The organism is Kitasatospora gansuensis, assembly GCF_014203705.1.
GTDB classification, from domain to species: Bacteria; Actinomycetota; Actinomycetes; order Streptomycetales; family Streptomycetaceae; genus Kitasatospora; species Kitasatospora gansuensis.
Map to the genome: position 1 here is coordinate 3,197,205 of NZ_JACHJR010000001.1, position 115,343 is coordinate 3,312,547.

The 115,343-nt window shown below is 71.8% G+C and carries 91 protein-coding genes and 3 tRNA genes (1 of these 94 only partly in view); 32 read left to right on the forward strand and 62 right to left on the reverse strand.

All coding sequences use genetic code 11. From position 1 onward, the window contains the following. The first annotated feature begins 337 nt into the window (after positions 1 to 337). Complete coding sequence (gene ppc / locus F4556_RS14005) at positions 338 to 3,133, forward strand: phosphoenolpyruvate carboxylase (RefSeq protein ID WP_184915001.1); 2,796 nt, start codon at positions 338 to 340, stop codon at positions 3,131 to 3,133. A 68-nt stretch (positions 3,134 to 3,201) separates the two neighbouring features. On the opposite strand, the gene F4556_RS14010 is transcribed toward ppc, so the two are convergent. The 6 genes from F4556_RS14010 to F4556_RS14035 all read right to left on the reverse strand — a co-directional run bounded on the left by F4556_RS14010 (position 3,202) and on the right by F4556_RS14035 (position 8,004). After that, positions 3,202 to 3,447 (reverse strand): hypothetical protein, encoded by a 246-nt coding sequence (locus F4556_RS14010; protein ID WP_184915004.1) that lies wholly within the window; start codon positions 3,445 to 3,447, stop codon positions 3,202 to 3,204. A gap of 184 nt (positions 3,448 to 3,631) precedes the next feature. Further along, on the reverse strand, positions 3,632 to 4,207 hold the full coding sequence (pth, locus tag F4556_RS14015) for an aminoacyl-tRNA hydrolase (protein ID WP_184915007.1): 576 nt from the start codon (positions 4,205 to 4,207) through the stop codon (positions 3,632 to 3,634). Between the two features lie 101 nt (positions 4,208 to 4,308). Beyond that, positions 4,309 to 4,893 carry a 50S ribosomal protein L25/general stress protein Ctc gene (locus F4556_RS14020; RefSeq protein WP_184915010.1) on the reverse strand — a complete coding sequence of 195 codons (585 nt, stop codon included), beginning with the start codon at positions 4,891 to 4,893 and terminating at the stop codon, positions 4,309 to 4,311. A 256-nt stretch (positions 4,894 to 5,149) separates the two neighbouring features. Next, the gene (locus F4556_RS14025; protein ID WP_184915013.1) at positions 5,150 to 6,127 is read right to left on the reverse strand and encodes a ribose-phosphate diphosphokinase; all 978 of its coding nucleotides are present in this window, start codon (positions 6,125 to 6,127) and stop codon (positions 5,150 to 5,152) included. 203 nt (positions 6,128 to 6,330) lie between these two features. Beyond that, positions 6,331 to 7,773, reverse strand: coding sequence for a bifunctional UDP-N-acetylglucosamine diphosphorylase/glucosamine-1-phosphate N-acetyltransferase GlmU (gene glmU, locus F4556_RS14030; protein WP_184915016.1), 1,443 nt, complete (start codon positions 7,771 to 7,773; stop codon positions 6,331 to 6,333). Between the two features lie 160 nt (positions 7,774 to 7,933). Beyond that, a tRNA-Gln gene (locus F4556_RS14035) sits at positions 7,934 to 8,004 on the reverse strand. Between the two features lie 180 nt (positions 8,005 to 8,184). Here F4556_RS14035 and F4556_RS14040 point away from each other — a divergent pair. The 3 genes from F4556_RS14040 to F4556_RS14050 all read left to right on the forward strand — a co-directional run bounded on the left by F4556_RS14040 (position 8,185) and on the right by F4556_RS14050 (position 10,471). Continuing rightward, positions 8,185 to 9,147 carry an acyl-CoA desaturase gene (locus tag F4556_RS14040; protein WP_184915019.1) on the forward strand — a complete coding sequence of 321 codons (963 nt, stop codon included), beginning with the start codon at positions 8,185 to 8,187 and terminating at the stop codon, positions 9,145 to 9,147. Positions 9,148 to 9,173: 26 nt separating this feature from the next. Further along, a complete protein-coding gene (locus F4556_RS14045; RefSeq protein ID WP_313068298.1) occupies positions 9,174 to 9,884 on the forward strand; it encodes a TetR family transcriptional regulator in 711 nt (236 codons plus the stop codon). Between the two features lie 92 nt (positions 9,885 to 9,976). Further along, a complete protein-coding gene (locus F4556_RS14050; RefSeq protein ID WP_184924595.1) occupies positions 9,977 to 10,471 on the forward strand; it encodes a MarR family winged helix-turn-helix transcriptional regulator in 495 nt (164 codons plus the stop codon). A 245-nt stretch (positions 10,472 to 10,716) separates the two neighbouring features. Here the strand turns inward: F4556_RS14050 and F4556_RS14055 are convergent, their stop codons facing one another. The 8 genes from F4556_RS14055 to F4556_RS14090 form a co-directional block, all read right to left on the reverse strand. Then, positions 10,717 to 12,252 (reverse strand): polysaccharide biosynthesis protein, encoded by a 1,536-nt coding sequence (locus F4556_RS14055; protein WP_184915024.1) that lies wholly within the window; start codon positions 12,250 to 12,252, stop codon positions 10,717 to 10,719. A gap of 55 nt (positions 12,253 to 12,307) precedes the next feature. Further along, on the reverse strand, positions 12,308 to 13,171 hold the full coding sequence (locus tag F4556_RS14060) for a LuxR C-terminal-related transcriptional regulator (protein ID WP_184915027.1): 864 nt from the start codon (positions 13,169 to 13,171) through the stop codon (positions 12,308 to 12,310). A gap of 225 nt (positions 13,172 to 13,396) precedes the next feature. Beyond that, entirely contained in the window at positions 13,397 to 14,527 is a 1,131-nt protein-coding gene (gene galK / locus F4556_RS14065; protein WP_184915031.1) for a galactokinase, read from the reverse strand. Next, positions 14,524 to 15,501 (reverse strand): UDP-glucose 4-epimerase GalE, encoded by a 978-nt coding sequence (galE, locus tag F4556_RS14070; RefSeq protein ID WP_184915034.1) that lies wholly within the window; start codon positions 15,499 to 15,501, stop codon positions 14,524 to 14,526. Before galE ends, galK begins: the two co-directional genes overlap by 4 nt. Further along, positions 15,498 to 16,583 carry a galactose-1-phosphate uridylyltransferase gene (gene galT / locus F4556_RS14075; protein ID WP_184915037.1) on the reverse strand — a complete coding sequence of 362 codons (1,086 nt, stop codon included), beginning with the start codon at positions 16,581 to 16,583 and terminating at the stop codon, positions 15,498 to 15,500. Before galT ends, galE begins: the two co-directional genes overlap by 4 nt. A 92-nt stretch (positions 16,584 to 16,675) precedes the next feature. Then, complete coding sequence (locus F4556_RS14080; protein ID WP_184915039.1) at positions 16,676 to 17,344, reverse strand: response regulator transcription factor; 669 nt, start codon at positions 17,342 to 17,344, stop codon at positions 16,676 to 16,678. A gap of 174 nt (positions 17,345 to 17,518) precedes the next feature. Beyond that, positions 17,519 to 17,594 (reverse strand) — tRNA-Thr (locus tag F4556_RS14085). Between the two features lie 91 nt (positions 17,595 to 17,685). Next, positions 17,686 to 18,990: an MFS transporter gene (locus F4556_RS14090; protein WP_184915042.1), complete on the reverse strand. Its 1,305-nt coding sequence runs from the start codon at positions 18,988 to 18,990 to the stop codon at positions 17,686 to 17,688. 146 nt (positions 18,991 to 19,136) lie between these two features. On the opposite strand from F4556_RS14090, the gene F4556_RS14095 reads away from it, so the two are divergent. Further along, positions 19,137 to 19,325 carry a hypothetical protein gene (locus F4556_RS14095; RefSeq protein ID WP_184915045.1) on the forward strand — a complete coding sequence of 63 codons (189 nt, stop codon included), beginning with the start codon at positions 19,137 to 19,139 and terminating at the stop codon, positions 19,323 to 19,325. A 27-nt stretch (positions 19,326 to 19,352) separates the two neighbouring features. On the opposite strand, the gene F4556_RS14100 is transcribed toward F4556_RS14095, so the two are convergent. The 8 genes from F4556_RS14100 to rsmI all read right to left on the reverse strand — a co-directional run bounded on the left by F4556_RS14100 (position 19,353) and on the right by rsmI (position 28,122). Beyond that, positions 19,353 to 21,146: an ABC-F family ATP-binding cassette domain-containing protein gene (locus F4556_RS14100; RefSeq protein ID WP_184915048.1), complete on the reverse strand. Its 1,794-nt coding sequence runs from the start codon at positions 21,144 to 21,146 to the stop codon at positions 19,353 to 19,355. Between the two features lie 66 nt (positions 21,147 to 21,212). Beyond that, positions 21,213 to 22,199, reverse strand: a complete 987-nt coding sequence (locus F4556_RS14105; protein WP_184915051.1) for an aldo/keto reductase — start codon at positions 22,197 to 22,199, stop codon at positions 21,213 to 21,215. Positions 22,200 to 22,273: 74 nt separating this feature from the next. Continuing rightward, the gene (locus F4556_RS14110) at positions 22,274 to 23,191 is read right to left on the reverse strand and encodes a 4-(cytidine 5'-diphospho)-2-C-methyl-D-erythritol kinase (RefSeq protein WP_184915053.1); all 918 of its coding nucleotides are present in this window, start codon (positions 23,189 to 23,191) and stop codon (positions 22,274 to 22,276) included. Continuing rightward, positions 23,188 to 24,069 carry a 16S rRNA (adenine(1518)-N(6)/adenine(1519)-N(6))-dimethyltransferase RsmA gene (gene rsmA / locus F4556_RS14115; RefSeq protein ID WP_184915056.1) on the reverse strand — a complete coding sequence of 294 codons (882 nt, stop codon included), beginning with the start codon at positions 24,067 to 24,069 and terminating at the stop codon, positions 23,188 to 23,190. Before rsmA ends, F4556_RS14110 begins: the two co-directional genes overlap by 4 nt. Positions 24,070 to 24,089: 20 nt before the next feature. Continuing rightward, positions 24,090 to 24,959 carry a TatD family hydrolase gene (locus F4556_RS14120; RefSeq protein WP_184915059.1) on the reverse strand — a complete coding sequence of 290 codons (870 nt, stop codon included), beginning with the start codon at positions 24,957 to 24,959 and terminating at the stop codon, positions 24,090 to 24,092. After that, a complete protein-coding gene (gene metG / locus F4556_RS14125; RefSeq protein ID WP_184915062.1) occupies positions 24,959 to 26,578 on the reverse strand; it encodes a methionine--tRNA ligase in 1,620 nt (539 codons plus the stop codon). Before metG ends, F4556_RS14120 begins: the two co-directional genes overlap by 1 nt. A gap of 76 nt (positions 26,579 to 26,654) precedes the next feature. Beyond that, positions 26,655 to 27,068: a hypothetical protein gene (locus F4556_RS14130; RefSeq protein ID WP_184915064.1), complete on the reverse strand. Its 414-nt coding sequence runs from the start codon at positions 27,066 to 27,068 to the stop codon at positions 26,655 to 26,657. Between the two features lie 205 nt (positions 27,069 to 27,273). After that, positions 27,274 to 28,122 carry a 16S rRNA (cytidine(1402)-2'-O)-methyltransferase gene (rsmI, locus tag F4556_RS14135; protein WP_184915068.1) on the reverse strand — a complete coding sequence of 283 codons (849 nt, stop codon included), beginning with the start codon at positions 28,120 to 28,122 and terminating at the stop codon, positions 27,274 to 27,276. A gap of 295 nt (positions 28,123 to 28,417) precedes the next feature. On the opposite strand from rsmI, the gene F4556_RS14140 reads away from it, so the two are divergent. Together F4556_RS14140 and F4556_RS14145 are read left to right on the forward strand one after the other, a co-directional pair. After that, positions 28,418 to 30,196, forward strand: a complete 1,779-nt coding sequence (locus F4556_RS14140) for a dolichyl-phosphate-mannose--protein mannosyltransferase (protein WP_246511519.1) — start codon at positions 28,418 to 28,420, stop codon at positions 30,194 to 30,196. 119 nt (positions 30,197 to 30,315) lie between these two features. After that, positions 30,316 to 32,013 carry a penicillin-binding transpeptidase domain-containing protein gene (locus tag F4556_RS14145; RefSeq protein WP_184915072.1) on the forward strand — a complete coding sequence of 566 codons (1,698 nt, stop codon included), beginning with the start codon at positions 30,316 to 30,318 and terminating at the stop codon, positions 32,011 to 32,013. A gap of 7 nt (positions 32,014 to 32,020) precedes the next feature. Here the strand turns inward: F4556_RS14145 and F4556_RS14150 are convergent, their stop codons facing one another. The 8 genes from F4556_RS14150 to F4556_RS14185 form a co-directional block, all read right to left on the reverse strand. Then, positions 32,021 to 33,535: a N,N-dimethylformamidase beta subunit family domain-containing protein gene (locus F4556_RS14150; protein WP_221503607.1), complete on the reverse strand. Its 1,515-nt coding sequence runs from the start codon at positions 33,533 to 33,535 to the stop codon at positions 32,021 to 32,023. Positions 33,536 to 33,566: 31 nt separating this feature from the next. Further along, positions 33,567 to 34,880 carry a glycosyltransferase family 87 protein gene (locus F4556_RS14155; protein ID WP_184915075.1) on the reverse strand — a complete coding sequence of 438 codons (1,314 nt, stop codon included), beginning with the start codon at positions 34,878 to 34,880 and terminating at the stop codon, positions 33,567 to 33,569. Between the two features lie 119 nt (positions 34,881 to 34,999). Continuing rightward, complete coding sequence (locus F4556_RS14160) at positions 35,000 to 36,616, reverse strand: DUF2079 domain-containing protein (RefSeq protein ID WP_184915077.1); 1,617 nt, start codon at positions 36,614 to 36,616, stop codon at positions 35,000 to 35,002. A 12-nt stretch (positions 36,617 to 36,628) separates the two neighbouring features. Then, on the reverse strand, positions 36,629 to 37,888 hold the full coding sequence (locus tag F4556_RS14165; protein WP_184915080.1) for a glycosyltransferase 87 family protein: 1,260 nt from the start codon (positions 37,886 to 37,888) through the stop codon (positions 36,629 to 36,631). A 159-nt stretch (positions 37,889 to 38,047) separates the two neighbouring features. Then, positions 38,048 to 39,454, reverse strand: coding sequence for a penicillin-binding transpeptidase domain-containing protein (locus F4556_RS14170; RefSeq protein WP_184924598.1), 1,407 nt, complete (start codon positions 39,452 to 39,454; stop codon positions 38,048 to 38,050). 107 nt (positions 39,455 to 39,561) lie between these two features. Further along, complete coding sequence (locus F4556_RS14175; protein WP_184915083.1) at positions 39,562 to 40,932, reverse strand: FtsW/RodA/SpoVE family cell cycle protein; 1,371 nt, start codon at positions 40,930 to 40,932, stop codon at positions 39,562 to 39,564. An 85-nt stretch (positions 40,933 to 41,017) separates the two neighbouring features. Beyond that, entirely contained in the window at positions 41,018 to 41,527 is a 510-nt protein-coding gene (locus tag F4556_RS14180; RefSeq protein WP_184915085.1) for a DUF1269 domain-containing protein, read from the reverse strand. Between the two features lie 95 nt (positions 41,528 to 41,622). After that, positions 41,623 to 42,810: an FAD-dependent monooxygenase gene (locus F4556_RS14185; RefSeq protein ID WP_184915087.1), complete on the reverse strand. Its 1,188-nt coding sequence runs from the start codon at positions 42,808 to 42,810 to the stop codon at positions 41,623 to 41,625. 92 nt (positions 42,811 to 42,902) lie between these two features. Here F4556_RS14185 and F4556_RS14190 point away from each other — a divergent pair, with 92 nt between their 5' ends. From F4556_RS14190 to F4556_RS14200, 3 genes are read left to right on the forward strand one after another with little or no spacing between them, the layout of a single operon-like run. Beyond that, positions 42,903 to 43,613, forward strand: coding sequence for a TetR/AcrR family transcriptional regulator C-terminal domain-containing protein (locus F4556_RS14190; protein WP_184915092.1), 711 nt, complete (start codon positions 42,903 to 42,905; stop codon positions 43,611 to 43,613). A gap of 58 nt (positions 43,614 to 43,671) precedes the next feature. Beyond that, complete coding sequence (locus F4556_RS14195) at positions 43,672 to 44,976, forward strand: VWA domain-containing protein (RefSeq protein ID WP_376775695.1); 1,305 nt, start codon at positions 43,672 to 43,674, stop codon at positions 44,974 to 44,976. Between the two features lie 2 nt (positions 44,977 to 44,978). After that, entirely contained in the window at positions 44,979 to 45,836 is an 858-nt protein-coding gene (locus tag F4556_RS14200) for a peptidase (protein ID WP_184915097.1), read from the forward strand. A 137-nt stretch (positions 45,837 to 45,973) separates the two neighbouring features. Here the strand turns inward: F4556_RS14200 and F4556_RS39440 are convergent, their stop codons facing one another. The 3 genes from F4556_RS39440 to F4556_RS14215 form a co-directional block, all read right to left on the reverse strand. Next, a complete protein-coding gene (locus F4556_RS39440) occupies positions 45,974 to 46,936 on the reverse strand; it encodes a GNAT family N-acetyltransferase (protein WP_313068300.1) in 963 nt (320 codons plus the stop codon). 186 nt (positions 46,937 to 47,122) lie between these two features. Further along, positions 47,123 to 48,664: a M28 family metallopeptidase gene (locus F4556_RS14210; RefSeq protein WP_446684971.1), complete on the reverse strand. Its 1,542-nt coding sequence runs from the start codon at positions 48,662 to 48,664 to the stop codon at positions 47,123 to 47,125. 121 nt (positions 48,665 to 48,785) lie between these two features. After that, positions 48,786 to 49,424, reverse strand: a complete 639-nt coding sequence (locus F4556_RS14215) for a ScbR family autoregulator-binding transcription factor (RefSeq protein WP_184915100.1) — start codon at positions 49,422 to 49,424, stop codon at positions 48,786 to 48,788. Between the two features lie 131 nt (positions 49,425 to 49,555). Between F4556_RS14215 and F4556_RS14220 the strand changes: the two genes are divergently transcribed. Further along, a complete protein-coding gene (locus F4556_RS14220; protein WP_313068301.1) occupies positions 49,556 to 50,485 on the forward strand; it encodes a ScbA/BarX family gamma-butyrolactone biosynthesis protein in 930 nt (309 codons plus the stop codon). A 143-nt stretch (positions 50,486 to 50,628) separates the two neighbouring features. Beyond that, the gene (locus F4556_RS14225; RefSeq protein ID WP_184915103.1) at positions 50,629 to 51,465 is read left to right on the forward strand and encodes an SDR family NAD(P)-dependent oxidoreductase; all 837 of its coding nucleotides are present in this window, start codon (positions 50,629 to 50,631) and stop codon (positions 51,463 to 51,465) included. 73 nt (positions 51,466 to 51,538) lie between these two features. Here the strand turns inward: F4556_RS14225 and F4556_RS14230 are convergent, their stop codons facing one another. The 8 genes from F4556_RS14230 to F4556_RS14265 all read right to left on the reverse strand — a co-directional run bounded on the left by F4556_RS14230 (position 51,539) and on the right by F4556_RS14265 (position 61,971). After that, positions 51,539 to 54,034: a sugar phosphate nucleotidyltransferase gene (locus F4556_RS14230; RefSeq protein ID WP_184915106.1), complete on the reverse strand. Its 2,496-nt coding sequence runs from the start codon at positions 54,032 to 54,034 to the stop codon at positions 51,539 to 51,541. Next, positions 54,031 to 54,372 (reverse strand): STAS domain-containing protein, encoded by a 342-nt coding sequence (locus F4556_RS14235; protein WP_184915107.1) that lies wholly within the window; start codon positions 54,370 to 54,372, stop codon positions 54,031 to 54,033. The genes F4556_RS14230 and F4556_RS14235 overlap by 4 nt, the downstream gene beginning before the upstream one ends. 5 nt (positions 54,373 to 54,377) lie before the next feature. Beyond that, a complete protein-coding gene (locus tag F4556_RS14240) occupies positions 54,378 to 56,489 on the reverse strand; it encodes a glycogen debranching protein (protein WP_184915109.1) in 2,112 nt (703 codons plus the stop codon). A 6-nt stretch (positions 56,490 to 56,495) separates the two neighbouring features. Beyond that, entirely contained in the window at positions 56,496 to 58,316 is a 1,821-nt protein-coding gene (locus F4556_RS14245; protein ID WP_184915111.1) for an AGE family epimerase/isomerase, read from the reverse strand. Beyond that, entirely contained in the window at positions 58,313 to 58,924 is a 612-nt protein-coding gene (locus F4556_RS14250) for a DJ-1/PfpI family protein (protein ID WP_184915113.1), read from the reverse strand. The genes F4556_RS14245 and F4556_RS14250 overlap by 4 nt, the downstream gene beginning before the upstream one ends. Positions 58,925 to 59,027: 103 nt before the next feature. Then, positions 59,028 to 59,471, reverse strand: a complete 444-nt coding sequence (locus F4556_RS14255) for a nuclear transport factor 2 family protein (RefSeq protein ID WP_184915115.1) — start codon at positions 59,469 to 59,471, stop codon at positions 59,028 to 59,030. A 34-nt stretch (positions 59,472 to 59,505) separates the two neighbouring features. Next, entirely contained in the window at positions 59,506 to 61,107 is a 1,602-nt protein-coding gene (locus F4556_RS14260) for a thiamine pyrophosphate-binding protein (protein WP_184915117.1), read from the reverse strand. A 36-nt stretch (positions 61,108 to 61,143) separates the two neighbouring features. Then, positions 61,144 to 61,971, reverse strand: a complete 828-nt coding sequence (locus tag F4556_RS14265; protein WP_184915119.1) for a type 1 glutamine amidotransferase domain-containing protein — start codon at positions 61,969 to 61,971, stop codon at positions 61,144 to 61,146. A 313-nt stretch (positions 61,972 to 62,284) separates the two neighbouring features. On the opposite strand from F4556_RS14265, the gene F4556_RS14270 reads away from it, so the two are divergent. The 8 genes from F4556_RS14270 (at position 62,285) to F4556_RS14305 (ending at position 72,313) form a co-directional block, all read left to right on the forward strand. Further along, positions 62,285 to 63,580, forward strand: coding sequence for an MFS transporter (locus F4556_RS14270; RefSeq protein ID WP_184915123.1), 1,296 nt, complete (start codon positions 62,285 to 62,287; stop codon positions 63,578 to 63,580). Then, a complete protein-coding gene (locus F4556_RS14275; RefSeq protein WP_184915126.1) occupies positions 63,565 to 65,520 on the forward strand; it encodes a maltotransferase domain-containing protein in 1,956 nt (651 codons plus the stop codon). Before F4556_RS14270 ends, F4556_RS14275 begins: the two co-directional genes overlap by 16 nt. Beyond that, positions 65,517 to 67,205 carry a maltose alpha-D-glucosyltransferase gene (treS, locus tag F4556_RS14280; protein ID WP_446684972.1) on the forward strand — a complete coding sequence of 563 codons (1,689 nt, stop codon included), beginning with the start codon at positions 65,517 to 65,519 and terminating at the stop codon, positions 67,203 to 67,205. Before F4556_RS14275 ends, treS begins: the two co-directional genes overlap by 4 nt. Continuing rightward, on the forward strand, positions 67,202 to 68,575 hold the full coding sequence (locus tag F4556_RS14285) for a maltokinase N-terminal cap-like domain-containing protein (RefSeq protein ID WP_184915129.1): 1,374 nt from the start codon (positions 67,202 to 67,204) through the stop codon (positions 68,573 to 68,575). The genes treS and F4556_RS14285 overlap by 4 nt, the downstream gene beginning before the upstream one ends. A gap of 204 nt (positions 68,576 to 68,779) precedes the next feature. Beyond that, positions 68,780 to 69,238 carry a nuclear transport factor 2 family protein gene (locus tag F4556_RS14290; protein ID WP_184915132.1) on the forward strand — a complete coding sequence of 153 codons (459 nt, stop codon included), beginning with the start codon at positions 68,780 to 68,782 and terminating at the stop codon, positions 69,236 to 69,238. Positions 69,239 to 69,327: 89 nt separating this feature from the next. Next, the gene (locus F4556_RS14295) at positions 69,328 to 69,747 is read left to right on the forward strand and encodes a VOC family protein (RefSeq protein WP_313068302.1); all 420 of its coding nucleotides are present in this window, start codon (positions 69,328 to 69,330) and stop codon (positions 69,745 to 69,747) included. A gap of 64 nt (positions 69,748 to 69,811) precedes the next feature. Continuing rightward, positions 69,812 to 71,335 (forward strand): MFS transporter, encoded by a 1,524-nt coding sequence (locus F4556_RS14300; RefSeq protein ID WP_184915135.1) that lies wholly within the window; start codon positions 69,812 to 69,814, stop codon positions 71,333 to 71,335. A gap of 93 nt (positions 71,336 to 71,428) precedes the next feature. Next, positions 71,429 to 72,313 (forward strand): TIGR03619 family F420-dependent LLM class oxidoreductase, encoded by an 885-nt coding sequence (locus F4556_RS14305; RefSeq protein ID WP_184915138.1) that lies wholly within the window; start codon positions 71,429 to 71,431, stop codon positions 72,311 to 72,313. Positions 72,314 to 72,365: 52 nt separating this feature from the next. Here F4556_RS14305 and F4556_RS14310 read toward each other — a convergent pair whose 3' ends face one another. From F4556_RS14310 to F4556_RS14320, 3 genes are all read right to left on the reverse strand, one after another. Then, positions 72,366 to 73,487 (reverse strand): acyltransferase family protein, encoded by a 1,122-nt coding sequence (locus tag F4556_RS14310; RefSeq protein ID WP_246511016.1) that lies wholly within the window; start codon positions 73,485 to 73,487, stop codon positions 72,366 to 72,368. A gap of 209 nt (positions 73,488 to 73,696) precedes the next feature. After that, the gene (locus F4556_RS14315; protein WP_313068303.1) at positions 73,697 to 74,293 is read right to left on the reverse strand and encodes a DsbA family oxidoreductase; all 597 of its coding nucleotides are present in this window, start codon (positions 74,291 to 74,293) and stop codon (positions 73,697 to 73,699) included. A 153-nt stretch (positions 74,294 to 74,446) separates the two neighbouring features. After that, on the reverse strand, positions 74,447 to 75,055 hold the full coding sequence (locus tag F4556_RS14320) for a TetR family transcriptional regulator (RefSeq protein ID WP_184915146.1): 609 nt from the start codon (positions 75,053 to 75,055) through the stop codon (positions 74,447 to 74,449). 249 nt (positions 75,056 to 75,304) lie between these two features. On the opposite strand from F4556_RS14320, the gene F4556_RS14325 reads away from it, so the two are divergent. Further along, complete coding sequence (locus F4556_RS14325) at positions 75,305 to 76,528, forward strand: IS701 family transposase (protein WP_246511017.1); 1,224 nt, start codon at positions 75,305 to 75,307, stop codon at positions 76,526 to 76,528. A gap of 85 nt (positions 76,529 to 76,613) precedes the next feature. Here the strand turns inward: F4556_RS14325 and F4556_RS14330 are convergent, their stop codons facing one another. Then, positions 76,614 to 77,879: an acyltransferase family protein gene (locus F4556_RS14330; protein ID WP_184915148.1), complete on the reverse strand. Its 1,266-nt coding sequence runs from the start codon at positions 77,877 to 77,879 to the stop codon at positions 76,614 to 76,616. Positions 77,880 to 78,032: 153 nt separating this feature from the next. On the opposite strand from F4556_RS14330, the gene F4556_RS14335 reads away from it, so the two are divergent. Then, complete coding sequence (locus tag F4556_RS14335) at positions 78,033 to 78,926, forward strand: RNA polymerase sigma-70 factor (protein WP_184915151.1); 894 nt, start codon at positions 78,033 to 78,035, stop codon at positions 78,924 to 78,926. Positions 78,927 to 78,974: 48 nt separating this feature from the next. Beyond that, positions 78,975 to 79,778, forward strand: coding sequence for an SDR family oxidoreductase (locus tag F4556_RS14340; RefSeq protein ID WP_184915154.1), 804 nt, complete (start codon positions 78,975 to 78,977; stop codon positions 79,776 to 79,778). 161 nt (positions 79,779 to 79,939) lie between these two features. Here F4556_RS14340 and F4556_RS14345 read toward each other — a convergent pair whose 3' ends face one another. The 9 genes from F4556_RS14345 to F4556_RS14385 form a co-directional block, all read right to left on the reverse strand. Then, entirely contained in the window at positions 79,940 to 82,558 is a 2,619-nt protein-coding gene (locus F4556_RS14345; RefSeq protein ID WP_184915156.1) for a right-handed parallel beta-helix repeat-containing protein, read from the reverse strand. 72 nt (positions 82,559 to 82,630) lie between these two features. Next, positions 82,631 to 82,707: transfer RNA gene (locus tag F4556_RS14350), tRNA-Ala, on the reverse strand. 56 nt (positions 82,708 to 82,763) lie between these two features. Further along, a complete protein-coding gene (gene sepX / locus F4556_RS14355; RefSeq protein ID WP_184915159.1) occupies positions 82,764 to 83,774 on the reverse strand; it encodes a divisome protein SepX/GlpR in 1,011 nt (336 codons plus the stop codon). Between the two features lie 150 nt (positions 83,775 to 83,924). Next, positions 83,925 to 84,551, reverse strand: a complete 627-nt coding sequence (locus F4556_RS14360) for a GNAT family N-acetyltransferase (protein ID WP_184924610.1) — start codon at positions 84,549 to 84,551, stop codon at positions 83,925 to 83,927. Further along, positions 84,548 to 85,081 (reverse strand): MogA/MoaB family molybdenum cofactor biosynthesis protein, encoded by a 534-nt coding sequence (locus F4556_RS14365; RefSeq protein ID WP_184915161.1) that lies wholly within the window; start codon positions 85,079 to 85,081, stop codon positions 84,548 to 84,550. The genes F4556_RS14360 and F4556_RS14365 overlap by 4 nt, the downstream gene beginning before the upstream one ends. Next, entirely contained in the window at positions 85,078 to 85,527 is a 450-nt protein-coding gene (moaC, locus tag F4556_RS14370; RefSeq protein ID WP_246511527.1) for a cyclic pyranopterin monophosphate synthase MoaC, read from the reverse strand. Before moaC ends, F4556_RS14365 begins: the two co-directional genes overlap by 4 nt. 108 nt (positions 85,528 to 85,635) lie before the next feature. Beyond that, entirely contained in the window at positions 85,636 to 86,955 is a 1,320-nt protein-coding gene (glp, locus tag F4556_RS14375; RefSeq protein WP_184915167.1) for a molybdotransferase-like divisome protein Glp, read from the reverse strand. A gap of 18 nt (positions 86,956 to 86,973) precedes the next feature. After that, positions 86,974 to 87,894 (reverse strand): UTP--glucose-1-phosphate uridylyltransferase GalU, encoded by a 921-nt coding sequence (gene galU, locus F4556_RS14380; RefSeq protein WP_184915169.1) that lies wholly within the window; start codon positions 87,892 to 87,894, stop codon positions 86,974 to 86,976. A gap of 72 nt (positions 87,895 to 87,966) precedes the next feature. After that, on the reverse strand, positions 87,967 to 88,812 hold the full coding sequence (locus F4556_RS14385) for a GGDEF domain-containing protein (RefSeq protein WP_184915171.1): 846 nt from the start codon (positions 88,810 to 88,812) through the stop codon (positions 87,967 to 87,969). Between the two features lie 100 nt (positions 88,813 to 88,912). Here F4556_RS14385 and F4556_RS14390 point away from each other — a divergent pair, with 100 nt between their 5' ends. Next, the gene (locus F4556_RS14390; RefSeq protein ID WP_184915173.1) at positions 88,913 to 89,491 is read left to right on the forward strand and encodes a 5-formyltetrahydrofolate cyclo-ligase; all 579 of its coding nucleotides are present in this window, start codon (positions 88,913 to 88,915) and stop codon (positions 89,489 to 89,491) included. 4 nt (positions 89,492 to 89,495) lie between these two features. Here the strand turns inward: F4556_RS14390 and F4556_RS14395 are convergent, their stop codons facing one another. Beyond that, positions 89,496 to 92,237, reverse strand: coding sequence for a penicillin acylase family protein (locus F4556_RS14395; protein WP_184915174.1), 2,742 nt, complete (start codon positions 92,235 to 92,237; stop codon positions 89,496 to 89,498). Between the two features lie 274 nt (positions 92,238 to 92,511). Between F4556_RS14395 and F4556_RS14400 the strand changes: the two genes are divergently transcribed. The 5 genes from F4556_RS14400 to mscL all read left to right on the forward strand — a co-directional run bounded on the left by F4556_RS14400 (position 92,512) and on the right by mscL (position 96,968). After that, complete coding sequence (locus tag F4556_RS14400) at positions 92,512 to 93,996, forward strand: potassium/proton antiporter (protein ID WP_184915176.1); 1,485 nt, start codon at positions 92,512 to 92,514, stop codon at positions 93,994 to 93,996. A 297-nt stretch (positions 93,997 to 94,293) separates the two neighbouring features. Then, positions 94,294 to 95,592, forward strand: a complete 1,299-nt coding sequence (locus F4556_RS14405) for an MFS transporter (RefSeq protein ID WP_184915178.1) — start codon at positions 94,294 to 94,296, stop codon at positions 95,590 to 95,592. An 80-nt stretch (positions 95,593 to 95,672) separates the two neighbouring features. Continuing rightward, the gene (locus F4556_RS14410) at positions 95,673 to 95,981 is read left to right on the forward strand and encodes an FmdB family zinc ribbon protein (RefSeq protein ID WP_184915180.1); all 309 of its coding nucleotides are present in this window, start codon (positions 95,673 to 95,675) and stop codon (positions 95,979 to 95,981) included. A 208-nt stretch (positions 95,982 to 96,189) separates the two neighbouring features. Continuing rightward, a complete protein-coding gene (locus F4556_RS14415) occupies positions 96,190 to 96,480 on the forward strand; it encodes a hypothetical protein (protein WP_184915182.1) in 291 nt (96 codons plus the stop codon). 71 nt (positions 96,481 to 96,551) lie between these two features. Further along, positions 96,552 to 96,968, forward strand: a complete 417-nt coding sequence (mscL, locus tag F4556_RS14420; RefSeq protein WP_184915185.1) for a large conductance mechanosensitive channel protein MscL — start codon at positions 96,552 to 96,554, stop codon at positions 96,966 to 96,968. A 57-nt stretch (positions 96,969 to 97,025) separates the two neighbouring features. On the opposite strand, the gene F4556_RS14425 is transcribed toward mscL, so the two are convergent. Next, a complete protein-coding gene (locus tag F4556_RS14425; protein ID WP_221504754.1) occupies positions 97,026 to 97,217 on the reverse strand; it encodes a hypothetical protein in 192 nt (63 codons plus the stop codon). Positions 97,218 to 97,332: 115 nt separating this feature from the next. Then, the gene (locus tag F4556_RS14430; RefSeq protein WP_184915191.1) at positions 97,333 to 98,304 is read right to left on the reverse strand and encodes a sigma-70 family RNA polymerase sigma factor; all 972 of its coding nucleotides are present in this window, start codon (positions 98,302 to 98,304) and stop codon (positions 97,333 to 97,335) included. Between the two features lie 347 nt (positions 98,305 to 98,651). On the opposite strand from F4556_RS14430, the gene F4556_RS14435 reads away from it, so the two are divergent. From F4556_RS14435 to F4556_RS14445, 3 genes are all read left to right on the forward strand, one after another. After that, positions 98,652 to 99,512, forward strand: coding sequence for a phosphatase PAP2 family protein (locus F4556_RS14435; RefSeq protein WP_184915194.1), 861 nt, complete (start codon positions 98,652 to 98,654; stop codon positions 99,510 to 99,512). A gap of 304 nt (positions 99,513 to 99,816) precedes the next feature. Then, a complete protein-coding gene (gene murJ, locus F4556_RS14440) occupies positions 99,817 to 101,781 on the forward strand; it encodes a murein biosynthesis integral membrane protein MurJ (RefSeq protein ID WP_246511018.1) in 1,965 nt (654 codons plus the stop codon). A gap of 239 nt (positions 101,782 to 102,020) precedes the next feature. Further along, positions 102,021 to 105,077: an N-acetylmuramoyl-L-alanine amidase gene (locus F4556_RS14445; RefSeq protein WP_184915197.1), complete on the forward strand. Its 3,057-nt coding sequence runs from the start codon at positions 102,021 to 102,023 to the stop codon at positions 105,075 to 105,077. 76 nt (positions 105,078 to 105,153) lie between these two features. Here the strand turns inward: F4556_RS14445 and F4556_RS38160 are convergent, their stop codons facing one another. The 5 genes from F4556_RS38160 to F4556_RS38175 all read right to left on the reverse strand — a co-directional run. After that, entirely contained in the window at positions 105,154 to 107,424 is a 2,271-nt protein-coding gene (locus F4556_RS38160; protein WP_184915200.1) for a NosD domain-containing protein, read from the reverse strand. 255 nt (positions 107,425 to 107,679) lie between these two features. Next, on the reverse strand, positions 107,680 to 109,902 hold the full coding sequence (locus F4556_RS14455) for a right-handed parallel beta-helix repeat-containing protein (protein WP_184915203.1): 2,223 nt from the start codon (positions 109,900 to 109,902) through the stop codon (positions 107,680 to 107,682). Positions 109,903 to 110,030: 128 nt separating this feature from the next. Continuing rightward, on the reverse strand, positions 110,031 to 112,262 hold the full coding sequence (locus F4556_RS38165) for a right-handed parallel beta-helix repeat-containing protein (protein ID WP_184915206.1): 2,232 nt from the start codon (positions 112,260 to 112,262) through the stop codon (positions 110,031 to 110,033). A gap of 86 nt (positions 112,263 to 112,348) precedes the next feature. Continuing rightward, entirely contained in the window at positions 112,349 to 114,643 is a 2,295-nt protein-coding gene (locus F4556_RS38170) for a right-handed parallel beta-helix repeat-containing protein (protein ID WP_184915209.1), read from the reverse strand. 34 nt (positions 114,644 to 114,677) lie between these two features. Continuing rightward, positions 114,678 to 115,343, reverse strand: partial view of a right-handed parallel beta-helix repeat-containing protein gene (locus F4556_RS38175; RefSeq protein WP_184915212.1) — the 3' end only. The gene runs 1,512 nt beyond the window's last position; only the last 666 of its 2,178 coding nucleotides appear in the window; its start codon lies beyond the right edge, outside the window — the gene reads right to left on this strand; it ends in the stop codon at positions 114,678 to 114,680.

The following is a 115,343-nucleotide window of genomic DNA, read 5'->3' on the forward strand; positions in this document are numbered from 1 at the left end:
CGAGCGGGCAACCGGATAACCCGCTTCACACTCGGCACCCGGATTCGGAAGACAGGGGCTCGGGGAACTGCGACGCCGACCTCGGAAAACGTGATCCGTACGTAAGTGGTCAGGCACTTTCGCATTTTGACCCGCCAGCCACGAACCGTCGCCGTTCCCCGAGCCCCTGACCGTAGATGCTGAGCACCTGCCAAGTGTGTCCGCGATGCGGTTACCTCGCCGAGACGGCACCGGGTGCCACCTATGCTGGTCGCGTCGGACAGCGCGGTCCGCACACACCGCCTTCACCCAGGCGGCGAGAGCCGTTGCCGAACCCCACCACCACAGGGAGCCAGCCGTGACCGCTCCGGTCCCCACTCCGGCGGAGAGCCCCACGCCGATCGCCGACAACGCCGCGCTCCGCGCGGACATCCGCCGTCTCGGCGACCTGCTCGGCGAGACCCTGGTCCGCCAGGAGGGCGCCGAGCTGCTCGGCCTGGTCGAGCAGGTCCGCCTGCTCAGCCGTACCGACGGCGAGGCGACCGCCGAGCTGCTCGCCGGGATCGACCTGGAGACGGCGGCCAAGCTGGTCCGGGCCTTCTCCACCTACTTCCACCTGGCGAACGTCACCGAGCAGGTGCACCGCGGCCGCGAGTTCGCCACCCGCCGGGCCAAGGAGGGCTCGCTGCTGGCGCAGACCGCCGACCAGCTGGCCGACGCCGATCCGAAGCACCTGGCCGACACGCTGGCGCATCTGGCGGTCCGTCCGGTCTTCACCGCGCACCCGACCGAGGCCGCCCGCCGCTCCGTGCTGAACAAGCTGCGCCGGGTCGGCGAGCTGCTGGAGCGGATCCACCGCGAGCACGCCGCCTCGGGTCTCTCCACCACCGACCCGGTCCGGCACAGCTCGGCGAAGCGTCAGGCCGACCGCCGGCTCGCCGAGGTGATCGACCTGCTCTGGCAGACCGACGAGCTGCGGATCGCCCGGCCCGAGCCCACCGACGAGGCCCGGAACGCCGTCTACTACCTGGACGAGCTGTACCGCGAGGCCGTCCCGGAGGTGCTGGAGGAGCTGCACGAGGAGCTGGCCCGGGTCGGGCTGAGCCTGCCCGAGGGCGTCCGCCCGCTGACCTTCGGCACCTGGATCGGCGGCGACCGGGACGGCAACCCGAACGTCACCCCGCAGGTCACCTGGGACGTGCTCAACCTGCAGCACGAGTACGGCATCAAGGACGCCCTGGCCGCGGTCGACGACCTGCGCAACTCGCTCTCCACCTCGGTCCGGCTCGCCGGTGCCTCGGAGGAGCTGCTCGCCTCGCTGGACGCCGACCTCCGGCTGCTGCCCGAGCTGAGCCCCCGGTACAAGCGGATGAACGCCGAGGAGCCGTACCGGCTCAAGGCCACCTGCGTCCGGCTCAAGCTGGAGAACACCCGCGAGCGGCTCGCCGCCGGTACCCCGCACGTGCCGGGCCGGGACTACCTGGGCACCCGCGAGCTGATCGCCGATCTGAAGCTCATTCAGGACTCGCTGCGCGCCCACCGGGGCGAGCTGATCGCCGACGGCCGGCTGGCCCGGGCGATCCGCACCGTGGAGGCGTTCGGCCTCCAGCTCGCCACCATGGACGTCCGCGAGCACGCCGAGGCGCACCACCACGCGCTCGGCCAGCTCTTCGACCGGCTCGGCGAGGAGGCGTGGCGCTACGCCGACATGCCGCGCGAGTACCGGCAGAAGCTGCTCGCCAAGGAGCTCCGCTCGCGCCGCCCGCTGGCCCCGACCCCGGCCCCGCTGGACGCCGCGGGCACCAAGACGCTCGGGGTCTTCAACACCATCCGCGAGGGCTTCGAGCGGTTCGGCGACGAGATCGTCGAGAGCTACATCATCTCGATGTGCCAGGGCGCGGACGACGTCTTCGCGGCCACCGTGCTGGCCCGCGAGGCCGGGCTGATCGACCTGCACGCGGGCATCGCCACCATCGGCATCGTCCCGCTGCTGGAGACCACGGACGAGCTCCAGGAGGCCGACCGGATCCTGGACGAGATGCTCTCCGACCCGTCCTACCGCCTGCTGGTGTCGCTCCGCGGCGACATCCAGGAGGTCATGCTCGGCTACTCGGACTCGTCCAAGTTCGGCGGCATCACCACCTCCCAGTGGGAGATCCACCGGGCCCAGCGCCGGCTGCGCGACGTGGCCCACCGGTACGGCATCCGGCTGCGCCTGTTCCACGGCCGCGGCGGCACCGTCGGCCGCGGCGGCGGCCCCTCGCACGAGGCGATCCTGGCCCAGCCCTGGGGCACCCTGGAGGGCGAGATCAAGGTCACCGAGCAGGGCGAGGTGATCTCGGACAAGTACCTGCTCCCCTCGCTGGCCCGGGAGAACCTGGAGCTGACCCTGTCGGCCACCCTGGCCGCCTCCGCGCTGCACACCGCCCCGCGCCAGGCGCCCGAGGAGCTGGCCCGCTGGGACCAGGTGATGGACCAGGTCTCCGAGGCCGCGCACACCTCCTACCGCGCGCTGGTCGAGCAGGAGGACCTGCCGAAGTACTTCTTCGCGGCCACCCCGGTGGACCAGCTGGCCTCGCTGCACCTGGGCTCCCGCCCGTCCCGCCGCCCGGACTCGGGCGCGGGCCTGGACGGCCTGCGGGCCATCCCGTGGGTGTTCGGCTGGACCCAGTCCCGGCAGATCGTGCCCGGCTGGTACGGCGTCGGCTCCGGTCTGGCGGCGGCCCGGGCGGCCGGTCTGGGTGACGTGCTGGCCGAGATGCACGGCCAGTGGCACTTCTTCCAGAACTTCCTGTCCAACGTCGCGATGACGCTGGCCAAGACCGACCTGCGGATCGCCCGGCACTACGTCGAGCAGCTGGTCCCGGCCGAGCTGCACCACGTCTTCGACCAGATCGTGGCCGAGCACGAGCTGACCCTGAAGGAGGTGCTCCGCCTCACCGGCGAGAGCGAACTCCTGGAGCACAACGAGGTGTTGAAGCAGACCTTCACGGTCCGCGACGCCTACCTCGACCCGATCTCCTACCTCCAGGTCGCCCTGCTCCGCAGCCAGCGCGAGCTGGTCGCCCAGGGCCGCGACGAGGACCCGCTGCGGGCCCGCGCGCTGCTGCTGACCGTCAACGGCATCGCGGCCGGTCTGCGCAACACCGGCTGACCGGGCCGGCCGAACGACGGAGGGGCGGTCCTCGCGGACCGCCCCTCCTCACGTCTGCTGACGCCTGCTCAGTGCACCGTCACCCGGCCGGACTTCCGCCGGCGCAGCCACATCGCCGCCCCGCCCGCGACCACCACCAGGCCGCCGCCCACGGCGTACAGCCCGGACGAGGTGCCCAGCTCACCGGCCACCGGGGCGGGGAACTGCGCGGCCGCCGGCTCCGGCGTCCCGCCCGGCCGCACCGTCGGGTCGGCCGCCTGCGCGGCCGTCACCCCGAGCGCCGAGACCGCGAGCACCAGCGTCGTACCACCCACCACACGCCCGATACGGACGCGCTGTGACCGAATCACGGTCCCTACCCCCACATCCAACCCCTCAACCCTGCGTACCGGGCTGACGCTATCGGATCGGACCGGTCGTTCCCATACGGTTTCAGGAACGATCAAGCAAGCGTTGCACGACCGTTGTGCAAACCCAGCGCGGCGTCTTGACGGACCGTCAGGAGTTGTACGTGCCCTGTGCGCGCTCCAGGCCCTCCGTCAACAGGGCCTCCACCGCGTCGGCCGACCGGTCCACGAACCAGTCCAGTTCCTTGCGCTCAGTGGCGGAGAAGTCCTTGAGCACGAAGTCGGCGACGTCCATCCGGCCGGGCGGCCGGCCGATCCCGCAGCGCAGCCGGTGGTACTCCGGGCCGAGCGACTTGGTGATCGACTTGAGGCCGTTGTGGCCGTTGTCGCCGCCGCCGAGCTTGAGCCGCAGGGTGGCGTAGTCGATGTCCAGCTCGTCGTGGACGGCGACGATCGCCGAGGTGGGCGCCTTGTAGAAGTCGCGCAGCGCGGTGGTCGGGCCGCCGGAGAGGTTCATGAAGGTCATCGGCTTGGCCAGCACGACCCGCTTGCCGCCGATCCGGCCCTCCGCGATCTGCGACCGGCTCTTGTGGGTCTTGAACCTGGCGCCGATCCGCTGGGCCAGCAGGTCGACCACCAAGAAGCCGATGTTGTGCCGGTTCCGGGCGTACTCGTCACCCGGGTTGCCGAGCCCGACGACCAGCCAGGGACCGTCGTAGTCGTTCATGTACCGCTCCTTCTTCGGATACCGCCATCATCCCGGACACACCGCTGCCCCGGTCACTCCGAACGGAGCGACCGGGGCAGCGGTCAGGCAACGGGTGAGGCTCAGGCCTCGGACGCGGCGGCCTCGGCGTCGGCGTCGGCCTGCGAGGCCTGGGCGCCGATGACCTGCAGCACGACGGTGTCGGCCTCGACGGCCAGCTTGGTGCCCTTCGGCAGGGTGATGTCACCGGCGGTGACCGAGGCGCCGGCCTCCAGGCCCTGGATCGAGACGGTGACCGACTCGGGCAGGTGGGTGGCCTCGGCCTCGACCGGGAGGTTGTTCAGGACGTGCTCGAGCAGGTTGCCACCGGCGGCCAGCTCGCCCTCGGTGAGGACCGGGATCTCGACGGTGACGGTCTCGCCGCGCTTCACCAGCAGCAGGTCGACGTGCTCGATGGTGCGCTTGATGGCCTCGCGCTGGACGGCCTTCGGCAGGACGAACTCGTCCTTGCCCTCGATCGGGACGACCAGCAGGGCGTTCGGGGTCTTGAGAGCCATCATCAGGTCGTGGCTCGGCAGGTTCAGGTGAACCGGGGTGTGACCGTGACCGTAGACGACACCGGGGACGAAGCCGGCGCGACGGGCGCGACGGGCGGCACCCTTGCCGAACTCGGTGCGGGACTCGGCGGCAAGGCGGATCTCGGACACGTCTGCTCCTCTGAAGAAAACGGGTGCAGACAAGCGAAAACCGCCGAAGCCACACCCTCAAATACCTGGGGGTTCGCTCGACGGCAGACGACGGCTGAATGTTTCTCAGCAGCGCGTCGATCACGGAGACGGCACCGAATGGGCGCACAGCATCCCTCGCCGAGCAGTCTCACGAGTCTAACCGCCCGCCTCGTCAACACGAAATCGGCCCCGGTGCTCAGCTGAGCACCGGGGCCGATTCAGAGCTGACGCGGGGTCAGTGCACGCCCTCGAAGAGGCTGGTGACCGAGCCGTCCTCGAAGACCTCGCGGATCGCGGCGGCGATCGACGGGGCGATCGAGAGCGTGGTCACCTTGTCCAGCTGGAGCTCCTGCGGGGTCGGCAGGGTGTTCGTGAACACGAACTCGCTGACCCGGGAGTTCTTCAGCCGGTCGGCGGCCGGGCCGGACAGCACACCGTGGGTGGCGGCCACGATGACGTCGGCGGCGCCGTTCTCGAACAGCGCGTCGGCGGCGGCGCAGATGGTGCCGGCCGTGTCGATCATGTCGTCGACCAGGACGCAGACCCGGCCCTTGACGTCACCGACCACCTCGGCGGACAGGATGGTGTTGGCCTGGGTCATGTCCCGGCGCTTGTGGATGATCGCCAGCGGCGCACCGAGGCGGTCCGACCACTGGTCGGCGACCTTCACCCGGCCGGCGTCCGGCGAGACGATGGTCAGCTTCGACCGGTCGACCTTGCCGCCCACGTAGTCCGCCAGCAGCGGCAGCGCGAACAGGTGGTCCACCGGGCCGGAGAAGAAGCCCTGGATCTGCGCGGTGTGCAGGTCCACCGCCATGATCCGGTCGGCGCCGGCGGCGGCCAGCAGGTCGGCCACCAGACGGGCCGAGATGGGCTCGCGACCCAGGTGCTTCTTGTCCTGGCGGGCGTAGCCGTAGAACGGAAGGATCGCCGTGATGCTGCGGGCCGAGGCCCGCTTCAACGCGTCGATCATGATGAGCTGCTCCATGATCCACTGGTTGATCGGAGCCGTGTGGCTCTGCATCACGAAGCAGTCCGCACCACGGGCGGAGTCCAGGAAGCGGACGTAGATCTCACCGTTGGCGAAGTCCAGCGCCTTGGTGGGCACCAGTTCGGTCCCGAGCGCCGCGGCGACTTCGGCCGCCAGCTCGGGGTGGGCACGGCCGGAGAAGAGCTTGAGCTTCTTCTCACCCGACGTCGTGATCCCGCTCACTGCACCGTCTCCTCGTGTTGCTGACGTACATGAACCCGCCGCGCCGCACCCCGGCTCGGCCGGGGTCGGTGGTCAACGGGGGATGGGGAGTACGCCCAGACACGGGCCAGGGAGCCCAGTGGCGCACGTATGTACTCCAGGTTACGCGCTGGGCCGTGAAGCGTCCGCCCCGGGCCCACTCCCCAAGATCCCCACCCGGCCGCTCAGGCCCCGTTCGCCTCCGCCGCCGCACGCGCCGAGTCGGTGCCGGGGCGCTTGCGCTCCACCCAGCCCGGGACGTTGCGCTGCTGGGCCCGGGAGACCCCGAGCGCACCGGCCGGCACGTCGCTGATGATCACCGAACCGGCCGCCGTGTAGGCGCCGTCCCCGACCGTCACCGGTGCGATGAACATGTTGTCCGAACCCGTGCGGCAGTGGGCTCCGATGGTGGTCCGGTGCTTGTTCACGCCGTCGTAGTTGACCGTCACGGAGGCCGCGCCGATGTTGGTGTGGGCCCCGATGGTGGCGTCCCCGATGTACGACAGGTGCGGCACCTTGGCGCCCTCGCCGAGCTCGGAGTTCTTGATCTCCACGTACGTGCCGGCCTTCGCCTTGCGGCCCAGCTTGGCCCCCGGACGCAGGTAGGCGTACGGGCCGACACCGGCCTGCTCGCCGATCTCGGCGCCGATCGCCGTGGTGTTGCTCACAGTGGCGCCCGCGCCGACCAGGGTGTCGGTCAGGGTCGAGTTCGGACCGACCTGGCAGCCCTCGCCCAAGTGGGTGGTGCCGTGCAGCTGGGTGTTGGGCAGCAGCACCGCGTCGGGCTCGTAGGTGACCTGGACGTCGATCCAGGTGGTGGCGGGGTCGACCACGGTGACGCCCTCGCGCATGGCGCGCTCGGTCAGCCGGGAGTTCAGGATCCGGCGGGCCTCGGCCAGCTGGACCCGGTCGTTGATGCCCAGGATGTCCCGGTAGTCGGCGGCCACCACGGCCCCCACCCGGTGGCCCGCCGTCCGGAGGATGCCGAGGGTGTCGGTGAGGTACTCCTCACCCTGCGAGTTGTCGGTGGTGACCTGGGCCAGCGCCTCGGCCAGCAGCTTGGCGTCGAAGGCGAAGACGCCGGAGTTGATCTCGGTGATCGCGCACTGCGCCGCGGTGGCGTCCTTCTCCTCGACGATCGACGCGACCGCGTCCGCGTCGTCCCGCAGGATCCGGCCGTAGCCGGTGGAGTCCGGCACCACGGCGGTCAGCACGGTGACGCCGTTGCCCTGCGCGGCGTGCGCGGCGACCAGCGCGGCCAGCGTGCCGCCGGTCAGCAGCGGGGCGTCGCCGGTGGTGATCACCACGGTGCCGTCCGGCTCCCCACCCTCGGCGGCCAGCGCCGCCAGCGCGGTGCGCACCGCGTGGCCGGTGCCGTTCTGCTCCAGCTGCACGGCCGTCCGCACGCCGGGGTAGTACTCGGCCAGGTGCGCCTGCACCAGCTCGCGCTGGTGGCCGACCACCACCAGCAGCCGATCCGGCGTCAACTCCTGGGCAGCGGACACCGCGTGGCCGACCAGGGTGCGGCCGCAGATCGGGTGCAGCACCTTGGGCAGGCTCTTGGACTTCATCCGAGTCCCGCCGCCGGCGGCGAGCACGATCACGGCAGCAGGGGTGTTGGCACTCACGCGGGAGGCTCCTCGGTTCGGCGCAGGAAGAGGGGGGTGGGGCCCCGAAGGGCGGCACTCCGCACGGCCGCGCTCCCGGGCTGACCCGAGCTTAGAGCCTCCGGCCCGGACAGCAGGCAGCCCCCGGACCGCCACGGCGGTCCGGGGGCTGTCGCGGACGCTCCCGGAGGAGGATTCGAACCCCCATAAGCTGGACCAAAACCAGCTGTCCTGCCCTTAGACGATCCGGGAAGGAGCTGCGTCACGCCGGTCGCCCGGCATGCGGTCCACAGCCTACGGGGTAGCGGCCCGCACATCCACCACCTTCAGGGGCCCCTAGGGGGGTACGACACGTCTTCCCAACCGGGGCGGCAGAACTTACGATGCCGTAAGTTACGGCTACGTAGGTAGCCCCTTCCCTCAAGGACCCCCATGACGATCCAGGCCAGCGAAGCGCCTCCCGAGGCCGATGCCATCGCCGCCACTCAGCTCTCCGCCACCCGAGGTGGCGAGAAGCAGGGACTCGCCGAGCGGATCACGCTCGGCCTCTTCATCGGGGTGCCCTTCCTGGCGCTGCTGGCCGTCGTGCCGGTCGCCTGGGGTTGGGGCCTCGGCTGGACCGACCTGGCGATCGCCACGGTGATGTACTTCGTCGCCTGTCACGGCATCACCGTCGGTTTCCACCGCTACTTCACGCACGGCTCGTTCAAGGCCAAGCGGCCGCTGGTGATCGCGATGGCGATCGCGGGCAGCCTGGCGATCGAGGGCCCGCTGGTGCGCTGGGTGGCCGACCACCGCAAGCACCACCGGTTCAGCGACAAGGAGGGCGACCCGCACTCGCCGTGGCGCTACGGCGAGTCGGTGCCCGCGCTGCTGAAGGGCCTCTGGTGGGCCCACATGGGCTGGCTCTTCGACGAGGAGCAGACCTCGCAGCTCAAGTACGCGCCCGACCTGGTCAAGGACCCGGCCATAAGGACCATCTCCCGGCTGTTCTGGGTCTGGACCCTGGTCTCGATGCTGATCCCGCCGCTGGTCGGCGGTCTGGTCTCGATGTCCTGGCAGGGCGCGCTGACCGCCTTCTTCTGGGGCTCGCTGGTCCGGGTCGCGCTGCTGCACCACGTCACCTGGTCGATCAACTCGATCTGCCACGCGATCGGTTCACGGCCGTTCAAGTCCCGCGACAAGTCCGGCAACGTCTGGTGGCTGGCGGTGCTGTCCTGCGGCGAGTCCTGGCACAACCTGCACCACGCCGACCCCACCTCGGCCCGGCACGGCGTGCTGCGCGGCCAGATCGACTCCTCCGCCCGACTGATCCGCTGGTTCGAACAGGCGGGCTGGGCGAAGGATGTGCGGTGGCCTGACGCGGAGCGGATCGCCGCCCGCCGCACCGCATGACCCGACGCCTGCCGCATGATGTAAGGGTGAACGGGAGCAACGGAGACACCACGGACGGTCGGACCACACGAGCGGAGACCGCCCGTACCCGGTCGGCCGCTCCCGCCCGCACCACCAAGGCCGGCCGGGTCAGGATGACCGGCAAGCAGCGGCGCGAGCAGCTGCTGGACATCGGCCGGACGGTCTTCGCCGAGCGTGGCTACGACGGCACCTCGGTGGAGGAGATCGCCGAACGGGCGGGCGTCTCCAAGCCGGTGGTCTACGAGCACTTCGGGGGCAAGGAGGGGCTGTACGCGGTCGTGGTCGACCGGGAGATGCAGCTCCTCCTCGACATGGTCACCGGCGCGCTCACCGGCGGGCACTCCCGCGAGCTGCTGGAGCAGGCCGCCTTCGCGCTGATGGACTACATCGACACCTCGACCGACGGCTTCAAGATTCTGGTCCGGGACTCGCCGGTGGCCCAGTCCACCGGCAGCTTCGCCTCGCTGATCAGCGACATCGCCGTCCAGGTCGAGGACATCCTCGGCCTGGAGTTCAAGTCCCGCGGCTTCGACGCCCGGCTGGCGCCGATGTACTCGCAGATGCTGGTCGGCATGGTCGCGCTCACCGGCCAGTGGTGGCTGGAGGTCCGCCGGCCCGGCAAGGCCGAGGTGGCCGCCCACCTGGTGAACCTGGCCTGGCACGGCCTGGAGGGCATGGAGCGGCACCCCAAGCTGGTCGGCGACCGACAGCTCTGAGCTGTGCGGACAGCTGTGCCCACGGTGTTCACCGGGGAAGTCTTGACGTCAAGAGGCTTCATATCGACACACCCGTGGCTACACTGATCCACATGGAGGACGAGGTCGACCGGCTGGTCGCTGCATGGCGCCGTGAGCGCCCCGACCTCGACGTGCGACCGCTCGAGGTGCTCAGCCGGGTCAGCCGGCTCGCCCGGCACCTGGACCGCGCCCGCCGCACCGCCTTCGCGGAGCACGGTCTCGAGCCCTGGGAGTTCGACGTGCTCACCGCCCTGCGGCGGGCCGGCTCCCCCTACCAGCTCTCCCCCGGCCAGCTGCTCACCCAGACCCTGGTCACCTCCGGCACCATGACCAACCGGATCGACCGGCTCACCGGCAAGGGCCTGGTCAAGCGGCTGCCCGATCCGGACGACCGGCGCGGGGTGCTGGTGCGGCTGACCGAGGACGGGCGCGACCGCGCCGACGAAGCACTCGCCGGGCTGCTGGCCCACGAGCGGGCCCTGCTCGCCGAACTGACGGGCCACCAGCAGACCGAACTCGCGGGGCTGCTCCGGCAGTTGGTGGCACCTTTCGACAGCGCCGGTTAGCTTTTTGCAGGGCGCTCGGTCTTACGGTCCAGGGGCTCGGGGAACTGCGAGGAGATCTGGCGTGCGGGTCACTGCGAAAGTGCCTGACCACACACGCACGGATCGCCTTTTTCGAGGTCGGCGTCGCAGTTCCCCGAGCCCCTGACCGTAGAGCTGAAGCACCTGCCAAAAGGTCGGCGTCGCCCAGGCGGCGGAGCCGCACATCAGCAGAGCCCCGGGCCCCTGGTGGCTGATGCCCGGAGGGCCTAGAAGCCGTCCGGGTACGGGGCGCTGAGGGCCGGGACGGGTTGGGCTTCGGGGGTGCGGTAGCCGGGGAGGAGTTCGGCGAGGCGGCGGCGGACTTCGGCGTCGGAGTTGCCCGCTGCGGCCTGGTAGAGGCCGGTCAGGCCGCCGGCCAGGTCTTCGGGGCCGGCCGAGGAGTCGGCGACGGTGGCGTAGATCCGGGCGTGGGCGGTGGGGAGGCGTTCCTCGCCCTCGGAGAACAGGGCCTCGTTGAGCTTCTCCCCCGCTCGCAGGCCGGTGTACCGGATCTCCACTTCCTCGGCCTCCAGCTGCACCTGCCGGGCGAAGTTGTGCACCAAGTCGACGATCCGCACCGGCTCCCCCATGTCCAGCACGAACACCTCCCCGCCGTGCGCCATCCGGCCGGCTTCCAGCACCAGGCCGACCGCCTCCTCGATGGTCATGAAGAACCGGGTCACGTCGGGGTGGGTGACCGTCACGGGCCCGCCGCTGCGCAGCTGTTCGGCCAGGACGGACAGCAGCGAGCCGCGCGAGCCCAGCACGTTGCCGAACCGGACCGCCGAGAAGACCCCGGTGCCGAGGTTGCGCGCGTCCCGGGCGTTGGCCTGGACGATCAGCTCGGCCAGCCGCTTGCTGGCGCCGAGCACCGAGGTCGGGTCGGCCGCCTTGTCGGTGGAGATCAGCACGAACCGTTCGACGCCGGTGGCGAGGGCGGCCTCGACCAGGTTGTCGGTGCCCAGCACGTTGGACTTCACGGCCTCGGAGGGGTGCCGCTCCAGCAGCGGGAGGTGCTTGTGGGCGGCGGCGTGGAAGACCACCTCGGGCTTGAGGTCGCGGAAGATCTGCTGGATTCTCGGCCGGTCCCGGATGTCGGCGATCACCAGGGCGTCGTCGGTGAGCAACGCCTCGCCCCAGATGTCCAGTTGGAGCCGGTGCAGGTTGGACTCGTCGTGGTCGAGCATGTACAGCTCGGCCGGGCCGAAGGCGTGCAGCTGGCGGCAGAGTTCGCTGCCGATCGAGCCGCCGGCGCCGGTGACCAGGACCCGGCGGCCCTCGATCACGGCCCGGACGTCCGAGGAGGCCACGTGCACCTCATGCCGGCCGATCAGGCGGTTGACGTCCAGGCTGCGCAGGTCGGAGCCGACCACCTCGCGGCGCAGGGCGGCCAGGAAGGACGGCAGGTAGCGGACCGAGGCGCCGGCCGCCGCGGCGGCGGTGGCCAGTTGGCGGACCCGCTGGTGCGCCAGCCCGGGGATGGCCAGCACCACCACCTGGGCCCGGTGCTCGACGGCGAGTCCGGTCAGCTCGGCGAGCGTGCCGAGCACCGGTGCGCCGCTGACCAGCTGACCGGCCTTCAGCGGGTCGTCGTCCAGCAGTCCGACCGGGAGCAGCCCGAAGTCGGGCGTCCGGTCGAGGTCGCGGACCAGTGCGGTGCCGGCCGAACCGGCTCCGACCACGATCGTGCGCAGACCTGAACCACCCTCCTGGAGCGGGTGGTTGGACGGATTCAGGCGTGCGGCATTGTTGTACGGCGACATGTGTCCTCCGAATTCCCTGACCTGACGATGTCGGTACCTGGGCTTGGGGGGCTGGTCAGCCGGCGCCGGGGCCTGTGGCGACGGTTGGGGTGGTGCGCGGGGTGGGTGGTGCGGCCGGTTCGGAGGGGCTGACGCCCGCCCGTCGGGCCACCGCGACGGCGGCGAGGGTGGAGTGCACCCCCAACTTGCCGAGCACGTTCTGCATATGGGTGCGGACGGTGTGCGGGGAGAGGTAGAGCCGCTCGGCCACAGCCTGCCGGCCGAGCCCGGCGACCATGCAGCGGAGCACCTCCTCCTCCCGGGGGGTGAGGCTCTCCACCAGCCGTTCGCTCTCCGTCCGGTCGCGCCGGGCGGCGGTCAACTCCCGTACCACTCCGGTGAGCAGGGCGGGCGGGAGGTGGGTCTCGTCGCGCAGGACGCCGCGGATCACGGCCATCAGGCGCGGCAGCGAGCTGTCCTTGGCGACCCAGCCGCAGGCACCGGCCTGCAAGGCCCGGACGGCGCGGCGCGGGTCGTCCTCGTGGGCCAGCACCACCGCCCGCAGCTCGGGGTAGCTCCGACAGGCCCTGGCCAGCAGCGGCAGCCCGTCCGCCACCGGCCCGGTCGGCGGCCTGGGTGGGCCGGCCTGCAGCGGTACGGGTGGCCGCCTGGGTGCCGGTGCGCGGCCGAACTGCCCTTCCGGCTCTGCCGGTTGGCGGGGACGGCGGAGGGTGGCGGCGCCGACGGGGCCGAGGTCGGCGTCGATCAGGATCACGTCGAAGGGCCGCCCCTCGGCGGCGGCCCGCTCCAGGGCGCGCTCGGCACCGGCCGGGCTCCCGGCCACACCGACCTCGACGTCCGCCTCGGCGGCCAGGGTGGCCGCCAGCGCCTCGGCAAAGATGCGGTGGTCGTCGACCACCAGGACGCGAACCCGTCCCATCGTCGTTCCCCCCTGCTCAGGTGCCGGCCCCCACCAGCTGCCGGGCCCACTGCGGTGGGCCCGCCCACTTCTGCCCCCCGGTTCCCTGCGGGACTCAGCGTACGGAAGCGGGCAGGGAATCGGTGGGGATTTGGTGAAGTTTCGTCATTCACCCCGCAGTTGCCGGGACACGACACCGCCCCGGGCCGACGCTGGGTCGGACCGGGGCGGGAGAGTGAGCAGCACTCAGGCCAGGCGGCGGGCGCCGGCGGCCGGGGTGGCGGTGAAGGTGCGCGGGTCGGCGTACCCGGCGGCCTTGAAGGCGCCGGTCACGGCCGCCGCGATGCCGTCCAGCCGTTCGGCGTCGACCAGGGCGATCACCGAGCCGCCGAAGCCGCCGCCGGTCATCCGGGCGCCGAGGGCGCCGGCCTCGACCGCCGCCGCGACCGCGAGGTCGGTCTCCGGGCAGGAGACCCCGTAGTCGTCCCGGAGCGAGGCGTGCCCGGCGGTCAGCACCGGGCCGAGCCCGGTCAGATCGGCGGCGTCGAGCAGTGCGATCGCCTGCTCGACCCGGGCGTCCTCGGTCACCACGTGCCGTACCAGCGGCCGGAGTTCGGCGGGCAGCCGGTCCAGGGCGGCGGGCAGGCCCGGCAGGTCGAGGTCGCGCAGCGCGGGCAGCCCGAGCAGGGCGGCGGCCCGCTCGCAGCCGGCCCGCAGGGCGGCGTACGCGCCGTCGGCCAGGTCGTGCTTGACCCGGGTGTCGATCACCAGCAGGCGCAGGCCCCGGCCCGCCAGGTCGAGCGGGACCTGACGCTGCGCCAGATCCCGGGTGTCCAGGAAGAGCGCGCCGCCCTCGGCGCAGCACATCGAGGCCATCTGGTCCATCACGCCGCACGGGACGCCGACGAAGGCGTTCTCGGCCCGCTGCGCGATGAGCGCCAACCCGGCCGCGTCCAGGTCCAGTTCGTACAGGTCGCGGTAGGCAGTGGCGACCACGCACTCCAGCGAGGCGGAGGAGGACAGGCCCGCCCCGGTCGGCACGTCGCTGTCGAACCAGAAGTCCGCGCCACCCACCTGGTGCCCGGCCTCGCGGAGCGCCCAGACCACCGCGGCAGGGTACTTGGCCCAGCCGTCCACGGCGCCGGGGGTCAGCCCGGCGACGTCCAGTTCGGTCACCTTGCCGTCGCCCTGCTCGCTCCACAGCCTCAGCAGGCCGTCGGTGCGCAGCCGGACGGCCGCCCTGGTCGCGTGCGGCAGGGCGATCGGGAGCACGAACCCGTCGTTGTAGTCGGTGTGCTCGCCGATCAGGTTGACTCGGCCGGGCGCCGCCCAGACCCCGGTCGGGGCGGCGCCGTGGACGGACTGGAAATCGGTCATGCGTGCTTCTTCTCCAGGGTGAACTGCCAGGCGTCCTTGACGATCTCGTCCAGGTCGGCACGACGGGGGGTCCAGCCCAGCGCCTGGTGGGCGCGGGCGGCGGAGGCGACCAGGACGGCCGGGTCGCCGGGACGGCGGTCGGCGACCACCACCGGGATCTCCCGGCCGGTCACCCGCTTCACCGACTCGATCACCTCGCGGACCGAGAAGCCGCTGCCGTTGCCGAGGTTGCAGATCAGGTGCTCCCCCGCCTTGGCGGCGTCCAGCGCCAGCAGGTGCGCGTCGGCCAGGTCGGCGACGTGGATGTAGTCGCGGATGCAGGTGCCGTCCGGGGTCGGGTAGTCCTCGCCGTAGACCGCGATGTGCGGGCGGTCGCCCAGGGCGGCCTGGAAGACCAGCGGGATCAGGTGCGACTCGGGGTCGTGGCGCTCACCGAAAGCGACACCAAAAGAGCTGCCGTACGCCCCGGCCACGTTGAAGTAGCGCAGCGAGACCGCGGCCAGGCCGTGCGCGATCGCCTCACTGGTGATCAGGTGGTCGACCGCGAGCTTGGTGGCGCCGTAGGTGTTGGTCGGCGAGGTGCGGGCGGTCTCGGCGATCGGCACCTGCTCCGGCTCGCCGTAGACGGCGGCGGTGGAGGAGAAGACCAGCTTGGCGACGCCGGCCTTGCGCATCGCGCTGATCAGCTCCAGCGAGCCGGCCACGTTGTTGCGCCAGTACTTCTCCGGGTCGGCGACCGACTCGCCGACCTGCGAGCAGGCGGCGAAGTGCAGCACGCCGTCGAAGGAGGAGTCGAGCACCTCGGCCGCGTCCTGGATCCGGCCCCGGACGAACTCGGCCCCGGCCGGCACGCCCTCGCGGAAGCCGGTGGAGAGGTCGTCGAGCACGGTGACCTGGTGGCCCGCCTCCAGCAGGTGTGCGGCGACCACACTGCCGACGTAGCCGGCGCCACCGGTGACCAGGTACTTACTCATGTTGCGACCTCCCGCAGGCGATGCGCTGCCGACTCCGGCGACACATCGTTGATGAATGCGTCCATGCCGGATTCGACGCCGGCCAGGAACTTGAGCTTGCCTACCGTACGACGGATCGTGAACAGCTCCAGATGCAGTGCCGCCTCGGTGCGGTGCCGGGCGGGCGCCTGGTGCCAGGCCGCGATGTACGGGGTCGGCGCACTGCCGTCGAACAATCGGTCGAAGCGGCGCAGCAGTTCGAGGTAGATCCCCGGGAACTCGGCCCGCTCCGGCTCGGTCAGCTCGGTCAGGTCGGCCACCCGGCGGTTCGGGTACAGGTGCACCTCGTACGGCCAGCGGGCGGCGAACGGGACGAACGCCGTCCAGTGCTCGCCCCGGAGCACCACTCGTACGGGATCGGCGAGTTCGGCCGCGAGTACGTCCTCGAAGAGGTTCCGGCCGGTGGCGGCGCGGTGTTCGTCGGCCCGGGCGAGCATCCTGACGGTGCGTGGGGTGACGAACGGGAAGGCGTAGATCTGGCCGTGCGAGTGAGCCAGCGTCACGCCGATCTCGGCGCCCCGGTTCTCGAAGCAGTAGACCTGCTCGACGCCCGGCAGCGCGGAGAGTTCGGCCGTCCTGTCGGTCCAGGCGTCCAGCACCAGGCGGGCCCCGGACTCGCTCAGATCGGCGAACGAGGCGTCGTGGTCGGAGGTGAAGCAGACCACCTCGCAGCGGCCCACCCCGGGCGTCAGCTCGCGCAGCGGCGTGACGTCCGGCAGCACCTCGGCGGCGGCGCCGAGGGCCAGCGAGGGGAACCGGTTCTCGAAGACCGCCACCTCGTAGTCCGGCGCCGGGATCTCGCTCGAGCGGCCGTCCCGGGACGGGCAGAGCGGGCACTCGTCGGCCGGGGGGTGGTAGATCCGGCCCTGCCGGTGCGCGGCCACCGTGACGTGGTCGCCGGTGACCGGGTCGCGGCGGACCTCCGACAGGGCGGTGGTGGCCTCCAACGGACGCAGGTCGGTGTAGGCCCGGTCGGCGGACTCCTCGGTGTCGAAGTAGATGAGCTCGCGGCCGTCCGCGAGCTTGGTCGTGGTCTTCTGCACGGCTCCGCCTTCCGATGTGCGCTCCGCTCATAATCAAACAGAACTGCACATGAGTCAACACATCCGAGCCCCTGGCTGCCGCAGCGTGTGCCTCAGGGGCGGGTGATGCGTTCGAGGAGGCCGGTGCGGACCGCGAGGGCGGTGGCTTCGAGGCGGGTGCGGGCGTTGAGCTTCATCAGGACGCGCTGGACGTGGGTGCGGGCGGTGCTCGGGGCGATGCCCATGCCGGCGGCGATGGCGGTGGTGTCCTGGCCCTCGGTGATCCGGATCAGTACCTGGACCTCCCGCCGGGTCAGTGCCCGGAGCAGCCGTACCGCGTCGTCGTCCGGTTCGGCCACCGGGCGGAGCACCCGCTCGAACGCCCCCTGCAGCACCTCGACCGCGACCGCCGCCTCGCCCGCCCTGACCCGCGCGATCGCCCGCTCGACGACCTCGATCCGCTCGTCGCTGCGTACGTAGCCCGCCGCCCCGGCCGCGAACGCCGCCGCCACCCGGCCCGGCTCGCCGACCGGGCCGAGCACCACCACGGCGATCTCCGGCCGCTCCCGGCGCAGCCGTCTCAGCGGTTCGAAGGCGTCCGGTGCCCCCGGTCCGGCCACTCCCAGCAGGCAGACCTCGGGCCGTCGGCCGGCCACCGACTCGGCCACCGCCCGGGCCGGGGAGCCGATCGCGAGCACCCGGTGCCCACGCAGGGTCAGCGCGGCGGCCAGCGCCTCCGCGAGCAGTCTGTGGTCGTCGACCACCACGAGCCGAACGCCCATGGCGCCCTCCACTCCCCGTCCGGCCGCCCCCCGCACCCCGTCCGTACCCGGCGGGCCGCCGTGACGCACCATCAGAGCGCATTCGGCCCCGGCCCGCCAGAGCGCGCGTGGGCCGGGCCGTGCCCTCGGGAAACACCGAAGGCCCCCGCCGAAGTGGCGGGAGCCTTCTGTGACTGGAGCCCCCATGCGGAATCGAACCGCAGACCTTCTCCTTACCATGGAGACGCTCTACCGACTGAGCTATAGGGGCGAACCGGTCGAACGAGGAAGACATTACACGGTGATCGGCCGGTACGTGAAATCCGCCCCCGGCCGGGCTCCGCTCCCCGTCCGACGACCCGTCAGCCGGGCTCGGGCGCCAGCGCCGCCCGGCGCACGGCGGTCAGGTCGCGCCCCCTGGTCTCGGGCAGCGCCAGCAGGCTGAGCAGCGAGACCAGGCCCACCCCGGCCGTGTACCAGCCGATCGGGACGGGGGTGCCGTACGCGCTGTTCAGCCGGGTGGCGACCAGCGGCGCGGTGGCCCCGCCGACCACCCCGCCGAGGTTGTAGCCGAGCGCCACGCCGGTGTACCGCAGCCGGGTCGGGAACAGCTCGGGCAGGTAGCCGGCGACCGGCCCGAAGTGCAGCCCGAGCACCGCCATCGAGCCGATCAGCGCCACCCCGACCAGCACCGGCCTGGCCGTCTCGAGCAGCGGGAAGAGCAGCAGCGCCCAGCCGACGGCCAGCCCGGTCGTGACGAGCAGGGTCCGCCGCCGGCCCCAGCGGTCGCCCTGCCCCGCGCTGACCCAGACCATGGCCGCCATGACCACCGACCCGGCCAGCAGCAGACCGAGCACCAGCCCGCTGGCCAGGCCCAGTTCACTGGTCGCGTAGGCCAGCGCGTACGTGGTGGTCAGGTAGAACAGGGTGTACCCGACCGTGACCGAGAGGCCGCCGAGCAGCACCGTCCGCCCGTGCTCCCGGAGCAGCTCGACCACCGGCACCCTGGCCCGCTCCGGCTGCTCGCGGAACATCGGCGACTCGGCCACCCGCAGCCGGACGAACAGTCCGAACGCCACCAGCGCGGCCGAGGCCAGAAAGGGCACCCGCCAGCCCCACGCGAGGAACGCCGACCGGCTCAGCCCTTCGGAGAGTGCCAGGAAGACCGCGTTCGCCAGGAAGAAGCCGGCGCACGGCCCGAGCTGGAGGTACCCGCCGTAGCGCCCGCGCCGCCCTGGCGGGGCGTGCTCGGCCAGCAGCAGCGCCGCACCGCCCCACTCCCCGCCCAGGCCGATGCCCTGACAGAACCTCAGGGAGACCAGCAGCACCGGCGCCCAGATCCCCCAGGCCCCGTAGCCCGGCAGCAGCCCGACCAGCGCGGTGGAGCCCCCCATCAGCAGCAACGAGCCGACCAGGGTGGTCTTCCGGCCGAGCCGGTCGCCGTAGTGGCCGAACAGCACCGCCCCGACCGGCCGGGCCAGGAACGCCACCGCGTACACCGAGAAGGCGGCCAGCAGCCCGCCGGCCGCCCCCAGGGCGGGAAAGAACACCTGGCCGAAGACCAGCGCGGCCGCCGTCCCGTAGCTGAAGAAGTCGTAGTACTCGATCGTGGTGCCGACCAGGGCGGCCGTCGCCACCCGGCGGAGCGCCGGAGGGGAGGAAGTCATGACCCCCACCTTGGGGTCGGCCCGACCGGCCGGGACAGCGGTCAGCCGGGTGATCCGGGAGCGCGGGCCCGGGCGCCCGCCGGGGTGGTGCATGTCCCGGTACCTGGCGGTATGGTGTGCGCTCCTGGGCAGGAAAGGACGCGGACATGCAGGAGCTGTTCAGCAATCGAGGTGTCCTCGCGAAAGTCCTCCCCGTGCTCGGCCTGGCACTCGGATTCTTCCTGCTGGACCTGGGGTTGACGCTCCTTCACGAGGGCGGCTCGATCGCCTGGCCGATACCCGGCGCGGTGGTCGCGGCGGGGTCGCTCGGGCTGACGGTACGAAGCTTTCGCTGACCGTAGGCCCGGAGCGCCTGCCGCGAGTTACTCCTGTTCGGCGAGTTCCATCCAGGCGAGCTCGAGCTCCTCCTTGTCCTCGCGGACCTTGCGGAGCTGGCCGTCCAGCTCCGAGATCTTCGCGAAGTCGGCGGCGTGCTCGGCGAGTTGGGCGTGCAGCTTGGCTTCCTGGGCGTCCAGCTTGACGATCTGGCGCTCCAGCTTCTGCATCTCCTTCTTGATCGCCCGGCTGTCCCCGGCGGGCTTGGCGGCCGGGGTGGCGAGGGCCGCCGGGACGGCCTGCTCGGCCATCCGGGCCCGGCGCTCCAGGTACTCGTCGACGCCGTTCGGGAGCATCCGCAGCCGCTTGTCACCGAGCAGCGCGTGCACGGTGTCGGTGGTCCGCTCGATGAAGAACCGGTCGTGGCTGATCACGACCATCGAGCCCGGCCAGCCGTCCAGCAGGTCTTCCAGCTGGTTGAGGGTCTCGATGTCGAGGTCGTTGGTGGGCTCGTCGAGGAAGAGCACGTTGGGCTCGTCCATCAGCAGCCGGAGCAGCTGGAGCCGGCGGCGCTCACCGCCGGAGAGGTCGCCGACCGGGGTCCACTGCTTGTCCTTGCCGAAGCCGAACTGCTCGCAGAGCTGACCGGCACTCATCTCCCGGCCCTTGCCGAGGTCGACCCGGCCGCGGATCTGCTCGACGGCCTGGAGCACCCGGGTGGCCGGGTCCAGCTCGGCGATCTCCTGGGAGAGGTAGGCCAGCTTGACGGTCTTGCCGACCTTGATCACGCCGGACGCGGGCTGCACGTCGCCCTGGGTGGCGTGGGCAGCCTGCATGGCGCGCAGCAGCGAGGTCTTGCCCGCGCCGTTGACGCCGAGCAGGCCGATCCGCTCGCCGGGGCCGAGGTTCCAGGTCAGGTCCTCCAGCAGCAGCTTGGGACCGGCCTTGATGGTGACGTTCTCCAGCTCGAAGACCGTCCGGCCGAGGCGGGCGTTGGCGAACTTCATCAGCTCGCTCTTGTCCCGGGGCTCCGGCACGTCGGCGATCAGGGCGTTGGCGGCCTCGATCCGGTAGCGCGGCTTCGAGGTCCGGGCGGGGGCACCGCGGCGCAGCCAGGCCAGCTCCTTGCGGGCCAGGTTCTGCCGCTTCTGCTCCTCGGTGGCCTCGGCCCGGGTGCGCTCGGCGCGGGCGAAGACGTAGTCGGAGTAGCCGCCCTCGTACTCGCGGACCTCGCCGCGCTGGACGTCCCACATCCGGGTGCAGACCTGGTCCAGGAACCACCGGTCGTGGGTCACGCAGACCAGGCCGGAACGGCGGTTCTGCAGGTGCTTGGCCAGCCAGGCGATGCCCTCGACGTCGAGGTGGTTGGTGGGCTCGTCCAGCACCACCAGGTCGTGCTCGCCCAGCAGCAGCTGGGCCAGCGCGATCCGGCGGCGCTCACCACCGGAGAGCGGGCCGATCACGGTGTCCAGGCCCTCGGCGAAGCCGGGCAGGTCGAGACCGCCGAACAGGCCCTGGATGATGTCGCGGATCCGGGAGTCGCCGAGCCACTCGTGGTCGGCCCGGCCGGCGATGACCTCCTGCCGGATGGTCGCCTTCGGGTCCAGCGAGTCGTGCTGAGTGAGCACCGCCAGCTGCAGGCCGCCGGAGTGGGTGATCCGGCCGCTGTCCGGCTCCTCGAGCTTGGCGAGCATCCGGATCAGCGTGGTCTTGCCGTCGCCGTTGCGCCCGACCACACCGATCCGGTCCCCCTCGCTGACGCCGAGGGTGACCCCGTCGAGCAGGGCCCGGGTTCCGTAGACCTTGCTGACGGACTCGATGGTGGCGAGGTTGACGGCCACTGCAGCTGCGCTCCTGGAACTAGAGGGCCCGGGAGATGTCCCGAGGCCTCCAGAGTAGTGGGGCGCTCAGTAGGCGCTGTCCAGCCGGTCGCGCTGCTCGGCCGACAGCTCCAGGTCGAGGGCGGCCAGGCTCTCGTCCAGCTGGGCCACCGAGGAGGCGCCGACCAGCGGGATCACCGGGATCTCGCCGCCGAGCAGCCAGGCCAGCACCACCTGGTTGTGGGTGGCCCCGGTCTCCGCCGCCACCTCGTCGAGCACGGTCCGGCGGGCCCGGGTGCCCGCGTGGTCGAAGGCCGGGCCGAGCGGCTTGTCCGGGCGGGTGTAGCCGCCGCCGAGCAGCGGCGAGTACGCCACCAGGGTGAGCGCCGGGTCCTCCCGGACATAGCTGAGCAGGTCGCCGTTGACCACGCCCTGGTCGCCGTCGGCGGTGAGCGCGCCCGGCAGGTCGGCCCGGCGGCGGAAGTAGCTGTGGCTGTACTGGAGCACCTCGTACCCCGGCAGCCCAGCCCGCGCGGCCAGGTTGCGCGCCCGCTCGACCCGCCAGGACCAGTGGTTGCTGACGCCCAGCAGGCCAACCGTGCCCTCGTTCACCAGAGCGCCGAAGCCCTCGACGGTCTCGGCCAGCGGCACGGTCGGGTCCTCGACGTGCGCGTACAGCAGGTCCAGCTTCTCCACCCCGAGCCGCTGTCGGCTGCCCTCGGCCTCCGCCCGGATCGCCTGCGCGGACAGGCCCTCGCGGTTCTCCACGTAGCCGGTGCCGGCCGCCTTCGGGCGGGCGCCGAGCTTGGTGGCGATCACCACCTGGTCGGTGATGCCCCGGCTGCGGCGCCAGCGGCCGAGCAGTTCCTCGCTGGCGCCGCCCCGGCTGTCGTCGATCCAGTAGGCGTAGTTGTTGGAGGTGTCGATGAAGGTGCCGCCCGCCTCGACGTAGCGGTCCAGGACCGCGAAGGCGGTCGCCTCGTCGGTGCGCGTGCCGAACAGCATCGCGCCCAGGCTGAGCGCGCTGACCTCGCAGCGGGTCTTCGGGTCGGTGCCGATCGTGCGGTACTGCATGCCAGTCTCCCCGTCTCACGGCCCGTCAACTGCGGGCGCTGATCAGGAGTCTGGATTCTGGAGTGCACTCCAGGTCAACTGGTCTGGACCGCAGCCCCCGGCACCGGGCCGTACGTGACGTGCGCGGCCCGGCAGGTGCCGGAGGCCAGCAGCGCCGCGGCGACCGCCTCGGCGGTGACCGCGTCCGCCACCAGGAACGCCGTGGTCGGGCCCGAGCCCGAGACCAGCGCGGCCAGCGCACCCGCCTCGGTACCGGCCCGCAGGGTGTCGGCCAGCGAGGGGCGGAGCGAGACGGCGGCGGCCTGCAGGTCGTTGGTCAGCGCCTTGGCCAGCATGACCGGGTCACCGGCGGCCAGCGCGTCCAGCAGCGCCGGGTCGGCGTCCGGGGTGGCCACCTCGGCCTCGGTGCAGCCCGTACCGGCCTCGATCCGCAGGCGGTCGCACTCGCGGAACACGGCCGGGGTGGAGAGCCCGCCGTCGGCCACCGCGAAGACCCAGTGGAACGTCCCGGTGACCGGCAGCGGCGCCAGGATCTCGCCCCGGCCGCGGCCCAGCGCGACCCCGCCGAGCAGCGCGAACGGCACGTCCGAGCCCAGCTCGGCAGCCAACACGTTCAGCACCCCGGCCGGGGTGTCCAGGCCCCACAGCGCGTCGCAGGCGACCAGTGCGGCCGCCCCGTCGGCGCTGCCGCCCGCCATGCCGCCCGCGACCGGGATGGCCTTGTCGATGTGCAGCGCGACGTTCGGCTCGATGCCGTGATGGGCGGCCAGCAGCCGGGCCGCGCGGGCGGCCAGGTTGCTGTCGTCCAGCGGGACCGCGGCGGCGTCGGGTCCGGTGCAGGTCAGCGTGACGCCCTCGCCGTGACGGGCCGTCACCTCGTCGCCGAGGGCGACCGCGAAGAACACGTTGGCCAGGTCGTGGAAGCCGTCGGCCCGCAGGCCGCCGACGCCCAGCTGCACGTTGACCTTGGCGGGCACCCGTACCTTGATCACTGCTCGCCCTTCGGCTTGTGCTCGGCGATCGCGGCGAACTGCTCCACCGTCAGCATCTCGCCGCGCAGCTTGTGGTCGATCCCGGCGGCGGCGAGCGCCTGCTCGGCCCCGGCCGGGGAGCCCGCCCAGCCGGCCAGCGCGGCCCGCAGGGTCTTGCGGCGCTGCGCGAAGGCGGCGTCCACCACGGCGAACACCTCCTTGCGGGTGGCGGTGGTCTGCGGCGGCTGACGGCGGATCAGCGAGACCAGCCCGGAGTCGACGTTCGGCGCGGGCCAGAAGACGTTCCGGCCGATCGCCCCGGCCCGCTTCACCTCGGCGTACCAGTTGGCCTTGACCGAGGGCACCCCGTACACCTTGTTGCCCGGCTTGGCGGCCAGCCGGTCGGCGACCTCGCTCTGCACCATCACCAGCGTGCGTTCGATGGTCGGGAAGGTGGCCAGCATGTGCAGCAGCACCGGCACGGCGACGTTGTACGGCAGGTTGGCGACCAGCGCGGTGGGCGGCGGGCCCGGCAGCTCGGTGACCTCCATCGCGTCGCTGAGCACCAGGTCGAAGTCCTTGACCCGCTCCGGCAGCCGGGCCGCCACCGTGGTCGGCAGGTGCTTCGCCAGCAGCGGGTCGATCTCCACCGCCGTGACGTGCTTCGCCACCTCCAGCAGCGCCAGCGTCAGCGACCCGAGCCCGGGCCCGACCTCGACCACCACGTCCTCGGCCGTCACCCCGCCCGCCCGGACGATCCGGCGCACGGTGTTGCCGTCGATGACGAAGTTCTGCCCGCGCTGCTTGGTGGGCTTCACCCCGAGCGTGGCGGCCAGCTCACGGATGTCGGAGGCGCCGAGCAGGAAGCTGTCGGCCGTGGGGGTGGGGTCGCTGTTCACCCTGCAAGGATACGAGCCGATCAGTACCCGAAGGCGCGGGCCGTGTTGGCGGCGATCGCGGTGGCGAGGCCGTCGTCGGAGAGGCCGAGGGTGGCCGCCATCGAGCGCAGGGTCACCGGGATCAGGTACGGGGCGTTGGGGCGGCCGCGGTACGGGTGCGGGGTGAGGAACGGGGCGTCGGTCTCGATCAGCACCCGGTCGAGGGGGGTGGCCAGCAGGGCGTCCCGGAGGGGCTGGTTGGCCTTGAAGGTGACCGGGCCCGCGAAGGAGAGGTACCAGCCGTGCTCGGCGCAGACCTTTGCCATCTCGGCGTCGCCGGAGTAGCAGTGGAAGACGGTGCGCTCGGGGGCGCCCTCGGTCAGCAGCACGTCGATGACGTCGTCGTGCGCCTCCCGGTCGTGGATCACCAGGGCCTTGCCGTGCCGCTTGGCGATCTCGATGTGCCGGCGGAACGACTCCTTCTGGATGTCGACGCCCTCGGGCCCGGTCCGGAAGTAGTCCAGGCCGGTCTCGCCGACCGCGAGCACCTGCGGGAGGGCGGCGAGCCGGTCTATCTCGGCGAGCGCCGCCTCCAGCGCGGGCGAGCCACCGGGCTCCCGGCGCTGCCCGGACCACCCGTCCGGGTCGCCGAGCACCAGCCGGGGCGCCTCGTTGGGGTGCAGCGCCACGGCGGCGTGGACCTGCTCGAACTCCGCCGCCAGCTCGGCCGCCCAGCGGGAGCCGGCCACGTCGCAGCCGACCTGGACCACGGTGGTCACCCCCACCGAGGCGGCCTTGGCCAGGCTCTCGGCGGGGGTGCCGGACTGCATGTCCAGGTGGGTGTGCGAGTCGGCGACCGGCACCCCGAGGGGGACGGGCAGCGGCGGCGGGGTCGAGCGGTCGTCGGCCATCAGGCGGCGGGCTTCTCTTCCAGGCGGGGGAACAGGATCTCGCCCTTGGTCACCGTGGCGCCCACCGGCAGGCGGCCCCAGTCGGCGACGGTGGCGATGGTCTGCGCGGCCAGCGGGCCGAGCTCCGGCTCCGCGCCGAGCGACTCCCAGAGCTTCTCGGCGGTGGCCGGCATCAGCGGGTTGAGCAGCACGGCGGTCGCCCGCAGCGCCTCGGCGGCGGTGTACAGGATGGTCGCGAGACGGGCCTGACCCTCCTCCGAGGTGTCCTTGGCGACCTTCCACGGCTCCTGCTCGGTGAGGTAGCCGTTGACCTGCTTGATGAACTCGAAGACGGCCGCGATGCCGCCCGCGAAGTCCAGCTCCTCGCCGATCTTGCGGTCCGCGACCTGAGTGGCCGTCACCAGCCCGTCCGCGACCGCCTGCTCGGCGGCACCGGCCGCGGTGGCGGCGGGCAGCGAGCCCTCGTAGTACTTGCCGACCATGGCCGCCACCCGGGAGGCCAGGTTGCCGAAGTCGTTGGCCAGCTCGGAGGTGTACCGGGCGGAGAAGTCCTCCCAGGAGAACGAGCCGTCGGTGCCGAACGGGATCGCCCGCAGGAAGTAGTAGCGGTACGCGTCCACCCCGAAGTGCGAGGTGAGCTGCTGCGGGGAGATGCCGGTCAGGTTCGACTTGGACATCTTCTCGCCGCCGACCATCAGCCAGCCGTTGGCGACCACCCGCTTCGGCAGCGGCAGCCCCGCGGCCATCAGCATGGCCGGCCAGATCACCGCGTGGAACCGCAGGATGTCCTTGCCCACCAGGTGCACCGAGGCCGGCCACAGCTCGGCGAACCGCTCCGGGTCGGCGCCGTACCCGGCGGCGGTGATGTAGTTCTGCAGCGCGTCCACCCAGACGTACAGGACGTGCTTCTCGTCCCAGGGCAGCGGGACGCCCCAGTTGAAGGTGGAGCGGGAGATCGACAGGTCCTTGAGGTCCTGCTCGACGAACCGCAGCACCTCGTTGCGGGCCGAGGCCGGGGCGATGAAGTCGGGGTTCTGGGCGTAGAACTCCAGCAGCTTCGGGCCGTACGCGGAGAGGCGGAAGAAGTAGTTCTCCTCCTCCAGCCACTCGACCGGCTTCTTGTGCACCGGGCAGAGCTTCTCGTCCTCGGTGGCGCCCGGCAGCAGCTCGCCGGGGATCTTGTACTCCTCGCAGCCGACGCAGTACGGGCCCTCGTAGCCGCCCTTGTAGATCTCGCCCTTGTCGAACAGGTCCTGGACGAACTCCTGGACCCGGTCGGTGTGCCGCTGCTGGGTGGTGCGGATGAAGTCGTCGTTGGCGATGTTCAGGTGCTGCCAGAGCGGCTTCCACTCCTGCTCGACCAGCCGGTCGCACCACTCCTGCGGAGTGACGTTGTTGGCGTCCGCCGTGCGCATGATCTTCTGGCCGTGCTCGTCGGTACCGGTCAGGTACCACACCTTCTCCCCGCGCTGGCGGTGCCAGCGCGTGAGGACGTCCCCGGCGACGGTGGTGTACGCGTGGCCCAGGTGCGGGCGATCGTTCACGTAGTAGATCGGGGTGGTGACGTAGTAGGCCGAGTTCGATGCCTCGGTGGTGCTGTGGTCTGCAGTGGCCGCCATGGTCGGAAATCTTAGCGGCGCGAAGGAACCACCCTCGACTCGATTAGCTCGGGGGTGGTCCCTGTCGCTGGGCGGATCAGGCCGCGCGGCCGAACAGCGAGCGGAGCCAGGTGCCGAACGAGCGGTGCGGCAGCCGGGTGCGCGGCTGGTCCGGCTCGGCGCGGCCGGCGTAGCCCGGGGCGTGGTGCCAGGAGTGCTCGGCCGTGGCGACCCGGCCCTCCCGCATGATCCGGACGGTGTGCCCGCCGCAGCCCGGGCAGGTCGGCTTCAGCAGCGGCGAGGGCACCCGGACGCCGTTGGCGTGGTACTCGATCACCGTGTGCCCGTCCCGGGCCACGTGGTGCTCGATCCGGTAGCCCTGCTCCCACCCGTAGCCGCAGCTCAGGCAGGCGAACGAGTACGCCTCACGGACGGTCTCCACCGGCGCGTGCGGCCCGGTCGTGCTCAGCGTGTGGTCCGGGTTCGTCGGACTGCCGATCGTGTCGCTCATGGCCGTCTCCCAGCGCCCGCCGGGCGTTCGCCCGGCTCGGGTCTTTCCATCCCAGGGAATGCCCGGGGCCCGCACTCCGCCAACCGGGTTTCCGAAGCTTGGCTCCGAATTGGGAAGGCCTGTACGACAACCGGGTCAAAGCTTCAACAAGCCATGGCTTTACGGAGTGCTTCCTCCAAGGTACGCGCGTGTCCGGCAGCCCGCGTCAGCTGCCGTGTTTGGCCGCCACCACCGCGTCGAAGACCTCTCGCTTCTGCAGTCCGAGCTCGGCCGCGACCGCGGCGATCGCCTCCTTGCGACGTTCACCCGCCTCTTGCTCCCTCAGGGTGACCAGCCGGGCCAGCTCGGCCGGCGTGTGCTCCTGCGGCGCGGCCGGCGGGGCACCCGCCACCACCACGGTGATCTCGCCCCGGACGCCGTCGGCGGCCCAGGCGGCCAGCTCGGCCAGACCGCCGCGCTTGATCTCCTCGTACGTCTTGGTCAGCTCGCGGCAGACGGCGGCGGGGCGGTCGGCCCCGAAGGCGTCCGCCATCGCGGCCAGCGACTCGGCGATCCGGTGCGGGGCCTCGAAGAACACCATCGTGCGCGGTTCGGCCTTGAGCTCGGCCAGCGTCCGGGCCCGGTCACCGTTCTTCCGGGGCAGGAAGCCCTCGAAGGTGAACCGGTCGACGGGGAGGCCGGACAGTGCCAGGGCGGTGAGCACGGCGGACGGTCCCGGCACGGCGGTGACCTTGATCCCGACCGCCACGGCGGCGTCCACCAGCCGGTAGCCCGGGTCCGAGACGGACGGCATCCCCGCGTCGGTGACCAGCAGCACCCGGGCGCCGTTCTGCAGCGCCTCGACCAGCTCCGGGGTCCGGCCCACCTCGTTGCCCTCGAAGTACGACAGCACCCGGCCGGTCGGGGTCACCCCGAGCGCCTGGGTCAGCCGGCGGAGGCGGCGGGTGTCCTCCGCCGCGATCACGTCGGCGGTGGCCAGCTCGGTGAGCAGCCGGGGCGGCGCGTCCGAGACGTCGCCGATGGGGGTTCCTGCGAGCACGAGTACGCCTGTCACGCACCCATCCTCCCAGCTCTTGGCAGGACGCTCAGCCACGTGAGACCAGGGGTGATCCGTGCGTGGGTGGTCAGGCACTTTCGTAGTGATACCCGCCAGCCACGAACCGTCGCCGTTCCCCGAGCCCCTGCGGGGCTCGACTCACCTGGGCGCGGCAGAAATGGTGAGGAAAGGGGCAGGATCACGGCGAGCCATTGCCTGCTCAGGAGCCGCCCCTACGATGTGGCGGGTGAGCGGCGAAAAGGGCCTTGAGGGGTCGGCTGGCGTAGACCACGTGGAGCGGGGCGGGGCCGTCCTGCTGGACGATGCTGCGCCCGTACCGGCGCCCCGGGCCGCGGATCCCGGGCGGCCGTCGTGGCGGCACGGGCTGGAACGGTTCGGCTACCGGGCGACCGAGCGGGCCGGGACGGCCGAGCGGCTGGTGCCGCCGATGCCGGACGGGCCGGGTGTGACGCCGCGTCGGGTGGCGCCGTCGCCGGTGCTGCTCCGGCTCGGGGTGCGGCTGCCGGATGCGCTGTGGTCCTGGCTGTGCCGCTGGGCGGGCTGGCTCGGGCCGCTCGCGGTGGCGCTGTTCGCCGGGGTGCTGCGGTTCAGCGGTCTGGGCGGACCGCACTCGATGATCTTCGACGAGACGTACTACGCCAAGGACGCCTACTCGCTCTGGCAGGTCGGCTACGAGACCAACTGGCCGGACGACGCCAACGGCAAGATCCTCTCCCCCCAGCAGTCCATCCCGTTCCGGGCCGACCCGTCGTACATCGTCCACCCGCCGGTCGGGAAGTGGATGATCGGCCTGGGCGAGCAGTGGTTCGGGATGAACCCGTTCGGCTGGCGGTTCGTGGTGGCGGTGCTCGGCACCCTCTCGGTGCTGATGATCGCCCGGATCGGGCGCCGGCTGTTCCGCTCCACCCTGCTGGGCTCGGTGGCCGGGCTGCTGCTGGCGGTGGACGGGCTGCACTTCGTGATGAGCCGGTCGGCGCTGCTCGACATGGTGGTGATGTTCTGGTGCCTGGCCGCGTTCGGCTTCCTGCTGCTCGACCGGGACCGGACCAGGGGGCTGATCGCCCGTCGGCTGGAGCAGGGTGCGCCCGGGGACGCCGGCTGGTGGCTCTGCCTGGGCTGGCGGCCCTACCGGCTGGCCGCGACGGTGTGCATCGGGCTGACCGCCGCCACCAAGTGGAGCGGGATGTACATCCTGATCGCGTTCTTCCTGCTCGGCCTCTGCTGGGACTACGGGTCGCGCAGGCTGTCCGGGGTCCGGCTCGCGCCGCTGTACACGATCGGGGACTTCTTCCTGGTCGGGCCGCTGATGGTGGCGGCCTCGGCCTCGGTCTACCTGGTCTCCTGGACCGGCTGGTTCATGTCCGGTACCGAGCCGGGCAAGGGCGGGTACGCCCGGGACTGGGCCCTGCACCGGGAGGGGCTGTCGCCCGAGTCCGTGCTGGGCATCAAGATGCCGTTCCAGTTCGACATGAGCTGGGTGCCGGACGCGCTGCGCAGCCTGTGGCACTACCACGCGACGATGTACGACTTCCACGTCGGCCTGACCAGCCCGCACACCTACCAGTCCAACGCGTGGAGCTGGCTGGTGGTCGGCCGGCCGGTGTCGTTCTTCTACGAGTCGCCGAAGATGGGCCAGTCCGGCTGCCAGGTGGCCGAGTGCGCGAGCGAGGTGCTCGGGATCGGTACGCCGCTGCTCTGGTGGACGGGCCTGGTCGCGCTGCTGTTCTGCCTGTACCGGTGGGCGCTGCGGCGGGACTGGCGGGCGGGCGCGATCCTGCTCGGGCTCGGCGCCGGGTACCTGCCGTGGCTGTACTACCAGGAGCGCACCATCTTCCTGTTCTACGCCGTGGTCTTCGTGCCGTTCCTGGTGCTCGCGGTGACCATGATGATCGGGGCGCTGATCGGGCCCGCGACGGCCTCCCGGGACCGGCGGGTGATCGGCGGTACGGCGGCCGGGCTGCTGGTGCTGCTGGTGATGTGGAACTTCCTCTACTTCCTGCCGATCTACACCGGCCAGACCATCCCGATGGAGGACTGGCGGGCCCGGATGTGGTTCAACAGCTGGATCTGACGCACCGGTCGCCACTGTGTACCAGGTACGTCACAACTGCCCCGGGGATGGCAGGTGCACGGAGTTCCCCCACCTACTGTGGGATGGACCTGCCATGACCACCGGGGGAATTCCGCACCATGAACAAGGGCGCCAAGATAGGCATCGCCACCGTCTGCACGGCACTGGTCGGTGTCGCCGGATTCGGTGCGTACAACGTGTACGACGCGATGACCGGTAACGAAGCCAAGACGCCGAAGGTGCGGACCGTGGTTGCCGAGGCGCCGAGCGCCGACCTGGCCGCGGCCGGGGCCAAGGCGTTCCTGGAGGCCTGGGCCAAGGGTGACCTGGAGGCGGCCGGGGCGCTGACCGACAAGCCGGACACGGCGATCGCCGCCCTGAAGGCGTTCAAGGACAAGGTGAACCCGAGCGCCGTCACGCTGACGCCCGGGGGCACGCCGGCCGCGTCCCCCAGCCCGTCCGCCTCCGCCTCCGCCTCCGCGAAGGCCAGCCCCTCGGCCAGTGCGAGCGCGCCGGTCGGCACCGAGGTGCCGTTGAGCTTCCGGGCCAAGGTGGAGTTCGCCGGGACCGCCAACGCCTGGAACTACGAGGGCCGGCTCGGTCTGGTGAAGATGAGCGACGGCAAGGCCGCCGTGCACTGGACCCCGGGTGTGGTCCACCCGAAGCTGGACACCGGCGAGAGCATCGCGGTGAAGCCGGTCTTCGCCGAGCCCACGATGGTGCTGGACCGCAACGGGAAGCCGCTGAACTTCCCCTCGCTGACCCCGGCCCTGATGGCCAAGTTCAAGCAGAACGCCTCCGGGGCCCCGGAGGACGCCGGGACCGGCGTGGTGATCACCAAGGACGACGGCAGCGGCACACCGGACAAGCTGTTCACGATCACCGACCCGAAGCCGCTGCCCTCGCTGAAGCTGACCCTGGACGGCAAGCTCCAGGCGGAGGCCGAGAAGGCGGTGGCGGCCGCGTCCAAGGGCGGCACCCTGCCGGCCTCGCTGGTCGCGGTCGAGCCCAGCACCGGCAACGTGCTGGCCTTCGCCAACGCCCCGGCCGGCGGGCAGAACCGGGCCTTCCTGGCCGCGATCGCGCCGGGCTCCACCATGAAGGTGATCACGGCGGCCGCGCTGCTGGAGGCCGGGGTCAAGCCGGACGACGTGCTGCCCTGCCCCGCCACCTTGAGCGTGGCGGGACAGACCTTCAAGAACGACTTCACCGAGCCGCACGAGGACTGGAAGTTCTCCCAGGACCTCGCCCAGTCCTGCAACACCGCCCTGATCAAGAAGGGGCTCGAGGTACTCAAGAGCGGCGACATGGAAGCGCTCGCCAAGGACGCCTTCGGCATCGGCCCGACCTGGAAGACCGGCATGCTGCTGGCCCCCGCCAAGGCGCCCGCGCCGTCCGGGGACAACCAGCGCGCCGCCCAGCTGATCGGCCAGGGCAGCATCACCATGAACGCCCTCACCATGGCCTCGATCTCCGCGACCGTGCAGAGCGGCACCTTCCGGCAGCCGATCCTGGTGCCCGGTTCCGAGCAGCAGAAGGCCGACAAGACGCTCTCCCCGGCCACCCTGAAGGGGCTGCAAGCGATGATGAACCTGACCGCCACCAGCGGCACCGCCGCCGGCCCGATGAGCGGTATCACCGCCGGGGCGGGCGCCAAGACCGGTACCGCCCAGGTCAACGGCCAGGCCGACGACAACAGCTGGTTCACCGCCTACCGGGGCAACCTCGCGGTGGCCGCCGAGGTCGGCGGCGGCGGGCACGGCGCCGCGGCCGCCGGGCCGGCGGCCGCGCTGGTGCTCAAGGTCGGCAACGGCTGACGGTGGATCAGGCACCCACCGGGTGCTGACGGCCCGCCGGGCCGGTGGCGAAGGCCCGCAGCAGGTTCTCGGTGACCTGCCGGGTGAACGTCCCGGCCCGGTGGTCCATCCCGTGGTCGGCCCGGCTGCCGCCGGGGCCGTCGGCGTCCAGCGCCTCCACCCAGCGCATGGTCCCGGTGGCGAACACCCCGGCACCGCTCGCCACCGTGCCGTACGCCGACTCGGCCCGGCTGCGGCGGCCGTCGCAGACCACCGGTGAGCGGGAGACGATCTCGATCGGGCCCGCCGCCGGGCGGTCCGTGGGCACCAGGTCGTACTCGACCCCGACCAGGTGCGGGAAGCTGTCGCCCGCCTTGGCCCCCGTGCCGGCGAGCAGCCAGTGACCGGGGTTGCTGACCACGTACGGCGCGTCCACGGGGTAGCCGTCGTAGCTCACCCCGAGCAGGGTGCTCTCCGGGTCGGCGCCGGGCTCGGAGCGGAAGTCGGTGGTGGCGGGGCGCCCGGCCCGGAAGCCGGGGTCGTCGCGGTAGTCGGACTTCCAGCACACCACGGTGCGGTCCGGGCCGAGCGCCGAGGGTTCGTAACGGACCCTGCGGTAGCAGCAGTTGGCGCCCAGGACGGCCAGGTTGGTGCCCGCGTCGCGGGCGGCGGTGACGTGCTGCCGCTGCTCGTTCGACCAGTACTCGTCGTGGCCGAGCGAGATCACCGCCGTTGCCCCGCGCAGGAGTTCGGGTTCGCGGGCCAGGTCCACCCCGGTCGCGTAGCCGAGCGGCAGGCCGAGCCGCTCGGCCAGCGCGATCAGCGGGGCCTCGTAGACCAGGAACAGCCCGGCGCCGTTGTCGTAGCGGTACGGCCGGTCGAAGCTGACCTCCATCGCCCGGGTGCCGTAGCCGCCGGTCGGGCCGTTGTAGAGGCTGTAGCCGCCCCATTCGTTGTACGCCTGCCAGGTCGCCACGGCGTTCACCAGCACGGTCCGTCCCGCGGTCTCCTTCGAGCGGACGGTGACCGGCGTGTAGCGCTGGCCGGGGGCGCCGACCGCGTCCAGCCGGAGCAGGTAGCTGCCCTCGGGCCAGCCGGTGGTGTCGATCGTGGTGGTCCGCGGCCAGTCGGCCCGGACGGTCCTGGTGCCGGCGGCCACGGTGGGTCCGGGGTGGGCCGTGCCGGGCAGCCGGTCGGACTTCCAGACCAGCCGGGCCCGGGCGCCGCCGTACCAGCCCATCCGGTAGGCGGAGACGGTGAAGCCGGGGGCGGTGGTCGACACGTGCAGTCCGAGCGGTTCGCCGGGGAGCACGCCGACCCGGTCGGTGAAGCCCTCGATCGCGCCCGGCGGGCCCGGTGCGGTGACCGCCCAGTCGGCGTTGCCCGGACGGTCGTTCTCGGCCTGGGTCGGCGAGGGGCTCGGCAGTGGCTGTGAGGTGGCGGCCGACTGCTCCGCCGGGGCCCCGGCGCTCCCACAGGCCGTCAGGCCAGCCGCCGCCACGGCCAGACCGAGGAACTGCCGCCGCCCGGTATGTTGCACCATGTCCGCATCGTCCCATGGTGCTGACGGAAAGTCAGAGCTGGACACCCGTCAGTATCGTGGTGAGCCGGTCCCGGGGGCGGGGGTTGGCGGCCAGCCGGGGCCAGATCACCAGCACCGCCGGAAGCGCCAGGTAGCCGAAGCGTCCGGCCGGGGCGAGCGTGAAGGCGACGGTCAGGCCGACCGCCAGCACGTCGCAGGCCGCCACCGCGGAGGTCGGCGGGTAGGCCAGCAGCCAGACCGCCACCCCGAGCGCGCCGAGGCAGAGCAGGGTGAGCGAGATGGTGTGCCCGGTCGGGCCGAACCCGGCCAGCACCTTGCCCGGCAGCGGGCTGCCGGCCGGGGTGTGCACGGCGGTCAGCCCGAGTGGGAAGCGCACCACCTGCTCGCGCAGCACCTGACCCTGGGTCAGCAGGTACGGCAGCACCAGCGCGGTGCTGCCGGCCACCGCGGTCAGGGTGGCGCGGGCGGCCGGGCGGCGGCCGTACAGCCGCCAGAGCAGCAGGGCCGCCACCGGCAGCGCGGGCCAGGCCGTCCACTTGAGGGTGCAGGCGAGCACCAGCACCAGCCCGGCCGGGATCGCCCGGCCCTTGGCGGCCAGCGACAGCGCCAGGCAGCAGACCCCGATCAGCGGCAGGTCGACCCCGCCGACGACCAGCGCGAGGGCGATCAGCGGCGAGGCGGTCAGGGTGGCCAGCGGCAGCGTCGGGGAGGCGGTCAGCCGGGGCCGGAGCAGCCGCCAGCAGGCCAGCAGGCAGGCCAGGAAGGTGACGGCGAACCAGATCCTGGCGTCCCCGAGCACCGTGGCCACCGGCCCGCCGCTGCCGAGCAGCGCCCGGGGCAGCCCGAACACCGCCATGGTCGGCAGGTAGGGGTCGTAGTCGGTGACCACGGTCGGGTCCGGCAGATACGGGCTGCCGGTGTGCAGCAGCAGGCGGGCCGAGCGCTCGACCACCATCACCTCGGACTGGTGCCGGCCGCGCAGCACCAGCAGCACCAGCGGCAGCAGCACGGCGCCGAACACGGCGGCCCCGGCCGCCGCCCTGGCGGCGTACCGACGCGGCAGGGCGAGGCAGAGCAGGCCGGCCAGGGCGTAGGCGGGGGCCGCCACGGTGCCCCAGAAGATCTGGTTCGGCAGGTCGGAGACCAGCGGGAAGGCGGTCGCCCAGCCCGCCGCGACCGCGCAGCCCAGTACCTGGACGGTCCGCCGCTGGGTCGGCCGGAGCCGGCGGGCGGAGCCGGCGGCCGTGCGCTGATCCGGTATCCGGGCGTCCGTCCCCGCGCGGGGTGCCTCGTGCAGGGTGCAGACCGCCTGCTCGGGTGCTCCGGGGGGTCGGGTGGTCGCCATGCTGGAAGGGTAGGGGCTGAGTTGTGTTGTTCCGCCGAAGGAGCGGCAACTGTTATGTGGAGCTGTTGGGCGGACCCGGCACCGGGGCGCCGGTTCAGCTCGTTCGGGTGAACGCGGCGTCAGCCCCGGAACAGGTTCCGGCCGACGTCGGAGGGGACCACGTCCTGCACCGGCACGCTGCCGGGGCCGGGGACCGCCTCGCCCGGGACGGGCTGGTCGGAGGTGCGCTTCAGCAGCACCGCGCCGCCCTCGGACCAGATCCGGGTGTAGCCGTGCGCGAGCAGCAGGCTGATCCGTTCGGCCTGCTCGGTGTCGGTGGCGAACGGGAAGGACCGCTTGTCCGACCTGATCAGCACGTACTCGCGCCCGCGCGGCGTGCCGTCCACCAGCACCACGTCGGCGCGCGCGGTGAGCCGTACCGCCACCTGGTTGTCCGCCTCCACCGACGCGCCGTCAGGGATCAGCGCGGCGCCCCGGAGCAGGGCGGCCAGGCTGCTGTTCGGTGCCCAGTGGGACGGGATCGCCAGCCCGGCCAGGCCGAACGGCACGGCCGCGACCAGCGTCACGCCCGCCGCCGCCAGACCCGCCCGGCGGGCCAGTGCGGCCCGGGGGCGGCCGTCCGCGCAGAGCCGGCCGAGCACCTCCAGGGTGGCGGTCAGCAGCACCGGCCAGAGGAAGACGTCGTAGTGCCGGGCGATCGACCAGTGGTTGGGGTTGCTGGAGAGGATCCGCTCGGCCAGCAGCGGCAGCGCGCACAGCACGGTGGCGGAGCGCAGCGGCAGCGCGAGCGTGGTGCCGAACAGCCAGAGCAGCAGCAGCGGCTTCAGCGGGGCGTCGAACGCGGCCCGGACCAGCAGCAGCGGGTTGCCCAGCACGTTGCGCAGCGCGTCGCCACCGTCGGTGCCGAGCGCGGTGTAGTTCCAGTAGTAGCCGGGCTGGCCGCCCATCGCCGGGATCAGCCAGGCGATCGCCACGGCCGCCGCCAGCGGACCGCCGATCAGCAGGCCGAGGCCGTAGCCGAGCTGCCGCCGGTCCCAGACCGGTCGGCGAGCCCGCAGGATCAGCACCAGCCCGTACGCGCCGACCAGCAGGCCGAGGTCCTCCTTGGTGCCGCAGAGCAGCACCGCCGCCAGCACCACGCCGCCGTACCGGCGGGCCTGACCGCGTTCGAACATCAGCAGCGTCAGGGGCGCGGCGAACGCCACCTCGTGGAAGCCGCCGCGCGAGGCGACCAGCAGCGGCCAGCCGAGACCGTAGGCGACTCCGGCCAGGTCGACCGCCCAGCGGGCGGTGCGCCGGTCCGCCGTCGCGAAGCAGCGGGCGGCGATCCGGCGGGCCAGCGGGACCCCGGCGGCGAACAGCAGGGCCTGGCCGATGATCAGCGAGCGCGGGTCGTCCCAGACCCAGTACAGCGGGGCGAGCAGAGCCAGCACCGGGGAGAAGTGGTCCCCCAGCAGCGAGAAGCCCGGCGGGAACTCGTGGTGGAAGGACTTCAGCGAGGAGACCGGCAGCCCGAGGTGCGCGTACCCGCGCACGCCCTGGTCGAAGATCCCCACGTCGAAGCCGCCCAGCTGGAGGGCGGACCACTGCTGGAACCCGATCGCCCCGCAGACCACGAAGCAGAGCAACGTCGACAGCAGGGTGCGGTGGGTCGCCGACAGCCCGGCCCCCGGGCCGGGCACGGGCAGCAGCCGGGCAGCCAGGGGGCGCGGCCGGTCGACAGGCTGGAGCGTCACATCACGTCATATCTACTTGGCCAGGACGGATTCGGTGGACACCGCCCGGACCGGGATCACCCGGCGGGCGCTGCGCCGAAGCCGGACGGCGGTCAGTCCGAGCATCGCGAGGCCGACCAACGGGTAGAGCGAACTGACGGGTTGCCAGTACGGCTCGATCCCGAGGCCGGCGCGTTTGGGCACGGTCCAGAGTAGATGGGTGCCGAAGACCAGGAGGGTCACCGCCAGCAGGACACGCCAGCGACGGTCCCGCCAGGAGCGGCCGTACCGGCCCCGGACCCGGATCTCCTGGGCCGCCTCGGCACAGAGCAGGATCAGCAGCGGGACGCACCAGACCCAGTGGTGGCTCCAGCTGATCGGCGAGACCAGCGCGCCGGTCAGCGCCACGGTGACCACGGCCCAGGCCTCGGCCCGGCGCAGCCTGGACCTGGCGGCGAGCGCCGCGACCGCGAAGCCCAGCAGGCCGACCAGGCCGGAGAGCGCACTGGCGAACAGACCGGGGTCGTTGGTGGAGAGCAGCCGGGCCACCATGCCCCGGAGCGACTGGTTGTCGACCAGCTCGATCACGCCGACCCGGCGGGAGTCCCAGAGGTACTCGGTCCAGAAGCCGTAGCTGTCGCCCGGCACCACCGCGGTGCCGAGCAGCACCGTGGTGACGAACACCACCACCGACACCCCGGCGGCCCGGATCCGGCCGGTCAGCAGCAGGTAGACGGTGAACACCCCGGGGGTCAGCTTGATGCCGACGGCCAGGCCGATGCCCACGCCCTTGAAGCGGTTGGCGTCCGAGCGGGTCAGGTCCCAGAGCACCAGACAGGCGATCAGCAGGTTGATCTGGCCGTACTGGAAGGTGGTGTAGACGGGCTCCAGGAAGACCCCGAGGCCGACGGCGAGCAGGATCGCCGGGCCGGTGTGGCCGCGCCGGGGCCAGCCGACCAGCCGGAACGAGAGGTGGGCCAGCAGGGCCAGCAGCGCGACGTTCCCCAGCGTCACCAGCACCCGCAGCAGCGAGACGTCGAACCAGGTGCCCGGCACGAACAGCACCGCGGCGAACGGCGGGTAGGTGGCGGCCAGGTCCCAGCCGGGGAGCCGCATCGCGTACAGGTCCTGGCCGCCCGCGACGGCCGCGCCCTCGGCCCGGTAGACCAGCATGTCGACCATGTTGAAGCCGTGGAAGTGCCGGACCACCGCGAAGACCGAGAGCAGCGCCAGCGCGACCAGCGCCGTACTGGCCGTACTGGTCCGCATCAGCGCTCTGAGCCGGTCAGGCATGACGGCTCGCCACCGTCGAGCGGGCAGGCTGACTTCGACGGTGTGACGGCATGGTGAATCCCCCCAGTGGCAAGGCGCGAAGTCGTCCACGCTAGCCGAGCCCGGCAAATCGGACCGTGACTCCCGCCACATCCCGTGTCACAGTGCGGCTCCAGTCCGTCAATTCCCGTTCAGGACGGCCTGCATGACCGACTTGGCGATCGGCGCGGCCAGCCCGCCGCCGGTGACGTCGGTGGCGCTGCTGTCGGCGATCACCACGGCGACGGCCACCGGCGGGACCTGGTTCGAGCCGCTCGGCCTGGCCCAGGAGATGAACCAGGCGTACGGGATGCCGGAGTTGTCGATGCCCTGCTGGGCGGTGCCGGTCTTGCCGCCGACGGTGGCGCCGCCGATCCGGGCGCTCCGGCCGGTGCCGGTCTCCACCACGTCGGTCATCAGCTTCTGCACCTGGCCGGCCACGGTGGGGCTCATCGCCTGCCGGTAGCCGGTGGGCCGCATCACCTGGACCGAACTGCCGTCGCTCTTGGCCAGCTTGTCCACAAGCTGTGGATACATCACGGTGCCGTTGTTGGCGACGCCCGCCGCGACCATCGCCATCACCAGCGGGGTGGCGGCGGTGTCGTACTGGCCGATCGAGGAGAGCGCGACCTGCGAGGCGTTCATCGTCGTGTCGAAGTTGGACCGGGCGGCCCGGACCGGGGTGTCCAGCTTGGCGTCGTTGAAGCCGAAGTTCTGCGCCATCGCGACCATCTTCTCCAGGCCGACCTGGGTGCCGAGGTAACCCATCACGCTGTTGCAGGAGTTGACCATCGCGTCGTCCAGCGACTGGCCGGGGCTGTCGCAGGCGCTGGTGTCGTTGACCAGCTCGGTGGTGGTGCCCGGCATCACGAAGGGGTACGGCGCGGTGGTCGGGGCGTCGATGTCGGTGACCACGCCGTTGGCCAGCGCGGCGGCGGCGGTGACCACCTTGAAGGTGGACCCCGGCGGATAGATCTGACGGAGCGCCCGGTTCAGCATCGGCTGGTTCTTGTCGGCCTGCAGCTTGTTCCAGGCGTCCTGGTCGGCGGTCGAGGAGCCGGCGAAGCTGCCCGGGTCGTAGCTCGGGGTGGAGGCCAGCGCGAGGATCCGGCCGGTGGCGGGCTCGATCGCGGCGACCGCCCCGGTCTGGCTGCCGAGGCCCTTCACCGCGGCCTGCTGGGCGGCCTTGTTCAGCGTGGTGTAGACGTCGCCGCCGGGGTTCTGCTTGCGGGTGATCTCGTCCCAGAGCGCCCAGCTGGCCAGCCGGGAGTCGGTGCCGGAGAGCAGGTCGTCCTCGACGCCCTCGATCTGGGTGTTCCCGTACGTCTGCGAGGAGTAGCCGGTGACCGCCGCCCAGGTCGGCCCGTCGGTGTAGGTGCGCTTGTAGGCGTACCGCCCGCCGGTCGGGGCCGAGCCGGTGACCGGGTCGGCGCCGACCAGGATGTTGCCGCGCGGCTGGGCGTAGCGCTGGATGGTCTCCCGCTGGTTGGCCGGGTTGTCGTCCAGCGACTCGGCCCGGAACACCTGGACGTAGGTGGCCTGGCCCATCAGCGCGAGCACCAGGACCAGGCAGAAGGTACCGGCCCGGCGGCCGGTGGTGGAGATCCCGGGCAGCCCCTGCGGGCCGCCGGTGGAGGACGGCTGACGCCTCGGGCTCACGGTTGCTCCACCAGGTCGGCTGCGGGTTCGGGGGCGGGTCGGCGGGCCTGGTCGCTCATCCGGACCAGCAGCGCCACGATGATCCAGTTGGTCACCACCGAGGAGCCGCCCTGGGCCATGAAGGGCAGGGTCATCCCGGTCAGCGGGATCAGGTCGAGCACGCCGCCCGCGACCACGAACAGCTGGAGGCCGACGATCGCGGCCAGGCCGATCGCCAGCAGCCGGCCGAACGGGTCCTTGAGCGCGATCCCGGTCCTGAAACCCCGTGAGATCAGCAGGGCGTACAGCAGGAAGAGCGCGATCAGCCCGACCAGGCCGAGCTCCTCGCCGATGGTGGCCAGGATGAAGTCGGACTTGGCGGCGAACCCGATCAGGATCGAGTGGCCGAGCCCCAGGCCGGTGCCGAGCACCCCGCCCCAGGCGAACGAGAACAGCGACTGGGCGATCTGGTTGGCGCCCTGGCCGGCCGCGATCGAGCCCAGCGGGTCCAGCCAGTCGGTGACCCGGCTGTGCACGTGCGGGGAGAGCCAGCCGACCGCGACCGCGCCGACCGCCGCCAGGAACAGGCCGATGGCGATCCAGCCGCTGCGCGCGGTGGCCACGTACAGCATCACCACGAACAGCCCGAAGAACAGCAGCGAGGTGCCGAGGTCGGTCTCCAGCACCAGCACCCCGACGAAGGCGGCCCAGATCAGCAGCACCGGGCCGAGGTCACGGCCGCGCGGGAACTGGAACTTCCACACCCGCTTGCCGGTCAGCGCCAGCGCGTCCCGGTGCACGGCCAGGTAGGCGGCGAAGAAGATGGCCAGCAGGATCTTGGCGAACTCGCCCGGCTGGAACGACATCGGGCCGATCACGATCCAGATCCGGGAGCCGTAGACCGGCGGGAAGAAGATCGGCAGGATCAGCAGCACCAGCGCCGCCAGCGCACCGATGTACGCGTACCGCTGGAGCACCCGGTGATCGCGCAGCAGCACCACCACGCCGATGAACAGCGCCACCCCGAGGGTGGACCAGAGCAGTTGGGTGGGCGCGGCCTCGCTGCCCGGGGTGGCCCGGTCGAGCCGGTAGATGACGACCAGTCCGATCCCGTTCAGCAGGATCGCGATCGGCAGTAGCAGCGGGTCGGCGTACGGGGCCTTCCAGCGGATCACCCCGTGCGCGAGCAGGGCCAGCACGCCGAGCGCCGCGCCGTACCCGGCGGCGCCGGAAGGGACCTTGCCGTCGATGTTGACGCCGACCTCGATGTACCCGAAGACGGCGATCAGCACCGCGCCGAGCACCAGCACCAGTTCGGTGTTGCGACGGCTCTTGACCAGGCGTCGGCGTGGCGCACCGGCCCTGGCTACGGCGGAGGGAGAGGCCACGGGCGTCCTGTCGGGAAGGGTTTCCGGGTAGCGCGGTGGGGGTGGACGGGCCGTCAGGTCCCGTCCACCCCCTGGTGACGTGGTGTCAGACGGTCGCGGGGGCTTCGCCGCGGGCGGCCGCCACGGTGGCGCGCAGCTCGGCCTCGGCCTCGGCGCTCAGCGAGGTCTGGATGATCTGGCCGCCGTACTGGGCGACCGCCGGGATCACCTTGTCGGCGGTGGCCTTGCGGACCAGCAGGAAGACGGCGGCGCTGCCCGGAGTCAGGTGCTCGCCGACCTGGCGCATGAAGTTGTCGTCCACCCCCACGTCGGTGGAGGCCCCGACGGCGGCACCGGTCGCACCGCCGACGGCCGCGCCGAGGAACGGCATGAAGAACAGCAGCCCGATCACCCCGCCCCAGAGCGCACCGGAGGCGGCACCGGCACCGGTGGTGGAGACGGCCTGGTGCAGCTTGATCTTGCCGTCCTGGCGGCGCTCGACGACGACGGCGTCCTCGAGCTCGATCAGCTTCTGCTTCTGCAGTCCGACCACGGTGCTCCGGACCTGCTCGGCGGTGGCGAGGTCGGGGTAGGCGATCGCGAACAGGTTGCTCACGGGGTGGGTCCTTCCAACTCGACGGGCACGGCTTCACTGGCACCCTAGCGAGGATTAGCCATATTTATGACTGTTGATTCCGGTGTGTCCGATATTCACCCGGTCATCGCGCCGAGCTCTGCGGGGTAGTCAGGGAGCTCGACCGTGCTGAACTTCTTCGCCTCGTTGAGCATCCAGGTCATCAGCGCGGGCCGGTTCAGCATGGCGTCCCGCAGCCGGCCGCCGATCCGGCCCGGGGCGAGGAACTTCCCGGTCCGGTCGCCACCCTGCTGGCAGCCCTGGGCGTACTCCCGCAGCCGGCCCTCGTACGCGGCGAACGCGGCGCGGTGGTCCCCGGCGGCCCTGGCCAGCTCGCCCGCCAGCACGTACGCGGCGACCACGCCGGTGCCGGTGCCCATGCCGCCGATGGTCGCGCCACAGGCGGCGTCGCCGACCAGGGCGGTCCGGCCCCGGTGCCAGACCGGGACGTCGGCCCGGCTGATCGAGTCGAAGTACAGCTCGGAGGTGCTCTCCAGGGACTCCAGCATCGCGGGCACCTGCCAGCCGATCCCGGCGAAGCGCTCGGCGATCAGCGCCTTCTGGGCCGTCAGGTCGTGCCGGTCGTAGGTCAGTTCCGGGGCGGCGAAGACCACGAAGGCGTCCGCCACGGCGGGGTCGCGGTGGCCGCCGCCGAGCTGGGCCAGCCGGCCGGGGGTGTTGCAGCCGACCGTCTCCCGGCCGAGGCCGAGGTGGTTGGGCAGCTTCCAGGTCGCGGCGTAGTAGCCGAGGTGGGTGACGAAGTCCCGCTCCGGGCCGAAGGCGATCCGGCGGATGTTGGAGTGCAGGCCGTCGGCGCCGATCACCAGGTCGAACTCGCGGGGCGCGCCGTGCCGGAAGGTGACCTGCACGCCGGTGGCGGTCTCGGTCGTCCCGGTGACCGAGTCGCCGAAGACGTACTCGGTGTACGGCAGGCTCGCCTCGTACAGCACCCGGGACAGGTCGCCGCGCAGCACCTCGATGTCGCCGCCGGTGAACTCGGCGGGCAGGTGCAGCCGCTGACGGCCCTTCGGGTCGACGAAGGTGGTGGTCCGGCCGCCGGTCTCCAGCCGGCGCAGCTGGTCCAGCACGCCCATCCGCTCCAGCACGGTCAGGTGGGTCTCGCCGCGGAAGTCGACCGCCTGGCCGCCCTCGCGCAGGGCCGGGGCCAGCTCGACCACGGTCGGGTGGAAGCCGTACCGGCCGAGCCAGTAGGCCAGCGCCGGTCCGGCGATGCTCGCACCCGAGATCAGCACGTTCTTGCCCATGAGGAGACCCCCGTCTGAAACTGTGTCCGTCGGACACTTTCGATACTGTGTACAGTAGACGCAGTTTCGCCGCCGACGCAAGGGGAGCCGCAGTGAACGAGGAACTCGACCCGGCCGCCCGGCTGCTCTGGGGCCCGCCGCCGAAGGGCGGCCGGGGCCCGAAAGCCGGGCTGAGCCTGGACCGGATCGCCCGCGCGGGCATCGAGATCGCCGACGCGGAGGGGCTGGGCGCGGTCTCCATGCAGCGGGTCGCCGGGCTGCTCGACTTCACCAAGATGGCGCTCTACCGGTACGTGCCCGGCAAGGCCGAGCTGGTCGCCCTGATGGTCGACGCCGCGATCGGCGAGGCCCCGCCCGTCACCGGCACCGGCTGGCGCGACCCGCTCGCCGACTGGTCCCGGCGACTGGCCGGCGTCTTCCGGCTGCACCCCTGGCTGCTGGATGCCACCGTCGGCCCGCGCCTGATCGGCCCGGCCGAACTCAGCTGGATGGAACGGGCCGTGGCCGCCCTGGACGGCACCGCGCTGACCGGCGCGGAACGGCTCGACGCGGTCGCCGTGCTGGCCGGCCACGTCCGCGCGATCGCCCAGCAGTCCCGCGCGGCCGGGCCGGCGGGCAGCCCGGAGCAGCAACTGCTGGCCACCCTCGGCGCCCTGGTGTTCGGTCACCGGGACCGCTACCCCGCCACCGCCACCGCGATGGCCGCCGCCGTGACGGACGGTCAGGACCAGGCGCTGGAATTCGGGCTGCGCTGCTTCCTGGACGGGCTGGGGGTGCGGATCGCCGAGAGCCTTGACGGGTAGGCGAGTTCGGGCCAGGTGGCTTTGGTCATCCCAACTGATGATCCATAAGATGCGGGCCGTGACCACACGACGACGACTGCCGGCCCGCCCACTCGGGCTACTGGCCGCCCTGGCGATCTCCGCCGGGGCCATCCTGCACGGGATACCCGCGTACGCCGACGAGACCACCGCCGGGGCGGTGGCCACCGAGCCGCCCCGGGTCGACCTGGTCCTGGACGTGAGCGGCTCGATGCGGGCCACCGACATCCAGGGCAAGAGCCGGATGGCGGTGGCCCAGCAGTCGCTGAGCGAGGTGATCGACGCACTGCCGGCCGAGACCCACTTCGGCATCCGGACGCTCGGCGCCACCTACCCCGGCAACGACAAGACCGAGGGCTGCAAGGACACCAAGCAGCTCTACCCGGTCGGCAAGACCAACAAGACCGAGGCGAAGACCGCCGTCGCCACCCTGCGTCCGACCGGCTGGACCCCGATCGGCCTGGCGCTGCGCGGCGCCGCCCAGGACCTCGGCACCGGCTCGACCACCCGCCGGATCGTGCTGATCACCGACGGGGAGGACTCCTGCGCCCCGCCGGACCCGTGCGAGGTGGCCCGTGAACTGGCCGCGCTCGGCACCCACCTGGTGGTCGACACGCTCGGGCTGGCGCACGACGACAAGACCCGGCAGCAGCTGCTGTGCATCGCCAACGCCACCGGTGGCACCTTCACCGACGTCCAGAGCCAGCAGCAACTGACCGACAAGGTCAAGCAGTTGGTCAACCGGGCGGGTACCACCAACCGGGTCGCGCCCGCCAAGGCGACCGGTACCGAGCAGTGCGACACCGCACCGGTGCTGACCCCCGGGGTCTACAGCGACCGGGAGAAGTTCGCCGAGCACCGGGTCTACCGGGTGAACGTCCGGCCCGGCCAGGAGCTGCGGGCCTCGGTCAGCATCTCGCTCGACCGGGCCCTCGCCCGGGACTACGGCGTCCTGCTGAAGGCCACCGACCCGGGCGGCCAGGAGCTGGTCCGCGGCACCGACGCGGGCAGCGGCCGGACCGACGTGGCCTCGACCGGGGTGCGCTGGTCCTCGGGGCGGGCGGCCTCGGCTTCTCCTTCTTTGTCCACTGCCAAGGCGGAGGACATGGTCTGTCTGGTGGTCAGCAACTCCTTCGCACCGGCCGCCGGCGTCGCCGCCGAACCCGGCCTGCCGCTGGAACTGACCCTGGACGTGGCCGCCGCCTCCCCCGCCCCCGACGGCTGGTCCGCCGGACTCGGCCGGGGCTGGGTCCTGCTGCTCGTGCTCACCCTGGCCGGACTGCTGACCGGGCTGATCTTCGGCTGGCTGGCACGCTGGCGAATCGCTGTCTGGCGGGAGAACTGACGATGCGTACCACTGCACTGCGGGCCGTACTGCTCGCCGCCGCCGGGCTGCCGTTGCTGATCGCGGCCTCGCCCTCGCCCTCCCCCTCGCCCAGCGCTTCGGCTTCGGGCAGCACCAAGGCGGTGACCGACGCGGGGACCAGCTTCCTCACCGCGACCGCGCTGGGCACCGGTCAGGGCGCCGACGTGGCCGCCTCCACCGGCGACTACCTGTACTGGGCCTTCGGCGCCGCCGAGGGCCAGACCACCACGGTGGACGTGACCGTCACGCTGCCGCCCAGCGCCGACCGGCACGGGCCGCAGAGCTGGTCGGTCGAGCTCTTCGACGGCCTGCGGCGCCGGCAGTCCTGCACCTCCGGGCCGCAGGACGCCACCGCCGAGACGGCGGCCGGCACGCTGGCGCTGCGCTGCTCGCTGCGGCAGATCCGCTCCTGGGCCGAGCCGTGGTCCGGCGACCCGCTGCCGGGTACCTACTACGTCCGGCTGACGGCGGGTCAGGTGCCGCAGAACGACCTCGGTCTGGCGGCCCAGGTCAAGCTGCGGCTGAGCACCAAGGGCGGGGCCGGCAACGCCCAGCCCGAGGGCGGTGAGCTGCGGGCACCGCTGGTCCCGCCGGTCAACGCCGGCTCGCCGGCGGCGACGGCCGCGCCTGCGGTGGCCTCGACCGACCGTGCGGTGGCCCCGGAGGAGGAGGAGACCCACTGGTACTCCGCCCCCTTCCAGGGCCGCAACACCCGCTGGTTCTGGACCCTCGGCGGCGGCATCCTGGCCGCGCTGGCCGGTGTCCTCGGCTACCGGCTGACCCGGCACCCGCGGGGCGGCGGGCCTCGGCGGGGGCCTAGCTCGGGAGCTGCGCTCTAGTTGCACTATCCAGGGGCTCGGGGAACGGCGACGAGATCTGGCGTGCGGGTCAAAAGACAAAGTGCCTGACCACGCACGGACGGATCACCTTTTACGAGGTCGGCGTCGCAGTTCCCCGAGCCCCTAGCTGCCGCAGCTCACTGCGTAAGGACGAGCCGTACGCCGAAGTTGCGGTAGCCCGCTCGGTCGAAGCAGGCGGCCATCGGGCTGTTGGTCAGGTCGGTGTCGGCGCCGATGCGTTCTGCGCCGCGGGCGGCGTGGAAGCGGGTGATCTCGCCGAGGAGCTCGTCCGCGTAGCCGCGGCCGCGCATGGCCGGGACCACGCCGAGGTAGCCGACCACCGGGCCTGCCTGGTTGGCGGAGGGCAGGGTGAAGCCGACCAGCTCGCCTTCGGGGGTGTGGGCCAGGAGCCACCAGGAGCGTTCGCCCGGCATCTGGAGGTAGCAGTCCAGGGTCTCCCTGGCCTGGCCGTCCGCGCCGAGCCGGGTGAGGTTCCGCCGGGTGTCGTCGTCCAGGCTGCCTTCGGCGGCCTGGCGGAACGCGTCGACGAAGACCTCGTCGTCGGGTTCGGTGCGGAAGACCAGCCGGCCGGTCGCTGCGGGCACCGGCAGCTCGGGGGTCCACTCGTACCGCAGGCGCTCCAACTGGCCGGTCAGGCCGCTGCGTTCGGCGGCCGCGAGCCGCCACTCCAGGGCGGCGGTGATCGCCGGGTCGGTCCGCCAGCCGGCGGCCAGGAAGAGGTGCCACTCGGGCAGTTCGTCCCAGCCGGCCGAGCGGAAGGCGGCGTGGGCGGCGCCGAGCAGTTCGGCCGCGAGTCCGATCCGGTCGGGGATCTCGGGGGCCACCCAGACGCAGTCCAGCGCCAGCGGCCGGTCGCTCTCGGGGAAGGCCCACCAAACGGCGCAGGCCAGCAGGCGGCCGTCGGGGTGCTGGGCGATCCAGGTGTGGGCGGGGCGGTAGCCGCCGTTGTCGAGCATCCGGCGGTAGCGCTCGGGGTCGGCCCAGCTGACGGGCTCGTCGACGGTGCAGGAGAGCACCGTTTCGAGGTCGGCCTCGACGGTGGGGCGGAAGGTGATGCGGGTGGTGGGGCGGGAAGACACGCTGCCTCCGAAGACAGTCGGCAGGCGCTTCCGTGCAGTCGGTCTCTACCGAGCCGTGCGGGAAGGAAGCGCCGAGGGGATGTGGGTGTACATCGCAGGGCCTCCTTCCTCCGCCCGAGGCGGACCTGGCGCCGGATGCGCCATCGGCCGGGACACTACCCGACACCAGGTCTGACGGTCCATCGGTTATTCGGTGACGTCGTGGTCCTCGTGCAGGCCGCCGCCCGCCGAGCCGCCGGTGGTGTGCTCCGGGGTGACCGGCTGGGAGAGCGAGGAGAGGTCCCAGGCGTAGGTGCCGACCGCGTTGGCGATCACGTCGATGTTCAGGTCGAAGGCCCGGTGGTCGAAGTTGGCCAGGGTGTCGCAGGCCTGGTGGTAGCACTTGTCGAAGGCCACGCCCGCCGTGCCGCCGTACTTCGCCGCCTGGGCCTCGGACTTGACGCCCTCGGCGCCGGTGGCGGTGCCGCCGGCCGGGATGCCCGCGGTGATGAACGGGCCGTAGTCCGAGCGGCCGGTGAAGTCGGCGCCCTCGTGCGGCTTCCGCCGCCCGTCCAGGTAGCCGTTCAGCAGCCGCTCGATCTGTGCCGAACCCTCCGGGCCCGGGCCGGATCCGACCCGGTCGGAGTCGTCGCCGTCGTAGACGAACTGCGCCGAGTTGGGCGAGGCAATCATGTCGAAGTTCAGGTACAGCCTGATCTTCTTCTGCTCGGCCGCCGACAGCCCTGCGACGTACGTCTTCGAGCCGACCAGGCCGAACTCCTCGGCCGACCACCAGGCGAACCTGACCTTGTTCGCCACCGGACGGGCCGACAGGCCGCGGGCCACCTCGAGGAGGCCCGCCGCACCCGAGCCGTTGTCGTTGATGCCGGGGCCTGCCGCCACCGAGTCCAGGTGGGCGCCGACCATCACGGTGTTGTTCTCGTCCCCGCCCCGGGTCTCGGCGAACACGTTGTACGTCTTCCTGCTCTCCACCCGGGTCTTGATGTCCAGGTTGAGCGTGACCGGCCCGGCCGCGGCCCTGGCCGCCAGTGCCTCGCCGGCCGCCCGGGTCAGGCCGCCGGCCGGCACCCTGGCCGAGGCCGGGTCGCCGAGCGTCCCGGAGAGTGGCCCGTCGGCGTTGTTGTAGATCAGCACTCCCGCTGCCCCGGCCGCCGCCGCGGTGCTCTGCTTGACCCCGAAGGCGCAGCCGCCGCGCATGATCAGCGCGATCTTCCCGGTCACCGCGCCGGCCGCGAAGTCGGCCGGCTCGCAGCCGGGGGTGGCGTCCACGGGTATCACCGCGAGCGGGGCCACCAGGCCGCCGTCGGGGCTGCTGGCCGAGTAGGTCATCGCGGTCACCGCGAGCGGCTCGGCCTGCGGCGACACCACGGCGAGCCGCTCGGCCAGGGTCTCGTTGAAGACGTAGTCGAACTCCTGCCGGGAGACCTTCAGTCCGGCCTCTCGCGCCTTGGCCGCCACGTACTCGGCCGACTCGGCGTGACCGCCCGAACCCGCCACCCTGGTACCGCCGTTGCGATCCGCGAACTTCTGCAGCCGCTCCAGCGTTGGCCAGGCATCGCTACCGCTGCTCAGCTCGACCAGCTTGGCCGCCAGCTGGGCGGCCTTCCTGGCCGGGTCGGGTCCGTGGCCGTGCGCGGCCGCACCGGTGGCACCGGCGAACAGCATCGGTGCGGTCAGCGCCGCCACCGCGAGCGCGGCACCGACGGAACGACGGGTACGAGACTTCAAGGCGATTCCTCCGACAGACCGTCAGCGAGCAATGAGGAGTGTGGAGAGACCGTAGCGGGACTTTCGCCCCGTGCACATCAGAAACCCGGAACCGACGACCGCCGGAGCGACGACCGGACGGCTACCGCGAGGCCTTGCCGACCAGCTCGGCCCGCGCGGCGTCGGTTCGCAGCCCGGCCCTGGCCTCGGCGGTGGCGACCCCGGGCAGCAGGTAGCGCCAGAGCGAGGTGATCCGCTCCGGCAGGTCCGCCCGCCCCGAGGAGATCTGGGAGAACAGTTGAGTCCCGCTGTACGCACCGACCAGCACCCGGCCGAGCTCGTCCTCGTCCACCTCGGGCAGCAGATCCCCGGTGGCCCGGGCGGCCCGGAACTGGGCGGCGAAGACGTCCGCCCACTGCTGGTACGCGGAGTCGTCCTGCAGGCCGAACTCGCCCTGCTCGACGGCGAGTCGGACCCCGGCCCGGAACAGCGTGTTGTGCTGCAGCTGGTACGCCAGGTCGAAGGTGATGTCGATGACCCGCTGCAGGCCGTCCGGCCCGGGCGGCAGTGCCAGGTCGTCGGCCTGCGAGGTCATCACCGCGAGGGCCAGCGCCTCCTTCGACTTGAAGTGGAAGTACATGCCCCCCTGGGTCATCCCCGCCCGCTTCATGATCTTGCTGATGCTGGCGCCGCTGAAGCCGAACTCGTCGAACACCTCCGCCGCTGCCCGGAGGATGATCGCGCGGGTCTTCACAGCACGTTCCTGCTTGGGCTCTGCCATCAGACCGACCACCGAACTGTCTCGACAAACAAAACGAACAACCTCTATCTTATAGCTGCGGCTCTGCCGCGCACGGCACGGAACGAGCACACAATGTCAGATTCACACGACGTTCCATACGGGGGAAACGCGTGCCCATCTCTGTCGCTCACGCCAGCCTGCTCTTGCCGAAGCGGAAGCTCTCCACCGCAGTACCCAGAGAGTACGTACACAAATCCGCCCTGGCCGAAGTGCTTTTGACCGGCTGGCACCAACATACCGACGACACCTTCACCGTCACCGCCCAGTGGCCCCGGGCACACGGCTACTACCAGTCGGACCACGGCCTGTTCGACCCGCTGCTGTTCGCCGAGACGGTCCGTCAGCTGTTCCCGCTGCTGTCCCACGTCGGCTACGACGTCCCGTTCGGTCACCAACTGATCTGGGACAAGCTGGACTTCGAGCTCGACCCGGCCGCACTGCGGGTCGAGGGCACGCCGGCCGAGCTCCGACTGGACATCACCTGCGAAGTGGTCCGCCGCCGGGGTGAGTTGTCCGCGATGACCTTGCGGGTGCTGGCCTTCCGGGACGACCACCGGCTGGGCACCGCCTCGGCCCGGTTCAGCTGCCACTCGCCCGCCGTCTACCGACGGCTGCGGGCGGGCCGGACCGATCCGCAGCCGATCCCGCTGCCGCCGCCGGCCCCGCCACAGCGGACCGCCCGCGACCGGTACCGGGACGTGGTGCTCTCCCCGACCTCCGACTCCGCCGTCTGGCAACTCCGGACGGACGTCACCCACCCGGTACTGTTCGACCACCCCGTCGACCACGTGCCCGGGATGCTGCTCATCGAGGCGGCCCGACAGGCCGTGCACGCCGCGGTCTACCCGTGGCGCGGCCTGCTGGTCGGGATCGAGACCACCTTCTCCAGGTTCGCCGAACTGGACGCCCCCTGCTGGCTGGAGACCCGCGGCGCACCCCAGCAGCGGACCGACCAGACCAGGGTCGACCTGGTCGCCCGGCAGCACGGCCGGGACGTCTTCACGGGCATCGCCACCTACGCGCACTGCCCGGCTCGCTGAGCTGAACCGCACACCCTGCTGGAGGCCGTCGGCCCCGGCGTGCCCTCGGTACGCCGGGGCCTTCGGCGCGCCGGGGACATTTCCGCTGCGACCTGTGCAAGTCGGGCTCCCGTTCGCCGAGTTGGCGGCGGCACCATGGACGGATGAGTTCTGTAGCTGTAGTCACAGGAGCGAATCAGGGCCTGGGCCTCGCGCTGGTGCGCGGCCTGGGCCACCGACTGGGCGAGGGCGGCGTGGTCTACCTGACCGCCCGTGACCGGACCCGCGGCGAGGAAGCCGTCCGGCTGCTGGAGTCCGAAGGGCTGCGGCCCCGGCTGGCCCTGCTGGACGTCCGGGACGACGCGAGCGTGCGGGAGCTGGCCGACCGGCTCCGGGCCGAGCACGGCGGGGTGGACGTGGTGATCTCCAATGCCGCCGCCCGGATCACCCCGGACCGCCCGCAGGCCGAGCAGGTGGGCGAGTTCGTCGACACCAACAACCACGGCACCTACCGCATGATCAAGGCCTTCGTGCCGCTGCTGAACGACGGCGCCCGGTTCGTCGTGGTGGCGAGCTCCTTCGGATCGGTCCGCAATCTGCCCTCCAAGCTGCACGACCGCTTCGACGAGCGGAAGGTGACGCTGGAGGAGATCGAGCAGAGCATGGACGAGTACGCCGGGCTGGTGCAGGACGGCCAGGCGAAGATCAAGGGCTGGCCGGACTGGATCAACGTGCCGTCCAAGGTCGGCCAGGTGGCCTCGGTCCGGGTGCTGGCCCGCAGCCTGGAGGACGCCGCGGACCGGGACATCCTGGTCGCCGCCGCCTGCCCCGGGCTGGTGGACACCGCCGCCTCCCGGCCCTGGTTCGGCGACATGTCCGCCGCGCTCAGCCCCGACCAGGCGGCCGAGGACGTGCTCTGGCTGGCGCTGGCCGCCCCCGGCAGCCGGGAGGGGCACGGCGAACTGGTGCAGCACCGCCGGGTGTTGCCGTACCGCTTCTGACCTCCGTCCTTCTCCGGCCCCGCCCCGGTGGCCCGCCGCAACGGCGGACCACCGGGGCTTCGCAGTGCCTTCGTCAGGCCGCGGACCGGCGGATCGTCCTGGTCCACTCGTCCAGCAGGGCGTCGGCCGTCTCGCCGTCCGGGCCCTCGGCCCAGAGCCGGGTGACCGCCTCGGTCGGGTCCGGCAGGACCAGCGCCCACCGGCCGTCCTCCTCGATCACCCGGACCCCGTCGGTGGTGTCGATCCGCCGGGTGCCGGCCGCCTCCACCACCGAACGCATCACCAGGCCCTTGGTCTCCCAGGCGGTGGGCAGTTCACGCTGCCGGACGTGCGCCCTGGGCAGCGCCGCGACCAGCTCGCTCACCGGCTGCCCGGCCTCGGCCAGCAGCGCGGCCAGCTGGGCGAAGGCCGCCACCCCGTCGGCGTGCGGGGAGAACCGGGGCACCGTGAAGCCGCCCCGGCCGTCCCCCGCCAGCACCACGTCGGCCGCCACCGCCGCCCGGCCCAACTCGCCCGGGGCGGTGGTCACCCAGTGCACCTGGGCGCCGTGCCGGGCCGCGTCCCGCTCGGCCAGCCGGCTGACCGTGGCCGGCAGCACCACCCGCCCGCCGCCGTACCCGGCCGCGGTGAGCCGGACCATCAGCAGCAACTGCTGGTCCTCCGGGACGGGTCGGCCCTGCTCGTCCACCAGCCAGAACCGTTCGCCGAGCGCGTCCAGCCGGACCCCGAACTCGGCGCCCGCCGCCCGGACCACGGTGCCCAGCTCGTGCAGCGCGGCCAGCCGCTCGGCGGCCGTCTCGGTCGGACGGCCTTCGTCCAGACCGCAGTTGACCAGCAGGGCGTCCACCTCCAGCCGGCCGAGCACCTGCGGCAGCGAGAGCGTTCCGGTGCCGTGCGCGGCGTCGACCACCACCTTCGGCCGGACGCCGTCGGTGCCCCGGCCGCCCAGCCGCTTCACCAGGGTGGCCGCGTAGCCCTCCAACGGGGCCGGGGTGCGGTCGACTTCACCGAACTCACCGGCCGCGGTCCGGCGGTACTCCCGCCGCCCGAGGATCCGGTCCAGGCCGCGCTGCCCGGACTGCGACAGGTCGAAGCCGTCCGCGTCCAGGAAGACCAGCGAGACCGAGTCCGGGTCGCCCGGCTCGGCGGTCACCAGGATGCCGCCGTCCGCCCCGCCGGAGGTGGTCAGGCGCGCCAACGGCGCTGGTACGCAGCCTAGTTGACGGACGTTCAGGCCACCGGCCAGCAGCGCCGAGAGCACCGCCGGGCTGAGCACCCGGGCCGCCCGGGAGTGGTCCCTGGCCAGCACCACGGTGGCCCGGCGGGGCAGCAGCGCGGCGAACGCGCCGGCCAGCTGGACCGCCCGCTCGGGGGTGAGGTCCACCCCCGGCGGACCGGCCACGCCCCGGGCGCCGAACGCGGACCGGGTGGCCCGCTCCAGCCAGATCAGCGAGCGGTTCAGCTCGGTTCCCGCCTCGACCGTCCGGCCCGGGTAGACCAGCACCCGGTCGGCCAGCGCCGAGCGCTCCCGCAGTACGGCGCCGTCGCCGACCACCACGCCCTCGCCGATCCGGACGTCCTCGTGCACCGTCACGTTCCGGCCGACCACGCAGCCGCGCAGCCTGGCCCGGCGGCCCACGTAGGCGTTCGGGTGCAGCACCGCCCGGTGCAGCTCCGCGCCGGGCTCGACCACCGATCCCGCACCGACCACGGAGTACTCCAGGACTCGGGCCCCCGCGCCGATCCGGGCCCGTGGACCGATGTAGAGCGGACCCCGGAGCAGCGCGCCCGGGTCCACCTCGGCGTCGGCGGCGACCCAGACCCCGGGTGCCACCTGGTAGCCGTCCCGCTCGGACTCGACCCGGCCGGCCAGCACGTCGGCCTGCGCGGCCAGGTAGCTCTCGTGGGTGCCGACGTCCTCCCAGTAGCCCTCGGCCACGTAGCCGTACACGCCCCGGCCCTCGGCCAGCAGCTTCGGGAAGACGTCGGCGGACCAGTCCACCACCTTGCCCTCGGCGACCAGGTCGAGCACCTCGGGCTCCATCACGTAGATGCCCGTGTTGACGGTGTCCGAGAAGACCTGGGCCCAGGTGGGCTTCTCCAGGAAGCGTTCGATCCGGCCCTGGTCGTCGACGACGGCCACCCCGAACTCCACCGGGTCGGGCACCCGGGCCAGCGCGACCGTCACCAGGGCGCCCTGCTCCCGGTGGTACCGGATCAGGGCGGTCAGGTCGATGTCGGTGAGCGCGTCGCCGGAGATCACCAGGAAGGGTTCGCCGCCCAGCTGCGCCTGGGCGTTCTTCACGCTGCCCGCGGTGCCCAGCGGTTCGGGCTCGCGGGCGTAGCGCAGCTCCATGCCGAGCCCGGCGCCGTCGCCGAAGGCGGACTCGACCTGGTCGGCCAGGTAGTGCGTGGTGATCACGGTCTCGGTCAGTCCGTGGCGGCGGAGCAGCCGGAGCACGTGCTCCATGATCGGCCGGTCCGCCACCGGTATCAGCGGTTTGGGCGCGGTCGAGGTCATCGGTCGCAGCCGGCTGCCCTCGCCCCCCGCCATCAGGACGGCCTTCATGCCGCCGCCTCGCCCGCGAAGGTGAGCGTCTCCTGAACGACCGTCACCGCCTGGTCGAAGCCGCTGGCCCGGAGCACCCGCTGGATCGCCTCGCTCGGTCCGTCCAGCACGATGTCCACCCCCTGCGGCAGGTGCTGCTGGGTGAAGGCCAGGCAGCGCACGCCGGCGGTGGAGATCGACGCCAACTCGTACATCCGGATCACCAGGCGGTTCAGCGGGCGCTGCACCGCCTGGTCCAGCAGGGTGCGCAGGGTGGGGACCCTGGCGTCGGTCAGCTCACCGGACAGGAAGACGGTCGCGGTGGGACCGGTGAAACCCAGGTATGCCTCGAAACTCATCGTTCTCAACTCCCATTCTGGATGCGTGCTTTCGCGGACCGTTCCGGCTCCGGCGGGGCCGCCTCGGGGCGGGCCACCAGGACGGCGACGGTGTGGTGGTCGAGCAGCAGCGGGGTGTCGGTACCGAGGGGTGGTTCGGCGCCGGCCGGGTGGGACCGGTCGGCGGTGTCGGCGAACAGGTGCCAGGCCGTCCCCCTGGGTGGGGGCGGGGGCTCGACCGTGACCCGCTCGCTCCGGGCGTTGACGGCCAGCAGGACGGTGTCGGCCGCCGCGGCCTCGTGCAGCAGCAGGACGAGCAGCCCGGACTCGTCCGACCAGTCGGGCTGCCACGGCCGTTCGCCGTGCCAGCTGATCTCCGGGTAGCCGCCGTGCGCGGGCGGGGTGTCGCTCGGGTGCCGGCGGCGGCGGAGCACCGGGTGGGCCCGCCGGAAGGCCAGGCAGTCCCGGACGAACTGCCGTAGCTCGGCGCCCTGTTGGGTGGGGGTCCAGTCCAGCCAGCTCAGTTCGTTGTCCTGGCTGTACGCGTTGTTGTTGCCCTGCTGGGAGCGGCCCAGTTCGTCGCCCGCCAGCAGCATCGGGACGCCGCCCGCGGTGAGCAGCAGCAGGAGCGCGTTGCGCTGCTGCCTGGCCCGTAGCCGGAGCACCTCGGGGTCGGCGGTCGGGCCCTCCCGGCCGCTGTTCCAGCTGGAGTTGTCCTGGGCGCCGTCGGTGCCGTCCTCGCCGTTGGCGGCGTTGTGCGGACGGTCGTAGGCGGTCCAGTCGGCCAGCGTGAAGCCGTCGTGGCTGGCCACCAGGTTGACCGAGGCGGCCGGGCCGCGCCCGGCGTACAGGTCGGGCGAGCCGATCAGCCGGGCGGCCAGCTCGCCGACCGTGCCGGGGCGGCCGATCAGGAACCGGCGGACCGCGTGCAGGAAGCGGACGTTCCACTCGGACCAGCGGCCGTGCGCGGGGAACCGGCCGACCAGGTCGAGCCCGGCGGCGTCGAAGGGTTCGGCGATCAGCTTGCAGCGGGCCAGTACCGGATCGTGCGCGATCGCCTCCAGCAGGGGCGGGTTGTCCAGTGGCCGGCCGTCCGGGCCCCGGGTCAGGATCGGGGCCATGTCGAAGCGGAAACCGTCGATCCGGAACTCGGTGGCCCAGTAGCGCAGGCAGTCCAGCACCAGCTCCCGGGTCAGCGGGTGGTTGGCGTTCACGGTGTTACCGGTCCGGGTCAGGTTGAGGTACGCGCCGTCCGGACCGTGCAGATAGAAGGCGTGGTCGTCCAGACCACGGAGCGAGAGGGTGGGGCCGCGGTGGTCGCCCTCAGCGGTGTGGTTGAACACCACGTCGAGCACCACCTCGATCCCGGCCCGGTGCAGCTCTCGCACCAGCCGCTTCAACTCCCGTACCGGGCCGTCCGCTTGACGTCCCTCCCGGTCGGGTTGGGCGGCGTACCCGGCCTTCGGGGCGAAGAAGCCGACCGGGTTGTAGCCCCAGTAGTTCGGCAGCGCCCGGCCGGTGCGGGGGTCGTGGAAGGGGTTGTCGGTCTCGTCGAACTCGAAGACCGGCATCAGCTCCACGCAGTTGACCCCCAGGTCCAGCAGGTAGGGGATCTTCTCCGCCACCCCCGCGTAGCTGCCGGGGTGCCGGACCCCGGAGGAGGCGTGCCGGGTGAAGCCGCGTACGTGCAGCTCGTAGACCACCAGGTCCTCGGCGGCCAGCCCGGGGCTGCGGACGCCCTGCCAGTCGAACTCCGCCTCCGGCACCGCCGAGCGGTACCGGGGCCGGACGCCCCAGCGCTCGCCGCCGGCGATCAGCTTGGCGTACGGGTCGAGCAGCACCGACCCCGCGCCGGGGATGCCGGCGCCCTCCACCCGGTAGCCGTAGTGCGCCTGACCGGGCGTCAGGCCGAGCACCGTCATGGTGAAGACGTCGCCGACCCGCTGACCCTCGGGGAACGGCAGCTCGGCCAGCCGCTCGCCGCTGTCCGGGTCGAGCAGCACCAGCCAGGCCGCCCGGGCCGCCCGGGAGCCGACCGAGAAGTTGATCCCGCCCGCCACCGGGGTGGCTCCGGGCAGCAGCGGGTCACCCGGGGCCACCGTCAGCCGGGCGAGCGGGGAGAGTGCGGCGGTGCTCATCGGCGGTCAGCCCTCCACCGGCCGCAGCCGGACCTGGATGGTCAACCGCTCCTTGCTGTCGGGGAGTTTGACCGTCATCGCCTCCGGGTCGAAGGCGTGGTGCGGGGCGCCGTCGATCAGCACCCGGTCCAGCACCACCCGCCCCGGCGGCAGCAGGTCGGGGGCCACCCGGAGCAGCCCGTCCGGGAACGAGGCGTCCGGCCGGGGGCTGTACCAGAGGTTCAACGGCTCGCGGTTGACCAGCAGTTGGGTGTACACCTCGGCGAGGTAGCAGAGCTCGGCCTTGTGGTACATCGCCATCGCGTGGCTGCCCTTGAGCCGCTCGTTGCCGACCAGGTACGGGATGCCCTGGGCCAGCACGGTGAAGTGCACGCCGCCCTCGTCGTGATCGAGGAAGAACGCGTTGTAGAAGGCCGAGGCCTCCCGCGCGTGCTCCAGGTAGGCCGGGTCGCCGGAGCTGCCGGCCATCACCAGGTAGGCCAGGATGGCCTGTTCCTGCTGCCACCAGGTCTTCCGGTCGTGCCAGACGAAGGCGTGCCTGCCGTCCTCGGCGTCCCGCTGGAGCAGGTCGTACCAGCCGCCGCGCTGCGGGTCGCGGCCGAACTCCGGCATGGTGCGGGCCAGGTCCCGGGCCAGCGCCTGGTACTCCCGCTTGGGCAGGGTGGCGTTCATCCGGGTCAGGTTCCAGGCGATCTTCAGGTTGTGCCCGATCACCGCCCGGTTCTGCTGCCAGCCCCACGAGTGGTCCGGCGTCCAGTCCGCGTAGAAGCGCTCGTTGACGAACGGGCTGCCGCCCGGGGTACGGTCCGGCAGGTACGTCACGATCATGTCGAAGGTGTGCTCCAGCATCCGGCGGTACTTCTCCTCGCCGGTGGCCAGGTACAGGTTGATCAGGTACGCCGGGGCGTGGTCGCCGACCGAGTTCCAGTTCTTCCGCGAGTGGTTGGGCCCGAGCCCGTCGTGGTGCGGGCTGAGCGTGACCGGATCGATGTGCGAGTAGTAGCCGCCCAGCCGGGGGTCGTGGAAGTACTTCTCGAACAGCCGGACGGTGCCCTCGATGTCCTCCCGGATCACCGGATTGCCGGTCACCCGGTAGGTCTGGGTCAGCCCGACCAGCGCGTAGATCTGCTCGTACGCCGGGATGGCCCGGTAGTCGTCGCCGAACTCCGAGGCGAACAGCTTGCGTTCGCGTGTCCCGCCCACGTCCACGCCGTGGTACCAGTAGACGATGTCCTCGGCCTCGTCGCGGAACCGCATGTGGTCGTGCAGGTACTGCGAGCCGCGCTCGGCCACGTCCAGGTAGTCCTGCTTGCCGGTCAGCAGGTAGGCGCTGGCCATCCCGTAGACCATCCGGGAGATGGTGTCGGTCTCCTGCACGTGCTCGGCGGTCTTGTGGCCGCTGCCCCGGATCTGGGTGCGGTACCCGGCGAAGTCCACCGGTCCGTCGCCAAACTCCGACCGCCGGTAGAACGCGGCCAGTTGGTCCAGCTGCCGGACCCACCAGCCGGGCTCCTCGTACGGGTGCTCCCGGCCCTCCTCGCCGACGAAGACCAGCCGGTCGGCCTGGAAGTGCCGCCCGCCGCCCGCCTCGACGTAGACCGGTCCGTAGCTGAACACCAGGGTGCCGGGCCGCAGTTCGGCCCCGATCGTGCCGGTGCAGTCCCGGTACTCCTCGCCGAGGTTGCGCAGCCGCTGGGCGCTGGTGGTCTCGGTGAGCTGGACGGTCACGTCGCCGGCGTCCGGGGTGCGCAGGGTGAACCGGCTGCCCCGGTGCTCCAGCACCCGGCCGGCCACCAGGTCCGAGTACGAGAAGGCGGCCCCGCTCATGCCGCTTCCCGCTGGGTGACGGCGAGCCGTTCGATCACGGTGCGGGCCAGCAGGTGGCACTGGTCGACCGAGCGCGAGGTGACCAGGTCCCGGTCCACCACCACGTCCTGGTTGAGGTAGATCGCGCCCATGTTCCGGACGTCGGCGACCAGGTTGTTGTGGCAGGTCACCGGCCGGTCGGCGACCAGGTCCTTGGCGCCGGCCACCAGCATCAGGCCGTGGCAGGAGAAGGCCTTGACCAGACTCGGGATCCGGAAGGCCCGGCGGAGCAGTTCGAGGGCCGGGGAGTCGTGCTCGACGTCCTCGGTGTAGCGCAGCCGGTCCGCCACCATGCCCGAGGGCACGATCAGCGCGGAGAACTGCAGCAGCTCGTGGTAGTCGAGCTGCTCCAGGTCGCCGTCCACCTCGATGGTGCCCCGGTGCTCGTGCCCGGAGAAGGTCAGCGAGGGCTGGCCCCAGAGCCGGCTGAGCAGCCGGACCTCGGCGCCGTCCTCCGCGAACCTGCGCTGGTAGTAGGCGATCTCGTCCTCGACGAAGTCGCTCTCCAGCAGGATTCCGATGCGCTTGCCGGCCAGCCGGCCGGTCTTGAGTGGCTTGACGATTCCCATGGGAGATCCCCGTTCTCACGTCGTGACGAAGGGTCAGGGGCTGGGCGGCCGCAGCGGTGGGGAAGGGGGGTCGCACCGCTGCGGCCGCGGTTCAGGGGTGGGTCTACAGGTCGGGCGAGCCGGGCATCGCCTTCAGCGCGTCCACGGTGTAGGTGAGGATCCGCGGGCTGCCGCCGTCCGCCACCACGGTCCAGGTCTGGTAGGCGTCGAAGCCCTTCCAGACGCTCCGGGCGGCCGGCGGATTCCACACCTTGGTCTGCCAGTTGACGACGACCTTGACCTCGGCCCGGTCGCCCTCGACGCTCTCCACCTCGACCGAGGTGACGGTGTGCTCCTCGTCGAAGAACGTGGTGGTCACCACGTCGTACCAGCTCGCGAAGGCGTCCAGGCCCTCCGAGGTGCCCTCGGGGAAGTGCATGACCAGCCCCTGTTCGGCCAGGTACGGCAGCACCTGGTCCAGCGGCTCGTGCCGGTCGAGCGCGTCGTACCACTGCTTGGCGAACTCGGTGAGCGCCGCGGGGGTCAGCTCCGGGTATGCGGTGGACATCGGGAAACTCCTTGGGAGAGAGGCGGATTGGGAGTTACTCGGTGATCAGGTCGATCAGGAACGGGCCGTCGTGGCTGAGCAGGGTCTCGATCGCCCCGGCCACCTGCTCGGGCTTCTCCACCCGCAGTCCGGGCACCCCGAGCGAGGCCGCCAGATCGGCGAACCTGATGTCGGGCCGGGACAGGTCGAAGGCGTCCGGGAAGCCGTGGCTGGGGATGCCCAGCTCCCGCCAGTACTGCTCGATGTTCAGGTCGAGCAGCCGGTAGCGGCGGTTGTTGCAGATCACGAACTTGGCGTCGATGTGGTGCCGGGCCGCCGTCCAGAGCGCCTGGATGGTGTACATGCTGCCGCCGTCCCCGGTGAAGCCCACCACCTTCAGGTCGGGACGGGCCAGCTTGACGCCCAGCGCACCGGGGATGCCCACGCCGAGCGAACCGCCCCGGGTCTGGAAGTACGTACCGGGCAGCCGGGGCGGCAGGTGCCGGGTGAGCGGCCCGGAGGCGGTCAGCGCCTCGTCGAAGACCGCCAGCTCGGCCGGGGCCTGCCGGGCCAGCTCGCGGGCGAACTGCTCCATCATCGTCTCCGGCACCTCGGCCGCGGCCGGCCTGGTGACCGGCACCGGCTTCACCGCCTCGCCCCGGCGGGCGAGTTCACCCGCCAGCGCCTCCAGGGTGAGCTTCGGGTCGGCCACCAGCCCGAGGTCCACCGGGAAGTTCTTGGCGATCTCGTAGGCGTCCAGGTCGATGTGCACGATCCTGGCGTCCGGCCGGAACGGGCTGGCCAGCTCGGGGAAGACCTCGGGGAAGACGTACGTCCCGACGATCAGGACGCTGTCGGCCTCGCCGACGATCCGGGCACTGTCCCGGCCGAACATGTGCCCGAGGTTCCCGGCGAACCGGGGGTGGGTGGTGTCGAGGTTGACCTCCGAGGAGTTCACCCCCCACACCGGCGCGCCCAACCGGTCGGCCACTGCCGCCAGTTCGGCCTGCGCACCGCTGACCGCCACCCCGTCGCCCATCAGCACGATCGGGTGCGAGCCGGCCAGCAGCAGCTCGGCCGCCCGGGCGATGTCGTCCCCGGCCGGGACCACCCGGGTCGAGGGCAGCACGGTGGGCACCGCGGGCTCGTCGGTCAGCTGGTCCAGCACGTCGGCGGGCAGCACCACCATCACCGGACCGCGCGGCGGCGTCATGGCGATCTTCACCGCCCGCCGCAGCACCCGCAGCAGCGAGCCCGGATCGACCACCCTGGTGGCGTACTTGGTGACCGGCTCGGCCATCGCGACCAGGTCGGCGGCCATCTGGGCGTCCATCGCGTCGTACCGGATGCCCGACTCGCCGACCAGCACCACCAGCGGGGACCCGCCCCGCTTGGCCTGGTACAGCAGGCCGATGCCGTTGCCGAGCCCGACGCCGCTGTGCAGCTGGACGAGCGCGGGCCGCTGGGCGGCCCGCGCGTATCCGTCCGCCATTCCCACCGCGACGCCCTCGTGGAGAGCGAGCACGTAGTCGGTACCACTGTGGTCGGCGAGGTCGAGGAACCCCTGCTCGACGGTGCCCGGGTTGCCGAACATGTAGTCCATGCCGTCAACGGCGAGCTGTTCGAACAGGGCGACCTTGCCTGGCCTGGCGGACATCACTGTCTCCTTCTGATGGTTGGGTGAGCGGAACGGCTACCAGCCGTGCCGGCGCAGGCCGTTCTCCAGCACCTCGACCAGCAGCTCCCCGGAGGGCAGCGAGTCGGGCGTCGACCTGGCCGTGACGAACGGGAAGTCGACGATCACCGAGGTCTCCTTGCCCACGTTGCCGTGGAACCGGCCCTCGGGTCCGGTGGCGTCCCGGAGGATGTACTCCAGCGGGTACGGCGGCGGGCCCATGTTGAAGTCGACGCCGAGGAAGCCGGTGCCGTCCTTGTAGTCGTACTCCTTCGGGTGCCCGGTGACGTGCTTGCCCCAGAGCAGGCTCTGCCGGCTCTCCAGGTCACGGGCGAAGGCCAGCACGGCCACCCCGTAGCACTCGGCCAGGATCGGCTTGTCGGCCGCCACGAAGGCCAGCACCAGCTCGTGCAGGCGCTCGTTGTTGGCCAGGTCGACGATCGGACCCGAGCCGCCCACGATCACCAACGCATCGAAGTCCGACAGGAGTTCACTCGTCGCGGAGTTGATCCTGCGGTTGTACTCCTCCAGGTCGCGGAGGTGGTTGAGCGCGCTGTAGTACGGGCGCTCCGGGATCAGCTCGGCCAGGCTGAGCGGGTTGTCCAGGCGGCTGGAGTCGTCCAGCGCCCGGGCCCGGCGGGCCATGTCCCGGCTGGTGACCGAGCGGCCGAGCGGGGGGTCGATGTACTCGGAGTCCAGGCTCGGCGGCAGGGCGTGCGCCCGCTTGCCGTTCGGGGTGATGAAGGTGGTCCGGTAGCCACGGGCGTCGAACGCCTCCACCGGGCCGACCAGCTCCTCGCCCCAGTACCCGTACTCGGAGAGCACCACCAGGATGCGTTTTGACACGGATATCTCCCAACTGGAAAAGGGGGACAGTCCGCCGCTCGAAATACCCCGCCGGGATCGGCCGAGTGCTGCGGACTGCTTCGAGTGAAGCCCCGCCGGGCGTGCCCTGGCAATGCGCCCCGGCACCGGGCGTGCGATTTCCGAGACTTTCCCGAATAGTCCGGCGCTGCGTGCCCGGGGGATCCGGCCGTGCTCTGCTGGCCTCTTCCGGAGCGGACCGCGCGGCCCCAGGGCCTGATCCGACGCGAATTGTCAGACAGGCCCTAACCGCGCGCTGGTCCCCGGACTTCCAGGACTGCGGAGAAGAGCGTCCATGCCACTCGCGAAGACCCGTGACGACGGGGGCCGCGGCCTGCGCCGGGCCGCCGTGCTCGCCAACGCCGACTGGTGCGTCACCACTCCCCTGCTGCCCGCCCTGGCCGCCGGTCTCGGCACCGGCCCTGGCACGGTGACCCTCTCGGTCGGGCTGCACTCGCTCGGCCACGCCTGCGCCCTGCCGCTCTGGGGACGGCTGGTGGACCGGTACGGTCCGCAGGCCGCCGTCCGGGCCGGGCTGCTGCTGGCCGCGGTCGCCTCGGCCGGCTCCGCGCTGGCCACCGGGGCGGGCCCCTGGCTGGTGCTGCGGGTGCTGGCGGGCGCCGGGTTCGCCGCGCTCACCCCGGCGATCGCCGCCCGGCACGCGGCGGTGGCCGACCCGGGCGCCCGGCAACGGCGGTTCGCCGGGCTCACCACCGCCACCTCGGTCAGCGCCGTGCTCACCCCGCTGCTGGCCGGACTTGCCGTCGCGCACGGCAGTTGGCGGCTGCTGTTCGGCGCGCTCGCCGTCGGCGCCGGGCTGACCGTGGCCGGGCTGCGGCGGGGCGCACCCCCGGGCCCGCGGCCGACCGGCCGGCGCCCGGTGCCGTCCGGGCGGCGGCTGGTGCTGGGCCTCGGGCTGCTGGAGGGCACCGCGCTGGTGGCGCCGCCGATGCTGCTGGTCCCGGCCCTCGGTGAGGGGGCCGGGCGGGCCGGTCCGGTGGTGGTGACGGCCTACGCGCTCGGGGTGCTGGCCGGCTCCCTGACGGTCCGTCGGCACGGCCGGCGGTGGCCCGCCGGGCGGCTGCTCGCCGTCGGCGGCCTGGCCTGCGTGAGCGCCGCCGCAGTCGCCTGGTCCGGGCGGTCGGCGGTCCCCGCAGTGCTCGCGGCGGTGCTGTACGGCTGCGCCTGGAGCTACCTGCACACCACCCTGCAGACCTGGCTGCCGGGCGCCGGTCCTGCCGGATCCGAGGGCGGTACCGCCTCGCTGTTCGCCACCTCGGGGATGCTGGCCGGGGCGCTGACCGTGACCGCCGCCGCCCCGCTGCTCGACCACGGCTGGGCCGGCTGGCTGTTCGGCGCCGAGGCGGTGCTCGGCGCGGCCCTGGTGCCGGCCGCCCGTTCGCTCACCCGGCCACCCGTCGCCACCAGGGAATTTCCGGTGGAGTTCCCGGAAAAGAACCCGGACCGTAAATTCGCGGCAGTTGCCAGAGTTGGAATTCTCTTCTCGCAATCACCGGGAAACGTCGTCGATCCTGGTCCTCCGGAGCACTTAACGTCTATTCCTGGGAGAAATCCATGGGTGGCCGTCTGAGTATCGACGAAGTCAAACCGGTCATCGGGCACGGAGAATATCCGGCCAAATCGGTGGTCGGTGAGCACCTGCCGGTCGACGCCACGATCTGGCGCGAGGGGCACGACGCGGTCGGCGCCGCCGTCCGCTGGTGCGGTCCCGGCGGCACCTCCGCCGAGATCGCGATGACCGCGGTCGACCCCGGCACCGACCGCTGGCAGGCGGTGGTGGTGCCGGACCGCGAGGGTCCCTGGACCTTCCAGGTGATCGCCTGGAGCGACCCGTGGGCCAGCTGGCGGCACGCCGTCCTGGCCAAGGTCGAAGCAGGCCAGGGCGCCGAGGAGTTGGCCGCCGAGCTGGAGCTCGGCGCCCGGCTGCTGGAGCGGGTCGCCCGGTCCGGCCGGTCCGCCGACCGGCCCGAGCTGACCCGGGCCGCCGAGGCGCTGCGCGACCCGCGGACCCCGGTCCGACTGCGGGTCAGGGCCGCGCTGACCGACCGGGTGGAGCGGCTGGTGGCGGCCGCCGCACCGCGCGACCTGGTCACCGAGGGGCCCTCGTACCAGGTCGAAGTCGACCGCGAGCGTGCCCTGTTCAGCAGCTGGTACGAGTTCTTCCCGCGTTCCACCGGCGGCACCGACGCCGCCGGGCGGCCGGTGCACGGCACCTTCAGGACCGCCGCCCGGGAGCTGACCAGGGTCGCCGCGATGGGCTTCGACGTGGTCTACCTGCCGCCGGTCCACCCGATCGGGGCGGTCAACCGGAAGGGGCCGAACAACTCGCTGACCGCGGGCCCGGAGGACGTCGGTTCGCCCTGGGCGGTCGGCTCGGCGGCCGGCGGGCACGACGCCGTGCACCCGGAGCTCGGCACCCTGGCGGACTTCGACGCGTTCCTGTTCGAGGCCGGGCGGCTCGGCCTGGAGGTGGCGCTCGACCTCGCCCTGCAGTGCGCCCCCGACCACCCGTGGGTCGCCGAGCACCCCGAGTGGTTCACCCAACTCCCGGACGGCAGCATCGCGTTCGCCGAGAACCCGCCGAAGAAGTACCAGGACATCTACCCGCTCAACTTCGACCGGGCCCCGGGCGGCCTGTACCGGGAGATCCTCCGGGTGGTGGAGTTCTGGGCCGAGCGCGGGGTGCGGATCTTCCGGGTCGACAACCCGCACACCAAGCCGCCGGACTTCTGGCACTGGCTGATCCGCACCGTGAAGTCCACCCGCCCGGACGTGCTCTTCCTGGCCGAGGCGTTCACCCGCCCCGCCGTGCTGCACGGGCTGGCCAGGCTCGGCTTCACGCAGTCCTACACCTACTTCACCTGGCGCGACACCAAGGAGGAACTCACCGACTACCTGACCGAGTTGGTCGGCGACGCCGACTTCCTGCGGCCGAACTTCTTCGTCAACACCCCCGACATCCTGCCGCGCGGCCTGCAGCGGGACGACCCCGGCGCCTTCGCCGTCCGGGCCGCGCTGGCCGCGCTGCTCTCGCCGAGCTGGGGGGTCTACGCGGGCTTCGAACTGATGGAGCACCAGGTACTGGCGAGCGGGGGCGAGGAGTACCTGGACTCCGAGAAGTTCCAGCTGCGGCCGCGCGACTTCGCCGCCGCCCGGGCCGAGGGACGTTCGCTGGAGCCCTGGCTGACCGTGCTGAACGGCATCCGGCGGCGGCACCCCGCGCTGCAGCAGCTGCGCACCCTGCGCTTCCACCCGGTGGACAGCGCGGACCTGATCGCGTTCTCCAAGACCGACCCGGCCACCGGGGACACCGTGCTCTGCGTCGTCACCCTCGACCCGAGCCGGCCCACCGAGGGCACGGTCACCCTGGACCCGGCCGGACCGCTCCCCGGACGCCTCCTGGTCACCGACGAAGTGACCGGCGAGCTGCGGGAGTTGGGCACCTCCTTCGACGTCAAGGTGGACCCGGACCGGACCGTCGCGCACATCTACTCCTGGAGGAACAGTTGAGCACTCACGCGCTGCCGGTCTCCGCCGACTGGTTCAAGAAGGCGGTGTTCTACGAGGTCATGGTGCGGTCCTTCCACGACAGCAACCAGGACGGCGCGGGCGACCTGCGCGGGCTGATCGAGAAGCTGGACTACCTGCAGTGGCTCGGGGTGGACTGCCTCTGGCTGCCGCCGTTCTTCGCCTCGCCGCTGCGGGACGGCGGGTACGACGTGGCGGACTACCGCTCCGTACTGCCGGAGTTCGGCACCCTGCAGGACTTCACCGACCTGCTGGACGCCGCGCACCAGCGCGGTATGCGGGTGGTGATCGACATGGTGATGAACCACACCAGCGACCAGCACCCGTGGTTCCAGGAGTCCCGCCGCGACCCCGAAGGCCCGTACGGCGACTTCTACATGTGGGCCGACGACGACAAGCGGTACCCGGACGCCCGGATCATCTTCGTCGACACCGAGAACTCCAACTGGGCCCACGACCCGGTCCGCGGTCAGTACTACTGGCACCGCTTCTTCTCGCACCAGCCCGACCTCAACTACGAGAGCCCGGCCGTCCAGGACGCCATGCTGGACGTGCTGCGGTTCTGGCTCGACCTCCAGGTGGACGGCTTCCGGCTGGACGCGGTGCCCTACCTGTTCGCCCAGGACGGCACCAACTGCGAGAACCTGCCGCAGACCCACGCCTTCCTCAAGCGGGTCCGCGCGATGGTGGACCAGGAGTACCCGGGCCGGGTCCTGCTGGCCGAGGCCAACCAGTGGCCGGAGGACGTCGCGCACTACTTCGGCGACTACACCTCCGGCGGCGACGAGTGCCACATGGCGTTCCACTTCCCGCTGATGCCACGGATCTTCATGGCGGTCCGGATGGAGTCCAAGCAGCCGGTCTCCGACGTGCTGGCCAAGACCCCGGACATCCCCGAGAACTGCCAGTGGGGGATCTTCCTGCGCAACCACGACGAGCTGACCCTGGAGATGGTCACCGACGAGGAGCGCGACTTCATGTACGCGGAGTACGCCAAGGACCCGCGGATGCGGGCCAACGTCGGCATCCGCCGCCGGCTGGCGCCGCTGCTGCGCGGGGACCGCAACCAGATCGAGCTGTTCACCGCCCTGCTGCTCTCGCTCCCCGGCTCGCCGGTCCTCTACTACGGGGACGAGATCGGCATGGGCGACAACATCTGGCTCGGCGACCGGGACGGCGTCCGCACCCCCATGCAGTGGACACCCGACCGCAACGCGGGCTTCTCCGGCGCCGACCCGGGCCGGCTCAGCCTGCCGCCGATCATGGACCCGGTGTACGGCTACCAGGCCGTCAACGTGGAGAGCCAGTCCGGCAACGACTCCTCGCTGCTGCAGTGGACCCGGCGGATGCTGACGGCCCGTCGGCAGCACCCCGCCTTCGGGCTCGGCGACTTCGCCGAGATCGCCACCTCGAACCCGGCCGTGCTCGCCTACAGCCGCAGCCACGTGCTGCCGGACGGCCGGGAGTCCACCGTGGTCTGCGTCAACAACTTCTCCCGGCACCCGCAGCCGGTCGAACTGGAACTGGGCGGCTACCAGGGGCGCACCCCGGTCGAGGTGACCGGCGAGGTGCCGTTCCCGACCATCACCGACCGGCCGTACCAACTCACCCTGAAGGGCCACGGGTTCTACTGGTTCTGCGTCTGCCGGGACAGTGACCGGTCATGACGGCCGCCGCCGTCGCCCTCGACCACCGGCTGGCCAGGGCGCTGGACGCCTGGCTGCCCTGGCAGCGCTGGTACGCCGGGAAGGGGCGCCCGCACACCGCGGTGACCGTGGTGCAGAGCACCCCGTTCAGCGAGCTGCCGGACGGCTCGGTCGGCTCGATCCTGGTGCTCCGGGTGGACTTCGCCGACCGGGGCGCGGCCGAGCACTACCAGGTCCCGGTCGGCATCCGGGCCTCGCTGCCCGATCCGGTGGCGCCGTACCTGATCGCCGCCCTGGACGACCTGGTGGTCTACGAGGCCACCGGGGACCACGAGTTGGTCACCGAACTGCTCGGCCTGGTGGCCGGGGAGCACGCCCGGGACCCGCTCGGCTTCACCAGCTTCGGCGGCTTCGCCGACGGACCGCCGCTCAGCAGCCGGCCGCTGGGGGTCGAGCAGACCAACACCTCGGTGGTGGTGGACGACCGCTACGTGGTCAAGTTCTTCCGGCGGCTGCACCCGGGGGTCAACCCGGAGCTGGAACTGCCCCGGGCCCTGGCCGCCTCGGCGGGCCGGCACACCGCCGCCCTGCACGGAGCGGTGGAAGGACATCTGGACGGCGCCCCGGTCACCTACGCCGTGGTGCAGTCCTTCCTGGCCGGCGCGGTGGACGGCTGGGCCCTGGCACAGGACAGCCTGCACCGGCTCCGGACCGAACCGTGGTCTGCGGTACGGGAGTTCGCCGCCGAGGCGTTCGAGATGGGCCGGGCGGTGGCCACCGTGCACGCCGAACTGGCGGCCGGCCTCGGCACCGGTCTGCTGGGCCCCGCCGAACTCGCCGGACTGGCCGCCACGATGGCCCGTCAGCTCGACGAGAGCTGCCGGGTGGTGCCCGAACTGGCCTTGCACCGCGTCGATTTGGCGGCCGCGTTCGCCGAGGTGGCCCGGCTGCCCGGCGGCGCCGAGACCCAGCGGGTGCACGGCGATCTGCACCTCGGGCAACTGCTGCGCGGCCCGGCCGGCTGGGCCCTGATCGACTTCGAGGGCGAACCATCGCTCCCGATGGCCGAACGGGCCGTCCCGCACTCGCCGTTGCGGGACGTGGCGGGAATGCTCAGATCCTTCGAGTACGCCGCGGACCACGCGGACCTGCTGGCCGGTCCGTCGAATCCGGCGGCCACCGCCCGGCTGCGGATCTGGGCCGAGCAGGGCGCGGACGCGTTCTGCCTCGGCTACGCCGGGGTGGCCGGCTGGGACCCGCGCGGACAGGACGCGCTGCTCCGGGCCCACACCCTGCACAAGGCGGTCTACGAGGCGCACTACGAGGCCCGCCACCGGCCCGACTTCCTGCCGATCCCGCTGGCCGCGGTCCGCCGACTGCTGGCCCAATGAAATTCCCGTTCGAAATTCGCGATCAATCGCGTCAATGAACTCCGGGTGACTTGGCCAAGTTGCCCGAGTGCCTTCGGCGCAGCCGCCCTATCTTGCCCGGCGCACGGCCCGACGGATTTACTTGATATATCCCGGGCCGTGATTCCGATCAACATCGGTGAATCATACCCGAGTCACCGTGATGCCCATTTTCTGGAGGAAGAAATGAGCAACCTCACCGCGGATCACGTCACCGCCGCCTACGACGCCCTGATGTCCGGGGACCGTGCGAAGGCCGCCGAGTACTGGGACCCGCAGGTCCGCTTCCTGACTCCCGGCAACCACACCTTCGCCGGCTGGCACGAGGGCCTGGAGAACTTCATGGACTTCATCGACACGGTCGGAAAGGCCTCCGGCGGCACTTTCCAGATCGAGCCGGTGACCATTCTGATCAACGAGGCCGACGGCTACACGGTGGACGTCAACAAGACCTCCGGATCGCGGGCGCACGCCACCGAGAGCGCCTCGCCCTACGACCGTCTGGAGATCGAGGGTCTGCACCTCCTGAAGTGGGAGAACGGAAAGGTCGTCGAGGGCCGGGGCGCGATCTTCGGCGATGGCCTGACCAACTTCAACCTCTGGTGGTCGCCGGTCGGCCCGAAGGGTGAGCGCACCACGCTCTGATCCCGGCCGCAGTACCGCTCGGCGGCCGCCCTCCGCGCGGCCGCCGAGCCTTTTCCCCGTCACACCACCGCATTCGGAAGGGAATTCACGTGAACTGGTCGCACGTCGCCCTCAACTGCGCGAGAGTCTCGGCCACCGAGGACTTCTACACCCGTTGGTTCGGCTTCGAACGGGCCAACTCCTTCGTCCTCGGTGATCTGCAGATCGTCTTCATCCGGCTCGGCGAGTCCTACCTCGAACTCTTCGGCCCGGCCGACGAGAGCACCGCCGTCGACAGCCCGGCGGCCACCCCGACCGCCGACGGACCGCAGCAGCGGGGGACGGCGCGGCACATCGCCTTCCAGACCGACGACGTGGACGGCCTCCTGGAGCGCCTCGGCGACCAGGCCCGGATCACCCTCGGCCCGCTGGACTTCTCCGAGTACATCGAAGGCTGGCGCAGCGTCTGGCTCACCGACCCGGACGGCATCGTCGTCGAGGTCAGCCAGGGCTACAAGGACGCCTCCTAGACCCATCCGTCGTGCCGCGACACCGACTTCGGCCTCGCGGCGAGCAGCGACCAAGGAATCAGGTATGTCACAGACAGCAGATCTGCCCACCACCCACTCCTCCCCCGCCCCGGAACGGGACCAGACAGCCACCGGCCCGGGCACCGAGCTCAAGCGCCCCGGTCTGGTGCTGCTGCTCCTCTGCGTCGCGGAGTTCATGATCGTCCTGGACTTCTCGATCACCAACGTGGCCCTCCCGGACATCCAGTCCAGCCTCGGCTTCAGCTCCAGCGCCCTGCAGTGGGTGGTGAGTTCGTACGCCCTGGCGTTCGGCGGCTTCCTGATGCTGGGCGGACGGCTGGGCGACCTGTTCGGCCGGCGCAAGCTGTTCATCGCCGGGCTGATCGGCTTCGCCGTGGTCTCGCTGGTCGCCGGTCTGGCCCAGAACGCCGAGCAGCTGATCGCGCTCCGTGCCGCCCAGGGCCTGGGCGCCGCACTGGTCGCCCCGGCCGCGCTCTCCCTGCTGACCACCTCGTTCGCCGAGGGCGCCGCCCGTAACAAGGCGCTCGGCGTGTACGGCGCGGTGCTCTCGTTCGGCTTCGTGGCCGGGGTGATCGCCGGTGGCGTGCTCACCGACGTGCTCAGCTGGCGCTGGGTGTTCTTCGTCAACGTGCCGATCGGCCTGGTGGCCGGTCTGATCGCGCCCGCCGTGCTGACCGAGAGCCGCGGCGGCTCCGAGCACCGCAAGCTGGACAGCCTGGGCGCCTTCACCATCACCGGTTCGGTGCTCGCCCTGGTCTACGCGGTCTCCCGCGGCGAGACCGCGGGCTGGGCCTCGGGCGAGGTGCTGGGCGCATTCGGCGCGTTCGCCGTGCTGCTGATCGCCTTCCTGATCGTGGAGAGCAACGTCCGGCACCCGCTGATCCCGCTCTCCATCTTCCGGCGGCGCACCCTGGTCGCGGCGAACATCGTCTACCTGCTGATGGTCGGCTCCTTCGTCGCGGTGACCTACGTGCTCACGCTCTACCTGCAGTACGTCAAGGGCTACTCGCCGCTGGCCACCGGCCTGACCTTCTCGGTGCTCGGCTTCGCCGCCGTCGCGGCGGGCATGCTGGCGGCCCGGCTGGCCGGCCGGTTCGGCCTCGGGGTCACCGCGTTCTCCGGTCTGCTGCTGCAGGCGATCGGCATGCTGATCTGCTCCTTCCTGCCCGCCACGGGCGACCTGGCGCTGATCCTGATCGGCACCGCGCTGGTCGGCTTCGGCAATGTCACCGGCGTCGTGATGGTCACCATCTCCGGCACCGCCGGGGTGCCGGACCACGAGCAGGGCCTGGCCAGCGCGCTGCTGTCCACCGCCCAGCAGATCGGTGCCGCGATCGGGGTGGCCGCGTTCGCCGCGATCGCCTCGGCCCGCACCTCCAGCCTGCTGGCCGACGGTGTCGCCCTCGAGGCGGCCGGTGCCCCGGCGCTGGTCAGCGGCTTCCGGCTGGCCCTCGCGGTCTCGTTCGGGGTCGGCGTGATCGGCTCGCTGGTCGGCCTGGCCGCCCTGCGGCCGGCCAAGGACGCCGACTCCTCGGCCGCCCCCGAGACGCACGTCCCGGTCGGCTGAGACCCGTCCCGTACGCGGTACCCGCACCGCCTGACCGGGTGCGGGTACCGCGCTGTCCGCTACCCCATCCGTTCGTACCCGAGGAGTCCTGCTGTGACCTCGCTCTTCCATCCGGCGGGCACCCCGCCGAAGCTCGGCCTGTTCGCCGTCAACATGGAACCCACCGTCGGCCCGGCCGAGTTGGCGCCGTTGGCGGCCCTCACCGAGGAGCTGGGCTACGAGTCGCTCTGGGCCGGGGAGCACCCGGTCTTCCCCGACCCGCCCACCACGGACAGCCCGTGGAACCCGCGGATGCCGCTGGTCGACCCGGTGGTCACGCTGGCCTACCTGGCCGGGATCACCACCCGGCTCCGGCTGGCCACCGGCATCCTGCTGCTGCCGCTCCGTCAGCCCGTGCTGCTGGCCAAGCAGTTGGCCTCGCTGGACGTGCTCTCCGGCGGCCGGGTGATCATGGGCTTCGGGATGGGGTACATCCGCAAGGAGGCCGAGGTGTTCGGCATCGGCTTCGCCGACCGAGCCGCCCGGGGCGAGGAGCACCTGGCCGCCATGCGTTCGCTCTGGCACGACGAACACCCCTTCTTCCAGGGCCGGTTCGTCGACTTCAAGGGGGTCGACGCGCACCCCAGGCCGGTCCAGTCCGACCTGCACGTGGTGGCCGGCGGCCACACCGGGGCGGCCCTCCGACGGGCCGTCACCACCGCCCACGGCTGGTACGGCTGGAACCTCAGCCCGGCCGAAGTGACGGAACACAAGGAGGAGTTGACCCGGGTCGCGGCCCAGTTCGGCCGGCCGGAGCGGCTCGGCCCGCTGGAGCTCACCGTCACCCCGCCGCAGGGACCGCTCGCCGCGGACGAGTTCGAGCGATACGCGGCGGCCGGGGTGGACCGGCTGGTGGTCTACCCCCGGTTCGGCGAATCCGCCGAGCAGGTCCAGGAGTTCGTCCACCTGCACGCCCCGCTGGCCCGGGCCGGCGACTGAGCGGCAGCGGCCCCCGGATCGGTGATCCGGGGGCCGCTCCGTACCGCTCGGCTCAGCGGCGACCACCCTGGCCGGCCCCGACCGGGACCGGCTGCTCCGGGCCCGCCTCCGGGACGGCCGGCGGACGGCGCCTGGACTTGCTCCAGCGGCGCATCACCGGCTCCTCCACCAGCGCGAACAGCCCCCAGGCCAGCAGCAGGGTGACGGCGAACGAGAGCGCCAGGTAGCCGAAGGCCCCCGGGTCACTCCAGTTCGAGGTCAGCCCGAGCGCCCGGTGCACCTGGGTGAGCACCAGGCTGTGCCAGAGGTAGAAGGCGAACGAGACGTTGCCCAGCCAGACCATCGCCCGGCTGCGCAGCGGCGACCAGCGCCCGGTGAGGTCGGCGTTCGCGGCCGCCGCGATCATCAGGCCGAGCGGCACCACCATCACCGCGACCAGTCCGTACGTCCAACTCACCTGCGAGGACAGGGCGTAGGCGGCGACCACCAGGGCCATCGAGGGCAGCAGCGGGAGGTTGATCCAGCGGCCCTGCTGGACGATCTTCGCCAGCAGGATGCCCAGGGTGAAGTCCAGCACCCGGACCGGCGGGAGCACGTAGACCAGCCAGAACTCCCACTCCGAGACCGGGGCGAAGAACAGACCCGGCTGCTCGGGCAGCGCCCAGGCGAGCACCGGCACTGTGAAGATCACCGCGACCACCGCACCGGCCCAGTACCAGAGCCGGTCCGGGCGGATCCGGTTGACCAGCCGGAGCAGGAAGGGGAACGAGAGGTAGAACAGCGCCTCGACCGAGAGCGACCAGGAGACCGGGTTGACGCTGGTCTCGACATCGATCTGCGGGAACCAGGCCTGCAGCAGCACCAGGTTGGCGACCGCCTTCCAGCCGCCCAGCGCGGTACCGGCGAGCAGGAAGACCACCACGGCGGCCAAGTAGGTGACCAGGTGGTTGGGGAAGATCTTGAAGAACCTCCGGCGGAGGAACTTCGGTGTGGTGTCGCCGGCCCGGGCCGACCAGGCCAGCACGAATCCGCTGAGCACGAAGAAGAATCCGACCCCGGTCCAACCGCCCTGGCCGAATATCGAGTTGTACACGCCGGCCGTGCCCTGGTCCGCGAACGGGAACTGGTAGAGCGCGTGGAAGAAGAAGACCAGCAGCGCGGCGATGATTCTCATCCCGGTGAGCGACGGCAACCGGCTCAGATCCTGCCCGGATCCCGGTTTTGCCCCCGTTTTCAATGACATCGGAACTCTCCCATCAGAGTTGGTGGCACCTGGCGGCCAGTGAACCGGGCACGCCCGGCCGCCCACAATGAATCCACCGGGAAGAGTCGCCATTTCGGGAAGTTGTGCGAGTGATCCCACCGGATCATGCTCAGGTCAATTCACCGGCCGGAATCCGGCATTCCCCGCAGCGCCGCCATGATCTCCTCCGCCCCCAGCACGCCCGAGGCCCGCCAACTCCCCACCGCCACGGTCGGACAGCTCAGCACCTCCTCCTTCTCCCGCGCCTCGGCCACCGCGCTCAGATGGCGGGCCGCGTACCGCTCCGACATCAGCGCGGCCCGGAACGCGGCCCCGTCCAGGCCGATCCCGGTGGCGATCCGGACCAGCACCACCGGGTCCGAAATATCCTGCCAGTCCTCGAAGTAGGCGTCGAAGACCCGATTGTTGTAGACGTCCCCGCACCCCTGCTCCAGCGCGAACTGATAACCCCCGAAAGCCAGTCGGGTCCGCCGCAGCGGATATCCCGGCGGCCCCCCGGAGAGTTCCACACCGACGCTCGCGGCCAGCGGACGAATGGTGTCCTGCCACAGCCCGCGCGGGTACTCACCCCCCTCGGCAACCCCGTGCGGATGCAACTCGAAGGGATGCCACACCACTTCGGCCCCGGTCGCGGCCCGCACCCTCGTCAGCACTGCCCGGGTGACCAGACTGAACGGGCAGACGTAGTCGAACCAGAAATCAATCCTCGGCGCCACAGGGACCTCCCACCGGCGAGCCAGGGACGCCGTACCCGCACGGCGCACGACCCTCCCCGCCACCATCCCGCCGGGGAGCGGTCGCGGACAACAGCGACTTCGCCAGATCTCCTGCCACTCGGCGGAGTTGGCGGGCCGTCAGCCTTCCGAGGGTCAGGCCGGCGGGTCGGTGGCCACGCCGCGCAGCACCAGCCGCCAGATCCGCTCCAGCTGCTCCACCGCCGGGCCGTCGGCCGCACCCTCTTCGGGGCCGAACGCCCGGGCCCTGATGCGCAGTTCGAGCCCGGTCAGCAGGTAGCCCACGGTGGTCGCCAGCACGTCGCTCTGCACGCCGGGGCGGAGCAGCCCGGCCGCACCGGCCTCGGCCAGCCACTGACGGACCGTCGGCAGCCAGACGCAGTACCAGCCGGGGAGCGTCCTGGACTGCTCCCGGGCCAGCCGGGCGGCGGCCCGGACCACCACGTCCGACTCCAGCAGCCGGGCCAGCTCCAGGGTGAGCCGCACCGTGGCACCGAGCGGATCGGCCCCGTCGCCGGCCACCTTCTCCAGCACCTCGCGCGCGGCCGCCCGGCCCTGGCCCAGGATGGCCCCGGCCAGCGCGCCCTTGTGGGCGAAGTGGAAGGTCACCGCCCCGGAGGAGATCCCGGCCGCCTTGCTGATCCGCGCCAGCGAGGTGCCCTCGTACCCGTCCCGGTCGAACTCCAGCGCCGCCGCGTCCACCAGGATTTTCCGGGTCCGCGCCGCCCGCTCCTGCTTCACCATGTGCCCTGCTTCCACTTGCCGCCAACCGCCGCCGCCGAAGGCGTCGTCGCAGCTCAGCCTGGATCGGTCCGGACCCGAACGGAATGCCGACTTCCCGAAGACGCGCCGGGAATCGGACGGGTCGTCACCAGATCGAGGACATGTCGAAATCGTCTCGGCGGGCCGAACCGAGGAGAAAACATAGCGATCGTTCGTTATGCTTCGAGGGCAGCACCCACCGGCTTCCGGCCGACCTCACGGGGGATGGACATGACTGCACATCACACGAGCGGCACGCTCACCCCGAGCGTCCACTCCGGCAGCTTCTCGACGTACGCCTTCACCGAGGAGCTCTTCGACCAGTTACCGAGAGCAGACCAGCGCCGCTGGGCGCACACCTACCTCGAAGGTCTGCTGACCACCGCCGGCAAGAAGTCCGTCCGCCGGATGGCGGCGGCCGTCTCCGGCTCGCGCACCGCCTCCCAGTCGCTCCAGCAGTTCGTCAACGCCAGCCCCTGGGAGTGGTCCCCGATCCGCCGCGAACTGATCCGCTGGGTGGAGCAGTACACCACCCCCCGGGCCTGGACCATCGCCTGCGCGGTGCTCCCCAAGCGCGGCGACCACTCGGTCGGGGTGCACCGGCGGTTCGTGCCCGCCGCCGGGCGGGCGGTGAACTGCCAGATCGGCGTCGGCCTCTTCCTCTCCACCGGCCACGGCGAACTCCCGGTCGACTGGCGGCTGTTGCTGCCCGGCGCCTGGTCCGAGCAGCCCGAGCTCCGGCAGCGCGCCCGAGTGCCCGAGGAGGCCCCGCACGGGCCGATCTGGGCGCACGCCCGCGACCTGGTCGAGGAGCTCGCCCGGCACACCGGGGCGGCCTCGGTCCCGGTCATCGCCGACATGGGCGAGTGCACCGAAGTCGCGGCCCTGATCCGGGGGTTGGGCGACCGTGACTTCGTCATCGCGGTACCGGGCAGCCTCCAGGTGGTCCCCGGCGGACACCTGGCCACCCAGCGCCCCACCGGCCACGGGATGACCACCGTGACCAACGCCCAGCACTTCCTCGGCCTGAACGGCGCCCACCCGCAGACCGCCGCCATCAGCACCCACGACGGCCGGGCCCGTCACCTGCGCATCCTGTCCGGCCTGGCCCGGCTCCCCGGCACCATCCCGGGCAGCCCCGGCGGCCAGCAGCACACCTACAAGGTGTTCAGCGAGTGGCGGCAGGCCGGCCGCCGCCCGGCCCCGATCTGGATCACCAACATGGTGCACCGCCGGATGGACGAACTGCTCGCCCTCACCGGCCTCCAGCACCGCGCCGACAACACGGTACGGACCCTGGAGAACGACTTCGGCCTGCTCGACTTCGAAGGCCGTTCCTACCCCGGCTGGCACCACCACATGACCCTGGTGTCCGCGGCCTACGCCTACCACCGCATCGTCCGCCCGGAGGCGCAGTCCGCCGCCTCCCCTTTCGCCCGCCAACGCTCCGCCTGACCACCACCCCACGGCGTGGAGACCCCAGCGCCCGGTCCCCCACCCGGGCCGGGGTCTCCACGCCCCCTTCAGCCCGGACGGCTCGTCAGACCCGGACGACCGGCCGCGACCCGGCAGCCTCGGCCTGAGCCGGCACGGACTCCACCGGCCCGGCCGGCTGCGCGGCTCCGTTCGCCCTGAGCTCGTCCAGGCCGGTGACGATGCCGCGCTTCAGCAGCCGGGAGAGCGGGCGTTCGACGATCCGGTGCACCAGGTAGGCGGCCACCAGCATGCCCAGCGTGACCAGCCCGACCAGGGTCCACTTCGGCACCCGGTCGTGGAGCAGCCTGATCGCCGTCCAGCCGATCCCCTCGTGCAGCAGGTACAGCGGGTAGGTCAGCGAACCGGCGACCGTCAGCCAGCGCCAGCCGATCCGGGACAGCCAGCCCAGCGACACGGCGGCCATCACCAGGTAGCACAGCACGATCATCACGGCGGCGGGCCAGGCCGGCAGATGCCGGCCGCCGAGCGCCGGGTCGATCAACTGCTGGTGCGAACCGGCGTAGTTGAGCGACAGCACCAGGCTGACCCCGACGATCCCCCACAGCAGCAGGGTCGGCCGGAACCGGTACATCAGGTAGTAGGCCAGCCCGGCGACGAAGAACGAGGAGACCCAGGGCATCGCCACCACCGTCAGCGGCGCCCAGTCCACCCCGACGCTCACCATGCCCATCACCGTCCACACCATGCAGAAGGCGACCACCCGGCGGTAGTTGAGGCCCTGTCGGACCACCAGGCCGAACAGCAGGTAGAAGCAGAGCTCGTACCAGAGCGTCCAGTACGAGGCGTCCACGTTGGTGACGTGCAGCGCGCTCTGGAACATCGTCAGGTTCACCAGCACCTGGTACGAGTCCAGCGGCTGCGCCACCAACGGCCAGGCCGCCAGCACGGCGGTGGTCGCCAGCACCCCGAACCAGTAGGCCGGGTACAGGCGGACGATCCGGGACGTGAAGAAGTCGCCCAGCCCCCGTCCCCAGGTGCTCATGCCGATCACGAAGCCGCTGATCAGGAAGAACAGGCTGACGCCCGTCCACATGTAGGCCCCGAGCTTGGAGGCCAGCGGGAACACCTGCGCGATCGGCCGTGACCAGGCGTTGCCCGCCCCGTCGGCGGAGCCGCCGTAGCCGACGTAGTGGTGGAACACCACCATCAGCGCGGCCAGGATCCGCAGCCCGTCCAGCACCACCAGCCGCCCGCCGGCGCGTCCGGCGCGCGCGCTCCGACCGGCCCGGCGGCTTCCCCGGCGGCCGCCGCGAGCGGCGGGGTCGGGCTCGGCGGATATGCCCTGCACCGACTGAGTCGTTGGCTCCACGTGACTGTCCCCCAGGGTTCCGATCCGCCCCGAAGTTCCAGCGGCCGGCTGCTGTGGTGTACGCGGCGAACGGGGGGTGCTCCGGGAACACTAGTACACGCCTTCGACCGGCCCGGAGGGACCCGGGCGGCCCGTCTCCTCTAGCGTGTGGCCATGGACCAGGCACAGGAGTTCGAGGCGCACCGGCCCCGGCTGTTCTCGTTGGCGTACCGGATGCTCGGGTCGGCGACGGAGGCCGAGGACGCCGTGCAGGACGCCTACCTGCGGTGGCACGGGACCGAGCCGGGGCAGGTCGTGGCGCCGGGGCCGTGGCTGGCCAAGGTGCTCACCAATCTGTGCCTGAACCGGCTGACCTCGGCGCGGGCCCAGCGCGAGGAGTACGTCGGGCCGTGGCTGCCGGAGCCGGTGCGGACCGACGGCGGGGCGCTCGGGCCGATGGAGACCGCGGAGCAGCGGGACTCGGTGTCGCTGGCGGTGCTGGTGATGATGGAGCGTCTGACGCCGCCGGAGCGGGCGGCCGTGGTGCTTCGCGACGCCTTCGACTACAGCCACCGGGACATCGCGGGCGTGCTCGACTGCTCGGAGGCGAACGCGCGGCAGCTGTACCGCCGGGCCAAGCAGCATCTGACGGACGACAAGCGGAAGTTCGCCTCCTCGCAGGAGCTGGGCGGCGAACTGCTGACCCGGTTCCTGGCGGCCGCCGCGGAGGGGGCGATGCAGCAGCTGGAGGCGCTGCTCGCCGACCAGGTGGTCGCCTGGTCGGACGGCGGCGGCAAGGTGAGCGCGGCGCGCCGGCCGGTGGTCGGCCGGGAGATGGTGGCCCGGTTCCTGGCTGGTCTGTTCACCCGGTGGGTGAACGAGGTGCGGATCGAGATCGTCGAGGCGAACGGCGCCCCGGTGGTGCTCGGCTGGGAGGACGGCGAGCTGACCTCGTTCGGTGCGCTGGAGATCGGCGAGGCCGGGATCACCGGCATCCGGCTGGTCCGGAACCCGGACAAACTGACCTTTCTGGCGAATCAGCTGCCGGGGCTGTCACAAACCTCGTGAGTCGTCGGTTCTTCATCGGTGACGGCAACACGAGAAGGGCTGTGGCTGATGAAGAACGACGCGATCATGGTGACCGGCGCGACCGGTGTGCTCGGCCGCCAGGTGCTGGACCGGGCACGCCACACCGGGCTGCCGGTCCGGGCCCTCACCCGCCGGGCCACCCTGCCGGACGACCCGGGAGTGGCCTGGTTCACCGGCGACCTGGCCGCCGGCACCGGCCTGGACGAGGCGTTCGCCGGGGTCCGCACGGTCATCCACTGCGCGAGCGACATCCGGCACTTCAAGAACGACATCCCGGCCTTCCACCACCTGCTGGAGGCCGCCCGGCGCGCCGGGGTCGAACACATCGTCAACATCTCGATCGTCGGCATCGACCGCATCCCGTACCCCTACTACCGGATCAAGCTGGCGGGCGAGCGGCTGCTGGAAACCTCGGGGATCGGCTGGACCAATCTGCGCGCCACCCAGTTCCCCGAGCTGCTGAACATGGCGTTCGGGGTCCTGTCGAAGCTGCCGGTCGTCATCGTGCCGACCGGCACCGACTGCCAGCCCGTGGACCAGGGCGAGGTGGCGGACCGGCTGGTCGAGCTGGCCCTCGGCGAGCCGGGCGCGGGCGAGCCCCCGGCCGGCGGCTGGGGCCGGGTGCCGGACCTCGCCGGACCCACGGTGTACCCGGCCGACCGGCTGGCCAGGGACTGGCTGCGAGCGGCGGGCAAGCGCCGTCGCGTCCTGCCGGTCTTCATCCCGGGGAAGCTCGGAGCGGGCTTCCGTTCCGGCGCCCTGACCGCCCCCGACCGGGCGGTGGGCAAGCGGACCTGGGAGGAGTACCTCGCCGAGCACGTCGCCCGCTGACCGCGACGCGACTGTTCGTCAGCCGCCGGCCGCCTCGCGGCTGACGAACCGTCCGGTCCCCAGCTTCCGCAGATCGTTTCCCGACCGCTCTTCCTCCTGCGCGACTGGCTCGACCTGTGGCACTCGCTGCCCCACGACGAGTGGAACCACTTCCAGCGGCGTCAGCCCCGGTCGTAGTAGCCGAACAGGTCGACCACCAGAGCCGCCGAGCCGGAGCTGGAGTTCCAGAAGTCGACGAGCTTGGTCGGGCCGGTGCTCGCCTGCACGAGGTTCGGCACGACCTCACCGGGCTGCCAGTTCAGCGTGGAGACCAGGGGCCGTACCGGTGGGACGGCGACGTGGTCCGCGTACTGGAGCGCTGTGTTCGGGTCCGGTGCGACGGTCAGGAAGCCCTGCCCGGCGGTGTTGGCGACCGTGGTGTTCAGGACCGCCCCGCTCACGTCGGCCCCCAGCCCGCCGAACTGCTGCCACACGTACTGGCCCCGGCCGAATCCCTCGTACGACCAGTCCCGGGTGTCCACCAGCCGCTTCGGGGTCACCGGCATGTAGGCGGCGCCGGTCGTGCCGTAGTACCCGACCACGTCCACGATCACGTCGGTGGGCGACCCGCTGCCGTTGAAGATCCGGATCTTCCCGTCCGGACCGACCGGTACGACCACCGAGTTGGCGATGGTCTGGCCCGGGCCGAAGTTCAGGTTCGACGCCAGCGGAGTGGGCGCACCGCTCGGGTGGGCCGTCAGGTAGCCGCCGGCCGTCGCCCCGGTGGTGGTGACGTTGAGCGCGACGGCGGTGATGCCCGAGCCCGGCAGGGGTGCGGCCTTGCTGCCCGCGATCGGCAGCTCGACCGATCCCCGTCCCGGAATCCGACCCTGTGTCACGCCGGTGCCGTCCCGGGTGTCCATCAGACGCGCGGGGTCGACCGAGGTGTAGCCGCCCGCGGCGGACTTGGTGAAGTAGCCGGCGATGTCGGCGATCAGGTCCACCGTCCCCTGGCTGCCGTTGAACAGCTCGACCCAGCCGTCCGCGCCGACCGGCACCACGGTCAGGTTCGGCACGGTCTGCCCGGCGGTGAAGTTCACGTTGGAGGCCAGCGGCCGGGCCGTCCCGGAGGCGAAGGCCGTGATGTACCCACCGTGGCTGCCGTCGGTGACCGTCACGTTGAGGACCGCGGCCGTGACCCCGGCCGGGATGCTCCCGTTCCCCGCGATCCGGATCCGCACCGAGGAGTTCGGCTGCACCTTGGCGACCGGCGCGCCCGTCCCGGTCCTGGTGTCCAGCAGCCGGGTGGGGCCGTACGCCGTGTAGTTGGAGCCCGTGGTGGCCACCTGCACCGTACTGGTGATCACGTCGCCGTGGCTGGTGGTGGCCGTCACGGTGACCCGGTAGGCCCCGAGCTTGGCGTACGTGTGCCAGGCCTGCCGGCTGCCCGCCGGGCCGTAGTAGGAGTCGGCCGTCGTGGTGCCGTCGCCCCAGTCGATCACCAGCTTCGTGTCGACCGGCTGGGTCAGGACGTCCGTGATGTTCATGGTGAGCGCGACGGCATGGGCGCTGGTGCTGCGCGCGTCGAGGCCCAGTGCGAACTCCGGTCGCGGGTCGTACTGCACCGCTCCCCGGCTCCGGTAGCCACCGGTGCCGAAGAAGTCCGTGTCCAGCCGGCCCGGGGCGTCCGGGTTCGCGGAGTCGACGGAGGCGGCTCCCGGACGCAGCTTGGCGTCGGCGTAGGCCTCGTCCAGCCGGAACCGGACCGGCTTCGGCTCCGACGCGTCCACCACGTCGTTCCGGCCCTGGTCCGGCACCGCGGCGCGGAAGGCGTCAAGGGTCGGGTACTCGACGCCGCCCCAGGCGTACGGTGCGGTGGCGTTGTCGGCGTGGCTGTGGAAGGCGTTGTAGTCGGCCGTACTGCCCGTCCGGGCCTGCGCCGAGACGGCGATGTCCGGGGCCCAGCCCGCGCCTCGGCTCTTGCAGCTCTCCTTGGTGCTCACCAGCTTCGCCGCCTCGGTGACGTCCTCCAGCAGGTTGTTCTGGATGCTGACGCCGGTGGAGGCGCCGTCCACGGCGACCGCCGGGGCGCAGCTGCGCTGGATCGTGTTGCCCACGACGTTCAGCCCGGCCACCCCGGTGGCGGATATCCCGGTCGCCACCACGACGTTGCTCGCCAAGGTCACCTGGCTCGCCCCGGCGGCGACGGAGATGCCCGAGGCACCGGGCTTCCAGCCGCGGGTGTCGAGGTACGAGCGGCTCACCGTGACACCGCTCGACGCACCGTCGATCCGGACCGCGTCCAGCGGCCCGGGGTCGGGCCGGCCGACGGGAGTGCCGTACGCGTAGACGTGCAGGGAGTCGAGGGTGATCCGACTCGACCCCCGCACCTCCACCGGCACGCCGCCGGTCGAAGCCAGCATCAGGTTCCGGACCGTCACATCGGTGACCCCGTCGAGGATCAGAGCCGACTTGCCGAGCCCGTCCTGCACCTGTGCGTGGTCCCCCACCCCGACGATCGAGATGCCGGAGGTCCTGACCCGGACCACGTCACCGGAGGACGACCCGATCGCGCCCGCCACCTTGATCGTGTCGCCGGGGACGGCCGCGTCCACCGCGACCTGGAGGTTGCAGTAGGGACTGGCGGCGGTACCGCTGCCGGGGCTGCCCGGGTAGCAGACCGAGGCGGTCGTGGCATAGATCGTCCGGCCGCTGCCGGAGTCGGACGCGTCGGCCACGGCCGGCGTGAGCACGAAAAGGGCCGCCAGCAAGGCGGCCGTCGTGGTGGAGCGGCGGTGCACGGACGTTCTCCTTGCTCAGAACGGACTCAACGCAAAGGTCCCGCCCGATCTTTCGATCGGGCGGGACCCTGTTGGTGGAGCTGAGGGGATTCGAACCCCTGACCCCCTCGATGCGAACGAGGTGCGCTACCGGACTGCGCCACAGCCCCAACGAGAAGAAACTCTAGCACCTCTTCGCGGGGGCTCGTGACCACCCCTCACCTGGCTACTCGTTCGCGGCGCGGGGCCGGGAGGGGTAGTCGGCCTCGGCGCCGGGGGCGGGTTCGGCGTACTGGTCGAAGAGCGGGGTGTTGCGGGCCTCGGTGCTGCGACCGGCCTCCCAGCCGGAGCGGGGGTCGAGGCCGCGGGTGGAGCGGGGGGCCACCGGGGCGGTGACGTAGGTGGGGAGGGGGACCGGGACGGGCTCCCAGGAGTCGGGGCCGGCGGCGGCGCGTTCGCGCATGCCGTCGACCCACTCCTCGTGGTCGGTCGCCTCGACCAAGGCCGAGTCGGTGGTGGCCAGCCGCAGGTGCGGCCGTCCCTCGGCGGCGGGCACCGGGGCCGGGGCGGCGGCGGCCCGGGCGGACTGCTGACGCTCCGTCGGCTGCGGACGCCCGGCCGGGGGCGAGGCGGGCTGCGCGGCCGGACGGGCCGCGGCGGCCCGGGTGCGTTCGCGGTCGCGCAGCCGCTCGGCGTCCCGGGCGGCCCGGGTGCGGTCGAGCTTGACCTCGTACCGCTGCCGTTCCAGCCGGCGCAGGTGGCCGATGTAGAGGGTGAGCAGCAGGCCGGGCAGCGCGGGCACCCAGAGGAAGGCGACGCCGAACACCGCCGCGACCACCGCACCGGCGGCGAAGGCGAGGAAGAGCGTGGTGACCATCCGGCGCCGCCGGGCCAGCAGCCTGGCCCGCCGCTCGACCGAACCGCGCGCAGCCGCGGCAACAGCCGAGGCCGAAGGAACGGGAACCGGCGGAATGGCCGGTTCGGCCGGGGCCACGACTGGGAGATCGGTGTCCACCGCCGGGGCGGGGTCCGATTCGGGGCTGGTCTCGTCGTCGCCAAGTACCCGGGTCGCCCGCCGCTCCATGGCCGACCGTCCGGCCAGCAGGCGGATCGCGGTACTGAAGCGTTCCGTCGGACGCGCCTCGTTGAGCTCGTCCTGCCTGCGGAGCCACATCGGCACCAGATAGGCAGCCCAGGCCCCTACGATGACCGCGTAGATAAGGCCGCTACTGCGCATGTTTCACACGGTACGGGCGCGGGGGAAGGCCCGGCAGCAATTTGGCGCGGCGTGTCGTGTGATCAAGCTGATTCTCCGACTATTTTGCCGGTATTTGTGACCACTCGGCCGGCCTGCGATGCCATATCGATATCTATTTCGAACACTTATTCAATTATCGCGCCGGTCCCGGCTCCTGACCGACCGCCAGCGGTTCAGCATGCCCTCCGGCACCTCCTCGGCGGTCAGCGCGTACACCAGGTGGTCCCGCCAGTCGCCGTCGATGTGCAGATAGCGCGGCCGCATTCCCTCCTCGCGGAAGCCGAGCTTTTCGGCCACCCGTCGGCTCGGCCAGTTCTCCGGCCGAATGCAGACCTCGATCCGGTGCAGGCCGAGGGTGCCGAAGCAGTGGTCGACGGCGAGCGCGACGGCGGTCGGCATGATGCCCCGGCCGGCCACCGACTCGTCCACCCAGTAGCCGATGTTGGCCGAGCACATCGAGCCCCAGGTCATCCCACCGACCGTCAGCTGCCCGACCAGGCGGCCCCGGTGCAGCACCACGAACGGCACCATCCGGCCCGCCGCCGCCTCGTGCCGCAGGTAGCGGGCCATCTGCCGGAAGGTCGGCCGGGCCACCCCGGCCCGACCGGGCCCGGCGGGCGGGACGGTGGCCTCCCAGCGGCGCAGCCAGTCCCGGTTGCGCTGGCTGACCTCCTGCCAGGAACGCTGGTCGCGGACCCGGATCGGCCGCAGCGCGACGTCCCCCTCCAGGAGTTCGACCTGCCAGGAGGCGTTCAGGGCGCACTCCCCTCAGCGGAGCCACCAGAGGCGGAGCCACCGGGAGCGGATGCCGCCGGCCGCGGGTGGTCGCCACCGCCGAGCTGGTCCACGGCGTGCGGGAGCAGCGGCGTCAGCACGGCCAGGCCGTCCTTGACCCCTCCGGTGGAGCCCGGCAGGTTGACGATCAGGGTACGTCCGGCCAGTCCGGCCAGGCCCCGGGACAGCGCCGAGGTGGGCACCTTCTCCCGGCCGTACGCCCGGATGGCCTCGGCGATGCCGGGGATCTGACGGTCGATCACCCGGGCGGTCATCTCCGGGGTGAGGTCCATCGGCGAGATGCCGGTGCCGCCGGTGGTGACCACCGCGTCGTACCCGGCGGCCACGGCGGCCCGCAGCGCGGCCTCCACCGGCTCGCCGTCCGGGACGACCTGCGGCCCGTCCACGGTGAAGCCCATCGCCCGCAGGCCCGCGGCGACCAGCGGGCCGCCCTTGTCCTCGTACACCCCGGCCGAGGCGCGGTTGGAGACCGTGACGGCCAGCGCTCTCACTCCGACACCGCCGCGCCCGACGAGGCCGCCCAGTCGCCGCTCTTGCCGCCGGTCTTGCTGAGCACCCGGACGTGCTCGATGGTGGCGCCCTTGTCGACGGCCTTGACCATGTCGATCACGGTCAGCCCGGCCACCGCGACGGCGGTCAGCGCCTCCATCTCGACGCCGGTCCGGTCGGCGGTCCGCACGGTGGCGGTGATCTCGACGGCGTCGTCGGCCACCGTGAGCTCGACGGTGACGCCGGAGATCGCGATCGGGTGGCAGAGCGGGATCAGGTCGGGGGTCTTCTTGGCGCCCATGATCCCGGCGATCCGGGCCACCGCGAGGGCGTCGCCCTTGGGGACGCCCTCGCCGCGCAGCAGCTCGATCACCCGGGCGGCCACCCTGACCCGTCCGGCGGCGACGGCCGTCCGGACGGTGGTGGCCTTCTCGGAGACGTCGACCATCCGGGCGGCGCCGGTCTCGTCGACGTGGGTGAGGCGCGGTGTTTCGGACAAAGGGGACTCCACGGTGGCACGGGTCAAGTACCGCGCTACCGTACAACCCCGCCCCGGTCAGCCCGTGAGAAGGACCACATCGACGGTGCGTCCGGCCGCCACCGAGGTCTCGTCCTCGGGCACCGCGATCAGGCAGTTGGCCCGGGCCAGCGCGCCGACCAGGTGCGATCCCTCGCCGCCGACCGGCACCACCTCACCGTCCGCGGACGAGTACCAGCCGCGCAGGAACTGCCGCCGCCCGGCCGGGGAGCGCAGCTCGGCGGTGCAGACCGCGCGGACCACCGGCCGGTGGATGTCGGGGGCGCCCATCATGGTGCGGATCACCGGGCGGACGAACAGCTCGAAGGAGATGTACGAGCTGACCGGGTTGCCGGGCAGGGCGAGCAGCGGGGTGCCCTGGATCCGGCCGAAGCCCTGCGGCTTGCCGGGCTGCATCCGCAGCCGCCGGAAGTCGACCTCGCCGTACTCGGCGAAGACCTCCTTGACCACGTCGTACGCGCCCACGCTGACCCCGCCGCTGGTGACGATCAGGTCGGCCCGGCCGAGCTGGTCCTCCAGCACCGCGCGCAGCACGGCCGCGTCGTCCGGGACGCCGCCGACCCGGTAGGCGATCGCCCCGGCGTCCTGGGCGGCGGCGGTCAGCGTGTAGCTGTTGGAGTCGGAGATCTGCCCGGGGCCGACCGGCTCGCCGGGCTCGACGAGTTCGCTGCCGGTGGAGAGCACCACCACCCGCGGGCGGGGGCGGACCCGGACGGTGCCGCGGCCGATCGCGGCGAGCAGGCCGAGCTGGGTGGGGCCGAGCAGGGCGCCCGCCTCCAGCACCCGCTCCCCCGCCGACAGGTCGCTGCCCCGGCGGCGGATGTGCGCGCCTTCGGTGACCGGGCGGAGCACCCGGACCTCCTCGGAAGCACCCGAGGAAGCGCTGGTAGACGCGGCGGTCATCGCGTCGGCGGCCTTCCCGGTGCCGCTGCCGCCGTCGGTCCACTCGACCGGGGCGACCGCCTCGGCGCCGGGCGGTACGGGCGCGCCGGTCATGATCCGGGCGGTCTGGCCCGGGCCCACCTTGGGGAGTTCACCCGCGCCGGCCGCGATCTCGCCGATCACGGTGAGCACCGAGGGGTACTGCTCGGTGGCCCCGGCGGTGTCCGCGGTGCGGACCGCGTAGCCGTCCATCGAGCTGTTGTCGAAGGGCGGCAGGTCCACCTCCGAGCTGACGTCCTCGGCCAGCCGGCAGCCCTGGGCGTCGAGCAGCTGGAGCTCGATCGCCGGGAGCGGGACGACATCTGACAGTACGTCCGCCAGATGCTCGTCCACGCTCCACATGCGCGGCGGCGCCGGGGTCTCTTCGCAGCAGGAATCCGAAGTCGTCCCGGTCATCGCACACTCGCCTTCTGGTCAGTCCTGCATCTCCGTGGCGACGAACTCCTTGAGCCAGGACCGGAACTCCGGGCCGAGGTCATCGCGTTCGCACGCCAGACGGACGATAGCGCGAAGGTAGTCCGCGCGGTCGCCGGTGTCGTACCGGCGGCCCTTGAAGAGCACGCCGTGCACCGGGCCGCCGCCGGTCTCGTCCCGGGTCGCCAACTCGCGCAGCGCGTCGGTCAGCTGGATCTCGCCGCCCCGGCCGGGCTTGGTCTCGCGCAGCACGTCGAAGACGGCCGGGTCGAGGATGTAGCGGCCGATCACCGCGTAGTTCGACGGGGCGTCGGCCGTGTCGGGCTTCTCCACCAGGTCGGTGATCCGGAAGACGTCGTCGCCGAAGCCGTTGGGCTTGACCGCGGCGCAGCCGTACAGGTGGATCTGCTCCGGCTCGACCTCCATCAGCGCCACCACCGAGCCGCCGAGCTCCTGCTGGACCTCGATCATCCGGGACAGCAGCGGGTCGCGCGGGTCGATCAGGTCGTCACCGAGCAGGACCGCGAACGGCTGGCCCGCGACGTGCTGTTCGGCGACCGAGACCGCGTGGCCGAGGCCCTTCGGGTCGCCCTGCCGGACGTAGTGCATGTTGGCCAGCTGCACCGACTCCTGGACCCGGCGGAGCTTGTCCTTGTCACCCTTACGAGCGAGCAGCTCCTCGAGCTCGTAGGCCCGGTCGAAGTGGTCCTCCAGGGCGCGCTTGTTGCGGCCGGTGACCATCAGTATGTCGGAGAGGCCGGCCGCGGAGGCCTCCTCGACGACGTACTGGATCGCGGGCTTGTCGACGACCGGAAGCATCTCCTTCGGGGTGGCCTTGGTCGCGGGGAGGAATCGGGTCCCCAAACCGGCGGCAGGCACCACGGCCTTGGTGACAGGGAGGCGGGCGTTCGTCGTCGTCATGCGTCAGACCTTACTAAGGCGGGTTTCCACCGGGCTGAGTGCAGGGTTAACCAGTGATGAAACAACGGCTGGTCAGGGGCCCGTGTCGTGTCCAGCAGCCACAGCGGCCGTCGAGTGGGCGGTGCCGGCGGAGGTGAGGGGGGCCTCCTCGGTACCGGGCGACAGATTACCGGTGATTTCCACCGGCTCCGCCTCCCCGGTCAGCTCGGCCGCCCCGCGCCAGCAGTCGCCGCCCCCGGCGCGGGCCGCACCGAGCGCGCGGTCGGCGGCGCGCAGCAGCAGGGCGGCGTGCGCCCCGTCCTCCGGCAGCACCGCGATCCCGACCGCCGCGGTCAGGCCGTTGCGCCCGGACACCCGGCCGGGCTCCGCGCCGGCCGGGGACCAGTCGAGCAGCTGGTGCCTGCGGACCGTCCAGCAGAGCCGCTCGGCGACCTGCACCGCGCCGTCCAGGCCGGTGTCGGGCAGCACCACCAGGAACTCCTCGCCGCCGTACCGGCCCAGGGTGTCCGAGCGGCGGATCTCCACGCTCAGCCGCTGCGCGAGGTCGCGCAGTATCGCGTTGCCGCGGGCCCGGCCGTGCTCGGCGACCACCGACTCGAAGCCCGCGATCTCCAGCATCAGCAGGGCCAACGGCCGTGGCAGGGCGCCCGGATCGACCCGCCGGGCCCGCTCCACCTCGCGGTCCAGGGTGAGCTGGAGGTGCCGGTAGTTCCACACGCCGGTGAGCGGGTCGCAGGAGGCGGTGCGCTGGAGCACGTCCCGCTCGGCGGTCAGCTCGTCGACCCGGAGCCGGAGCGCGGCCTCCCGGCTCTCGGCGTCGGCGGCCCGTCGGCGCAGCCGAAGGCCCGTCAGGGCGACGGCGCCCAGCGCCGGGGCGCTGAGCACGGCCAGCGCCTGGACCAGGAACGGGGTGGACATCCGGTGCCTTCCGCGTGTCAGGCTCTGTGCACCGGGCGGCCGCCGCTCGCCGAAGGGTGCGGGCGGGCCACCGGGCCGGAGCGGGACCAAGGAGTATCCAGTGCACAACGACAAAGCCGGTCTGAGGTCACGCCTGCTCGCGGAACGGCGTGAACTCTCCCCCGAACGGCGGGAGCACGCGGCCGCACGGCTGGCGGCGCACGCCGGGTCGCTCGCGCGGGCGGGCCAGACCGTCGCGGCGTACGTCTCGGTCGGCGGCGAACCCGGCACCCGGCCGCTGCTGGACGCGCTGCGGGCGGGCGGGGTCCGGGTGCTGCTGCCCGTCCTGCTGCCCGACAACGACCTGGACTGGGCCGAGTACCAGGGCCCGGAGTCCCTCGCCCCGGCCGGTCGCGGCCTGCTGGAGCCGACCGGCCCCCGGCTCGGCCCGGACGCGGTCTGCACGGCCGCGCTGGTGCTGCTGCCCGGCCTGGCGGTGGACCGCCGCGGCATCCGGCTGGGCCGCGGCGGCGGCTCCTACGACCGGGTGCTGGCCCGGCTGACCCGCCGTCAGGCCGCCCCGGTGCTGGCCACCCTGCTGTACGACGCCGAACTCCTCGACACCGTCCCGGCCGAGCCGCACGACCTGCCGGTGCACGCCACGGTCACCCCGTCCGGCGTGCACTGGCTCGACCGCTGAGAGGTCACCCGCTGGTCAGCACCAGCTTGTGCTTGGTGGCCTGCTCGACCGCCTCGGGCGACCAGGCCCAGGGCAGCAGTTCGCCCTTGACCCAGAGCGCGGTCTGGTCGTTGTAGTTGTCGTGGAAGGCGTGCCCCGAGGCGCCGCCGACGTTGATCCAGCGCGAGCCGTCGAAGTTGCTCAGGTCGACCACCATCCGCATCGAGGGCACCCAGTCCACCTGGTAGCCCACCGCCGCGTTCCAGCCCGCCGCGTTGACCGCCGCGGTGCCGCCGGAGAGCTGGTACGGGCCCCGGTTCAGCAGCTTGTGCACCAGCCCGGAGGCGACCGAGGAGTCGTCCTTGCCGAGGGTCTGCTCGGTGAGCGTCAGGGTGTGCAGCCGGCCCCAGCTCCAGGTCGAGATGTCCTTGGTGAGCTTGGCGGTCAGCTCCTGCCGGGCGTTCTTGAGCGACTCGGCGAGCAGCTTGCCCAGGCCCTGCTGGGACTGGTGGTTGGCGTCCTTGTACTCCCACCACGGGCTGTCCGGCTGGTCGAGCAGGGTGCGCACCACCTCGGTCCAGCGGTCCCCGCCGTCCGGCTGGGCCTGGCCCGGGTCGCGGGTACCGCAGACGGTGACCGGCGGCGCCGGGTTGAGGTCGTCGTCCGGCAGGGTGGAGTCGCGCTTCTGACGGACCAGCAGGCAGTCGCCCTCGGCCCGCAGCCCGGCCGGGAACTTCTGGCCGAAGGAGAGCGTAAGCAGCTGGCGCCAGACCGCGTTGTAGTAGGCGGCGGCCGCCGAGTCGGCGTCCTGGTGGAAGTTCCAGTCCCGCAGCAGGTCCTGGGCCTCGCGCACGTACGGGTCGTCGATCCGGACCTTGAGCAGCAGCGGCACCAGCGTCTTGGCCATCACGCTGGTGTTGTCCAGCTGCATCACCCGCATGTCGTCCGGGGAGATCTTGCCGTCGTTCTTCAGCCGGTCGGTGATCTGGGTGGTGATCTCCTTGGCCCGGGTGCCGTACTCCCAGTCCCTGGTCAGCAGGTACTTGTAGCTCGAGTCCACCACGGCCTGGTTGGCGGTCACGATGTAGCCGGCTGGCGGGTTGAAGCTGTACGGCAGCGACTTGAACGGGATCGGGTCGAGCTTCCCGGCGGCGTCGGTCTTCCAGCCGTACGAGGAGTCCCAGCCCGGCGCCGGGTAGCGGCCGTCGCCCTTGGTGCGCTGCGGGATCATGCCGGGGGCCTGGTAGCCGATGTTGTTCTTGGTGTCGGCGTAGATCAGGTTCTGCGCGGGGACCGCGAAGTCGGCGGCGGCGAGTCGGAAAGAGTCCCAATCACCGGCCCGGTCGAGCTTGAACACCGCGTCCATGGTCTTCGCCGGCATCAGCGCCGTCCACTGCAGGGCGACGCCGTAACCGGCGGCCCGGTCGGGGGCGTTGTCGGCGGGGGCGTGCTTGCCGACGTTCTGCTGCTCGGTGCTCTTGTCGGAGATCAGCGGGCCCCGGTCGGTGGTGCGCACCACGATGGTGCGGTCCTCACCGCCGGCCACCTTGATGGTCTCCTTGCGGGTCTCGAAGTTCTTCTGCCTGCCGTCCACCAGGTAGGTCTCCGGGCTGGTGACCTTCTCCAGGTAGAGGTCGGTCACGTCGGCGCCCAGGTTGGTGAAGCCCCAGGAGATGTTCTGGTTGTGGCCGATCACCACGCCCGGCATCCCGGCGAAGGTGTAGCCCGCGGCGTCGAACTGGCAGGCCGGGCCGACGCTGCGGCAGTGCAGGCCCATCTGGTACCAGACCGACGGCATGGCCGGGCCCAGGTGCGGGTCGTTGGCCATCAGCGGCAGGTGAGTGGTGGTGTACTGCCCGCCGACCACCCAGGAGTTGGAGCCGATGCCCTGCCCGGGGCGGCCCAGCAGCTGCGGCAGCGTCGCCATCCGGTCGGCCACGTCCTTGAGCAGCGCCTCGCTGCCGGCCCGGCCCTGGGTGCCGGCCCCCGCCGCGGGCACCGGCGTGGTGGTCCCGTCGGCCGGCAGGTAGCTGCCGTCGGCGCCGAGCTTGCCGGTCTTCACGATGGTGCCGTTGCGGTCGTACGGGTAGGCCGGGTAGAGCTGGTTGATCTTCTCCGGGCTGAAGTCCTGGGCCAGCAGCGAGCGGTCGATCTCCTCCTGCAGGTTGCCCGAGAGGTTCCAGGCCATCGCCTTGAGCCAGGAGACCGAGTCCACCGGGTCCCAGGCGTACGGCTTGTAGTCGCCGTTCACCGCGCCGAGCAGGGAGTACTCGAGCGAGGCCGAGCTGCCGCCGGGGTGCTCGGCCAGCCAGGCGTTCACGCCCGCGCTGTACGCCTGCAGGTACTTCTTGGTGTCCGGGGCGAGCAGCTGGTCGTACTCCTGCTGGGCCACCTGGCGCCAGCCCATGGTGCGCAGGAAGGAGTCGGTCTCGACCTGGCCGGAGCCGAACATCTCGGACAGCCGCCCGGCGGTGATGTGCCGTCGGACGTCCATCTCCCAGAACCGGTCCTGCGCCTGCACGTAGCCCTGGGCCCGGAACAGGTCCTCGGAGCTGTCGGCGTAGAGCTGCGGGATCCCGTTGCCGTCCCGCTTCACGTCCACCGGCGCGGTCATCCCGGGCACCTTGACGCTGCCCTCGATCACCGGGAAGGAGGACCGGACGGTCTGTACCGCGAAGAACCCGGCGCCCGCCGTACCCGCGACCAACAGCACGACCAGCACGAGCACGAACAGACGAGCGCGCCGGAACCTCTTCGAGCGGGGCATCTGGTTGAGTCCTTGGCTGGGAGACGGGCGGCCGTGACAGACCACCACATTAGGGCGCACCGGCCGAGCGGGCCGCACCCGGGGGCGCCCACGTCGGGTCAGGTGGACCCTACCGGGCCGAGCTGAGCGGCAGCTGGTCGACCAAAGGTAAAAGAACAAGTAAAATGTTAGACTCGGTAACGATTCCCGCAGACGGACCGTCAGGTCCCCTGGTGGATGCTGCCTTCAGACGCCCCATCAGCCCGCCCCCCTCACTGCGCCGAGGTGCCACTGCGTGACTGTCGACGACCTGAACCGCTTTCTGCTCGAAGCCGCCGTGGTCCTGCTGATCGCGGTGGTCGCGGTGCGCATCTCGACCCGCTCCGGCCTCCCCAGCCTGCTGATCTACCTCGGCATCGGCGTGGCACTCGGCCAGAACGGTCTGGGCATCCGGTTCGACAACGCCGAACTGACCCAGGTGCTCGGCTACACGGCACTGGTGGTGATCCTCACCGAGGGTGGCCTGAAGACCAGTTGGCGATCGATCAAACCCGTGATGCCGGCCGCCACCGTGCTGGCCACCGCGGGCGTCGCGGTCAGCGTCGCGGTCACCGCGGTCGGCGCGCACTACCTGGCCGACTTCGACTGGCGCACCTCGCTGCTGCTCGGCGCGATCGTCTCCTCCACCGACGCGGCCGCGGTCTTCTCGGTGCTGCGCACCGTCCCGCTGCCGTCCCGGCTGAACGGTCTGCTGGAGGCCGAGTCCGGCTTCAACGACGCACCCGTGGTGATCCTGGTGCTGGCCTTCGCCACCAGCGGCCCGCTGGACTCCTGGTACGTCCTGGTCGGCACGATCATCGCCGAGCTGGCGATCGGCGCGGCGGTCGGCCTGGCGGTCGGCAAGCTCGGCGCGTACGCCGTCCGGCACATGGCGCTGCCCTCCTCCGGCCTGTACCCGATCGCCGTGATGTCGCTGGCGGTCGGCGCGTACGCGGGCGGCGCGCTGCTGCACGGCTCCGGCTTCCTCGCGGTCTACGTCGCCTCGCTGGTGCTCGGCAACTCCAAGCTCCCGCACGGCCCGGCGGTCCGCGGCTTCGCGGACGGGCTGGCCTGGATCGGGCAGATCGGCATGTTCGTGGTGCTCGGCCTGCTCTGCACGCCCGTCAGCATGGGCAGCGCGGTGGTCCCCGCGCTGGTGATCGGCACCGTGCTGGTCTTCCTGGCCCGGCCCGCCTCGGTGCTGCTGACCATGACGCCGTTCCGGCTGCCCTGGCGCGAGCAGGCGCTGCTCAGCTGGGCCGGGCTGCGCGGGGCGGTGCCCATCGTGCTGGCCACCATCCCGCTGGTCGCGCACGCCGCGCTGGCCCGCGAGGTGTTCAACATCGTCTTCATACTGGTGGTGGTCTTCACCCTGCTCCAGGGCCCCACCCTGCCGCTGGTCGCCAAGTGGCTGCGGATCTCCGAGGGCTCGCTCGGCCAGGACCTCGGGATCGAGTCCGCCCCGCTGGAGCGCCTGCACGGCCAACTGCTCTCGGTCTCGCTCTCGGCCGGCTCCCGGATGGCCGGGGTGGAGATCAGCGAACTCCGGCTGCCCGCCGGGGCCGCCGTCACCCTGGTGGTCCGCGACGGCAGCAGCTTCGTCCCCGACCGCACCACCGTGCTCCGGCCGCTCGACGAACTCCTGGTGGTCACCACCGAGGAGGTCAGCGAGGCCGCCGAGCGCCGGCTGCGCGCGGTCGACCAGGGCGGAAAGCTGGCGGGGTGGCTGCGCGGGCGGTAGTCCGTGTGTTTTGCGCGACGTTCACCTTCGCTTCGCTGGGCGAGTCGCGGTCCAACCCGTAAGATGACGGATAAAGCTTTGGTATCAACTGACACACCCGCAACATCTGCCTGATGCAGAGTTGGCGCGACCGCTCGGCGGCCGCGGTCCGCAGCAGATCCTGCCCTCTGGCCCCCGCTTCCACGACGGCCAGCCGGACCCGGTATCACCCCGGTCGACGCGCGAGAGGACGACTCTCGGCGCCGTCGGGGTCCACCCAACCCCGTCCGCGCTACCAGGCAGCGGAAAGAACCCACCGTGGCGGCCCGCCGAACGGTCGACAACCCCACCCGCGTCGGGTACGGAGCACTGCTCCGCACCCCCGGTGCCTGGACGTTCCTGGCACCCGCATTCGCGGCCCGGCTCCCCTACGCCATGCTCAGTCTGGGCATCGTGCTGCTGGTGCTGGACACCCATGGCTCCTACGGCACCGCCGGTCTGGTCGCGGCGGTCTCCGCCGTCGCCCAGGCCCTGATCGGTCCGCAGACCGGCCGGCTGGCCGACCGGTACGGGCAGTCCGCCGTGCTGCTGCCGAGCGTCGTGGTGCACGCCGTCTCAGTCGGCGCGCTGATCGCGCTGGCCGTCGGCCACGCGCCGGTCTGGACGCTCTTCCTGGCCGCCGCGCCCGCCGGGGCCAGCGTCCCGCAGATCGGCGCGATGGTCCGGGCCCGCTGGGTCTCCCGGCTCTCCGACTCCCCGGCCACGCTGAACACGGCCTTCGCCTTCGAGTCGGTCACCGACGAGTTCACCTTCGTGATCGGCCCGGTGCTGGCCGGCGCGATCGCCACCACGCTCAACCCCTCGGCCGGACTGATCGCCGAGGCCGTCCTCACCGTGGCCGGCGGCCTGGCCTTCGCCGCCCAGCGCTCCACCGCCCCCGCCCGCCACCCCGGCACCGCCGGGGTCAAGCGCGCCTCGGCCCTCGCCTCCCCCGGCGTCCGGCTGCTCGCGGTCTCCTTCCTCGGCGTCGGCACCGTCTTCGGGGCCATGCAGGTCTCGATCACCGCCTTCACCCGGAGCGCCGGCCAGGAGGGCATGAGCGGCATCGTCTACGGCGTCTTCGCCGGCGGCTCGATGCTGGCCGGCGTGCTGTACGGGCTGATCGCCTGGCGGAACTCCGCCCGGCAGCGGATGCTCGGCTGCTACGCCCTGCTGGTGCTCGGCTGCTCCACCCTGTGGGCGATGCCCAACCTGACCGCGCTGGCGGTCGCCGGACTGTTCTGCGGCCTGGCCATCGCCCCCACCCTGATCACCGGCTACACCCTGGTCGAGAGCCTGGTCGCGGACGGTGCCAAGACCGAGGCCTTCACCTGGCTCACCGGCGCCATCGGCCTGGGCCTGGCGGCGGGTTCCACGGTGGCCGGCGTGCTGATCGACGGCCACGGCGCCTCGGGCGGGTTCCTGGTGCCGGTGGTGGGCTCCGGGCTCGGCCTGGTCGCCCTGCTGACGCTGCGCCGGCTGCTGGTCCCGCCGAGCACGCCGAGCCGCACCGTGGCCCGGGGTGGAACCGTGGGTGCCGGGCAGGCGTCCGTTCTCACACCTGCGGCGCTGGACTGATTCCACGGAATGCCGCATCATTGAGGATCGTTAGCACTCATCAGGCGAGAGTGCCAGGGGGAAGTGCAGGAGGAAGCCAAGTGCCCACGTACCAGTACCAGTGCACCGAGTGCGGGACCGGCTTGGAGGCGGTGCAGAAGTTCACCGACGACGCGCTGACCACGTGCCCCGAGTGCCAGGGGCGCCTCCGCAAGGTCTTCTCCGCGGTGGGTGTGGTCTTCAAGGGCTCGGGCTTCTACCGGACCGACAGCCGCTCGTCGTCCAGCAGCTCGGTGAGCTCCTCGACCTCGTCGTCCTCCTCGGCTCCGGCCGCGTCGGCGCCCGCTCCGGCGGCCTCGACCAGCTCCTCGTCCTCGACGTCGAGCTCGGCTCCGGCTTCGACCAGCTGACCCGCGTCTTTCCGGACGGCCCGGCCCCGCACCTCGGTGCGCGGCCGGGCCGTCCGGCTTTTCCACAGCCCTGTGGGTGACCCGCTTCGTCCACAGGGCCGGGTTTTCCACAGGGTTGTGCCTCGTCCCGCCACCGCCCCCGGCCCGGCCGCACGCTGATCCCCGCGACGTTCCCCCGACGTCGCGTCCCGATCGGAGGCGGTGCCCCATGACCACCCTGCACACCCGCACCACGGTCCCCCGCGCGACCTCCTCGGTCCCGCCCCGCCAGGTGGTCCCGGTCTTCCCACCGATCCGCCGCGGCTCCGGCGGCCGGCACCGCCTCCAGCGAGCCGTCCGCCATCGCCCCGGCCTGCTGGCCACCAGCCTGCTGGCCGCGGCCACCGCCCTCGCCGCGAGCCAGCTCCGGCCCGGCTCACCACCCCCGGCCTCGGCTCCGGCCGTGGCCGCCGAGGCCGTCACCGCACCCCGCTGCCCCGGCACGGCGCCGCCCTCGTAGCCGGCGGAGCGTCAACACCGCGCCACGAAGATCACCCGTGACCGATCCGGCCCGGCCTCGTTCAGCGCGGCATGAAGGGCTTCAAGGAATTCCTGCTCCGCGGCAATGTCATCGACCTGGCCGTCGCCGTCGTCATCGGCGCGGCTTTCACCAAGGTCATCAACGCCTTCGTCGACGGCGTCATCAGCCCGCTGGTCGGGGTGTTCGGCACCAAGGACCTGGCGTCCTACTCGTCCTGCCTCAAGGGCCCCTGCGAGGTGGACGCCGACGGGAAGGTCACCTCCGGCATCTTCATCCTGTGGGGCTCGGTGCTCAGCGCCGTGCTCACCTTCGTGATCACCGCGGCGGTGGTCTACTTCGTGCTGATCGTCCCGATGAAGCACCTGATGGCCAAGCGCAAGTCCCCCGTCGAGGAGGCCGCCGAGGCGGAGGCCAAGGAGGTCGAACTGCTCACCGAGATCCGCGACGCCCTGGTCCGCCAGCGCTGACCCACCCGGTCCGCCCGTACCCGGCCGCCGTCCCGCTCCCCCGTGGTGCGGCGGCCGCTACCCCCCGTGGTGCGGCGGCCGCTGACTCCGGTACCAGTCGATCCCGCGCCCCGCGCTCTCCCCGGCGCCGCCCCAGCCCTGGTCCGTGTCGTCACTGGTCTGCCGGTCGAAGGGGTCCTCGAAGACCAGCTTCGGCTTCGGCTCCTTCACCTGTTCCTTCGCCTGCTGCTCGGGCTGCTGCTCCGGCACCACGCCACTTCCTCTCACTCACGCGACTGCTCCCCCAAGCCTAGGCCGCGACGAAGACGGACCCCGCCGGGGCCGAAGCCCCCGCAGGGTCCGTCAGGTACCGGTCCTGGCCGGGTCAGGCGGCCTCGAAGCCCGCGTGGTCGGCGATCTTCTTGAGCTCCGCCAGCGCGTGCTTCTCGATCTGCCGGATCCGCTCCCTGGTCAGCCCGTGCTGCTTGCCGACCTCGGTGAGCGTCCGCTCCCGGCCGTCCTCCATCCCGTACCGGGACCGGATGATCGAGGCGGTGCGGTCGTCCAGCCGGCCGATCAGGTCGTCCAGCTCCTCCCGGCGGAGCATCACCATCACGGCGTCCTCCGGCGAGACGGCGCCGGTGTCCTCCACCAGGTCACCGAACTGGGTCTCGCCCTCGTCGTCCACCGCCATGTTCAGACTGACCGGGTCCCGGGCCCAGTCCAGTACGTCCTTGACGCGCTGCTCCGTGGTGTCCAGCTCGGCGGCCACCTCCGCCGGGTCGGGCTCGCGGCCCAGCTCCTTCGCCTTCTCGCGCTGCACCCGCCGGATCCGGCCGAGCTCCTCCACCAGGTGCACGGGCAGCCGGATGGTGCGGGACTGGTCCGCGATCGACCGGGTGATCGCCTGCCGGATCCACCAGGTCGCGTAGGTGGAGAACTTGAACCCCTTCGCGTAGTCGAACTTCTCGACCGCCCGGACCAGACCGGCGTTGCCCTCCTGGATCAGGTCGAGCAGCGGGAGACCACTGCGCGGGTAACGCCGGGCCACTGCCACCACCAGCCGGAGGTTCGACCTGATGAAGACGTCCTTGGCCCGCTCGGCGTCCTCGGCTATCGCCTCCAGCTCCTCCCGCTTCGACCCCTTGGGCAGCGTCTCCTGCTCCAGCAGGTGCTGGGCGTAGACGCCGGCCTCGATCCGCAGCGAGAGCTCGACCTCCTCGGCGGCGTCGAGCAGCGGCGTCCTGGCGATCTCGTCGAGGTACATACCGACGAGGTCGCGGTCGGCCTCAAGGTTGTTCGGGCGGGCCGCGCGAGTCCGGTCGGCCCTGTCGCGAACGACGGCACGAGTGGCCATGCTTGCTCCCTTGCTGCTGGTGCCGGTCTTCGGATCTCGCCCCGCCAGGTGTGAGCCGGGGCAAAGAGATTGCGGGCCTCGGAGAGGCTCACACGTAACGATCCAACGCACAGAATTCGGACAACATTCCCAACTCACCCAGTTTCTTCTCCGGATGCAGTATCCTGCGACTTTTCACCCGCGATCATGAACGCTCGGTGATGGACCATCGACCCGGAGTGGCAGGGGGAGTTCCGCCGCTCCGTCAACGAACGACGGCCTCCATCCGCAGCTTCTCCCCACAAAAGATGCCAAATCGCGATCGGTTCGGGTCCGGATCCATCGCTCGCCCTGGGAAGGTGTCAGCCATGTACCCGCCCAACGACGGCACCCACGCCGATCCCGGGTCGGCCGCCTCCGCCGCCCGCCGACGGCAGCGCCTGCTGATCTGCTCGGCGCTGGCGTCCGGCTCCGCCGCACTGCTCGGCGTCCTGCTGGCCCTGGTGACGTCCCACTGGGGCCCGCTGGCCCGGCTCGACCAGGGCTGGGTCGACTCCCTGCACGGCTACGCGGTCCAGCACAACATCTGGACGGCGGCCATGCAGACCCTCGCCGACATCGGCAGCACCGTCACCATGCGGGTGCTGCTCGGCCTGGCCGCGGTCTGGCTCTGGGTGATCGGCGCCCGCACCCTCGGCGGCTGGGCGGCCGCGCTGATACTGGCCGGCTGGCTGGCCAGCTGGCTCGGCAAGAACGTCGTCGGCCGGGAACGGCCGCACTTCGCCGCCCCGGTCGCCCAGGCCGGCGGGTTGTCCTTCCCGTCCGGCCACGCCCTCGCCTCGGCCATCACCTGCGCCGCCCTGGTGATCCTGGTCTGGCCTCGGGCCAACCGGACGGGCCGCGCGGTGTCCTGCACCGCCGCCGCGCTCGCCGCGCTCGCGGTCGGCTGGACCAGGATCGCGCTCGGGGTGCACTGGCCGAGCGACGTGCTGGCGGGCTGGCTGGCCGCCGCCCTGGTGGTCGGCACCGTCACGCTCGCCGTCGAGCTCTGGCAGCCGGGCGCGCTGTCCCGGGACGTCCGCCGGGTCGACTGGCGGACCAGGCCGCGGATCCAGCGCGTGCTGGCCACCGGCACCCCCGACCCCGCCTTCGACCCCTCTCTCGACAGCGCTTTCGACCCCGCCGCCGGGCCGTTCCCGCAGCCCGCCCGCCGAGCTGACGGTCAGTGAGAAGCGTCACACCACCGTTCGATCGGCGCACCGGGAGGGAAGGGACAGGGGCCCACCAACCGATTCAGTCCCTGTCGGCACTGGAAAAATCAGGACCAATTACCCTGTTTACGGCAGACCGGGACGGGTGGCCACGTGCCTTCCGCCAGGTCGGGAGATGTCCGGCACACGGCACGGATCTCCCCACCGAGTGCCGTGGTGAGGCAGACTGCTGCCGCCGGGTGTGCCTGCATCCGGCCGGGCCGGGCAGTCGCAGCACAGCAACCGCACGTCCACTGCCCAGGCACCGAGCGACGGGGGGCGCATGACCAAGCACACGACGGACGGGCCCTCCGGCCCGTACGGCGACCCGCCGACCATGCCGCTGCGTCAGATACCCGACGACCAGCTGATGACCGGCCCCGGTGGCCAGCCGACCGTCCAGCTCGGCCAGCAGGTGCCCAGCCCCCGGCTGCCGTACGCCCCGGTCCCACCGCCGCCTCCGGCCGCGCCGCCCGCGGCCGCGCCCGTCGAGGCAGCGGCCAAGCCGAGTTCCACCGCCCGCAACGGCATGATCATGGCGCTCGGTTCGCTGACCTCCCGGGCCCTCGGCTTCGTCCGGGCCGGTGTGATCACCGCCGCGCTCGGCACCGGCTTCGTGGCCGACGGCTACGCGGTGGCCACCATGCTGCCGAACACCATCTTCATCATGCTGATCGGCGGCGTGCTCAACTCCGTCTTCGTCCCCGAGCTGGTGCGCGCCGCGCAGCAGCACGCCGACCGTGGCGTCGCCTACACCAACCGGCTGCTGACGGTCTGTGGGGTCGTGCTGGTCGTGATCACCGCAGTGGCCTTCTTCTGCGCCCCGCTGATCGTCGACAGCTACACCCCGTACGGCCCGGACGACACCGTCCAGCGCGACCTGACCATCGCGCTGGCCAGGTACTGCCTGCCGGCCATCCTGTTCTACGGCTTCTTCGGTCTGCTCGGCCAGGTGCTCAACTCGCGGGACAGGTTCGGCGCGATGATGTGGGCCCCGGTGCTCAACAACGTCGTGGTGATCGCGGTCTTCAGCCTCTACCTGGCGATCTTCGTGCACGCCACCGACGCCAAGGACTTCTCCGACGGCGCGACCATGCTGCTCGGGCTGGGCAGCGCCTTCGGCATCCTGGTCCAGGCGCTGGCCCTGGTGCCCTCGCTGCGGGCCTCCGGCTTCCGCTACCGCCCGCGCTTCGACTGGCGCGGCTCCGGCCTGACCACGCCGCTGCGGGCGGCCGGCTGGGCGCTGCTGCTGGTGGTGGTCACCCAGCTGGCCTTCCTGGCGATCACCAACCTGGCCACCGGCGCGGCCTCGCTCGCCAAGCAGGACGGTCTGACCCAGGGCCTGGGCTACACCCCGTACAACAACGCCTACCTGCTCTTCATCGTCCCGCAGGGCATCATCACGGTCTCCCTGGTCACCGCGATCCTGCCGAGCATGTCCCGGTCGGTCGGCGCGGGCCGGTTCGAGGACGTCGGCCGCGAGCTGGCGCAGACCCTGCGGAGTTCGGCCGGGATGATCGTCCCGGCCTCGGCGATCTTCCTCTCGCTGGCCGGTCCGATCGCCGCCCTGGCCTACGGGCACGGGAACGTGACGGACGCGGACATCGACGTGGTCACCCAGATCCTGATGGCCTTCGCGCTCGGCCTGCCCGCGTTCTGCGCCCAGTACGCGCTGGCCCGCGGCTTCTACGCGATGAGCGACGCCCGGACCCCGTTCTGGCTCACCACGATCACCTCCGGCAGCAACGTGCTGCTCTCCTGGGTCGCCTACCTGGTGCTGCCGAGCCGCTGGATCATCGTCGGCATGGCGGGCGCGCACACCGTCGCGGTGCTGATCAGCGCGGCCATCACCGGGCGCGCGCTCGGCCGCCGACTGCGCCGCGAGGGTGCCGCCGGCGCTGCGCCGCTGCCCGCCGACGCCACCCTGGAGCTCGGCACCGGGCGCCGTCCCCGGGTCCGCAGCGGCCTGGACGGCGGCCGGCTGGTCACCCTGCACCTGGCGCTGGCGGTGGCCTGCGCGCCGGGCGCGCTGGCCGCGTACTGGCTGACCGGACGGCTCGACGCGGCGCTGGGCGGCGGGGTGCCGGCCGCGCTGGCGGCACTGGCGGCCGGTCCGCTCGCGGTGCTGGTCTCGGTGCTGCTGCTGGCCCGTCCGCTCGGCGCGGGCGCGGCGGTCGCCCCGCTGGCCCGCAAACTGCGCATCCCCTACCCGGAGCCGGCGGCCGGCGGCGGCAAGCACCGTCGCTGACGCGCCGTCAGGCCCGGGGCAGTGCCCCGCTTGTGACAGAGCCGTGACACACCCGCGCCGGTCGGCCGGTCGTGGACGGCCGATCAGATGTTAACGTCGGCGAACGCCTTCCGCGTGCAGGCACCGACGGCCGTGGTTCCGGCCCGTCGAGTGCCCCCGTGGCAGCCGGGAGCCCCGGAAGGTCCGACACCAGACCGGCCGCTCGGCCGGTACAGACACGGGAAGGTCTGCTGACTCCGTTGACCGTCATACCGCAGGTTCACCCTGCCTCCGGCGACCGCCCGAGGCACCGCCGACTGTCCCGGACGGTCGCCGCCACCGTGGTCGCCGCGAGCACCGGCCTGGCGCTGTTCTCGGTCGCCGCCTCGGCTGCTCCGGCGACCGGCTCGGACGCCCGGCAGCGCCAGTTCGCCGCCGCGGCCGCCGAGTTCAAGGTCCCGCAGAGCGTCCTGCTCGCGCTCGCCTACCAGCAGACCCGCTGGGAGTCGCACAACGGCGAGCCGAGCACCACCGGCAACTACAACGTGATGGGCCTGACCCAGGTCGACCCGTCCGAGCTGGTCTCCACGGAGGGTGGCCACCAGCACGGCCAGGGCGACGGCCTGCCGGAGCCTGCGGCCCCGGCCGCCACCACGCCGGCGCCGAAGCCGCAGGACAGCCCGGCCCTGCACACCCTGGACGAGGCCGCCGCACTGCTCGGCCGCCCGGCCGACCAGCTGCGCACCGACCCGGCGCAGAGCATCCGGGGCGGGGCCGCGCTGCTCGCCAAGTACCAGAGGGAGACCGGCGGTTCGCTCGGGACCGGTCCGGAGACCTGGTACAACGCGGTGGTCCGGTTCAGCCAGACGGCGCCCGCCGCCGGTGGCAACGTCTTCGCCGACCGGGTCTTCGAGACCGTCCGCGAGGGCGCGGCCAGGATCACCGTGGACGGCCAGGCCGTCAGCCTGGCGGCCGACGCCGCGCTGACCGTGGACCGCCCGCTGCAGTCCCGCGCCGCCACGCCGGGCAACCTGGAGTGCCCCGCGACCGTGAGCTGCACGGGCGCCTGGGCCGACGACGCCAACTACGCGGTCACCAACCGCCCGGCCGACGGTCAGAAGATCCAGTACATCGTCATCCACGACACCGAGGGGTCGTGGGACGGGACCATCTCGACCTTCAAGAACCCGGCCACCGAGGCCAGTGCGCACTACCTGGTCGGTGCCGGCGGCACCCACGACGGCCAGGTCGCCCAGCTGGTCAACACCAAGAACACCGCCTGGCACGCGGGCAACAAGACCTTCAACATGCACAGCATCGGTCTGGAGCACGAGGGCTACGCCCTCGGCCAGAACGCCAACAAGCAGCCGACCTGGTACACCGAGCAGCTCTACCGCTCCTCGGCCGAGCTGACCAAGTTCCTGGCCGGGAAGTACGGCATCCCGCTGGACCGGCAGCACATCATCGGGCACGACGAGATCCCGAAGCCGATCGACTCGGTGCCGCCGATGCACTGGGACCCGGGCACGTTCTGGGACTGGTCGCACTACATGGACCTGGCCGGCGCGCCGGTCCGGGCCGCCGCCGGTGGTTCGCTGCTGGTCGGCGGCAAGGTGACCATCGCCCCGCCGTTCGACGCCAACAACCAGCCGCCGGTGGCCGAGACGGGCCCGCGCCCGCAGAACTTCGTCTACCTGCGCCAGTCCCCCGACGGCGCGGCCGCGCTGATCAACGGCGGCACCACCGCCGCCTCGGACGTCCGCGCCAAGGCGGTCGCCGGGAGCAGCTACGTGGTGGCCGCCCAGCAGGGTGACTGGACCGCGATCTGGTACGACGGCGTGCAGGGCTGGTTCCACAACCCGAACGGCCAGAGCGCCGCCGCCGACAACCGCCGCGGCCAGAACGTCGCGACCCCGCGTGCCGGTGTCGCGAGCATCCCGCTGTACGGCCGGGCCTACCCGGAGCAGGCGGCGTACGCCAAGTACCCCGGTGTGACGTACAACCCCACCTCGCACAACCCCGTCCCGCTGAACGTGAGCGTCCCGGCCGGGCAGAAGTACACCCTGCTCAGCGACACCCCGGTCAAGGGCGACATCTTCTACGACGTCAACGGCGTGCAGGCCGTGGTGACCGGCGACGACACCTACTACCCGGTCCGCTACGGCCACCGGCTGGGCTTCCTGAAGTCCACCGACGTCGACCTGACCGTGGCCACCGTCCCGCCGGCCGCCGGTTACACCCCGGTCGGCCCGAAGCGGCTGATGGACACCCGGGAGGGCCTCGGCGGCTCGACCCGCCTGGGCGGCGCGGGCACCGCCTCGCTCCAGGTCACCGGCGGCAACACCGGTGTCCCGGCGGACGCCACCGCGGTGATCCTGAACGTGACGGCCGTCTCGCCCAGCCAGGGCGGCTACGTGACGGTCTACCCGGACGGCCAGCCCCGCCCGGTCGCCTCGAACCTCAACTTCACGGCCGGCCAGATCGTGCCGAACCTGGTCGTGGTCCCGGTGGTCAACGGCAAGGTGAACTTCTTCAACGCGGCCGGCACCGTCGACCTGCTGGCCGACATCACCGGCTACTACTCCCCCAGCGGCAGCTCGAAGTTCACCAGCGCGGGCCCGGCCCGGCTGCTGGACACCCGGTCGTCCGGCGCGGTCGGCCCGAACAGCTCGGTCACCCTCCAGGTCTCGGGCCGCGAGGGCGTGCCCGCCGACGCCACCGGCGTGATCCTGAACGTCACCGTCACCGAGCCGAGCACCACCGGCTTCCTGACCGTCTACCCGCACGGCACCAGCCGCCCCGGGGTCTCCAACCTGAACTTCACGCCCGGCCAGACCGTCCCCAACCTGGTGATGGTCCCGCTGGTGGACGGCAAGGTGGACTTCTACAACCCGGCCGGCACCGTCCAGGTGATCGCGGACATCACCGGTTACTACTCCCCGGGCGGCAGCTCGAAGTTCACCAGCGCGGGCCCGACCCGCCTGCTGGACACCCGCGAGGGCCTCGGCGGCTCCACCCGCCTCGGCCCCGACGGCGTGGCCACCCTCCAGGTGGCCGGCAAGGCCGGGCTGCCCGACTCCGGCGTCACCGCCGTCGTCCTCAACGTCACGTCGGTCAACGGCAGTTCGCCCGGCTACGTGACCGTCTACCCGGACGGCACGCCGCGCCCCGAGGTCTCCAACCTCAACTTCCTGGCCAACCAGGTGATCCCGAACCTGGTCGTGGTCCCGGTGGTCAACGGCAAGGTGAACTTCTTCAACAAGGCCGGCACGATCGACCTGATCGCCGACATCACCGGCTACTACACGGCGGGCTGACCAACTCCCGCCCGGTGAAACGACGGTGGCCCGCCCCCTTCCTGCGAAGGGGGCGGGCCACCGTCGTTGGAGCGGACTACGCCGGGGCGAAGTAGCCGAACAGGTCGGCGATCAGCTCCACGTCGCCCTGACTCCCGTTGTAGAAGGCGTTCTTGCCTCCCGCACCGGTGGCCACCACCACGTGGTTCGGAACGGTCTGCCCCGTCACCCAGTTGAGGTTCGAGACCACCGGCCGCTCGGTGGCGTCCGGGTACACGGTCAGGAATCCCGGTGCGGCGGTTCCGGTCACCGTCACGTTCATCGCGACCGCGCTAGCACCGGGGTACTCGACCACCTCGACGCTCCGGGTGGCTCCGCCCCGCACCGTTTCGCCGGGCTCCCACTCGTCGTACCAGGGCAACGAGCCCCGGGTGTCGGCCTTCCGCACCGGCACCAGCGCGTGGAACTGGTCGCCCCCGGTCTTGGTGTAGCACCCCGCGAGATCGGCGATCAGCTGGACCTGGCCCGGGCCGCTACCGGCCACGAACAGCGAGACCTTGCCGTCCTTCACCGGGACGGTCACCAGGTTCGGGACCACCTGGCCCTTGACCCAGTTGAGGCTGGACGCGGTCGGCCGCTGCTCTCCGTGCGGGTAGGCGGTCAGGAAACCGCCGTCGGTGGCGTCCGCCACCGTCACGTTCAGGGTCACGGCGGTGACGCCGGTGGCGGGCACCCCGTTCGCCCCGGTCACCTGGAGGTCGACCGTACCGCCCTGCCGGACCGGCGCCTTGGCGGCACCCAGGCCCTCGCGGGTGTCGAGCAGCCGCACCGGGGACTTGGCGGTGAAGCCGCTGCCCTTGGTGCTGTAGAAGCCGAGCAGGTCGGCCAGCACGTGCACGGTGCCGCCGCTGCCGTTGAAGAACGACACCTTGCCGTCCCGGACCTGAGTGGTCACCAGGTTCGGGATCGTCTGCCCGGCGGTCCAGTTGAGGTTCGAGGCGGTCGGCCGCTCCGCGCCGTGCGGATACACCGTCAGGAAGCCGCCGCCGGTGGACTCGGTGACCGTCACGTTCATGGTCACGGCCGTCACACCATCGGCCGGCAGCCCGTTCAGCCCAGTGACCGGCAAGTCCATCGTGGCCCCCGGAGCGACCGGCACCCGGGCCGGGACACCGGTCGCCTCCCGGGTGTCCAGTACCCGGACCGGCCCGACGGGGGTGTAGCGGGACCCGAAGTTGACCAACTCCTCCGCGCCCCGGTCCCGCCGTCCGCTGCCGGTCCCGGTGTCGGCCACCCAGGGGTCGTCCAGTGCCGACGATCCCCGTACGTCCACGGCCGACATGCCGGGCGCGCTCTCGTCCGCCGAGTCGATCGCCGGGGAGGTCCGCTCCCCCGTGTCACCCACCGAGCCGGGCAGGTTGGGCGCACCGATGACATCGTGCGCCCCCTGGCCGGAGGCCGCCGCGAACTGCGCGACCTCGTCGTACACGGTGCCCGCCCAGCTGTAGGCGGGCAGGCCGGCCCCGCTGTCGTGAAGGTTGTACGCGACCCTGGCGCCGGCCTTCGCCTCCTGGTCCACCCACAGCCCGGCGCGCTGTCCGGGGTCCGTGCAGGTACTGCCGGTGCTGTCGGTGCTGTCGGTGAGGACGTTGTTCATGACCGTCGCCCCGGTCGAGGCACCGGTCAGCCGGATCGCGGCCTCGCAGTGGCTGTCCACAGTGTTGGCCACGATCACCGTGCCCGGGGCTCCGTCGGCCACGATGCCGGGATGCCCACCGGCGGCGATCAGGTTGGTCGAGACGACCGTGTCCCGGACTCCCGGTTCCAGCACCACCAGGCCGCTGCGCTCCCCTGAGGCGTTCCGGGCCAGCGTGACGTTCCGGGCCGCGCCGGTGACCCGGACCCGTGGGTCTTCGCCGATCAGACCGGTGAGCAGATTGCCGGACAGGTTCACCTCGGTGCCGCCGTCGATCACCACCGACTCGTGGTACCCGAGCAGTTCGACCCCGCTGATCCGGACGTGACTCACCCCGCTGAGCGTGAACGCGGGCGGCATGCCCTCGAACCGCCAGAAGCCGATCTCGGTCTGCGGGGCGCGGTACCCGGCGCCCGGACCACCCGCGCCGATGAAGGTGATCGGTGCCTCGACGGTGCCGGAGCGGGTCAGTGTGACGGACTCCCGGTACTCGCCCGCTCCGATGAGCACCGTCTGTCCCGGCTCCACCTTGGCCGCCGCGGCCGAGACGGTGCAGTACGGCTGCTCCAGTGTTCCGGTGCCCGCGTCCGAACAGTTCCCGTTGAGCTTGTTGACGTAGAGCGTGGCGCTCGCCGCCACCGCCGTACCGGCCCCGAGCGCGGGCAGACTCACCGCGCCGAGCAGCAGGACAGCCCCCGTGAATGCCGCTGTAAGAGTTCTGATGGCGTACCTCCGAAGAAGCGACTTCCCCCCACCTGAGGGTGCGTCGTCAGGATGTCCCCCGAGAGCGCCAACTCGGCGCCCACGACCTGTACTTGAAATCGGCATCAGCCGGTTTCCCCACGAACTTCGGACGGATCATCGCACACTGCTTCGACTGCGGACCAGGGGGCACCGAAGGCCGGCGGCGTTACGCAGGGCAGTTGCTCAGTACGCCTCGTAGCCGAACAGGTCGACCACCAGGTGCACGGTGCCCCCACTCCCGTTGTAGAAGAGGACCTTGTCGTCCCGGACCGGCACCACGACCTGGTTCGGCACGGTCTGCCCAGCCGTCCAGTTGAGGTTGGACGCCACCGGACGCGGCGAACCGGCCGGATAGACCGTCAGGAAGCCGGCCGCGGTGGGCTCGGTGACCGTGACGTTCATCGTCGCGCTGGTGATGTGCGGCACGCAGACGCCCAGTTCGAGCGTCTGGCCGGGAGCCACCGTGGCGGCCCGACGGGTCTCCAGGCAGGTGTTACTGCTGTCCACGCGGGTGTCCAGCAGACGCTGCGGCTGCATCGTCCGGAACGCCGTGCGCGCCCAGGCTCTGGCGCCGTAGTAGCCCGCGACGTCGGCGATCACGTGCACGGTGCCACCGCTGCCGTTGTAGAACGAGACCTTGCCGTCGACCACCGGAACGGTCACCAGGTTCGCGATGGTCCGCCCGGGCATCCAGTTCAGGTTGGAGATGACCGGACGGTCCTTCCCGTGCGGATACACCGTCAGGTAGCCACTGCTGGTGGGTTCGGTGACGGTCACGTTCAGGGTGATCGCGGTGGCCCCGGTGAACGGGACGCCGGGGACCCCCGCCTGAAGCTCGACCGTGCCACCCGGGGCGATCGGCGTCCGGCCGGGCACGCCGATGGCATTCCGGGTGTCCAGCGAGCGGGACAGGTCCCAGGGGCTGAAGAGGCTGCCGCTGCTGCTGTAGTAGCCCGCCAGGTCGGCGATCACGTCGACGGCGGCACCGCCCACGGAGAAGGTGACCGTCCCGTCCGCATCGACCGGTACGGTCGCCAGGTTGGCCACCGTCTGCCCGGCGGCCGTCCAGTTGAGGATGGAGCTACTGCCGTTCGAGGTCGACAGCCACCCGCCGCCGCTGGTGCCGGTGACCGTCACGTTCATGGTGACGGCGGCGACCCCGTCGGCCGGGACGCCGTGCGCGCCGGTGACCTTGAGCTTGCGCGTCGAGGTCAGCCGGCCGTTCGGCCCCTCGTCCCGGGTGTCCAGGATCCGGGTCGGCCCGGTCGGGGTGTAGGCGGTGCCGACGTCCCGGTACTCGGTCGCGCCCCGGTCCCGGAAACCCTTGCCGGTACCGGAGTTGGCCTGGATCGGATCGTCCACCGCGGAGTTGCCGAACGCGTCGACGTCCAGCATGCCGGGGGCGGTCTCGTCCGCCGAGTCGACGGTGGGCAGCGGGCGGTCGTGCTTCCCGATGTCCTCCCGGATCACCGCGCTGTCGAACGAGTCGTGCGCGCCCTGGCCGGTCTCCGCGGTGAAGTCCCACCGGCTGTTGTAGCTCTTGGTGCCCCACTCGTACGCCGGACGGTCGTTGACCGTGCTGAGCACGTTGTAGTCGCTCCGCAGGCCGGACAGAGCGGTCTGGGCGACCTTCACCTGCGGCCGGAGCTCCGCGCGGCACTGGTAGTCGGAGAGCTGACCCGTCGCGACCACGTTGTTGACCACCACCGCGTCGGTGGCCGCACCGCCCAGCTCGAGACCCGTCCAGCAGCTGTCGAAGACGGAGTTGCTCACCACGACGGTGGCGGGCGCGTCCACCACCGAGATACCGGTGGCGCCAGGGCCGTTGATCAGATTGGTGGTCAGCGTGGTGTGCTTCGCCCCACCGTCCACGACGATCCCGGAGCCCCACATGAACGAGAGCCAGAACCGTCCGACGGTCACGTCCCTGGAGTCGGCCCCGGTCACCCGCACCGAGGCGGCGGCAGCGCCGGTCACCTGGCCGCTCATGGCCTCGACGTCCGTGGAGTTCTCCACCAGCAGGCCGTACTGGCTCCCGGCGAAGTGCAGGTCCTTGATCCGCACGTGCTCGGCCCGCACGACCGAGAGGCCCGTCGCCAACTCGCGGCTGCCGACCGTGACGTCCGAGGGCCACTGGCCCCACACGTAGGGGGTCCTGGTGAACGTGATCGGTGCGTTCGCCGTACCGGAGCGGGTCAGCTTGACCTGCTCCGGGTAGTCGCCCGGGGCGATGCTCACGGTCTGGCCGGGCAGCACCACGTCGGCGGCCTTCTGGACGGTGCAGAACGGCTGCGCCTGCAGACCGCTGCCCGTGTCGGAACAGTGGGCGTCCGCGGCGTTGTTGACGTAGACGTTGAGCGGAGCGGCGGCCGCGCCGCCCGGCCCGAAGGCGGGCAGGGCGAGCATGCTGAGCAGTGCGGCGGCGCTCAGCGCGCCGATGCGGGTTCTGATGGCGTTCCTCCGAGGAGTCGATCGCCCGATGGCCCGCCCCCGCCGGAGCGGGGACGGGCCATCGGGCGGCTCAGGACGGTGGCTCAGTAGGACTGGAGGCCGAACATGTCGACCACGAGGTGCACGGTGCCCGCACTGCCGTTGTAGAAGGAGACCTTCTGGTTGCGGACCGGCACCACGACCTGGTTCGGGATGGTCTGCCCGGCGGTCCAGTTGATGTTGGACGCAACCGGGCGCGGCGAACCGGTCGGGAAGACCGTCAGGAAGCCGGCGGCCGTGGGCTCGGTGACCGTGACGTTCATGGTCACGCTGGTGAAGTTCTGCCAGCAGACGCCCAGTTCGAGCGTTTCGCCGGGTCGGACGGCCGCCGCCGGGCGTGTCGGGATCGTCCGGCAGGGGCCATGGCTGTCAACGCGGGTGTCCAGCATTCGGCCGGGCTGCTTCGGCCGGTACGCGTCGTGGCCCTGGGCGCTGTAGTAGCCCGCGACGTCGGCGATCACGTGCACCGTGCCGCCACTGCCGTTGTAGAACGAGACCTTGCCGTCCACCACCGGGACCGTCACCAGGTTGGCGAGGGTCCGCCCGGGCGTCCAGTTCAGGCTGGAGATGACCGGACGGTCCTTCCCGTGCGGATACACCGTCAGGTAACCGCCACCGGTGGGCTCCGTGACCGTCACGTTCATCGTCACGGCGGTGACCCCGGTGGCCGGGACACCGTTGTTGCCTGCCACCTGGAGCTCGACGGTGCCACCGGGGGCGACCGGCGTGCGGCCTGGCACCCCGACGGCCTCCCTGGTGTCCAGCGCACGGGACGGATCGGTCGCGGTGAAGATGCTGCCGCTGCCGCTGCCGCTGTAGTAGCCCGCCAGGTCGGCGATCAGGTCCACGCTGGAGCCACCCAGGGAGAACGTGACCGTACCGTCCTGATCGACCGGCACGGTCACCAGGTTGGCCACCGTCTGGTCGGGCCCCGACCAGTTGAGCACCGAACTGCTGCCGTTTGAGGTCGAAAGGTAACCGCCACTGCTGGTCGCGGTGACGGTCACGTTCATCGTGACGGCGGCGACCCCGTCGGCCGGGACCCCGTTCGCACCGGTGACCTTGAGCTTGCGCGTCGAGACCAGTCGGCCGCTCGGCCCCTCGTCCCGGGTGTCCAGGATCCGGGTCGGCCCGGTCGGGGTGTAGGCGGTGCCGACGTCAATCAACTCGCTGGCACCCCGGTCCCGGAAGCCCTTTCCGGTACCGGAGTTGGGCTTGATCGGGTCGTCCACCGGGGCGAAGCCGTCCAGGTCGACATCCAACATGCCGGGCGCGCTCTCGTCCGCCGAGTCGACGGTGGGCAGCGGACCTGCGTGCTTGTCGCCCTGGTAGTCCATCGCCAAGCTGGCGAACGAGTCGTGCGCGCCCTGGCCCGTCGCGGCCGTGAACGTCTGCTGGTTGTCGTAGTTCACCGGGCCCCACTGGTAGGCCGGACGGCCGTTGACCGCGCTGACCACGTTGTAGTCGGCGCGGAGACCGGATCTAGCCACCGAGCCGACCTTCACCAGGGGCACCGGCTGGGAACAGTAATCGTTCGCAAGGATGTTCGCTGCGACCACGTTGTTGACCACAACGGCATCGGTGGACTCGCCGCTGAGCTCCAGCTCGGTGTGGCACTCCGAGTAGAGCGTGTTGCTCACCACGACGATGGCAGGCGAGTCGACGACCGAAACGGCATGGTTCGCGTCGATCCAGTTGGTGGTCAGTGTGGTGTTCTTCGCCCCACCGTCGACCACGATCCCGGCCGCCGAGTAGTGCCTGACGTTGAATCGGCCGATGGTCACGTTCCGGGAGTCGGCACCGGTGACCCGCACCGCCGCGACGGAGGAGGTCTGGCCCCAGCCCTCGATGTCGCCGCGCATTGCCTGGACGTCGACGGAGTTCTCCACCAACAGACCCTGCTGGCTCCCGGAGAACCCGAGATCGCGAATCCGCACGTGCTGGGCACCCACCACCGAGAAGCCGGTGGCGACTTGGGAGGAGCCGATCGTGCTTCTCACCATGGTCGGTGGAGCCGAAGACGGGCCCGCGAAGGTGATCGGTGCACCCTCCGTCCCCGAGCGGGTCAGCTTCACCGCCTCCGGGTACGTGCCGTTGGCGATGTTCACCGTCTGGCCCGGCAGCACCGCGTCGGCGGCCGCCTGGACGGTGCAGAACGGCTGCGCCTGCAGACCGCCGCCTGCGTCCGAACAGTGCGCCTCCGCAGCGTTGTTGACATAGATGTTGAGCGGAGCGGCAGCCGCACCGCCGGGCCCGAAGGCGGGCAACGCCAGCACGCCGAGCAGTACGGCGCCCGCGAGGGCCCCTGTACGAGTTCTGATGGTGTTCCTCCGAAGAAGTGGGATTGCTGCGGGGCGGTTGCTCAGTACGACTGGTAGCCGAACATGTCGACCACGAGGTGCACCGTGCCGCCGCTGCCGTTGTAGAAGGAGACCTTCTGGTTCCGGACCGGCACCACGACCTGGTTCGGGATGGTCTGCCCGGCGGTCCAGTTGAGGTTGGACGCCACCGGGCGCGGCGAGCCGGTCGGATAGACCGTCAGGAAGCCGGCCGCGGTGGGCTCGGTGACCGTGACGTTCAGGGTCGCGCTGGTGATGTCCTGCCAGCAGACGCCCAGTTCGATCGTCTGGCCGGGGGTCACGACGGCCGCCTGACGGTTCTTCATGCAACCGTCCTGGGTGTTCGTGCGGGTGTCCAACAAGCGGTTCGGCTGCATCACCCGGTAAACGTCGTGACCCGAGGCGCCGTAGTAGCCCGCGACGTCGGCGATCACGTGCACGGTGCCGCCGCTGCCGTTGTAGAACGAGACCTTGCCGTCCACCACCGGGACGGTCACCAGGTTGGCGATGGTCCGCCCGGGCGTCCAGTTCAGGCTGGAGATGACCGGGCGGTCCTTCCCGTGCGGATACACCGTCAGGTAACCGCCGCCGGTGGGCTCGGTGACCGTCACGTTCATCGTGACGGCGGTGGCCCCGGTGGTCGGGACGCCGTTGTGGCCTGCCACCTGGAGCTCGACCGTGCCACCGGGCGCGACCGGCGTGTGACCGGGCACGCCGATGGCCTCCCGGGTGTCCAGCGAACGGGACGGGTCGGTCGCGGTGAAGATGCTGCCGCTGCCGCTGTAGTAGCCCGCCAGGTCAGCGATGACGTCCACTGCGGAGCCACCCAGGTAGAAGGTGACCATGCCATCCACATCGACCGGTACGGTCACCAGGTTGGCCACCGTCTGCCCGGCCGCCGACCAGTTGAGGACGGAGCTGCTGCCGTACGAGGTCGACAGGTAGCCGGCGCTGCTGGTGGCGGTGACGGTCACGTTCATGGTGACCGCCTTGGTGACGAAGGTCGGGACGCCGTTCGAGCCGGTGACCTTGAGCCGGCGCATCGAGGTCAGCCGGCCGTTCTCCCCCTCGTCCCGGGTGTCCAGGATTCGGGTCGGCCCGGTCGGGGTGTAGGCGGTACCGACGTTCAGGTACTCGGTCGCACCCCTGTCCCGGAAGCCCTTGCCGGTACCGGAGTTGGCCTTGACCGGGTCGTCCACCGGGCCTTGGCCGGCCACGTCGACGCCCAGCATCCCGGGCGCACTCTCGTCCGCCGAGTCGACGGTGGGCAGCGGGCCGAGGTGCCTGTCACCCTGGTACGGGATCACCGGGCTGTCGAACGAGTCGTGCACGCCCTGGTTGGTCTCCGTGGCGAAGGTCGCCTGGCTGCTGTAGCTCTCGCTGCCCCACTGGTACGCCGGACGGCCGCCGACCGCGCTGACCACGTTGTAGTCGGCCCTCAGGCCGGACCTGGACTCGGCGCTGATCTTCACCTGCGGGGTCTGCGAGCCGCAGTTGCCGTCCGACATGGACTCGGCCGCGACCACGTTGTTCATCAGGACGGCGTCGGGAGACTTCCCGGCCAGCTCCAGTCCGACCCGGCAGCCGGCGTACAGCGAGTTGCTCACCACGACCGTGCCGGGCGAGTCCACCACCGAGACGGCGGTGGCCGAACCGGAGTTGACCAGATTGGTGGTCAGCGTGGTGCCCTTCGCACCGCCGTCCACCACCATTCCGACACCCGGGGCGTTGAGGAGCGTGAACCGGCCGATGGTGACTTTCTGGGAGTCGGCACCGGTGACCCGCACCGCAGCGGTGCTGCCACCGACCACCCCACCGTCCGTCACCCGGACGTCGCCGGAGTTCTCCACCAGCAGGCCGAACTGGCTTCCGGAGAACGAGAGACCACGGATCCAGACGTGCTGGGCCCCCACCACCGAGAATCCGGCCGTGCTCCCGGCGGAGCCGACGTTCACGAAGTTCGGCGTCCAGTGCCCACCGGGGCCCGCGAAGGTGATCGGCGCCCCCTGGTTCCCCGAGCGGGTCAGCTTCACGGACTCCCGGTACTCGCCCTGGGCGACGTTCACGGTCTGCCCCGGCAGCACCACGTCGGCGGCCGCTTGCACGGTGCAGAACGGCTGCGACTGCAGACCGCTCCCCGCGTCCGAACAGTGGGCATCCACAGCGTTGTTGACGTAGATGTTGAGCGGAGCGGCAGCCGCGCCGCCCGGCCCGAAGGCGGGCAGCGCCAGCGCGCCCAGCAGTACGGCGGCGCTCAGCGCGCCGACACGAGTTCTGATGACGGTCCTCCGAAGAAACCGGCCGATGCCCGCCCCCACCGGAGTGGGGACGGGCCTGCGGTGGAGCGATTGATCAGTACCCCTGGTAGCCGAACACGTCGACCACCAGGTGCACGGTGCCGCCACTGCCGTTGTAGAAGGCGACCTTCTGGTTCCGGACCGGCACCACGACCTGGTTCGGGACGGTCTGCCCGGCGGTCCAGTTGATGTTGGAAGCGGTCGGGCGGGGCGAACCGGCCGGATAGACCGTCAGGAAGCCGGCCGCGCTGGGCTCGGTGACCGTGACGTTCATCGTCGCGCCGGTGATGTCCTGCCAGCAGATGCCCAGTTCGATCGTCTGGCCGGGAGCCACAGCGGCCGCCTGACGGGTCTGCCTGCATCCGTCCTCGGTGTTCGAGCGGGTGTCCAGCAGGCGGTTCGGCTGGAGAGCCCGGAACACGCTGTGCCCGGCGGCGCTGTAGTAGCCCGCGACGTCGGCGATCACGTGCACGGTGCCGCCGCTGCCGTTGAACAGCGAGACCTTGCCGTCCACCACCGGGACCGTCACCAGGTTGGCAAGGGTCCGCCCGGGTGTCCAGTTCAGGTTGGAGATGGTCGGACGGGTCTGGCCGTGCGGATACACCGTCAGGTAGCCGCCACCGGTGGGCTCGGTGACCGTCACGTTCATGGTCACGGCCGTCACCCCGGTGGCCGGGACGCCGTTGACGCCCGCCACCTGCAGGTCCACGGTGCCGCCCGG

What these genes read in the sequence shown, in the direction of transcription:
- F4556_RS14275 (WP_184915126.1), top strand. Translation starts at nt 63,565, where the DNA reads ATGGGTGGCCGTCTGAGTATCGACGAAGTCAAACCGGTCATCGGGCAC.
- metG (WP_184915062.1), bottom strand. Translation starts at nt 26,578, where the DNA reads ATGGCGGCCACTGCAGACCACAGCACCACCGAGGCATCGAACTCGGCC.
- F4556_RS14225 (WP_184915103.1), top strand. Translation starts at nt 50,629, where the DNA reads ATGAGTTCTGTAGCTGTAGTCACAGGAGCGAATCAGGGCCTGGGCCTC.
- F4556_RS14435 (WP_184915194.1), top strand. Translation starts at nt 98,652, where the DNA reads ATGTACCCGCCCAACGACGGCACCCACGCCGATCCCGGGTCGGCCGCC.
- F4556_RS14150 (WP_221503607.1), bottom strand. Translation starts at nt 33,535, where the DNA reads ATGGTGCAACATACCGGGCGGCGGCAGTTCCTCGGTCTGGCCGTGGCG.
- F4556_RS14155 (WP_184915075.1), bottom strand. Translation starts at nt 34,880, where the DNA reads ATGGCGACCACCCGACCCCCCGGAGCACCCGAGCAGGCGGTCTGCACC.
- galK (WP_184915031.1), bottom strand. Translation starts at nt 14,527, where the DNA reads ATGACCGATTTCCAGTCCGTCCACGGCGCCGCCCCGACCGGGGTCTGG.
- F4556_RS14260 (WP_184915117.1), bottom strand. Translation starts at nt 61,107, where the DNA reads ATGTCCGCCAGGCCAGGCAAGGTCGCCCTGTTCGAACAGCTCGCCGTT.
- F4556_RS14230 (WP_184915106.1), bottom strand. Translation starts at nt 54,034, where the DNA reads ATGAAGGCCGTCCTGATGGCGGGGGGCGAGGGCAGCCGGCTGCGACCG.
- F4556_RS14455 (WP_184915203.1), bottom strand. Translation starts at nt 109,902, where the DNA reads ATGCTCGCCCTGCCCGCCTTCGGGCCGGGCGGCGCGGCCGCCGCTCCG.
- F4556_RS14385 (WP_184915171.1), bottom strand. Translation starts at nt 88,812, where the DNA reads ATGTCCACCCCGTTCCTGGTCCAGGCGCTGGCCGTGCTCAGCGCCCCG.
- murJ (WP_246511018.1), top strand. Translation starts at nt 99,817, where the DNA reads ATGACCAAGCACACGACGGACGGGCCCTCCGGCCCGTACGGCGACCCG.
- F4556_RS14145 (WP_184915072.1), top strand. Translation starts at nt 30,316, where the DNA reads ATGAACAAGGGCGCCAAGATAGGCATCGCCACCGTCTGCACGGCACTG.
- F4556_RS14285 (WP_184915129.1), top strand. Translation starts at nt 67,202, where the DNA reads ATGACGGCCGCCGCCGTCGCCCTCGACCACCGGCTGGCCAGGGCGCTG.
- F4556_RS14340 (WP_184915154.1), top strand. Translation starts at nt 78,975, where the DNA reads ATGAAGAACGACGCGATCATGGTGACCGGCGCGACCGGTGTGCTCGGC.
- pth (WP_184915007.1), bottom strand. Translation starts at nt 4,207, where the DNA reads ATGAACGACTACGACGGTCCCTGGCTGGTCGTCGGGCTCGGCAACCCG.
- F4556_RS14335 (WP_184915151.1), top strand. Translation starts at nt 78,033, where the DNA reads ATGGACCAGGCACAGGAGTTCGAGGCGCACCGGCCCCGGCTGTTCTCG.
- glp (WP_184915167.1), bottom strand. Translation starts at nt 86,955, where the DNA reads ATGACCGGGACGACTTCGGATTCCTGCTGCGAAGAGACCCCGGCGCCG.
- F4556_RS14080 (WP_184915039.1), bottom strand. Translation starts at nt 17,344, where the DNA reads ATGGGCGTTCGGCTCGTGGTGGTCGACGACCACAGACTGCTCGCGGAG.
- F4556_RS14130 (WP_184915064.1), bottom strand. Translation starts at nt 27,068, where the DNA reads ATGAGCGACACGATCGGCAGTCCGACGAACCCGGACCACACGCTGAGC.
- galE (WP_184915034.1), bottom strand. Translation starts at nt 15,501, where the DNA reads ATGAGTAAGTACCTGGTCACCGGTGGCGCCGGCTACGTCGGCAGTGTG.
- F4556_RS14245 (WP_184915111.1), bottom strand. Translation starts at nt 58,316, where the DNA reads ATGAGCGGGGCCGCCTTCTCGTACTCGGACCTGGTGGCCGGCCGGGTG.
- F4556_RS14095 (WP_184915045.1), top strand. Translation starts at nt 19,137, where the DNA reads ATGCAGGAGCTGTTCAGCAATCGAGGTGTCCTCGCGAAAGTCCTCCCC.
- F4556_RS14415 (WP_184915182.1), top strand. Translation starts at nt 96,190, where the DNA reads ATGACCACCCTGCACACCCGCACCACGGTCCCCCGCGCGACCTCCTCG.
- galU (WP_184915169.1), bottom strand. Translation starts at nt 87,894, where the DNA reads ATGACGACGACGAACGCCCGCCTCCCTGTCACCAAGGCCGTGGTGCCT.
- F4556_RS14055 (WP_184915024.1), bottom strand. Translation starts at nt 12,252, where the DNA reads ATGTCGCCGTACAACAATGCCGCACGCCTGAATCCGTCCAACCACCCG.
- F4556_RS14240 (WP_184915109.1), bottom strand. Translation starts at nt 56,489, where the DNA reads ATGAGCACCGCCGCACTCTCCCCGCTCGCCCGGCTGACGGTGGCCCCG.
- moaC (WP_246511527.1), bottom strand. Translation starts at nt 85,527, where the DNA reads ATGGTCGACGTCTCCGAGAAGGCCACCACCGTCCGGACGGCCGTCGCC.
- F4556_RS14300 (WP_184915135.1), top strand. Translation starts at nt 69,812, where the DNA reads ATGTCACAGACAGCAGATCTGCCCACCACCCACTCCTCCCCCGCCCCG.
- F4556_RS14250 (WP_184915113.1), bottom strand. Translation starts at nt 58,924, where the DNA reads ATGGGAATCGTCAAGCCACTCAAGACCGGCCGGCTGGCCGGCAAGCGC.
- F4556_RS14270 (WP_184915123.1), top strand. Translation starts at nt 62,285, where the DNA reads ATGCCACTCGCGAAGACCCGTGACGACGGGGGCCGCGGCCTGCGCCGG.
- F4556_RS14325 (WP_246511017.1), top strand. Translation starts at nt 75,305, where the DNA reads ATGACTGCACATCACACGAGCGGCACGCTCACCCCGAGCGTCCACTCC.
- F4556_RS14235 (WP_184915107.1), bottom strand. Translation starts at nt 54,372, where the DNA reads ATGAGTTTCGAGGCATACCTGGGTTTCACCGGTCCCACCGCGACCGTC.
- F4556_RS14040 (WP_184915019.1), top strand. Translation starts at nt 8,185, where the DNA reads ATGACGATCCAGGCCAGCGAAGCGCCTCCCGAGGCCGATGCCATCGCC.
- F4556_RS14090 (WP_184915042.1), bottom strand. Translation starts at nt 18,990, where the DNA reads ATGACTTCCTCCCCTCCGGCGCTCCGCCGGGTGGCGACGGCCGCCCTG.
- F4556_RS14200 (WP_184915097.1), top strand. Translation starts at nt 44,979, where the DNA reads ATGCGTACCACTGCACTGCGGGCCGTACTGCTCGCCGCCGCCGGGCTG.
- F4556_RS14165 (WP_184915080.1), bottom strand. Translation starts at nt 37,888, where the DNA reads ATGCCTGACCGGCTCAGAGCGCTGATGCGGACCAGTACGGCCAGTACG.
- F4556_RS14395 (WP_184915174.1), bottom strand. Translation starts at nt 92,237, where the DNA reads ATGCCCCGCTCGAAGAGGTTCCGGCGCGCTCGTCTGTTCGTGCTCGTG.
- F4556_RS14185 (WP_184915087.1), bottom strand. Translation starts at nt 42,810, where the DNA reads ATGGGCAAGAACGTGCTGATCTCGGGTGCGAGCATCGCCGGACCGGCG.
- F4556_RS14320 (WP_184915146.1), bottom strand. Translation starts at nt 75,055, where the DNA reads ATGGTGAAGCAGGAGCGGGCGGCGCGGACCCGGAAAATCCTGGTGGAC.
- sepX (WP_184915159.1), bottom strand. Translation starts at nt 83,774, where the DNA reads ATGCGCAGTAGCGGCCTTATCTACGCGGTCATCGTAGGGGCCTGGGCT.
- F4556_RS14215 (WP_184915100.1), bottom strand. Translation starts at nt 49,424, where the DNA reads ATGGCAGAGCCCAAGCAGGAACGTGCTGTGAAGACCCGCGCGATCATC.
- F4556_RS14120 (WP_184915059.1), bottom strand. Translation starts at nt 24,959, where the DNA reads ATGGCCGACGACCGCTCGACCCCGCCGCCGCTGCCCGTCCCCCTCGGG.
- F4556_RS14170 (WP_184924598.1), bottom strand. Translation starts at nt 39,454, where the DNA reads ATGGGCCAGGCCACCTACGTCCAGGTGTTCCGGGCCGAGTCGCTGGAC.
- F4556_RS14255 (WP_184915115.1), bottom strand. Translation starts at nt 59,471, where the DNA reads ATGTCCACCGCATACCCGGAGCTGACCCCCGCGGCGCTCACCGAGTTC.
- mscL (WP_184915185.1), top strand. Translation starts at nt 96,552, where the DNA reads ATGAAGGGCTTCAAGGAATTCCTGCTCCGCGGCAATGTCATCGACCTG.
- F4556_RS14060 (WP_184915027.1), bottom strand. Translation starts at nt 13,171, where the DNA reads ATGGGACGGGTTCGCGTCCTGGTGGTCGACGACCACCGCATCTTTGCC.
- F4556_RS14310 (WP_246511016.1), bottom strand. Translation starts at nt 73,487, where the DNA reads ATGAGAATCATCGCCGCGCTGCTGGTCTTCTTCTTCCACGCGCTCTAC.
- F4556_RS14050 (WP_184924595.1), top strand. Translation starts at nt 9,977, where the DNA reads ATGGAGGACGAGGTCGACCGGCTGGTCGCTGCATGGCGCCGTGAGCGC.
- F4556_RS14290 (WP_184915132.1), top strand. Translation starts at nt 68,780, where the DNA reads ATGAGCAACCTCACCGCGGATCACGTCACCGCCGCCTACGACGCCCTG.
- F4556_RS14105 (WP_184915051.1), bottom strand. Translation starts at nt 22,199, where the DNA reads ATGCAGTACCGCACGATCGGCACCGACCCGAAGACCCGCTGCGAGGTC.
- F4556_RS14430 (WP_184915191.1), bottom strand. Translation starts at nt 98,304, where the DNA reads ATGGCCACTCGTGCCGTCGTTCGCGACAGGGCCGACCGGACTCGCGCG.